General features: G+C 54.3%; 102 protein-coding genes, 1 tRNA gene, 2 pseudogenes, 1 CRISPR repeat array and 1 riboswitch (1 of these 107 running past the window's edge). Of the genes and pseudogenes, 77 read left to right on the top strand and 28 right to left on the bottom strand.

Going from position 1 to position 115,343, the window contains the following annotated elements; translation table 11 throughout:
- From ACYQ2T_RS15415 to ACYQ2T_RS15400, 4 genes are all read left to right on the top strand, one after another.
- Positions 1-81 carry the 3' end of an ankyrin repeat domain-containing protein gene (locus tag ACYQ2T_RS15415; RefSeq protein WP_459901791.1) on the top strand. Its footprint begins 3,288 nt before the window's first position, so only the last 81 of its 3,369 coding nucleotides appear in the window; the start codon falls outside the window, past its left edge; it ends in the stop codon at positions 79-81.
- A gap of 176 nt (positions 82-257) precedes the next feature.
- On the top strand, positions 258-737 hold the full coding sequence (locus tag ACYQ2T_RS15410) for a hypothetical protein (RefSeq protein ID WP_459901789.1): 480 nt from the start codon (positions 258-260) through the stop codon (positions 735-737).
- A 113-nt stretch (positions 738-850) separates the two neighbouring features.
- Positions 851-1,276: a hypothetical protein gene (locus ACYQ2T_RS15405; protein ID WP_459901787.1), complete on the top strand. Its 426-nt coding sequence runs from the start codon at positions 851-853 to the stop codon at positions 1,274-1,276.
- Positions 1,277-1,336: 60 nt separating this feature from the next.
- Positions 1,337-1,756, top strand: coding sequence for a hypothetical protein (locus ACYQ2T_RS15400; protein WP_459901786.1), 420 nt, complete (start codon positions 1,337-1,339; stop codon positions 1,754-1,756).
- A 627-nt stretch (positions 1,757-2,383) separates the two neighbouring features.
- Here the strand turns inward: ACYQ2T_RS15400 and ACYQ2T_RS15395 are convergent.
- From ACYQ2T_RS15395 to ACYQ2T_RS15370, 6 genes are all read right to left on the bottom strand, one after another.
- On the bottom strand, positions 2,384-3,403 hold the full coding sequence (locus ACYQ2T_RS15395) for an IS481 family transposase (RefSeq protein WP_459901785.1): 1,020 nt from the start codon (positions 3,401-3,403) through the stop codon (positions 2,384-2,386).
- Positions 3,404-3,463: 60 nt separating this feature from the next.
- Entirely contained in the window at positions 3,464-4,174 is a 711-nt protein-coding gene (locus ACYQ2T_RS15390; RefSeq protein WP_459901783.1) for a hypothetical protein, read from the bottom strand.
- Positions 4,175-4,427: 253 nt separating this feature from the next.
- Positions 4,428-5,612: a GIY-YIG nuclease family protein gene (locus tag ACYQ2T_RS15385; protein WP_459901782.1), complete on the bottom strand. Its 1,185-nt coding sequence runs from the start codon at positions 5,610-5,612 to the stop codon at positions 4,428-4,430.
- Positions 5,613-5,614: 2 nt separating this feature from the next.
- Positions 5,615-7,534, bottom strand: coding sequence for a DEAD/DEAH box helicase (locus ACYQ2T_RS15380; protein WP_459901780.1), 1,920 nt, complete (start codon positions 7,532-7,534; stop codon positions 5,615-5,617).
- Positions 7,535-7,548: 14 nt separating this feature from the next.
- Entirely contained in the window at positions 7,549-10,194 is a 2,646-nt protein-coding gene (locus ACYQ2T_RS15375) for a class I SAM-dependent DNA methyltransferase (protein ID WP_459901778.1), read from the bottom strand.
- A 259-nt stretch (positions 10,195-10,453) separates the two neighbouring features.
- Positions 10,454-11,005 (bottom strand): recombinase family protein, encoded by a 552-nt coding sequence (locus ACYQ2T_RS15370; protein WP_459901776.1) that lies wholly within the window; start codon positions 11,003-11,005, stop codon positions 10,454-10,456.
- Positions 11,006-11,459: 454 nt separating this feature from the next.
- Between ACYQ2T_RS15370 and ACYQ2T_RS15365 the strand changes: the two genes are divergently transcribed.
- The 10 genes from ACYQ2T_RS15365 (at position 11,460) to ACYQ2T_RS15320 (ending at position 19,889) form a co-directional block, all read left to right on the top strand.
- On the top strand, positions 11,460-12,014 hold the full coding sequence (locus ACYQ2T_RS15365; RefSeq protein WP_459901775.1) for a BRO-N domain-containing protein: 555 nt from the start codon (positions 11,460-11,462) through the stop codon (positions 12,012-12,014).
- Positions 12,015-12,214: 200 nt separating this feature from the next.
- Positions 12,215-13,051, top strand: coding sequence for a phage antirepressor N-terminal domain-containing protein (locus tag ACYQ2T_RS15360; protein ID WP_459901773.1), 837 nt, complete (start codon positions 12,215-12,217; stop codon positions 13,049-13,051).
- A gap of 134 nt (positions 13,052-13,185) precedes the next feature.
- Entirely contained in the window at positions 13,186-13,719 is a 534-nt protein-coding gene (locus ACYQ2T_RS15355) for a phage antirepressor N-terminal domain-containing protein (protein WP_459901772.1), read from the top strand.
- 231 nt (positions 13,720-13,950) lie between these two features.
- Positions 13,951-14,520, top strand: a complete 570-nt coding sequence (locus ACYQ2T_RS15350; protein ID WP_459901770.1) for an Hsp20/alpha crystallin family protein — start codon at positions 13,951-13,953, stop codon at positions 14,518-14,520.
- A 144-nt stretch (positions 14,521-14,664) separates the two neighbouring features.
- Entirely contained in the window at positions 14,665-15,102 is a 438-nt protein-coding gene (locus tag ACYQ2T_RS15345; protein ID WP_459901769.1) for a Rha family transcriptional regulator, read from the top strand.
- A gap of 790 nt (positions 15,103-15,892) precedes the next feature.
- Positions 15,893-16,456 (top strand): recombinase family protein, encoded by a 564-nt coding sequence (locus ACYQ2T_RS15340; RefSeq protein WP_459901767.1) that lies wholly within the window; start codon positions 15,893-15,895, stop codon positions 16,454-16,456.
- Between the two features lie 831 nt (positions 16,457-17,287).
- Positions 17,288-18,307: an IS481 family transposase gene (locus ACYQ2T_RS15335; protein ID WP_459901765.1), complete on the top strand. Its 1,020-nt coding sequence runs from the start codon at positions 17,288-17,290 to the stop codon at positions 18,305-18,307.
- A 30-nt stretch (positions 18,308-18,337) separates the two neighbouring features.
- Positions 18,338-18,751: a virion core protein, T7 gp14 family gene (locus tag ACYQ2T_RS15330; protein ID WP_459901763.1), complete on the top strand. Its 414-nt coding sequence runs from the start codon at positions 18,338-18,340 to the stop codon at positions 18,749-18,751.
- Positions 18,752-19,088: 337 nt separating this feature from the next.
- The gene (locus tag ACYQ2T_RS15325) at positions 19,089-19,385 is read left to right on the top strand and encodes a BRO-N domain-containing protein (protein WP_459901761.1); all 297 of its coding nucleotides are present in this window, start codon (positions 19,089-19,091) and stop codon (positions 19,383-19,385) included.
- 30 nt (positions 19,386-19,415) lie between these two features.
- Complete coding sequence (locus ACYQ2T_RS15320) at positions 19,416-19,889, top strand: Rha family transcriptional regulator (protein ID WP_459901760.1); 474 nt, start codon at positions 19,416-19,418, stop codon at positions 19,887-19,889.
- Positions 19,890-19,991: 102 nt separating this feature from the next.
- Here ACYQ2T_RS15320 and ACYQ2T_RS15315 read toward each other — a convergent pair whose 3' ends face one another.
- Entirely contained in the window at positions 19,992-21,896 is a 1,905-nt protein-coding gene (locus ACYQ2T_RS15315; RefSeq protein ID WP_459901759.1) for a DUF6538 domain-containing protein, read from the bottom strand.
- Positions 21,897-22,334: 438 nt separating this feature from the next.
- Here ACYQ2T_RS15315 and ACYQ2T_RS15310 point away from each other — a divergent pair, with 438 nt between their 5' ends.
- From ACYQ2T_RS15310 to ACYQ2T_RS15250, 13 genes are all read left to right on the top strand, one after another.
- Positions 22,335-23,882, top strand: coding sequence for an RHS repeat domain-containing protein (locus tag ACYQ2T_RS15310; RefSeq protein ID WP_459901757.1), 1,548 nt, complete (start codon positions 22,335-22,337; stop codon positions 23,880-23,882).
- 2 nt (positions 23,883-23,884) lie between these two features.
- Positions 23,885-24,295 (top strand): hypothetical protein, encoded by a 411-nt coding sequence (locus ACYQ2T_RS15305; RefSeq protein WP_459901756.1) that lies wholly within the window; start codon positions 23,885-23,887, stop codon positions 24,293-24,295.
- A 131-nt stretch (positions 24,296-24,426) separates the two neighbouring features.
- Entirely contained in the window at positions 24,427-24,675 is a 249-nt protein-coding gene (locus tag ACYQ2T_RS15300) for a DUF7660 family protein (RefSeq protein ID WP_459901755.1), read from the top strand.
- Positions 24,676-25,438: 763 nt separating this feature from the next.
- Complete coding sequence (gene cmr1, locus ACYQ2T_RS15295) at positions 25,439-26,557, top strand: type III-B CRISPR module RAMP protein Cmr1 (protein ID WP_459901753.1); 1,119 nt, start codon at positions 25,439-25,441, stop codon at positions 26,555-26,557.
- Positions 26,550-28,547, top strand: coding sequence for a type III-B CRISPR-associated protein Cas10/Cmr2 (gene cas10 / locus ACYQ2T_RS15290; protein ID WP_459901752.1), 1,998 nt, complete (start codon positions 26,550-26,552; stop codon positions 28,545-28,547). Before cmr1 ends, cas10 begins: the two co-directional genes overlap by 8 nt.
- Positions 28,540-29,658 carry a type III-B CRISPR module-associated Cmr3 family protein gene (locus ACYQ2T_RS15285; RefSeq protein ID WP_459901751.1) on the top strand — a complete coding sequence of 373 codons (1,119 nt, stop codon included), beginning with the start codon at positions 28,540-28,542 and terminating at the stop codon, positions 29,656-29,658. Before cas10 ends, ACYQ2T_RS15285 begins: the two co-directional genes overlap by 8 nt.
- Positions 29,659-30,501: a type III-B CRISPR module RAMP protein Cmr4 gene (gene cmr4, locus ACYQ2T_RS15280; protein ID WP_459901750.1), complete on the top strand. Its 843-nt coding sequence runs from the start codon at positions 29,659-29,661 to the stop codon at positions 30,499-30,501.
- On the top strand, positions 30,501-30,923 hold the full coding sequence (gene cmr5 / locus ACYQ2T_RS15275) for a type III-B CRISPR module-associated protein Cmr5 (protein WP_459901749.1): 423 nt from the start codon (positions 30,501-30,503) through the stop codon (positions 30,921-30,923). The genes cmr4 and cmr5 overlap by 1 nt, the downstream gene beginning before the upstream one ends.
- A complete protein-coding gene (gene cmr6, locus ACYQ2T_RS15270; RefSeq protein ID WP_459901747.1) occupies positions 30,924-31,751 on the top strand; it encodes a type III-B CRISPR module RAMP protein Cmr6 in 828 nt (275 codons plus the stop codon). It abuts the gene before it with no gap.
- Complete coding sequence (locus ACYQ2T_RS15265) at positions 31,748-32,275, top strand: hypothetical protein (RefSeq protein WP_459901745.1); 528 nt, start codon at positions 31,748-31,750, stop codon at positions 32,273-32,275. The genes cmr6 and ACYQ2T_RS15265 overlap by 4 nt, the downstream gene beginning before the upstream one ends.
- A gap of 400 nt (positions 32,276-32,675) precedes the next feature.
- Positions 32,676-32,983: direct repeats of the CRISPR family, unit length 36 nt; unit sequence CTCAAATGAGATGTCCGTACCGGTATGGGTTGTGAC.
- Between the two features lie 110 nt (positions 32,984-33,093).
- Positions 33,094-33,210, top strand: coding sequence for a CRISPR-associated endonuclease Cas2 (locus tag ACYQ2T_RS15260; protein WP_459901744.1), 117 nt, complete (start codon positions 33,094-33,096; stop codon positions 33,208-33,210).
- Between the two features lie 149 nt (positions 33,211-33,359).
- Positions 33,360-35,990: a CRISPR-associated endonuclease Cas1 gene (gene cas1, locus ACYQ2T_RS15255; protein ID WP_459901743.1), complete on the top strand. Its 2,631-nt coding sequence runs from the start codon at positions 33,360-33,362 to the stop codon at positions 35,988-35,990.
- Positions 35,991-36,603: 613 nt separating this feature from the next.
- A complete protein-coding gene (locus tag ACYQ2T_RS15250; RefSeq protein ID WP_459901741.1) occupies positions 36,604-37,125 on the top strand; it encodes a DUF6933 domain-containing protein in 522 nt (173 codons plus the stop codon).
- A 184-nt stretch (positions 37,126-37,309) separates the two neighbouring features.
- Here ACYQ2T_RS15250 and ACYQ2T_RS15245 read toward each other — a convergent pair whose 3' ends face one another.
- The 7 genes from ACYQ2T_RS15245 to zorA form a co-directional block, all read right to left on the bottom strand.
- Positions 37,310-37,432, bottom strand: coding sequence for a hypothetical protein (locus ACYQ2T_RS15245; RefSeq protein WP_459901739.1), 123 nt, complete (start codon positions 37,430-37,432; stop codon positions 37,310-37,312).
- Positions 37,433-37,517: 85 nt separating this feature from the next.
- On the bottom strand, positions 37,518-38,762 hold the full coding sequence (locus tag ACYQ2T_RS15240; RefSeq protein WP_459901738.1) for a type II toxin-antitoxin system HipA family toxin: 1,245 nt from the start codon (positions 38,760-38,762) through the stop codon (positions 37,518-37,520).
- A gap of 3 nt (positions 38,763-38,765) precedes the next feature.
- Entirely contained in the window at positions 38,766-39,170 is a 405-nt protein-coding gene (locus ACYQ2T_RS15235) for a helix-turn-helix transcriptional regulator (RefSeq protein ID WP_459901737.1), read from the bottom strand.
- Positions 39,171-39,575: 405 nt separating this feature from the next.
- Positions 39,576-43,061 (bottom strand): SNF2-related protein, encoded by a 3,486-nt coding sequence (locus ACYQ2T_RS15230; RefSeq protein ID WP_459901735.1) that lies wholly within the window; start codon positions 43,059-43,061, stop codon positions 39,576-39,578.
- The gene (locus ACYQ2T_RS15225; protein WP_459901733.1) at positions 43,058-44,554 is read right to left on the bottom strand and encodes an EH signature domain-containing protein; all 1,497 of its coding nucleotides are present in this window, start codon (positions 44,552-44,554) and stop codon (positions 43,058-43,060) included. The genes ACYQ2T_RS15230 and ACYQ2T_RS15225 overlap by 4 nt, the downstream gene beginning before the upstream one ends.
- The gene (locus ACYQ2T_RS15220) at positions 44,554-45,300 is read right to left on the bottom strand and encodes an OmpA/MotB family protein (protein ID WP_459901732.1); all 747 of its coding nucleotides are present in this window, start codon (positions 45,298-45,300) and stop codon (positions 44,554-44,556) included. Before ACYQ2T_RS15220 ends, ACYQ2T_RS15225 begins: the two co-directional genes overlap by 1 nt.
- A gap of 12 nt (positions 45,301-45,312) precedes the next feature.
- Positions 45,313-47,697 carry an anti-phage ZorAB system protein ZorA gene (gene zorA / locus ACYQ2T_RS15215; RefSeq protein ID WP_459901730.1) on the bottom strand — a complete coding sequence of 795 codons (2,385 nt, stop codon included), beginning with the start codon at positions 47,695-47,697 and terminating at the stop codon, positions 45,313-45,315.
- A 355-nt stretch (positions 47,698-48,052) separates the two neighbouring features.
- Between zorA and ACYQ2T_RS15210 the strand changes: the two genes are divergently transcribed.
- The 8 genes from ACYQ2T_RS15210 to ACYQ2T_RS15175 all read left to right on the top strand — a co-directional run bounded on the left by ACYQ2T_RS15210 (position 48,053) and on the right by ACYQ2T_RS15175 (position 58,034).
- Positions 48,053-48,622, top strand: a complete 570-nt coding sequence (locus tag ACYQ2T_RS15210) for a restriction endonuclease subunit S domain-containing protein (protein ID WP_459901728.1) — start codon at positions 48,053-48,055, stop codon at positions 48,620-48,622.
- 169 nt (positions 48,623-48,791) lie between these two features.
- Complete coding sequence (locus ACYQ2T_RS15205; RefSeq protein WP_459901726.1) at positions 48,792-50,306, top strand: type I restriction-modification system subunit M; 1,515 nt, start codon at positions 48,792-48,794, stop codon at positions 50,304-50,306.
- Positions 50,307-50,356: 50 nt separating this feature from the next.
- On the top strand, positions 50,357-50,560 hold the full coding sequence (locus tag ACYQ2T_RS15200; protein WP_459901724.1) for a KTSC domain-containing protein: 204 nt from the start codon (positions 50,357-50,359) through the stop codon (positions 50,558-50,560).
- A 60-nt stretch (positions 50,561-50,620) separates the two neighbouring features.
- A complete protein-coding gene (locus ACYQ2T_RS15195; RefSeq protein ID WP_459901722.1) occupies positions 50,621-51,640 on the top strand; it encodes a virulence RhuM family protein in 1,020 nt (339 codons plus the stop codon).
- 49 nt (positions 51,641-51,689) lie between these two features.
- On the top strand, positions 51,690-52,913 hold the full coding sequence (locus ACYQ2T_RS15190) for a restriction endonuclease subunit S (RefSeq protein WP_459901721.1): 1,224 nt from the start codon (positions 51,690-51,692) through the stop codon (positions 52,911-52,913).
- A gap of 20 nt (positions 52,914-52,933) precedes the next feature.
- Positions 52,934-53,995 (top strand): DUF4917 family protein, encoded by a 1,062-nt coding sequence (locus tag ACYQ2T_RS15185; protein ID WP_459901719.1) that lies wholly within the window; start codon positions 52,934-52,936, stop codon positions 53,993-53,995.
- Between the two features lie 9 nt (positions 53,996-54,004).
- On the top strand, positions 54,005-57,304 hold the full coding sequence (locus ACYQ2T_RS15180) for a type I restriction endonuclease subunit R (protein ID WP_459901718.1): 3,300 nt from the start codon (positions 54,005-54,007) through the stop codon (positions 57,302-57,304).
- Between the two features lie 7 nt (positions 57,305-57,311).
- Entirely contained in the window at positions 57,312-58,034 is a 723-nt protein-coding gene (locus ACYQ2T_RS15175) for a M48 family metallopeptidase (protein ID WP_459901716.1), read from the top strand.
- A 162-nt stretch (positions 58,035-58,196) separates the two neighbouring features.
- Here ACYQ2T_RS15175 and ACYQ2T_RS15170 read toward each other — a convergent pair whose 3' ends face one another.
- The 3 genes and pseudogenes from ACYQ2T_RS15170 to ACYQ2T_RS15160 all read right to left on the bottom strand — a co-directional run bounded on the left by ACYQ2T_RS15170 (position 58,197) and on the right by ACYQ2T_RS15160 (position 61,656).
- Positions 58,197-59,066: a GIY-YIG nuclease family protein gene (locus ACYQ2T_RS15170; RefSeq protein ID WP_459901714.1), complete on the bottom strand. Its 870-nt coding sequence runs from the start codon at positions 59,064-59,066 to the stop codon at positions 58,197-58,199.
- Positions 59,067-59,196: 130 nt separating this feature from the next.
- Positions 59,197-60,216, bottom strand: a pseudogene (locus ACYQ2T_RS15165) (IS481 family transposase).
- A gap of 771 nt (positions 60,217-60,987) precedes the next feature.
- Positions 60,988-61,656, bottom strand: a complete 669-nt coding sequence (locus ACYQ2T_RS15160; protein WP_459901713.1) for a S24 family peptidase — start codon at positions 61,654-61,656, stop codon at positions 60,988-60,990.
- 1,077 nt (positions 61,657-62,733) lie between these two features.
- Between ACYQ2T_RS15160 and ACYQ2T_RS15155 the strand changes: the two genes are divergently transcribed.
- The 6 genes from ACYQ2T_RS15155 (at position 62,734) to ACYQ2T_RS15130 (ending at position 69,426) form a co-directional block, all read left to right on the top strand.
- Positions 62,734-64,089: a DnaB-like helicase C-terminal domain-containing protein gene (locus tag ACYQ2T_RS15155; RefSeq protein ID WP_459901712.1), complete on the top strand. Its 1,356-nt coding sequence runs from the start codon at positions 62,734-62,736 to the stop codon at positions 64,087-64,089.
- Positions 64,090-64,104: 15 nt separating this feature from the next.
- A complete protein-coding gene (locus tag ACYQ2T_RS15150; protein ID WP_459901710.1) occupies positions 64,105-65,142 on the top strand; it encodes a hypothetical protein in 1,038 nt (345 codons plus the stop codon).
- A 91-nt stretch (positions 65,143-65,233) separates the two neighbouring features.
- Positions 65,234-65,854, top strand: a complete 621-nt coding sequence (locus ACYQ2T_RS15145) for a hypothetical protein (protein ID WP_459901708.1) — start codon at positions 65,234-65,236, stop codon at positions 65,852-65,854.
- A 649-nt stretch (positions 65,855-66,503) separates the two neighbouring features.
- On the top strand, positions 66,504-68,090 hold the full coding sequence (locus ACYQ2T_RS15140; protein WP_459901707.1) for a phage terminase large subunit family protein: 1,587 nt from the start codon (positions 66,504-66,506) through the stop codon (positions 68,088-68,090).
- 33 nt (positions 68,091-68,123) lie between these two features.
- Positions 68,124-68,747: a hypothetical protein gene (locus ACYQ2T_RS15135; protein WP_459901705.1), complete on the top strand. Its 624-nt coding sequence runs from the start codon at positions 68,124-68,126 to the stop codon at positions 68,745-68,747.
- A 475-nt stretch (positions 68,748-69,222) separates the two neighbouring features.
- The gene (locus ACYQ2T_RS15130) at positions 69,223-69,426 is read left to right on the top strand and encodes a helix-turn-helix transcriptional regulator (RefSeq protein WP_459901704.1); all 204 of its coding nucleotides are present in this window, start codon (positions 69,223-69,225) and stop codon (positions 69,424-69,426) included.
- Positions 69,427-69,508: 82 nt separating this feature from the next.
- Here ACYQ2T_RS15130 and ACYQ2T_RS15125 read toward each other — a convergent pair whose 3' ends face one another.
- The 7 genes from ACYQ2T_RS15125 to ACYQ2T_RS15095 form a co-directional block, all read right to left on the bottom strand.
- A complete protein-coding gene (locus ACYQ2T_RS15125) occupies positions 69,509-70,705 on the bottom strand; it encodes a tyrosine-type recombinase/integrase (RefSeq protein ID WP_459901702.1) in 1,197 nt (398 codons plus the stop codon).
- A 171-nt stretch (positions 70,706-70,876) separates the two neighbouring features.
- A tRNA-Ser gene (locus ACYQ2T_RS15120) sits at positions 70,877-70,972 on the bottom strand.
- Between the two features lie 216 nt (positions 70,973-71,188).
- Entirely contained in the window at positions 71,189-72,208 is a 1,020-nt protein-coding gene (locus ACYQ2T_RS15115) for an IS481 family transposase (RefSeq protein ID WP_459901701.1), read from the bottom strand.
- Between the two features lie 711 nt (positions 72,209-72,919).
- Positions 72,920-75,124 (bottom strand): sensor histidine kinase, encoded by a 2,205-nt coding sequence (locus ACYQ2T_RS15110; RefSeq protein WP_459901699.1) that lies wholly within the window; start codon positions 75,122-75,124, stop codon positions 72,920-72,922.
- Positions 75,102-76,331 carry an ABC transporter substrate-binding protein gene (locus ACYQ2T_RS15105; RefSeq protein ID WP_459901698.1) on the bottom strand — a complete coding sequence of 410 codons (1,230 nt, stop codon included), beginning with the start codon at positions 76,329-76,331 and terminating at the stop codon, positions 75,102-75,104. Before ACYQ2T_RS15105 ends, ACYQ2T_RS15110 begins: the two co-directional genes overlap by 23 nt.
- Before the next feature lie 273 nt (positions 76,332-76,604).
- Positions 76,605-78,875, bottom strand: coding sequence for a 5-methyltetrahydropteroyltriglutamate--homocysteine S-methyltransferase (metE, locus tag ACYQ2T_RS15100; protein ID WP_459901696.1), 2,271 nt, complete (start codon positions 78,873-78,875; stop codon positions 76,605-76,607).
- A 153-nt stretch (positions 78,876-79,028) separates the two neighbouring features.
- A riboswitch (cobalamin riboswitch) is annotated at positions 79,029-79,145 on the bottom strand.
- A 349-nt stretch (positions 79,146-79,494) separates the two neighbouring features.
- Positions 79,495-80,370, bottom strand: a complete 876-nt coding sequence (locus ACYQ2T_RS15095) for a glycerophosphodiester phosphodiesterase (protein WP_459901695.1) — start codon at positions 80,368-80,370, stop codon at positions 79,495-79,497.
- A gap of 323 nt (positions 80,371-80,693) precedes the next feature.
- Between ACYQ2T_RS15095 and ACYQ2T_RS15090 the strand changes: the two genes are divergently transcribed.
- Positions 80,694-81,842 carry an iron-containing alcohol dehydrogenase gene (locus ACYQ2T_RS15090; protein WP_459901694.1) on the top strand — a complete coding sequence of 383 codons (1,149 nt, stop codon included), beginning with the start codon at positions 80,694-80,696 and terminating at the stop codon, positions 81,840-81,842.
- A gap of 680 nt (positions 81,843-82,522) precedes the next feature.
- Positions 82,523-84,343: a methyl-accepting chemotaxis protein gene (locus ACYQ2T_RS15085; protein WP_459901692.1), complete on the top strand. Its 1,821-nt coding sequence runs from the start codon at positions 82,523-82,525 to the stop codon at positions 84,341-84,343.
- A 140-nt stretch (positions 84,344-84,483) separates the two neighbouring features.
- Here ACYQ2T_RS15085 and ACYQ2T_RS15080 read toward each other — a convergent pair whose 3' ends face one another.
- Positions 84,484-84,840 carry a winged helix-turn-helix transcriptional regulator gene (locus ACYQ2T_RS15080; RefSeq protein WP_459901690.1) on the bottom strand — a complete coding sequence of 119 codons (357 nt, stop codon included), beginning with the start codon at positions 84,838-84,840 and terminating at the stop codon, positions 84,484-84,486.
- Positions 84,841-84,953: 113 nt separating this feature from the next.
- Between ACYQ2T_RS15080 and ACYQ2T_RS15075 the strand changes: the two genes are divergently transcribed.
- Positions 84,954-85,973: a zinc-binding alcohol dehydrogenase family protein gene (locus ACYQ2T_RS15075; protein WP_459901688.1), complete on the top strand. Its 1,020-nt coding sequence runs from the start codon at positions 84,954-84,956 to the stop codon at positions 85,971-85,973.
- 383 nt (positions 85,974-86,356) lie between these two features.
- Complete coding sequence (locus ACYQ2T_RS15070; protein ID WP_459901686.1) at positions 86,357-86,575, top strand: DUF3955 domain-containing protein; 219 nt, start codon at positions 86,357-86,359, stop codon at positions 86,573-86,575.
- Between the two features lie 88 nt (positions 86,576-86,663).
- Here the strand turns inward: ACYQ2T_RS15070 and ACYQ2T_RS15065 are convergent, their stop codons facing one another.
- Positions 86,664-86,918 (bottom strand): DUF4282 domain-containing protein, encoded by a 255-nt coding sequence (locus ACYQ2T_RS15065; RefSeq protein WP_459901685.1) that lies wholly within the window; start codon positions 86,916-86,918, stop codon positions 86,664-86,666.
- A gap of 999 nt (positions 86,919-87,917) precedes the next feature.
- Here ACYQ2T_RS15065 and ACYQ2T_RS15060 point away from each other — a divergent pair.
- The 11 genes from ACYQ2T_RS15060 to ACYQ2T_RS15010 all read left to right on the top strand — a co-directional run bounded on the left by ACYQ2T_RS15060 (position 87,918) and on the right by ACYQ2T_RS15010 (position 101,559).
- On the top strand, positions 87,918-89,462 hold the full coding sequence (locus tag ACYQ2T_RS15060) for a DNA primase family protein (protein ID WP_459901684.1): 1,545 nt from the start codon (positions 87,918-87,920) through the stop codon (positions 89,460-89,462).
- Between the two features lie 280 nt (positions 89,463-89,742).
- Positions 89,743-91,197 carry a primase-helicase zinc-binding domain-containing protein gene (locus ACYQ2T_RS15055; protein ID WP_459901682.1) on the top strand — a complete coding sequence of 485 codons (1,455 nt, stop codon included), beginning with the start codon at positions 89,743-89,745 and terminating at the stop codon, positions 91,195-91,197.
- 14 nt (positions 91,198-91,211) lie between these two features.
- Positions 91,212-91,685, top strand: a complete 474-nt coding sequence (locus tag ACYQ2T_RS15050; RefSeq protein WP_459901681.1) for a hypothetical protein — start codon at positions 91,212-91,214, stop codon at positions 91,683-91,685.
- Positions 91,686-91,824: 139 nt separating this feature from the next.
- Positions 91,825-93,171: a DNA modification methylase gene (locus ACYQ2T_RS15045; protein WP_459901680.1), complete on the top strand. Its 1,347-nt coding sequence runs from the start codon at positions 91,825-91,827 to the stop codon at positions 93,169-93,171.
- Positions 93,164-93,904 carry a hypothetical protein gene (locus tag ACYQ2T_RS15040; RefSeq protein ID WP_459901678.1) on the top strand — a complete coding sequence of 247 codons (741 nt, stop codon included), beginning with the start codon at positions 93,164-93,166 and terminating at the stop codon, positions 93,902-93,904. Before ACYQ2T_RS15045 ends, ACYQ2T_RS15040 begins: the two co-directional genes overlap by 8 nt.
- A complete protein-coding gene (locus ACYQ2T_RS15035; RefSeq protein WP_459901676.1) occupies positions 93,888-95,888 on the top strand; it encodes a terminase gpA endonuclease subunit in 2,001 nt (666 codons plus the stop codon). The genes ACYQ2T_RS15040 and ACYQ2T_RS15035 overlap by 17 nt, the downstream gene beginning before the upstream one ends.
- A gap of 6 nt (positions 95,889-95,894) precedes the next feature.
- A complete protein-coding gene (locus tag ACYQ2T_RS15030; RefSeq protein WP_459901674.1) occupies positions 95,895-96,071 on the top strand; it encodes an excisionase family DNA-binding protein in 177 nt (58 codons plus the stop codon).
- A 149-nt stretch (positions 96,072-96,220) separates the two neighbouring features.
- Positions 96,221-97,078, top strand: a complete 858-nt coding sequence (locus ACYQ2T_RS15025; protein WP_459901673.1) for an FRG domain-containing protein — start codon at positions 96,221-96,223, stop codon at positions 97,076-97,078.
- Positions 97,079-97,222: 144 nt separating this feature from the next.
- Positions 97,223-98,056: a hypothetical protein gene (locus ACYQ2T_RS15020; RefSeq protein ID WP_459901671.1), complete on the top strand. Its 834-nt coding sequence runs from the start codon at positions 97,223-97,225 to the stop codon at positions 98,054-98,056.
- Between the two features lie 21 nt (positions 98,057-98,077).
- On the top strand, positions 98,078-99,394 hold the full coding sequence (locus ACYQ2T_RS15015) for an SIR2 family protein (RefSeq protein WP_459901669.1): 1,317 nt from the start codon (positions 98,078-98,080) through the stop codon (positions 99,392-99,394).
- A complete protein-coding gene (locus tag ACYQ2T_RS15010; RefSeq protein ID WP_459901667.1) occupies positions 99,391-101,559 on the top strand; it encodes an ATP-binding protein in 2,169 nt (722 codons plus the stop codon). The genes ACYQ2T_RS15015 and ACYQ2T_RS15010 overlap by 4 nt, the downstream gene beginning before the upstream one ends.
- Here the strand turns inward: ACYQ2T_RS15010 and ACYQ2T_RS15005 are convergent.
- Complete coding sequence (locus ACYQ2T_RS15005) at positions 101,541-101,882, bottom strand: helix-turn-helix domain-containing protein (protein ID WP_459901665.1); 342 nt, start codon at positions 101,880-101,882, stop codon at positions 101,541-101,543. The genes ACYQ2T_RS15010 and ACYQ2T_RS15005 overlap by 19 nt on opposite strands.
- Positions 101,851-102,129 carry a type II toxin-antitoxin system RelE family toxin gene (locus tag ACYQ2T_RS15000; protein WP_459901664.1) on the bottom strand — a complete coding sequence of 93 codons (279 nt, stop codon included), beginning with the start codon at positions 102,127-102,129 and terminating at the stop codon, positions 101,851-101,853. The genes ACYQ2T_RS15005 and ACYQ2T_RS15000 overlap by 32 nt, the downstream gene beginning before the upstream one ends.
- A gap of 246 nt (positions 102,130-102,375) precedes the next feature.
- Between ACYQ2T_RS15000 and ACYQ2T_RS14995 the strand changes: the two genes are divergently transcribed.
- The 21 genes and pseudogenes from ACYQ2T_RS14995 to ACYQ2T_RS14895 all read left to right on the top strand — a co-directional run.
- Positions 102,376-103,053, top strand: coding sequence for a hypothetical protein (locus tag ACYQ2T_RS14995; protein ID WP_459901663.1), 678 nt, complete (start codon positions 102,376-102,378; stop codon positions 103,051-103,053).
- 88 nt (positions 103,054-103,141) lie between these two features.
- Positions 103,142-103,363: a DUF6148 family protein gene (locus ACYQ2T_RS14990; RefSeq protein WP_459901662.1), complete on the top strand. Its 222-nt coding sequence runs from the start codon at positions 103,142-103,144 to the stop codon at positions 103,361-103,363.
- 41 nt (positions 103,364-103,404) lie between these two features.
- Positions 103,405-104,874, top strand: a complete 1,470-nt coding sequence (locus ACYQ2T_RS14985; RefSeq protein ID WP_459901661.1) for a phage portal protein — start codon at positions 103,405-103,407, stop codon at positions 104,872-104,874.
- On the top strand, positions 104,867-106,066 hold the full coding sequence (locus ACYQ2T_RS14980) for a S49 family peptidase (RefSeq protein ID WP_459901660.1): 1,200 nt from the start codon (positions 104,867-104,869) through the stop codon (positions 106,064-106,066). The genes ACYQ2T_RS14985 and ACYQ2T_RS14980 overlap by 8 nt, the downstream gene beginning before the upstream one ends.
- A gap of 3 nt (positions 106,067-106,069) precedes the next feature.
- Positions 106,070-106,429, top strand: coding sequence for a head decoration protein (locus ACYQ2T_RS14975; RefSeq protein WP_459901659.1), 360 nt, complete (start codon positions 106,070-106,072; stop codon positions 106,427-106,429).
- A gap of 20 nt (positions 106,430-106,449) precedes the next feature.
- Positions 106,450-107,469 carry a major capsid protein gene (locus tag ACYQ2T_RS14970; RefSeq protein WP_459901657.1) on the top strand — a complete coding sequence of 340 codons (1,020 nt, stop codon included), beginning with the start codon at positions 106,450-106,452 and terminating at the stop codon, positions 107,467-107,469.
- A 9-nt stretch (positions 107,470-107,478) separates the two neighbouring features.
- A complete protein-coding gene (locus ACYQ2T_RS14965; protein ID WP_459901655.1) occupies positions 107,479-107,829 on the top strand; it encodes a hypothetical protein in 351 nt (116 codons plus the stop codon).
- Between the two features lie 63 nt (positions 107,830-107,892).
- A complete protein-coding gene (locus ACYQ2T_RS14960; RefSeq protein ID WP_459901653.1) occupies positions 107,893-108,117 on the top strand; it encodes a hypothetical protein in 225 nt (74 codons plus the stop codon).
- Entirely contained in the window at positions 108,117-108,539 is a 423-nt protein-coding gene (locus tag ACYQ2T_RS14955; protein ID WP_459901651.1) for a DUF5675 family protein, read from the top strand. The genes ACYQ2T_RS14960 and ACYQ2T_RS14955 overlap by 1 nt, the downstream gene beginning before the upstream one ends.
- The gene (locus ACYQ2T_RS14950; RefSeq protein WP_459901649.1) at positions 108,532-109,071 is read left to right on the top strand and encodes a hypothetical protein; all 540 of its coding nucleotides are present in this window, start codon (positions 108,532-108,534) and stop codon (positions 109,069-109,071) included. Before ACYQ2T_RS14955 ends, ACYQ2T_RS14950 begins: the two co-directional genes overlap by 8 nt.
- Positions 109,068-109,403 (top strand): head-tail joining protein, encoded by a 336-nt coding sequence (locus tag ACYQ2T_RS14945; RefSeq protein ID WP_459901648.1) that lies wholly within the window; start codon positions 109,068-109,070, stop codon positions 109,401-109,403. Before ACYQ2T_RS14950 ends, ACYQ2T_RS14945 begins: the two co-directional genes overlap by 4 nt.
- Positions 109,403-109,930: a phage tail protein gene (locus tag ACYQ2T_RS14940; RefSeq protein ID WP_459901646.1), complete on the top strand. Its 528-nt coding sequence runs from the start codon at positions 109,403-109,405 to the stop codon at positions 109,928-109,930. Before ACYQ2T_RS14945 ends, ACYQ2T_RS14940 begins: the two co-directional genes overlap by 1 nt.
- Positions 109,931-109,938: 8 nt before the next feature.
- Positions 109,939-110,463, top strand: coding sequence for a hypothetical protein (locus tag ACYQ2T_RS14935; protein ID WP_459901645.1), 525 nt, complete (start codon positions 109,939-109,941; stop codon positions 110,461-110,463).
- A complete protein-coding gene (locus ACYQ2T_RS14930) occupies positions 110,444-111,106 on the top strand; it encodes a phage baseplate assembly protein V (RefSeq protein WP_459901643.1) in 663 nt (220 codons plus the stop codon). Before ACYQ2T_RS14935 ends, ACYQ2T_RS14930 begins: the two co-directional genes overlap by 20 nt.
- A complete protein-coding gene (locus ACYQ2T_RS14925) occupies positions 111,106-111,441 on the top strand; it encodes a GPW/gp25 family protein (RefSeq protein WP_459901641.1) in 336 nt (111 codons plus the stop codon). The genes ACYQ2T_RS14930 and ACYQ2T_RS14925 overlap by 1 nt, the downstream gene beginning before the upstream one ends.
- Positions 111,438-112,325: a baseplate assembly protein gene (locus ACYQ2T_RS14920; RefSeq protein ID WP_459900070.1), complete on the top strand. Its 888-nt coding sequence runs from the start codon at positions 111,438-111,440 to the stop codon at positions 112,323-112,325. Before ACYQ2T_RS14925 ends, ACYQ2T_RS14920 begins: the two co-directional genes overlap by 4 nt.
- A complete protein-coding gene (locus ACYQ2T_RS14915; RefSeq protein WP_459900069.1) occupies positions 112,318-112,932 on the top strand; it encodes a phage tail protein I in 615 nt (204 codons plus the stop codon). Before ACYQ2T_RS14920 ends, ACYQ2T_RS14915 begins: the two co-directional genes overlap by 8 nt.
- 10 nt (positions 112,933-112,942) lie before the next feature.
- Positions 112,943-114,487 carry a phage tail protein gene (locus tag ACYQ2T_RS14910; protein WP_459900068.1) on the top strand — a complete coding sequence of 515 codons (1,545 nt, stop codon included), beginning with the start codon at positions 112,943-112,945 and terminating at the stop codon, positions 114,485-114,487.
- Positions 114,488-114,497: 10 nt separating this feature from the next.
- Positions 114,498-114,737, top strand: coding sequence for a hypothetical protein (locus ACYQ2T_RS14905; RefSeq protein WP_459900067.1), 240 nt, complete (start codon positions 114,498-114,500; stop codon positions 114,735-114,737).
- A complete protein-coding gene (locus tag ACYQ2T_RS14900) occupies positions 114,724-115,062 on the top strand; it encodes a phage tail assembly chaperone (RefSeq protein ID WP_459900066.1) in 339 nt (112 codons plus the stop codon). The genes ACYQ2T_RS14905 and ACYQ2T_RS14900 overlap by 14 nt, the downstream gene beginning before the upstream one ends.
- 4 nt (positions 115,063-115,066) lie before the next feature.
- A pseudogene (locus ACYQ2T_RS14895) lies at positions 115,067-115,343 on the top strand (phage tail protein); the annotation flags it as partial.

Below are 115,343 nucleotides of genomic sequence, written 5' to 3'. Positions count from 1 at the left end.
GACGAGGTTGATAACGTGGATGGTCTCAAAGCGCTTATAGCGCTTTTGGATGCCGAATACGTATCGGCAAGAATCCAGTAGGGTAGCCAACGACGCGGAGAGGAGACATCCTCTCCGCGTTTTTTTTGAGTAAATATCTTTGGCCTGTGGAGGATGCGTGGGGTGGATCAAACACTGTGTAAACAGTGTTGCCATGCCGAGCAGTGATGCTATATATGTCGGCCTGTTGTCATGGTGGAGTGGGTGAAGGGGGAGATATGGGTATTTCGATGCGGAGAAGGGGGTGCGGGGAGTACGCCGTCTTGAGTGTGATGGCCATGGCGCTCGTCCTTACATTGTGTTCCCCTGTGGCGAATCCGGAAGGCTATTGTGTCTTTTATGTGGATTGCAATAACGTAAAGTCGCTTCGTCACCTTGTTGGTGTCCTGCAGCCTGAGGATCAAACTCCACCAGGTGAACACGTCATTGAACGTCACTTTGGGATGATAGAGTTGACGGATGCAGGATTTGTCGAATTCAAGCGTGCTTTGTCTCTTTGTACAAAACAATATCTTGTCATTAAGGCGGGAGATATCATCGTCAAGAAGGGGCCAGGAGATGCAACACATCCGGGCAATGGTATCCTTTATTTCAACCGAGACTCAGAAGATGAACTGCGTCTCGTACTCCATGCTGTGTGTCCATCCTTGCCTATCCACAACCAGTTTGATGGTTTGAGGTGTTCTGAGACATCATAGTCGGTGTGTTACTGTTTTTAGGTGATCTGAAGTGTTGTGCCGCGCTCAATATTATACGCGGCGCTGTACGGTTCTCTCCGTGAGTAGGATGAAGTTACAGAAGGAGTTGTATCGTGCTATTGAAAGAAGTTGATTTGGAAAGAGAGTATATGTGTCGCGTTGTCTTCTCGGATATGGAGCGATGGTCGCTTGCAAGCGCGTTCAATGAAGTGCTCAGAGGTATTCATAATGTGCAATTTGAGCGTGTGTTGGGTGTGAAAAAAGATTACGCAATGCAGTATGATGATTATTTGCGCGAAGAACATGAGCCAATTGATGATGATTTTTCAATAGAAGTTACGCTGCCGCGTGAGGCTTTTGTCATTATGCAGCGAACCATCCTTGAGCTCTTTGATGACTTTGGGTGCTATCCCGGCGACTATTCTGCACGCCCAGGGACCGAGCTTGGTGAGTATCTTGATATACTATCTGGGCTGAATACTCTTTTGGAAGAGAGTGCGCAGCGTATTTGTTATGCACAATTGGGTCGTATGAATTGATGGCTTCCTCTTTCATGGAATGTGTAGTTTTTATAGCGAAAAGATGGGAGGATATGGAAAATGATTCTTAAAGAAGTATTCCTTGAGCGAGAGGTCGTCTGCCGATGTGCTCTCTCTAGCGATGAGTATGCCCTGTTGATTCAGTCTTTCGAAGGTGCTCTTCATGGTGCGGAGACAATTACTCTAAAAAATGGACAGTCTTTTTCGGGCGAAGCTGTGCAGCGATATTATGATATTTTGAAGAATTGCAAGGCTGGTGATGATTCAGAAAGAATGATTGAGTGGCCGCGAGAGGCTTTTGTTGTTGCACAAGGCATCATTATCGACGTGATGCGAGGATTTTGTTGTAGCTATGACGAGCATTCTAATGACCTTGAAATAGAGTTTGATCGGTATCTCCAAGTGCAAACGGGGTTGAGCTTTGTTTTGGAGGAGATTTGTGATCGGGTTCTCCAAGAGTGTGAGGCCGCCGCTGAATAAGCAGTTCTGCGAGCGTTGAACAAGGTAGTAGGCTAAGCAGGTGTTCAGGCCTCCTTGGAGTGCTCGCTGAAATATCGCTGAGCCTGAGCAGCTTGGAAAGAGGAGCGCATCCTTAGTCATGATAGACTAGAATTTGTCAATCTCTCGCAATTAATGTCACCCAATTGTATGCCCTTGATGGTGCGATGTGTTTTCTTTGGTCTTCAAGCTCCTTGATGGGCGTTTTTCCTCTGTGAGGCGGCTCTTTTCTTGGCTGGGAAAACTGATGCGCCCCGCAGCTGCATCTCACATCGCCAACGGTAAATAGGATTTACGCTAATCCAAAGACTCTCAGGGGCCTCAGTCGCAGTGTCCCAGACGCTTCAACCATGAGCACAGCGTTTCATTTGAATTCCGCATCATAAGCCTGCAATTACAGCTTTTTCACCTCTCCTGGTTGTTCGTCAGGAGAGTGGGTAACAGCTCAGGGTCTGGACCATTTTGCTTGAGGCGCACCTGGAAGGTCTCTGCCTCGCCTTATTGCCCTCAGTTATGTGTAAAGAACATGCCCTTGGAAGCAATTCCAAGGGCATGTTCTTTGTTGGGGGCAGTGCAGGGGGGGAGCTTGTTGATTCGTTAATTGTCCTACTAACGTTCTTCTCTGACAGATTCGATGTACTCGTTAATGGTTTCTATGGGACGACGTCCCATGTTTCTATACCCTTGGTGTGAGCGTTCAGTATTGTAGTAGGTCAGCCAGGTGTCCAGGTCGGCCTGGAGTGCTTCTACGGTCTCATAAAGCGTTGTTCTGAAGGCTTCTCGAAAGAACTCATCAAGCACAGTGCCATTAAACCGCTCGACAAAGCCATTTGTCCGAGGTGATCGCACCTTGGTACGGCGGTGTTCAATCTCGTTGAGGGACAGATAGAGTTCATATGGATGGGTCTCGGTTCCGCAAAATTCCCTGCCGTTGTCAGTAAGGACAGCGGAAACGGCAATTTCCTTTTCCTCGTAGAACGGCATGACGTCGTTGTGAAGGACGGAAACGGCAGCCTCTGGGCGCTTGCTGGTATGCAGAAAGCCGAAGGCATAGCTTGAGAAGGAATCGACGACGACATGCAGGTAAACTCGCCCCACCCCTTTGAGACGTCCCACGTAAAAGGTGTCTTGGCACAACAGCTCCCCAGGGCGAGAACTCTCGACGTGTCGTTCTTTAAAAACGGGATTTTGTTTTTCAATGAAAGCGACCTGTTCGCCCGATAATTCAATGGGTTCGCCAGCTTGCTTCTGCTCAAGCTTAAGCCAGCGGTCGTACTTGGTGCCCATGCCATTCTTGATCAAGATGTTTTGAATGGTAGGGGAGCTCACCGAAACACCGATGAGTTTGAGCTGATTGGAAAGGCGAACGCACCCCCAAGCAGGATGAGCTAGGCTCAATTCCAAGATTTGCTCGACCACCTCCTCGGAGGTGGCGAAAGGGTGGGACTTCGGAATAGGCGGCAGATCTTTGAGCCCTTCAAGGCCGTGAGTCTGGAAACGCCGCTTGTACTCGTAGAATTGACTACGATGCATACCGCGTCGCCGGCAGGCTTCACTGACGTTTCCCAAGCTCTCTGCAAGCTCAAGCACACTCATACGCTGGCGGGCGACTTTCTCTGCAGCTTTCATGGGGCCTCCATCGTGAGACTGTACCCCAAAATCTGTCTGAGGACTAACCTAGTAGGTCAGCTAAACAACAACCATTTCACATATGTCTTCTAAGTTTCCAAGAGTTAAAAGGTGTGGTTTTAACTTGTCTGATACTGGTGAAGGTGGAATCCAAATGAATCGAAATTCCTTCTGGTAAGCATAGCTAAAATGCTTACAGGCGAAGGGATCAAATTGCTGTTCTGAATGTAGATAAGGATCGATATAGTTAACAGCCCCACATGAAAATTCCCAATTAGGAAGCTTGGCTGACATAGCTTGTTTTAGCCTTTGCTTAAATACGTCTATATCTCGGATGATTACACAAGCATCAGCTTCAAAGTCTTCGAACAATCTTAGATCGAGCGAGGACGCAGTACACCAGACGTAGAAGTCCGTGTTTGAAGTTGTCGTCACCTTTATATCGCTACTCAATGGGATGACTTCTTTGGACTTACCTGTTTTTTGATCTAGAATAGTTACTCTTGTGTTATTCTTTCGGATGAACTTATGCACGCTAAGTTCGTCGTCGCACATGGCCCTGTTTAAGGATGAGTCTTTATATGCGCTTGCGGGAGAGACATATACCTGACCCTCTGATAATAATGCTTCAGCGTGTTTTTGCTTAGTGAACTTTGCTATAAACGATCCTTCATCTGGAATTGTTATTTTTTGAAAAGCTCTAGCTCCATTCGGTAATGTGGGAAATGTTGGGGTCGGAATATTTAAAACTTCCGATACGTCAGGCTGCATAGAGCCTCTTCGTGCGTACTCTTCCAGTATATGAGTAAATCGCGGGGTCCAATAATTCATCAAGTTATCATCTATGACTGGGCCTATCTTGCCATCTGGGATAACTGGGTGATATTTGAGGCAACATCACAAAGTCGTGTTTTCAAGTAGTCGTCAGATACATTCGCTAAATAAGGACGTCTTCTGTATTCCAGCCGCCATACTTCATGTCTTTTCATTCTAGAATGTCCATAGATTTAGATCGTTCCAATGACTACTTCCCTACAATCATCTCCCGATCCACGTCATACACAAAGTCAGTGATCTTCCCTTCCAACAACAGATAGATTGCCTGTTCAATCGCTTCAAGCGGAGCCATGAACCATTCTCTTGGTACGTGCCGTCTACCCGGCTTGTCATAGATGTCGATGTTCAGGCAAACCTTTCCGAAGAAGGCGTGGAGCTTTTGTTCGAGCAGTTGGGAATTCATGTTGAAGCACTTGTACGCCTTGACGAGAGACACCTCTGCCATGAGGAAGGTGGGATCGTTTGCTACGTCCTTCAGGCGGTCCTCAACTGACTTTCTGGTGAATCCGATCTTGTACAGATTGGGGATAGATTTGATTTTTTCGTCTTCGTTCAACGATCGCACCACGTAGATGAATCCAGCCTCTTCGTCGTCCTCGGTAATGTTGCTGAAACCATCCAGAAGCTTGTCGTGATGCTCGGTGATTCCGCGCCCGTCTTTATAGAGTTCTGCGGCTAAGGATCGCAGGAGCATGTCGGACTCTGTGCCGTTCTCGAAGATGCAACGGAGGCGAGCATTCATAGCTCCTTTCATACGTTCTTTCTTGCCGACCTTTGCGACATAGAGAACCACTCCCTTGAGGACGTAGAACAGCCCTTTGCGGATTTGTCCTCCCTTTGAGAAGGGGATGATCCGACGATGACCTTCTTTCAGGTCTTGGTGACATTGCTTGAAGAGTGGTTCGAATTTCTCGAAGTCCTCACACTTCTCCCTTTGAGCGACATATTCAGGCATGCTTTGAGGAACATGCTTCAGCGTAAATATATCTTCTTCAGGGCTGAGAGGTCCCAAATCGCCACCGCCGCCAAGCAGTCCTAGCGGATCGTTGTCAAAGATATCGTCTATGGATTCAGGGGCTGGTACTTCGATCTTCTCTTCTTCCGGTTCAGCCAGGAGGCCATATTCATCGAATCCAATGACGACTTGTCGTTTCTCTTCATACTTTCGAAAGCCATTAAGGTTGCTGAACAAAGTACGTTCATCACCTTTCTTCTCCGGCTCCCTGCCGTGTTCGGCATAAAACGCATTCACCTTGAGAAAGGCTTCGATCATAATCTCATCTGGTGATGATGCGGAAGCTCCACGCTTCTTGACTTCCAGAAGTCCAAGAGGGTCATTCTCGACGAGTTGTAGGAGGGTTTCTTTATCCATGGCTATACGTTCTGCATCCTGCGCTGGTTCTGAAGATAAAGGATTGCGTCTGCCATGCGCCGTTCAAGCGGATCGACAGCGGTTCTACTCGGCTTACGCTTATGCTCCTGCACGAACTCGTTGATCATGGGCCAGAGTTCCAGAGCCTCTTCGGATGTCATGGCAAGTCTGTTCGCGTCTATCGCGTCCTGGATGGCTTTGAACGTGTGCTTGGAGAGACTCTTTGAAAGGACTTCAAATGCCTTCTGGAAGGGATTTACGGAGTCGATGAGGTCAATGCTCAGGTCTTCGACATTCACGAACTTGCCAGCCATTCGGATGAATCGCTGATCGCCTTCAACCTTAGTCTCGCTATTCTTGATGGCAGAATCTGCGACCATGTACTGTCGAACTTCCTCTCGTTCCTCTGCGGAGAGTTCCGGGTACTTCACTTCGATGATCTTGGGGATCATCACTTTGTTGATGACTTCTGGTGCTACGTTGCCAGGAAGGGCCTTGAGCATCTTGTCATCCTGCAACACCGCGGCCTTGAGATCGTTCAAATCAGCTTCGATGATGTCTTTCACCCGCTGTGTGCTGGGTTCTTTGAAGCCACGGATATGAATTTCACCAGGCTTGCGCTTCTCCACATCGAGTCTTTTCCGCTTGAACTTGAAATTGGGTGCCAACACCTGCTCCATGAGCAAGGAGCAAGAGATCGCTTTGAGCATGTTGTTTACAGCAATAGTAACCTGTTCATCACTGGCTTCAGGCTGGGCAATGAGGTTGGTGAACTGTGCGTGGGTCTTGTTGCTGCTGTCTCGTGTGCATCGTCCGATGATCTGGATTATCTCTGTCAGAGAACTCCGGTATCCAACGGTCAATGTCTGTTCACAATAGGGCCAGTCAAACCCCTCTTTGGCGGTCCCAAGGGCAATGATCAGGTCCAGGTCTTCCGGGGATTCGATGTTGCGAAGATACTCATACACCTTGGATCGGGTGTTCATGTCGTCTTCAACAAGATCAGCGACCTTGAGGAGTTTGCCATCACCCTTGCGTTTGATGGTGTGAATCCCTGAGACGGGATCGGTTCCGACAATCTCTCCAATCTGGTCGAAGATCGCGCCAACCTCGAAATATTTGTCACCGGTAGATTCACGAGAATTGACGTTGGGGATGTGCAGGATCACCTTCTTGTCGGTGTCCAGAACTTCCTTCAATCCGGTCATGTATTGGCCCTGATAGAAATGGTATCCGATGCCAAGCGACTTCAGATATTCATATCCATTGAGCTGTTCGTAATAGTTGTACGTCACTCGCTGGAATCGGGCTTCATCCTCCGGTGCAAGAACAGGGATGTTGTCACCCCTGAAATATGATCCTGTCATGGCAACAATGTGTGCCGAGGACCCGTTCATCACGGACCTGAGAAGTTCACCTAATCGGTTATCATCGCCAGCCGAGACATGATGGAACTCGTCAATGGCAAGCAGGGTATTGTCGAAGTCGGAAGGTTTCAGGTCTGCGAACGCATGTCGGAGCGTTGAATGGGTGCAGATAAGAACCTGTTCTCCATTACCCATGAATTTGACGAACGCTTTGGTCTTGCTGCTTTCACCACCGGGAGTACAAAGGTTGCATTCCGGCTTAGGTTCCCAATCAGCAAAGAATCCGTAAGTCGTCAGATCGGTAGGGGCGAATGAAGCACCAATAGTTTGTTCGGGAACAGCGACGATGACCTTTATGATCCCTTGGTTATGCAGCTTATCTAATCCAAGGAACATGAGAGCACGAGATTTACCCGAAGCTGGCGGAGCTTTGAGAAGAACATACTGAGCATTGCGAGCCTCAAAAGCGCGCTCCTGCATTTCCCTCATCCCAAGTTCGTTGGTAGATTTGCTCTTGCCAGTGGTTTCGTATTCTACATTGATAATATTGGGCATTATTATTCTCGTGGTTATGCGGTCATCTTTTCGTACATTTTGAAAAGGTGTTCGAGTCGTTCAGAATCGCTTTCGAATGGTTTCTTTCGGTAACAGCTATCAACGGCAAGATCGAGTTGATGGTGTGCCTCGCGAAGATCGTCTGGCATTTTGTCGGGGTCGTAAAGTTCAGCCATTGTCTTACCGATGTGCTCATTTCTTATATCAAGAACATCTAAAGACAATTCTTCCAGCATTTTTTTTTGAGATTTAGTGATGCGTGGAACAGGGAATGGGTTGTAACAAAGAACAGAAGAGTATCTGAAGTCTGTCTTTAGTCGCCCTGCCACGGATTTTACCCATGCCATATGTATTTTTGAAGATAGCAATCCGAATATATATGTTTCTGGATCGTATATCGCAAAGACAAGATCAGTAGCGATGCAATCGGCACCTAAAAAGCCTATAGGGATGTACTCGCGCCTTTCAGATGAAACACGCGGAAGCACAAGCATTCGCTTTCGAGAAATCTTCATTTCTCTAAACTGATGTGGTCTTTCTGCAACCTTACGTGTTCCAGCATCACTGCTGGACAGACGCATTTTCTTTACTTCTGAAATTCGACGAGCAATAGGAGGAATCGACTCTGCAAGCTCTCTTTGATCATTATCAATCCAAAGGCACCAACGTTCTATTCCTTTAAGGTATTCTTGGGAGCCATAAAGACGTTTGATAAGGTCTGCCGACTCAGGGTAAGCCTCGATGAGTTCGTCTTTTTCATGTGGCGATAGAATCAGGTTCCCACCATCCATAGGCATATTTCCAAAATCCATATGAGGAATTGCTGCCATCGGCGAAGAGCACCTACTAATATAGGTATCCCCCCCCTCCGTCAGGTATGGGCTTATTCCTCTTACTGTGCTTTTCGCATCGGCAGTATATATATGCTTAGAAGCATTTGATTTGTTGCGAACTCCTACGACAACGCAAATTACAGCTGCGCTACCTTTTGCTTGGTTGTTCCATTTAAATGACTGATGACCAAAAAAGATTTCTAACCCCATGTTCCAAATATGGGGCCATAGTAGAGCTATGTGTTCTCCTTGGCAGATAGAGTTTGTTGAGACAAATGCATACCTTGAGTTCTGGTTCTTGCTAGAATATTGAGCCGCCAGTAAGAACCAGCAAGTGATGTAATCAACTTTTTTTGCTCGGCCAAATTGACCGTATATTTTTTGAATATCTTCTTTTTGCTCTTTGTTTTGAAATCTTGCGCCAAGGTAGGGAGGGTTCCCCATAATAAAGATTTCATCTTGCTTTCTTATAGGACAGACCTTTTCCCAATTTAATCTACAGGCATTGTCACAAATAACATTACCACTTTCTTTCAAAGGCAGTGCGGGGCTAGTATTTCCAAACCTCTCTTTGAACTGGACGTTCATCTGATGCTCTGCCAACCACAGCGAAAGGATCGCTACTTCATGGGCAAAGTCGTCAATCTCAATGCCGTAGAAATGGTCGAGAGTGATCAACGAGTGGAGAGGGATGTAACCATCAAGATTCTTGCGTCGTTCGACAATCTCCATCTCAAGCTTGCGAATCTCTTTGTACGTGATGATGAGGAAGTTTCCTGATCCACAAGCAGGGTCGAAGAATCGAATTCGTCTGATACGATTGAGGAGTTTTGCCAGCTTCTTGGGATCGTCATAAGCCTTTTCAAATTCTTCCCGGAGTTCGTTGAGAAATAGCGGTTCGATCACCTTCATGATGTTGGGAACAGACGTGTAGTGCATCCCAAGACCGCCACGCTGTTCAGGATCGACCACCGCCTGAATCATCGAACCAAAAATGTCCGGGTTGATCTCGGACCAATCCAACGCACCGCACTCAATGACCATACGTCGAGCACGACTTGTCATCTTGGGAGCATCATAGGAATCGCCAAACAACCCGCCGTTCACATAGGGGAACTTGCAAAGCTGATCGATGCAACCTTCACGGCTTTCAGTGTTCAGCACCTCGAAGAGCTGGTTCAGGAACTTGTCCAGGTCGCTCCCATCGTCTTCGGTCAGTTCGGTGATGGCCTTGGAAAAAATGTTGTTCGGAAAGATGTCGGTATCTTCCGCAAAGAAGCAGAACAACAACCTGGACAGGAATACGTTCAGCTTGTGCCGTTCACCTAGGTCCTTCTCGGCATCGGGATTGTTCCGAAGAATCTCATCATACAGCCGCGCCATACGTTCCGCAGCTTTGACATCTGCCGGATTCTCCATGGTCTCCGCATACCGCTCCCGACCGGCCCAAGGCATGAAGAACTCCATGTTCTTAGGCAGCTCAATCAACGGGATATCCAAGGTGTCATCAACCTTGGTGTCATACGCCAGCAGGGACTTGAAGTCCGTGACCACGAAGAATCGAGGCTTATGCCTCATGCATCGCTGGTCTTTTCGCAACTCATCCATCTTAGTAAACAAAGAATCCGAATCAGCAGGTTGAAACAGCACCTTTCGAGCAAGTATCAACTGCCCCTCGACATTGGATCGATTGTTTGTCCCGTTCCTCAGCTGTGTTACTTGTGCCTTTGGAATCGAGTAGGCAAGAAGTAAGTCAAAAAGAAAGTTTTCTTTGGAAACGGGATCAACAAGCTTCTCAAGTTTTTTATAGAGCTGGGTAGTGTTCATATAATGGTGATTTATCTTAATGGTTAACAACTAACTTATATGACTATCAAAATATTGATTTAGATCCTTCTGAAAAACTACGGAGGATCTATGTCAATCAGACACGTGAAGCAAGGTTATTTGTTGTGATTGTAAACAATTGGCGAAGATATCTTTGTTGGATATAATTGATTCTCTTAGTCAGTTTTCGCCAAAACCGCCATAGACCGTTGACCCCGGTCACCGGGTGAATAACACGAACGAATAACACAGTAACACGCTATGACGCAAGTACCCGGTAGAGCGTCTGACGGCTCACCCCGTATTCCTGCGCTAGGGCCTTCTTCTCCGCTCCTGCCGCCACCTTGTCCTTGACCTCCTGGACCTGTTCGGGTGACAGCGTGGGCTTCCTGCCCTTGTACTTCCCTGCGGCTTTGGCCTTTGCTATCCCCTCGGCCTGACGTTCTCTGATGATGGACCGCTCAAACTGCGAGATAGCCTCAAGCATCTGGAAAAGGAGCGTTTGGGTAGCATCCATCTTTCCGGAGAACGTCCAGCCTTCCTTGTGGAAACGGACGGTAACGCCTCTTCCGGTGAGTTCCTTCACGAGGTCTTCAATGTCCCTCATGCTCCTGGCGAGGCGGTCCATACTGTGAACGTGGAGCGTGTCACCGTCACGGAGGTAGTCGAGACATGCTTGGAGTTGCGACCTCTTGGTGCTGGCTCCGCTGATCTTGTCCTCATACCGCTTATCGAGTTCTACCCCGTCAAGTTGCCTGTCGCTGTCCTGGTCTACAGTGCTGACTCGGATGTATCCAATGTTCTTGCTCATGCCCTTTCCAGTGGTTCAGCCTTGTGTTGCGATTAAAACTAGACCCAAGTGAGAAGCATGTCAAAAAAAGTAAGTCTATTGTTACACGAAAGCCGGTGAATTCTGGAGCGTGTCGAGTGTTTCAGTAGGGTATCCCCAAATGAGACAGGGGCGTGAGCGCAGAGTTGCGCTGAAGTGACATAGACAAAGGGACAGCTTTCGAAAGGTCGAACGGGAGGTTGGTTGAGGAGTATTCCTTAGCCAGCCTTTTTTCGTTTACAGAGGCGCAAGCTGCTGGAGTTAAATCTCAATAAAAATCGGAATGTTATCATTTAGGTTGCACTAATGAGCAGAAGGAACGGCTCAACAAACGCTCTCTTCGAAGATGGCAATCAAAAAGCACGTGATTTTAGATAGATGCGATTAGGTTGCACCTTTGAACGAAGGAACCCCCAAACTCAAGGAGGACATGATCATGGGTGAAATCAGCACACTCACCCTCAACGGCATGGCCGATGCCCGAACCATCGTGGATGACGACGGTAAACTTTGGTTTGTCGCAATGGATGTTTGCAAGCACCTTGGTCTCAAGCCAAGGGATTCAGTGCGCTACTTGGACGAAGACATGAAAAAGCATCTTCCAAGGACCGCCCTCGGAATGAAGCCCGGAAAGCCGCTGCTGATTATCAACGAACCCGGTCTGTACACGCTCATATTCCAAAGCCGAAAGCCTGAAGCCATCGCGTTTCAGGATTGGGTTTGCGAGGAAGTCCTGCCCTCGATCCGGAAGCATGGTGCGTATTTCATGATGAAGCCCACGGACACGGATGAAAGCATAATCCAGAAGGCAAAACAGATCATTGAGTTGGCGCATGAAGATGACGGCATTGAATGCCCCGACATCTTGCGAGAGTTGGCAGACAAGCTTGAAGCCGCCCTGCAAGGTCAATTCATGCCGACATTCACGACCAGCACTTGCAAGGATTATCCAAATGACACCAGCGACTTAGGCCCCATCATTGACGTCTAACCCAAAGGAAAAGCTATGACACGCAGCCAAGTATGCATCAAAGCTATGTGTTTTCGAAACGGACTATCACCGCCGCATGACGCTCCAAAGCAAAAGGCACTGCGGAAACACTTAGGAAAACCCCAAACGTGAAGGCTGGTTGAGAGGAATCTCGCCAGCCTTTTCTTATTTCAACATTCCATTCAAAAGGAGAACTTATAATGGCTAAAGAAACCCTCATCCCTGTCCGTCATGAAGAAGTCGCTGTATGCGGTGAATACGTCCTTGCCGCTGTCACCGAGGATGGCAAGGCGTACTTCTCGCCGCGCCATGTGTGTGATGCGCTCGGTATCACTTGGTCGCGTCAGCGTAAGAAAATCATGGAGGATGACGTGCTTGCGACCTGCGTGGCCGAAATGGCCACGCAGCTTCCCGGCTCCGGTCAGCGTCGGAAGTACACCATGCTCCCCATCGAGTTCGCCAATGGCTGGCTGTTCACAATCAAGAAGGTTCGCCCTGAACTCCAAGCCAAGCTGAACCTGTTCCGCGCTGAAGCCTACCATGTTCTGGACCTGTGGTTCAGAAAGGGACTTCGGTATGAAGAAGATGCACTCGAAGCCCTTGGATTGCCTGATTTCGAAAGCCCTGCTGAAGCTGCAAGAGCGTGGGCCGAAGAACGTGAACAGCGCATAGAACTGGAAGCGGAAAATGCCACACTGAGACCCAAGGCCAAGGTCTATGAAGCCTGCTTCGCCGACCGCCAAATGAGCGTTGTCCAGTTCGCAAGGACGCTCCACGGCGTAAACAGCATGAAGGTCAAGGAAGACCTGATGAGAGCAGGATACCTGCGGCGTTCCGGTGGCGTGTACAGGGTGCGTGGCAAGTTCAGAGACAAGTTCTTCGCAGAGCGCATCAGCCCATTCAGAGGCTTTGTGACCATCATCGCCCTCGATGGTGGCAAAGAGAAGATGGTTGAGCTGTATCTCGATGGCAAGCTGACCATGCGAAGAGGTTTCGAACATGCGCACGAGCGATTCTTTGACGAACTGGACTTCTAGATAAATCGCTCAAATTCGCCGCATAACGAATGAAAAGAGCCGGATAAAGCCTTTGGCCTTGCTCGGCTCTTTTTTCGCCCTCAGCAGGCTTAATTCACGCAAATTCCAGCACGTAAAATCATAGGAGAGAGACTATGACCACCACCAAAGCCGTTGCCAATCAGATTGTACGATTCGAAACTGTAACCATTTGTGGCAGTCCCATTCTTGCAGCAGTCGCCGAGGATGAACGGCGTTACTTCTCGCCAAGGCACTTTTGCGAATCCCTTGGAATAAGCTGGCCTCGCCAATTCAGAAAAATCAAAGCAGACCCATTGCTTTCAAGTAACGTAGTGGAAATGGCAACGCAGCTTCCCGGCTCAAGACAGCGGAGAAAATACACGATGCTCCCAGTTGAAATGTTATCTGGCTGGCTCGTGAACATCAAACGGGTTCGTCCCGAAGTCCAACCACAACTCACCCGCAACAGGAAAGAGGCATTCCTCGCACTTGATGCTTGGTTCCGTCAGGGAATTAGGAATGACGAATACGTTCAGAAGAAAGTCATAACGCCTTCATGCCTGCGGGAATTAGCGGATATAATGAATCAAAAAGAATGTGACGATTTGTACTCTGCGGAATTGCAAGCTGGCAGCCATGAGAAGGTAACGAGCTTGCCAGTCATATAGGCGAAGAAGCAGGTAACGAATTGAAAAGGTTGGTCGAGAATTCCCCTTGGCCAGCCTTTATATTTCACAGCGAGCCTGAAAGCCATTTGGCATAAACAGAGGCCGTCTAGTCTATTTTACCTCGTGTTACTGACATGTTGCGCAATTTTTGCGACTCTATCTTGACACGTCGTTCTTTAGATTTATTCATGCTGTGCTGACCATAATTTTAAACTCTTCAAGGAGGACGCTATGATGGTTTCTAAGCTGAATCCATGGAACTGGTTTAAGAAGGAAAGCGAACAGGAAAAGACCCTTCCGGTTAAGCAGACGGAACGGGGAGCAAGGGAATACGCTTCTCCGCTTGACCACTTCCACGCAGAATTCGACCGTATGGTTGATTCGATGTTCTCTGGCTTTGGAATGCCTTCGCCTCGCCGCTTGTTCGACGCTGCCAGCCCGATGCTTGGCAAGTCTGTCATCAAGCCGAAAGTGGATATTTACGGCACTGACAAAGAGTATGTTGTTGAAGTGGATCTTCCCGGCATCGAAGAGAAAGACCTGTCTGTTGAACTGAAAGACGACGTGCTGATTCTCTCTGCGGAAAAGAAGCATGAAGAGAAAACAGAAGAAAAGGGCTACTACCGCGTTGAACGCTCTTACGGTTCCTTCCGTCGGGTGCTCAATGTCCCTGATGATGCTGACAAGGAAGGCATAAACGCCAAGTTGAAGAAGGGCGTGTTGCGAATCACCATGCCGCGAAACAAGGCCATTGAAACAGAATCCCGCAAGATTGCGATTGAAAGTTCGAAAGAGGACTAACCTGACAAGGGCATCTTAAAGAAACAAGAGCACTTTTGATTCCATAGTCACATAGACGATACAACACCGAAGGCTGGTTGAGGACGATGATCCTCGCCAGCCTTTCTTTATTTATGAAAATCAAGAACGTGAAGGAGAAAACTGATGAATACTGCGACTGCGACCAACTCCCTTGTGATGCTTCTGGACGACAAGGCTATGACTACGAGCCTCAAGGTGGCGGAGATGTTCGGGAAGGCGCATCGTCATATCCTTCGGGACATCGAACGCCTGATCGAAAGGGGTGTGCCCAATTTTGAGCAGACCTCATACGTCCATCCGCAGAACGGTCAGGAGTACCGCATGTTCCTCATGGACCGTGACGGCTTCTCCCTGCTCGTCATGGGCTTCACCGGAAACAAGGCACTGGCTTGGAAGCTCAAGTACATCGAAGCCTTCAACCGCATGGAAGCCGAACTGATGAAGCGACAGGTGAATGTCCTGCCCGACTTTACCAATCTTGTTGAAGCCGCTCGTGCGTGGGCTGATCAGGTCGAACAGAAGATGGTTTGCGAAGCACAGGGCAAAGCCCTCGTTCCTTAGACTGCAAGCAGACAAGAGTTTCTTTGAATGTACTGAGACGAGCATCACGAAGGGGACAAAAGGTCCCCTTCAAATAACTAGCTCAAGATATACCAGCCAAATTTTGGCGTAAAAATCTGAGCGGGTTTACAACGTTATGAAAAGCGAAAATCCCCCCCATGCCCTTTGGTGTGCGCTGAATGGGCGAGGCGTTTCAACCGCTGAAGACTGCAAGGCGTACTTCTCGCCACGTCATGTGTGTGATGCGCTCGGTAGGCCTACTCAGTTCAAGAAGATCAAGGACGATCCTGTGCTTGGAGGATGCGTAGGTGAAATGCCTACGCGTGATTCGTTCGGTATCGACTGGCCTACCCAGTTCAGGAATATCAAGGCAGACACGGTACTCGTTTTAGTCGTTGTTGAAATGCCAACAGCTGCGGCCGACGAAAAAAGAACAGAAACACCATGCTCCCCATCGAGTTCGCCAACTGTAGCCGAAATGGCCATGGTTACCACTGGCGGCTGATAGGTACTTTCGAGATGCGTTACCGAAATGGCAACGCAGCTTCCCGGCTCCAGTCAACGTGTGAAGATTCTGGCTGATCCGGTACTCTCGACCACCGTTTCGGAAGTCAAAACGGTGCGTCCTTGTTTCTTCTCAAAAGGTATACCTTGTGGAGCACCTATGCCATTGCCTGAAAAGCCGCTTTGTTCTGTGTCTCAAAACCTCTCAATCACATTTCTTGACACGTCTTCTCGAAAAGTCTAGTCCTTCTGTTACACGACGATTACAGAAGGAGGAAACAGGAATATGGCTCATGTTGGATACATCCGTGTTAGCTCAATCGACCAGAACACTGACCGCCAGCTTGCTGACCTTGATTGCAACTTGGTGGAAGTATTTGAAGAGAAGGCAAGTGCCGCAACGTCTAAGCGGCCTAAGCTGGAAGAGTGCATGAGGTTTGTCCGCAAGGGCGATACGCTCCACGTCCATTCAATAGATCGCCTTGCCCGTAACCTTGACGACCTGCTCACACTCCTAAAGAAGTTCATAGGCAAGGGCGTCGCCGTTCAGTTCCACAAAGAGGGGTTAACCTTCACAGGCGAAGACAATCCTTTCCAAACGCTCCAGCTTCAAATCATTGGAGCCGTCGCCCAGTTTGAACGCTCCATCATCAAGGAGCGGCAAAGAGAAGGTATTGCCAAGGCACAAGCCAAGGGAAAACACTGCGGCAGAAAGGCCAAATTAACGCCAGAACAGGCCGAAGAGCTTCGACATAGGGCAACAGTCATGGGCGAAGAAAAAAAGGCGTTAGCGGCTGAATATGGCATAAGCAGGCAGACCTTGTACCGCGTCATCGCCGAACCAGCTTAAGATGCTGAAATATTTAAATAATCAATTAGGTTGCACTAAAAAGGGGAGAGAACGCTCCGCGTCTCACTCTGTCAGACCATCTTCAAGGTTACGCCTATCCCAAATAGACGACCTCTCTCCTACACTTTCTTTCTTGGTAAGGCCGGAGAACACTAGCCCGACAAAGCAGTGTTCTTCGGCTTTCATATTGTGACGGCTTGTGACAACGACAAGAAGAAAGAGCTGAACTTAAGATCAACTATAGTGACAGCTAAGGAACAAGGGAAAGTAGGCAGACAAGGAAGAAGAGGAAAGAAGATACCTAAGTCATACAGCAGTGAACATAACGTGAACTGAAGTGACGACAGTGTAACCTAGGTTTCAACCTACCCAATGGACTTACCCACTCCAACAAGTAAGACATCCTAAGTATAACTTAAGAAGTAACCTAAGTGTACAGACAGGATTGAGGGAAGTAGTAGGATATGGAGAAGAAGAAAGGGGGAAGACTTAAGTCATACTTAAGACAACTATAGTATATATAGGGGAGTGGTCAGGTATCAAAAATAAAGAAATTTGTCAAAATAAAATATGGTCGTTGTGAATTTTTTGTGTACGTCTTCACAGCTACCTACCTCATAGCAACCATTTAAAAGTGTATCAAGATTGAGTAGGAGACAGGTCTATGTGTGAACCAGCTTCAGCTACAGCGGGAACAACAGCCGCAGTAGGTGGAACCACAGCAGGCACTACTGCCGCAGCGTCTACGATTACAGCGTCTCAAATGTTCATGTGACCTACTAGGTTAGTCCTCAGACAGATTTTGGGGTACAGTCTCACGATGGAGGCCCCATGAAAGCTGCAGAGAAAGTCGCCCGCCAGCGTATGAGTGTGCTTGAGCTTGCAGAGAGCTTGGGAAACGTCAGTGAAGCCTGCCGGCGACGCGGTATGCATCGTAGTCAATTCTACGAGTACAAGCGGCGTTTCCAGACTCACGGCCTTGAAGGGCTCAAAGATCTGCCGCCTATTCCGAAGTCCCACCCTTTCACCACCTCCGAGGAGGTGGTCGAGCAAATCTTGGAATTGAGCCTGGCTCATCCTGCTTGGGGGTGCGTTCGCCTTTCCAATCAGCTCAAACTCATCGGTGTTTCGGTGAGCTCCCCTACCATTCAAAACATCTTGATCAAGAATGGCATGGGCACCAAGTACGACCGCTGGCTTAAGCTAGAGCAGAAGCAATCTGGCGAACCCATTGAATTATCGGGCGAACAGGTCGCTTTCATTGAAAAACAAAATCCCGTTTTTAAAGAACGACACGTCGAGAGTTCTCGCCCTGGGGAGCTGTTGTGCCAAGACACCTTTTACGTGGGACGTCTCAAAGGAGTGGGGCGAGTTTACCTGCATGTCGTCGTCGATTCCTTCTCAAGCTATGCCTTCGGCTTTCTACATACCAGCAAGCGGCCAGAGGCTGCCGTTTCCGTCCTTCACAACGACGTCATGCCGTTCTACGAGGAAAAGGAAATTGCCGTTTCCGCTGTCCTTACTGACAACGGCAGGGAATTTTGCGGAACCGAGACCCATCCATATGAACTCTATCTGTCCCTCAACGAGATTGAACACCGCCGTACCAAGGTGCGATCACCTCGGACAAATGGCTTTGTCGAGCGGTTTAATGGCACTGTGCTTGATGAGTTCTTTCGAGAAGCCTTCAGAACAACGCTTTATGAGACCGTAGAAGCACTCCAGGCCGACCTGGACACCTGGCTGACCTACTACAATACTGAACGCTCACACCAAGGGTATAGAAACATGGGACGTCGTCCCATAGAAACCATTAACGAGTACATCGAATCTGTCAGAGAAGAACGTTAGTAGGACACAGCCGCTGAAAGCATTGCGCTCATGCAGAAGCAAGAGGCGGCATCTCAAGAGGTGCAACGGATTCAAAGGGAACGCCTCGAAAAGCAAGGGACGGCTTTGGCTTCAAGTGAGGCGGCTGGTCAGTCGCTCCAGTTCCTCATGGACGACTATCACAGGCAAGAAGCCCTCTACAGGAATTCAGTGAAGCACCAGCTTGATATGGACAAGGACGCATACGGCATATCCGTGAAAGGCTTCAGGGATACCGCAAAGAACCGTGGAACGGCTTCAGGTCGATACATCCCCAAGCCTGTCAACTTCCCTAATGTCGGTTCAATGGTCGGTGCGGCTTTGTCGATTGGAAGCAAGGGGCTTGGTTATTATGACCAGTACAAGCAACCGATATACGACCAGAACGGCAAATTCACAGGCCGCTATTCGCTGACAGGGAAATGATATGACAGCAACGGGACTGGCAAGCAGGAGAAGGATAAAGGCGCGAAGACATGAATGAAGTGTGAAGACTGACACAATGGACACATAAGTGGTAGCCTTGTCGTTCTCCCTAGCTTGTCAGTCTTTTTATTGAAAGTGAATTTCAAATACAATTATCCATGTGTTTTTGTCTTTATCAGTGTTTTTGCCTTCCCTCATGCTCTTAATGCCCTCAAGTGGCTAGGAGTGGGGTAATTGCTCCATATTTTGATTCTGAGGCGTTTTTGTTGTCTCTGCTTGTCATTCGTCATGTTTTCTTTTTTAAGTCTTTAGAAGCGAATTGTGGACGTTTTCCCTTGTGGTCCTTGTTTCCGGTAAGGCGTCTGTGATTGCATTCGGTACTGTTCGCGTTCTCAAGGGTAAGGGCGGTGGTGAAATCTGGTTCGTGGCTAAGGACGCGTGTGACGCGCTCACAATTGACACCAGCAACCTCTCGAAACTGTTGGATGATGAAAAACGCGAACACGAACACTATTCGGGTTCAGGCCGAAAGCCTCTCCTCATCAACGAATCCGGCCTCTACTCCCTGATTCTCCGCTCCCGCAAGCCGGAAGCCAATAGGTTCAAGAAGTGGCAACCTCGTGACCGTCCTTGAGAACAACAAGCCTATGACCACCAGCATGTCATGCGCGACATCCGAAAACTGGTCGAAAAAGGAGTCAGCAATTTTGCTGAGTCCTTCTACATCAACGCTCAGAACAATTTGCTGCCGATAATTTTATCGCCAGTGAATACACTGACGCTACAGGCCGCATTGCTAAACCCGCTGACGTTGTGCGCGCCCTTGACGAGGATGAAAACAGACGATCAGATTACGTCGCATAATATGCGCGGTAATCCCATGACCACAAGCCTAAAGGTGGCTGAGGTGTTCGGGAAGGAACACAAGAACGTCATACAATCCATCGAACAGCTTGATTGTTCAGAAGAATTTAGAAAGCTGAATTTTCAGCTCTCTTCCTATTCCGTTCCCAACAACCGCCGTCCCTATCCCATGTATCTCATGACCCGCGACGGTTTCACTTTCCTCGCAATGGGCTTCACCATTCCTGTCTTCCCGTTTCTCCTTCCCCTTAATCCTGCCAATCAATCCCGCTGAAGATTCGACGCAGATAGCCGCAAGTTAGCTTGCATATTTCGCTTTTAAGGCGCGTTTTGCCTCGCCCATATGAAATCCCATCGATAACCTCAAAAAGACGCTCTAACGGCTTTTAATCCATTGCTTTCCATGCGGCACAAGGGCGTCAAGCGTGATTTCCCTGTCCCAGTCCACAGGCTGGATGACATCGCGGAAGAGTGTGGATGCTGGGTAGCTGCCTTCATAGATTGCCGTGATGTCGTCGAATTCGCCTTTTTCGTGGCCTACGACTTCCTTCAATTTGCGGCGGTCAATGTCGTGGAGCTTTGCCCAAGTGATGAACGTATGCCGGAAGGAATGGAAGGTAACGTTGCTGACTTCGCCTTCACCCGCGCCAACACCGCAATCACGACGGAAGCGCGTGAACCACTGCGTCACGTTGGCGGAGACGTTGCCTTCGCGCTTGCTCAAGGTCTTGCGGGAGAACAAGTGTTGTTCGCCTTTTGACCTAAGTGTTTTCACACGCTCAAGCAGGCCGAGCCTGATAAGGAACGGATGGACTGGGACAATGCGTTTGCCTGCGGCTGTCTTGAGTTCCTTGTCGCCTTCGTTGTTGATGTCGATGCAGGCAACGCCGTCGATTTCGCGGATGTCGTCCAGATGGAGCTGGCATATTTCTTCAACACGTGCGCCTGTAAACAGGGCTATAAGCGGTGCCCAGAACTGCCATGCTTTCGTGAACTTCTGCTTGCCCGTGGCCGTGCCTTGGTAAGGCGCGCTATGGAACAGGGCTTTCAGTTCATCGCTGGTGAAGGCGCGGCGTTTGGCCTGCTTCGCCTTGAGAGTGTTCTTCTTGAAGGCCAACGCCACGTTGAGAGGCTTTGCCTTGTCCACGTAGCCCTCAAGCTCTGCCCAGTTGATGAACGAGCGCACATTGTCAAAGCGCGTCTTGATGGATTTGGGCTTGAGGCGGTGGTTCTCAGGGATATCCATCTTCAGGAGCTGCGCCTTGCTCTTGCCCTTGTAATGGCAGCGGTAGCGAAGCGAGGGCAGCTTGACCAGTTCCTCGCGGTATTTCCGCATGTGGTCGCGGGTGATCTCGTGTGTCGGCAGTTTCTTGCCATTGGAAATCATTTCCGCGAACTGCCGAAGTTGCGGAGCCAAGTCCTTCACGCTGGTGACTTTCCATTCACCGCTTTCCGTCTTGGTCTTGATGTACTTCTCAACGGCTTCGGTGATGGTGGGCGATTTGCGGGAAGGAGCGGCAGGTTGCTGCGTGACGACAACCGTCTTGTCTGCTTCAGCTTCCGAGAGCTTGCTGGCAAGCGGTGAAAAGTCAATGGAGCCAGCTTCGTCATACGCCTTGGCAATGCCTTTCATAAGAGCGTCGCACAGCTTCTTGTAGTCCGTGGACTTCTCCGAGACCTTGATGCCTTCCTGTTCCAGAATCCCGCTGACAAGATTCTTCACGCCGCGATAATCGGCATGTGCCGCCTGTTCGCGAATGTCCGAGGCAATGCGCTGGCGGGAAGCTAAGTGCTTTTCAAGCTCATTATCCTGCCAAGGTCTTTCCCGATTGACGCGCAACTCAAATTCATAGTTGAGCGTCTCCTTCATTTCCCTGTCTACAAGTTCCCGAATCTTTTCGTCGGTAAGATGGTTTTGGAGTGTTTCATTCGCTTCAGTCATGGCCTTTCGGTTTCTGTTTTCAAAAGTGGTCGATTTCGTTTTCAGTCGTCGGATTTCCGAAAAGATGTCATGCGCCTTGGATGCCAGCCGCATAGCCTTTGGACGGGCTTCCTTCAGGTGCGAAGTGCCAAGGGAAAGACGATACTCAGTCCTTCCCAGCGTCGGCTGAAGGTCGGCTGGAATACGTATGCGGAAATATAATCCGCTTGGACGAGGAAGCAAGTAGGCAGGTGCGGCTGCGTTTGAAGCCGAATTTGAACCAATGGCAGGAGAACAAAACGACACAGGCTTATACCCCTTGTGTACCACCGCTGTGTACCAGACGGTGTTTTGGGACATAAGCCTGCTAAAAATTCAGCTATTACAGCTGCTTGTATGCGCTGGCGGAGAGGGTGGGCGAGGAAGCGTCGCCGAAAAATGCGACCCCCCAGTTTTCCTCGCGGGAGACAATTTTGAAATACCCCGTCTGATACCCCGTTTCGCTAGTTTTAGGATATAACAACTTGTTATGTATGGGAAATGGGAGAGGTGCTTTCGTTTGCTTGGAGATTAATTACGCATGTAAAATGTGGCTTGGCCAAATTCGTAGAGGGGGCTCCTTTGTTTTATTGGTGTGTAAATATGTATTGTTCATAAAAGGTGGGGTGTTATTCGAACCCTTCTGGCTGAGTGCCCTCATTTAGTCTTGTGCTGTGCGTTAGGCTGTGAGCCCTAAGGAGCTTCACGAGGGGCATATTGTTTGGGGGGCAAATGTGGCTTGTCAGAAGGAGGGCGACTGTGAATTCAAGGCAATATCAGAATTCGTTTGATTTGGGTTGGGCCGAGCGTGACCGTGTTTCAAGGGGGTGTTGTGATGATATTTTGAATGGGTCGTTGTTTCATTGCGAAATGGTGGCCGGAAGGGATGGGAGAGCAAAGGGGAAAAGGGAGACTTTTGGCGTCATTGAGCAGTGCTGGGAATATAGTTATGATAAAGCAGGACGTCTTGTTCGGTCTTGTTTGGATGGTTTAGAGATAGAGCAATATTCATATGATTATGAGGGAAGAAGAAGTAGTTCCAAGTGTAGAGTGAATAATAATTCTCAAGTGGTATATACGTATGATTCTAAAGATCGCTTGCTTGCAATGGGGGATTTTGCGTTTGAGTATGATTCGAATGGGCGCATGATTTCAAGAAGTCATAGGGGATATGTAAATGTATTTCATTATGATGAATTGGGATTTCTTGATTTTGTAGATTTTCCTGGCAATCAGCAATTGTCGTATGAACGTGATGGTGACGGGCTAATTCGTCGTATATTGTTCAACGGTAGGGTCGTGGAAGAGTTTAGTTGGTACGACGCTTTGCGAATCAGGAGCTGGTCAGATCAGTCTGAAGGCCGCGTGATTGAGTTCCATTATAGTTCTCGTGTGCCACATGCCATTACCGTCAGAGAAGGTGGATATACCTATGATTGCGCCTTGGGTGTCGATCAAGTTGGGACGATAAAGACAGTAGCAGATTCTACCGGCGATCTGATAAGGCAGATTCAATATGACAGCTTTGGAAACGTCCTTTCCGATTCCAATCCGCAGTTTTTTCTGCCAATTGGTTTCGCAGGTGGAGTCCATGATCGTCATGTTGGTTTAATACGTTTTGGATGGCGTTACTACATGCCTGAAGCAGGGCGGTTTACAGCTCCAGATCCTGCTCGCTGGTGTGGAGGGGATCCGGATTTATGTGATTACTGTGTTGATAATCCAATCACACAAATTGATCCTTTGGGGCTTAAGCCTCAGCGCCAAAGAACTGAGGCGTCGGTGGCCGGGAGGCCTAGCGTAAAAATTGGACCGAATGAATATGAATTAGGCCGGGCGAAAGAGAGGGCGAGGGAAAGAGGAAAGAAGTCGTTTTGGTTGGTTTATCCCAAGCCTGCAGCGTGCGAAAAGTGTCATGAGCTTGCTGGAATAATTCATTATGAGAAACCAGAACGTCCTCATCCTAATTGCAAGTGTAAATTTGAAGAAGTAAAGGTAGATAAGAAGCGAAGATTTTCTAAAAAAATTTACGGAACGGCTGGAGGGGCATTAGATCATGCATATCATGCTTTCAGCGCAATAGGCCCGGTGACGTTCAAAGCAAGAGGGAATGGAATCTTCTTTCCTTCTGGCCTGTACTTTGTGACTAATAATGGGAACTTTTTCCTTAATACTGTTTTTTTTATGAGTGATGAACATGTTCTTGATGGTGATGATGTGATGCAGAAGTGGGTTGTTCATGTTTATATGAGAGGGGCTGACAATTGTCGTGCTGACTATACTATTGAATACATTGTTGAGAAGTAGTTATGAAAAAAATAGTTTTATGTTTTCTTTTTGTGTTGTTCTTCAATGTAAGTTGTGTCGAAAGTGAATGCGTTTTTAGTTTAAATTGTGAAAACGTAAAATCGCTTCGCCAAATTCAAATCTTTGCAAATGAAGTAGGAAGATTGTCTTCGGGTGTTGTTGAGGGCAATTTTGGATTTATTGAGTTGACAGATTCAGGTTTCAAAGAGTTTAAGAAAAAATTGAATAATTGTGAGGAGAAATATTTCGTCATTGAGGCGAATGGCATTGTTATTAGAAAATTCCCAGGGGATTTTAAAGAAGCAGGCGATGGATCTATTATGATTTTTGGTGAGACAAAGGACGAGGTGCGTTCTTCGCTTCGAAATGTGTGTCCTTTGATGCCTATACAAGAAGTTGAGAATGTCCGGTAATCCTCCCATTTTTAGGAGGCTGGATTGCCGATTAGAGCGCGAAAGGTGACGAAGCAGGAAATGTAATCCGAAAGTCATGAGCGTGGAGTAATCAATGATGGACTAGATACTAAAGTTCGAAATGGAGGGATATGATGAATCATGAGGATGTGGTGACAAACGAGGATTTTGCAGCGTTTGTTTATTGGATGGCAAAGGAGTCATCTAAGGAGGATTGTAACTGGGAAAATGCAACGTTGCCAGAATTTCTCGAAGCTTTGTCATATTTTGTTGATGGGTCTGAAACAGGGCATTATGATTTTATTGGTGTTGATATGAAAACACTTTCCAAGTGGCGTATTTTTGCTGATATACTTTGGGCTGCGGCGAGGCTAGAATAATTTTGGATGTGTCACAGTTTGACGTTGATGAATGAATTGACCTACTAGGTTCGTCTCAGGACAATCTAAGGAACATCTAAGAATAGATTGTTTAGTCATTAAAGCCGGCGGGGGAATGTATAATTGTCCCGCCAACATTTCTCTAACAGCTTCGAGATGCTCTTTGCAGGTGTCTACGGAAATCCTTCTCGTGGTTGCCATGGGTGGGTTGCATATGGGTAGAGTCGAAGTTTCCATCCTGTAGATCATCAAGCATCCGGCTGACAGCAGAAAGGCGCTCGATTATATCGAGCGCCTTTTGTGTTGTGTGGTTGGCTCTTTCAGCGTCGATGCCTCGATGTGAGCGGAGGTGCCATTACGCACGTGGCGCTTTGTCATAGTTTGGAAAACGCTCTCTCAGTCTGTGCACAATCTGGTGGGGGGAGCACTCGTCGCGAATGCACTCCTCAAATACGGCGATTTCTTCGTCCGTCAGCGGCAAGCCCTAAATCTCTAGCGAAGCGATTGCATTTCGTAGTCGCCGGGTCAGAACTTCTTGGTGTGATTGAGGGGGCCTTTTCTTAGCAACGGTATGGGGTTTTCGTTCACTCATACTGTAAAAATACTCGCCTTTCCGCAAAAACACAAACCTTCCGTGCGTTTCTACTTCATTTTGACTGCGTTTTATAGTCCTTACCCATCGTTCTGTGTGTTGTGTCGCAACCCTGCCGCAAAGGTATGAGCCGTTGAAGTCCGGCAGGTCTTTGGACGTTGGGGTTGGGTGGTGAAGTGCAAAGAGAACAAGTATCGCCATGCCTTTACGCGTGGACTGATTGGCGTTATGAGTGCCGTTAAAAAGTTCAATGATGGGGGGTATATGAGTAAAGGCGTCACGGTGCGCGCCACATATAGCGTTGTCACTCCGATGTTTCTGTCTGGTGCTGATCAGTCACAGCCGGAGTTGCGCGTGAGTTCTATACGTGGTGCGCTGCGGTTTTGGTGGCGGGCATTGGCATGGAGTCGCCTTCGTGGGAATTTGAAGGCACTTCGTGACGAAGAGTCGCAGTTGTTCGGCAGCACATGTAGGCAGGGGATGTTAATGCGGCTCGTTGGTGAGCCGAAGTTGGGAACGCCCAAAAGGTTGAATACCAAGGCCCCCTTTGCATTCAATGGTAATAAGAAAAGAGATGGCCTTGTCTTCCTGTCGTATGGAGCCTTGGAGCAAAACGGGAATGTTGTACATGGTGTCTATCAGAGCCCTTCTGTTTTTGAAATAGAATGCTTGATGCGGAAAGAACATGCAGAGTTGCGTCAAGATCTTGTTAAAGCTCTTGTTGCTCTTGGGACATTTGGAGGACTTGGCGCAAAAAGTCGCAATGGGTTCGGTAGTCTAAATATTGAGTCAATTTCATATGGCGAAGCCAATGACCACCAGAATATTGAAAAAGAGACTTGTGATCGTGTTGGCGAACTGCTGAGGGGGTGTGCGCATGATGCAACGCCTTCATATTCTGCCTTCTCGGGGTTTTCTTTAGATGGATGCCCGTGTCAGGTCGTCGACCTTGGCATAGATGAGAACGAGCCAGCAGAGGCCATCAACAGTGTTGGGAATGCGTTGAAGCATTTTTTATATAATGTAGAGGCCAGGCGTAAAGAAGATACGGCTCTCTTTGGCCTGCCCAGAGCTGATCTCTCTGACGCACGTCGTGCCGCGCCGATACACTATCATGTCTATAAACGTGGCGGGCGATATCGCGTGCTGGCCACGGTGTTTCCTGCTGCTTGGCTCTTAGCTGATGATGGCGGGGGCAAAGCCAAAGCTTGGAGCGTCCTCCAAAGCTTCATCGAAACCTTCCCCAATCGCGAAGTCCTTTACTCCGCATCGGAGGCTACTCATGGCTAAGAAGTATTTTCACTTCTCAATTGGCCCGGTGCAGAGGTTCGTGGCGCAGTCTCGTCGGACGCGTGATTTGTGGGCGGGGTCGTATGTTTTGTCGTGGTTGATTGCTCATGCAATGCGTACGGCGCAATGTGAGGGCGGTCAAATCGTTGGCCCTTACGTTGATGATGATGCGTTGAAGGCCTTTGTTGATACTGCATACGATGGCCCCCGGCCTCGTTTTGGGCAGTTGCCGAACCATTTTACGGTTAACCTCGGTGATGTGGAGGGCAATCGCGTCCGCGAGGTGGCGGAGCTGGCGGCTCAGGCTGTGCGCGGCGCATGGAAACACCTTGCCGGCTGCGTCTATGAGTACATTGAGCCTGCTGTTGTGGCGGATTCTCATTCCGCTAAGATCAAGGATCTTTGGGATCGTCAGATTGACGAGTTTGGCGAGATTCATTGGGCAGTATCGGATACTCCCAGCTCTTCGATTCTTCACCAGCGCAAGGCGTGGCGAGTGCCTTCCGCGAGCGACGAGTGCGGCGACCCGTGTTCGGTTATGGGGAGCTATCAGGAGCTCTCGACCTATGACCGCGCCCAGGACGGGAAAGTCGCGTTTAAGGCCCAGAAAAGATTCTGGGAGTGTGCCCGGACGCAGGCCGCTTACGGCGGGAAGAAAGGCATTTCCCCCTTCGACTTGCCGGAGTTTGACCGGCTTTGCGCCGTGGCCTTGGTGAAGCGCCTTTTCCCTATGCTGGCGAAGGATGATGAGCGGCTACTGGGGTACACGCTGAATGTGAAGCATTGGCCGTCCACAGCGCATTTGGCGGCTTTTGAGTTCACGGAGAAGCTCAAAGGCGTGGATCTGGGTGGTGAGCTCGAAAACTATCCCAAGCTGGTTTTCAGGGCCGCGAAGGAGGTCCCCGGCGCGACGCTTCGTGGTGCTTTTTGTGGTGTCTGCGAGCAGGAAGGGGACGCGACGTTTGAAAACCTCGGCGGCGAATACTACTTCGAATCCGCATTGTTGAATTCGTGGACCCGCAACGCCTTTTCAATGCGGAACGGTGGAGAAAAGGGCGATGCGCTTGCCAATGGGCTCGCCAAGCAGCTCCGCGCCCTGTGCGACAAAGCTGGCGGCCACCCGTCTCCTTTCTACGCTGTTCTGCTTATGGACGGCGACCATCTTGGAAACCTGTTCCATAGCAAAAACGCTGACGAAGCCCGCAACATCTCTCAGCAACTCGCAAAATTCTGCGGTGGCGTCTCGTCTGTCGTTGGTGAGCGCCACGGTCATGCCATCTACACTGGTGGTGATGATGTCCTTGCGCTTTTGCCTGTGTCCACGGCTGTGGACGCGGCGCGCCAGTTGAGAAGTCTTTATCGTGAGTCGCTTTGTTCTGAGTCCTCCGACGCTACCATTTCTGCAGGGATTGTGTTTGCGCGGTTCAATGTGCCGCTTATGGACGTCATTGCCGAGGCGCACCATACGCTTGACGACATTGCCAAGGAGGAAGCGGGGCGTGATGCGTGTGCAGTGACGGTTCTTAAAAGCGGGAGCGATAACGTGTGCTGGCGCGGAAAGTGGGGGCAGGTTGATGCTGTTCTTGAGGCCAAGAAGGCTCTTGAGGATGAGCATCTTTCGCGCAGCTTTACGCACCGTATGCTTGGAATTTTCCAGAAGCTGGTCCGCAATCCTAAGCTGAAGAATGAACAGGTTCGGCTGCCCGAAGACGTGGGCATACAAGAAATCATCAAGAGCGAATACGAGCGTTCTGTGGATCGGCGTGGCGATACCTTGTCGAAGGAAGAGGTTGAGGCGGCATCTGAAATCTTCCTCAGGGCGATTGAGTGGGATGAGTCAAGCGATACGCCGCCGGCAGATTCGCCTTCTCAGCAGAATGCGGCTGACGACGGGGGCAAGAAGCTCTCTGCGCAGCCCAAAAGTTACCAGCCGTCCGGTTTACTTCTCGCGCGGTTTCTGCAGCAGCACGGAGGGTTGATTCATGACTGATTCACGACGCTTTTTCTCAATGAAGCCGGTTGATTCGTGGTTCTTCCGCGATGGCCGGCCGATGCACAGTAATGAAAGTGCACTTGGCAGCTTCAAAAGTCTGTTCCCGCCGTTTGCCTCCACCGTGACCGGTTGCCTTCGTGCGGCGTTTGCGCGCTCGGGCGGGTGGAAAGGCCGTTCGCGCTGGAGCAAGCAGTTGAATGATGACCTTGGTGATTACAACAAGACCGGGCCGCTCCGGTTTGCTGGGCCGCATCTTTGCAAGGAGGAGACGCTCTACTTCCCTGTGCCGCAGAATCTGTATTTCGAGGGCAGACAGCCGCGCGCCATGGCATCGCCTTCTGAAGCGGTCCATATGACCGACCTGTCGCCCGAGCCTATCCGTGTTCCGGAAGTGCATCCGTATGCTTCAGGCTTGAAGGTGCGCGATGATGTGTATGTTTCGCGTGATGGACTGGCCAAGATGCTTGAGGGGACGCTCCCTGACGAGGGAGAGCTCCTTCCTGCGTCAGAACTGTGGGCATACGAGTCTCGAATTGGCATTAAGCGCAAGGCTGAGACGCTGACCACGGAAGAGAATGCTCTCTATACCACGGAGCATGTGCGTCTTCGTGATGACGTGTCGCTTGTGTGCGGTGTTGGCGGATTGAAAGGGGCGTATGCGGCGCCTTCTCGGCCCCAGCCTTTTGGCGGAGAAGGGCGTTTGGCGTCCATTGAGGAATTGGTTGGCGAAAACATCCCGTCGCATTTCACCGCGAAGGGCGCCCCTCTCGCGCAGTTTGCTTTGTATCTGCTCACCCCGTTGAAAATGGGCGAAATGTCGCTTGTCCCTCACTCTGCCATCAGGGTGGGCGGGATAACGTCTTGGCTCCAATGCGCCGTCACAAGCGCAGTCCTTCACGTTGGTGGATGGACGAATGTGAAAGATGAGGACGGTGCGGTGAGCTTTCGTAAGCAGATGCGTTCTCCCCTGATGCTTGGCGGGGCGGTGCTGTACTGTGAAAGCGAGACAGCGAAGCTGTGTGCCGGAGATGTTGTGCATATTGGTGATGAGACTGAATTTGGATTTGGCGTTGCTGTCGTGGGACAGTGGAACGTGGAGGGGAAATAGATGAAAAATTGCGTGATAGGTATGGTGGCAGAGACCGCCATCCATTTTGGTGTTGGCCGGAGCGAAGGCGTTGTTGACCTGCCAATTGCCCGCGAAGCGGCCACGGACTTTCCTGTGATTTATGGATCGGGGCTGAAGGGGGCGTTTCGGCAGTATGTGCGTGAGGGCGTCGCTTCGGGTGAAAGCGCTGTGAATGAAAAGGACGTGTTTGGCGACGAAAAGGCCGAGAGTGCCGGCCGTCTGTGTTTTTCCGACGCCCGCATTTTGTTGTATCCGGTTCGGTGCCTGACGGGGGCTTTTGTGTGGATTACGTGTCGTACGGTGCTTGAACGGTTTAAACGGGATATGCAGCGGTTTGGTAAGGCGGTCGAATTCGATGTCCCAAGTGTGAAAGATGGCCAGGCCGTGACCTCATTCAAGGCGGATGAGGGGAAAGTGCTTATCGAAGACCAGCTCTTTAACGCCTTGCAATCGAAGAAGCTTGATCCTGAGGCTGATCCGCTTTTTTCGTCTTTCGATATGGTGATACCTGTGGAATCCGTCCGGAGCCAGTTGCAGGAGCGTTTTGTTGTCCTGAGCGATGACGATTTTGCTCATTTTGTACGATTTGGAGTGCCAATTGTCGCCCGTAACGTTTTGGAAGAGGGGACAAAAAAGAGCAAGAACCTTTGGTACGAAGAGCATCTCCCCGCCGACACGGTTATGTATTGTGGCGTCACTGCTCGCAATGGAAACGTGAACGATTTTGTTTCTCAGTTTGAGGTGAATCCCTATGTGCAGGTTGGCGGAAACGCGACTGTCGGACAGGGGTGGTTTAATATGAAGTGCGCGGGTGGCGAGTAATGGAACAGTTGTATGAGCAGAAGCGTGCGGCGTATGCGCTTGGCTGTGTGAAGGATATCAATGACAATCAGTCGGATGCCGTCAAGACAAAATACCGTACGGCTGTACGTAGCTTGGGGCCTTCGGTCATCATGAGCGGCCTCGGGCAATCGCTGGCAACACTCTACGCCAGAGGTGAGCGGAACAATGGAGATGATGGTGCCCGCTTGCTCCTGAGCCATGTGATTCAGTGGATTGGCAGGTGTGCGCTTGTGGAGATTGATGAGGCGCGCAGTGCTCAGCAGTTTTTCCTCAGAGTAAATGCATCTCCGCGAAAAACATACAACCTTATGCGAGTTGAAGTCGTTGCGCTCTTGGAGTGGCTTTCAAAGTACGCGGTCGCAATGCTCCCCAATCCGAAAGATGGGGATGGGGGTGAGTAAATGGCAAATGACGCGTTAAGCATAGAAAAGGTGTTTTACTCACAGCTTGAGACGTATCTTGGCAGAAAGTCGCACTTTGCGTTTAATTCGCTCCTTCACGATACGTTGTTCGCGTTTGTGGCGAATGCCAAAGGGTATTGGGATGGGGGAGTTGAGGCGGATTTCTTGCACCCCTCAGTCCCCGTCCCCGGCGGCCTTGAGGAGCGTCGGAAAGCGCTTGTGGCGCGGTGGCGGAAGCGGGCAGGGTGTCAGGCGTTGTCTTTTACGGCAACGACCACCTCGCGCTTTGTAACGGGTATGGGGCTGCCGCATCCGAAGGAAAATGGGTTTTCGTGGATGCGGCCGTATGGCGTGCCCTACATTCCGGGGAGTTCGCTCAAGGGGATGCTTCGGGCATGGTTGGCGGATTGGTGCGGGTGGGGAGACACTGAGGAAGGTAAGGCGCGTCTTGATGCCCTCTTTGGCACTGCGGGCCAGATGGGTGAGATTGTGTTCATGGATGTGATTCCCACCGGGAAAAGCGTTCAGCTCGCCATGGACGTGATGACGCCGCATTATGGGGCATATTATGGGGCGAGTGACGAGGAGTTGGAGAGGGGCGAGAATCCGCCAGCAGACTGGTACGACCCTGTGCCTATCCAATTCCTGACGGTTGAGTCGGGGCAGGCTTTTCGCATTGACCTGTTGTTGCCACGACAGGATGATGTTGTGGAGAAAGCGCTTTGTGATGAACTGCAAGACAGTCTTGAGCAGTATGGTATAGGCGCAAAGACATCGTCTGGGTTTGGGCGGTTTGCGTTGGAGAGAGTAGAAGAGGGGGGAAAGTGAGTGCGTTGAAGAAGGGGGAAAGTTTTTCTGAATTTATTTGGAAGAGATATTTGACTGCGATAGGTGTCGTTGTTGCAGTGGTCTTTGCTGCGGTGATGAGGATGGAATACGCACTTTTGTCTCGTGACGTAGGCTTTTTGGAGTCTATAGATTCCATTTCTTTCTATTTATCATTTTTTGTTATTTTAACGAATATGGCATTCGCATATGTCAATGTTCGGGGGCAATGGATTGATTCCTTTCCAAAGTATATGAACGTCCATTTCAGACGGCGCGGCGCAGAGATAAAGCATCTTGGGACGAATGGAAACCCTATCCCTGTGGTATGCGAGGCTGATATCCGTTCGCTTGCTCAGCAGTATGGAAAGTCTCGGAATAACGATACGAATCTTCCGTTGCAGGTTGATTATGCTGTTGTCGACGAAGTGGAGATGCAGAATCGGCGGAAGATATATACGGTAACGATGTCCTTGCGGCCTCAGAATTCTGAGCATCATTCGGCGAGGAAGACAGTGACATCGTAGGTAGAGTTCGATTCGGCCGAGGGAGGCAGCACGGTTGGCGTCAAAATCAAGCCCGAGGTTTACCTTACCCCGGAAGGGCCGAGCCGGACATGATGATGGGGTGCGGGGCGTCGGGGCTCCCCGGTCTCCTGCCCCACTTTTTTCGGCGAAAAACCTTTTGTGCAGGGGCGTTCTGGGCGTTGTGTTCGTCTGGGTCGAAAACTCGTTTGGTGAGCTTTGCGGTTGTGGAAAAGTCCGTTTTGAGTTTTGCGAAGGTCTTGATTTGACTGGGTTCTGTTTTCCACAGACCTAGGCCATTTGTGGACGTCTGTGAAAAACTGTGCGGGAGGGAGTGAAAATGAAGACGTCCAGAAAAATGCTCTTGCAACTGCCCTGAATTATAGGGTAATTATAGGACAATCTCAAATGAGATGTCCGTACCGGTATGGGTTGTGACCCCCTGCCGCGTTTGTTGACGCGCCGCGCTACTCAAATGAGATGTCCGTACCGGTATGGGTTGTGACTTAACACTAAGTAGTTAACACCAGCTCTATAATCTCAAATGAGATGTCCGTACCGGTATGGGTTGTGACTGAGCAGTGTGATTGAACACTACTTGCATGGTACTCAAACGAGATGTCCGTACCGGTATGGGTTGTGACTTGATGATCATGTTGTCCATCTCGGGCATGACTCAAACGAGATGTCCGTACCGATTCGGGTCCTGATTGCTTAGAGCGACACTTCACAGCGGCTTCCATGGCTCAAACGAGCCCCCGGTGTCGGCCCGTCTCTCTTCAACCTGCAACGTAACTTCCCGACGCCAAAGGTGACGCCCTATGCCGAACATCAGCGCTTATGTCGTTGCCTACGGTGTTTCCGACGATAAGGAGCGGCACCGGGTGTCCAAGGTGTTTGAAGGCTTTGGGGAACGGGTGCAGGGGAGTGTGTGTTGAGCGTTTCCGGCAAGCAGCGGCTGTGCGCGCGGCTGGAGGCGTTGGAGTTGGCGACGGGGTGTGAGTGTGTATCGCCTCGCCCCTCGCGAGTACGGGGACGACCTCGGAGAGGTGCCGCCGCAACTAATTGATTCGTATTCTGTGGTGATATGAACGCTCTGCCCGATGTGATGTGGCGCGTGCTGGACGTGACGCTGGTCAACACGCGAAATGTGTTTGCCCGCCAACATCCTTTGTCTATCCTTGATGCGGTATGCAAGCACGCCGCACGGCGCGGCGGAATTGATACGCCGTACTTTTTCCACCCCGTGGGTCAGGCCCTCCCTTCGCGTATGGCAAGGGGAGGGCTTTATCATTTGGAAGTCATTTTCCCCCGCGCAAGCGAGGCGGAGGTTGGGGCCTTTACGGCGGCCCTTCAGGCGCACTTGGCTGACCCTCGGAACAACTTTCGGATTCAGGGGGCTCCCACAATGTGGGCAGAGGCCCTGACGGACCGCGTGGAGGCATTTCGGCACTGGGCGGGGACGCCGAAGGAGGTTTGCCTTGATTTCCTGACTCCGTTCCCCTTTAAGCCTAAAAATGCAAAGCGTCGGTGGCTGTTGTCCCCCAGGGAATTTGTCGGCGCACTGTGTCGGAGGATTGAACGGTTTTACGGCGCGGTTTCGGTTGATCAAGTGGCTCTGTCCAGTGGTCTGGAGCTTTTGCCGTATTATTGGAATTACGAGCAGCACAAACACCCCTCGCGGTCTGGGCGTGGCGTGCAATATGTTCACGGCATGGTTGGCCCCCTGTACATCAAAGGAGACATCGAAGCCGTTTTGCCGTTGGTGCTGGCCGGGGAACGGCTACATATAGGGCGGCGGCTTGCGGCTGGGATGGGCTGTTATCGCGTTGCGCAGGGGCAGCCTTACTTCGACACCGTGTTGACTGAGCAGCGCTTTCAGGAACAGGTCGCCGACCGTATGCAGCGCGAGTCGGACCGCGCCAACGAGCTGGAGCATGATTTCGGAAGCGTGCGTAGCGCCGTGGCTCAGGTCTGCGAAGATATTTGGGACGGGTGCTATGAGCCTGTTCCCGCCACGATCACAGAGGTGCCGACAACGTCCGGGGCCGTGCGCTGGCTCTGGAGCTTTGATGCCAAGGATGTCGCCGTACAGCATCTGCTCCACACGCTGCTTGCCCCGGTGCTCGAAAAAATGTTCGAGGACGCGAGCGTCGGGCACCGCAAGGGGCGCTCGCGCGAGACGGGACGGCGTATGGTGATGCAGGCCGTTCGTGAGGGCTACTCGCATGCGTTGGAGGCGGACATTCAGTCCTTTTGGGACGAGATTCCGCATGAGCACCTTTTTCGGATGCTGGCGGCCGCACTGCCCGATTCGGACAGGCAGACATTGGCGGCTGTTCGGGCCTGTGTTGAGTGCCCTGTTGCCCGGCAGGGGCGTGTGGAGAGTGCATCGGCCGGGCTTGCGCAGGGAAATGCGCTTACTCCGCTTTTGGCGAACCTGTACCTCGATACGCTTGATGAGCATATGGAGGCGCAGGGCTATCGGCTGGCCCGTTACGCGGACCGGCTTATTGTGTTGGCGCGTTCTGCCGCGGAGGCTGAATCAGCGCGGGCGGCGCTGTGCGACATCCTCGCGAGGCTTGGGCTGCGTCTGAACATGGAGCGTGCGCAGGTTGTCACCAGTGCACAAGGATTTTCGTTTCTCGGGCGGACATATGGCCTTGGGCTGGACGATGAGCTGGAAGGGGAGGCGCCTCTTCGGCGCACCGTGACCGTGACCAACCGCTATGCCTTTGTCGGCGTGGACCATGATGCACTCTGCGTGAGGAAGGGGGAGACGGACTTGGCGCGGGTGCCTCTTGCCAGAGTGGAAAACATTGTCATGCAGGGGAATAACTCTCTGTCCGCGCGGTTGGTGCAAAAGTGCGTGTCGGAGAATATACCCATAACGTTTTGCTCTGCTGCGGGGCATTATGTTGGGACTGTTCAACCGGATTCCAAGCGGCATTACCACGTTGCCGGACGGCACTTGCTACGCTTTGAAAGAGCTTCTGGTGCGGAGTTGGCGCACGCTGCACGGGATTTTGTGACAGCAAAGCTTGCCAATGCCTTGCAGTGGCTGAGGGGGAGGGCTGTTCCTGCGCAGCATTGTGCTCCCCTTGCGGACGTGCTCCAGCGAGTGCGGAACGCGCAAGGTGTTGCAGAATTGCGGGGATACGAGGGTGAAGGGGCGCGCCTGTGCTTTTCGCTCATTCAATCGCTTGTTTCGGATGCGCGTTCGGAGGGCGGGTTTGCAAGCCGTAAACGTGAGCCGAAAGCCAAGGCCGACAGGTGGAACACGCTGCTTGATTGCCTGTATATGCAGCTTTTCGCACGGTTGAACCTTCTGGTGCGCGCTCAGGGGCTGAATCCCTATTTGGGATTTCTGCACAGCCACAAGGACAACTTCGAATCCCTCGTATGCGACTTGCAAGAGCCATTTCGTTTCCGCATGGACCGTCTGGCCCTACGAATGGTGAATAAACAGGAGATACGACGCGACGACTTTGAGTGCTCCAAGGCGGGACGCCACCGCCTGACGCGGCGTGGATTCGCCAAGGTTGTGGAAGCCTTCGAGCGGGAGCGACGCGTCCAGATGGCACTGGATGACCACACCCTCGGCGACCTGCTCGCGGCCCAAGTCGGCGCGGTGAAACGCTGGGTCGGCGGCGCAGGGCTTGAGGTCTACACATGCGGCACGCCGATGCACGCCCAAGGCGCGTGTAAAAATATCTGAGAAAGTGCAGTCCTGACGGGCTGCTTGTGGGAGACTCTTTTTCTGGGTCGGGGCAGGGCGTTTTGCGTGGAGGTCCTGTGGAAAGTGCGGAGAAGCAGAGTTGTAATCCCTTGGAAGTATTGCCTAAAAAAAGAGACGACCTAGAACATTTTTGGACGTCTGTGGAAAACGTCCAAAAGAGCCACCAAAATGAGGACGTCCACAGACACCAGCTTGCAACAGACTTGAATTCTAGGGTAAATTTTTACTGGTCTCAAAAGAGACGTCCGTACCGGTATGGGTTGTGACCTCGGCAACGCGGCCTCGTAAGCGAATGCACTCTCAAAAGAGACATCCGTACCGGTATGGGTTGTGACATTCTGCTCGTACGTAGCCATATCGACGTAGTACTCAAAAGAGACATCCGTACCGGTATGGGTTGTGACCGAATGCGCTCCGAGGTACGCGGAGCCGGAGAACTCAAAAGAGACGTCCGTACCGGTGCGGGCTATACCTTAGCATCAGGCCTTGAGCAGGCGTGATGAAGTTCGGGATGTCCGGAGGTTGTGGAAGAGCTCGTGCTCTCTAGAGGGGAGGACATGAGGAATTAAGAGGAAAGGCAAAGGGAGAATCTGTGGCGTATATCGGATGTACTCAAAAGCTCGCTAAAGAGCTTGAGGGGCGGCTGACACAGGAAGAGGCCCCCCTAGGAACGGGCCTCCATGGCTGGCATGCCAATCTGTACTCCTTTTATGACCGCAAGTTCGTGCTGCTGGTCAACGATGCCACCCGCTTTGCCGTTATCTTTCCCGTAATGAATGAGACGGAGTTCCAGGACTTCGAACGCCTCTTTCGCGAGAACTTCAAGGCTGAACTCACTCGTTTGGGCTTTGCGCCAGACGACGTCGCAAAGGCGCTCCTAGCCCTCGGGCCAGTAACATTGGGCAAAACACATAACCGGAGCGTCCTCGGCACGATGAACGATATGGCCTTCTGCCTCGAAGGCCAACTCCACCTCCTCGGTCGGCTACCAGAAAACAATGAAGAACTCTGGACACTGACCCGAATACTCAACGAAATGCCCTGTAACTCCAAAAATTACAAAAAAGCATTCTTCCCCTCCGAACTCATGACCGAACTCCTCGCCAGCCTGTAACACTGGCGAAACGATGCTACTGCGCGCTTCTTTGGAGCCTTGGTCCCGCTTACAAAATCGTGATTCTGAAAAGTAAGATTTTTTCGAAATCGATCGATGTGATTCGGCATGGAGAAATGGCGCGACATTGATTCGTTGAGCCGGCGCATCAGAAGTGGTCCGAACAAACGGGACCACTTCTGGGTTACATGTCGGGGGAGAGGGTGTGCTCGGCGTCGTATCGGTTTGACGAGCCAACCTGCCAGCCGCTGGCGGTCAGGGCCTCAATGATATCCTGCTGGAACAGCTTTTCGCGCGGGGCGGGCATGTGTCGAGATTCCTGAAATACTGGGAATAACGGACACACGCGATACTACAATAGTACGCGAAGCTCAATATGGACGGGGCGAAAATCAGGCGTTGATGCTACTGAGGATGTGGTTGGCCCTCTTGGCAATCACTGTGCAAATGCGGCGAACAGTGGGGGACTCGCCGTACTCCTCGCAGAAGACGTCAGCGGCGAAGTCCGCCATGGATGCCGTCTGGTCCGTCATATCACGAAGAATCTGTATAGTGATTTCCGGCTTCCATCCCGCAAGCGCGCCGAGGCGCTCCCAGTGCCTGCGCATGATATAAGCTGGGTCTTTCTGTTTGCCGATTCGCATGGAGAGGCGCGTGGTCAGCCCTTCGTACACGGCGGTGGACATCAGGTCGTAAAAGGGGGCAAGGCGCGGCTTGGGCGGAGCGTCGTAGAGGAGGGAGAGGTTTTTAGCGTGGCCGTCCGCATTGCCGATGATGAAGTTGAAGACAGCCCACTGAAAGAGCAAGATTTTGTCATGGTGAGGCTCACGGCAATGGTCGATAAGGTGGAAGCAGTCGGCAAAGCCGGGGCCGCCTTCATTCTCGTATTTGATCTCCGGAGGGACGCCGAGTGCCTGACAAAAATCTTCCTGATGGATGCGCCGTACATGGTCGTCTTCAATGGCCCGGTCATACCGTTCAACAACATAGGCGCGGGGGCGGGTGTCTGTGATAAACGAGCGTGCTGGGTTGAGGTGCACGACACGTGCGAGAAACATGCAGAATGCTTCGTTCTCGACGGACTCCGGCAGGTCGGGAACGGCGGGCTTGATGAGATGGGTACTCGGTGAGCCGTTAAGCGATAGGTAGAAGTGTTTGCCGTCAACGACAAGTGGGAGCTTGGCCTGTGCGCCAGCAAGGGAAAGGCGCATCCCTTTTTCACCGGCGAGGAGGGGCCGGGTCGGTACTTGCCGGATGATTTCACCAAAGGTGGCGAGGTCGAGCTTTTGGAGCTTGGGCGTTGACGGGGCGTCAGGCGTTTCGCCTTCGGGCAGAATAGAGAGCGCTCCAGCGCATTCCGCACCAAGTTCATGGAGCAGGCCATAAGGGTTCTTTGGGGAGACCCGCAGGTTCTTTCCGGCGAACTCGCGCGCCTTTTCTTCCGGGAGGAGGTTGTCGAAAAAGGCGCGTGTGATGTCCTCGCTGAACGGAGCGCCTTGAAGAGGCAAGCTGAGGGACAGGGGAAAGCCGGAGCCGAGCCACTCGGGGGCGTAGGCAAAGACCATATGGACTTTGCCTCGCCGTGCGATGGTGCCGACGTGCTTTGTTTCAAACCAGACGTTCAGTGAGTCCTGCATGGGTTAACTTCTGGTGTCGATGGTTATTTGCAAGTTCAGGGCGTCGAGAAGCTGGAAGACTTTGGCGATTTCGGCGGTGGATTTGCCGTTTTCGAACTCGGAAATAAAGCGCACGCCGACGCCGCTTTTTTGAGCAAGCTTTTCCTGCGTCAGGCCGAGGTCTTTGCGGCGCTGCCATGCGGCTTTTCCGAGGGAGGCGACGTTATCGACCGTGCCGGATGCAAAAAGGGGGCGCGACCTGTTGTGCTGTTTGTTCCGGGCGTTTGCAAAGAGGAGCGCCCCGCCAAAGAGCAGCCCTGCTTTAACGAGACCACCCGCCCTCTCGGTTTGGGGGCGGTCGTTGAGCATGGCCTTGAGCTCGTCCTTATCAGGCTGGTTGGCTGCTGAGGTCTTTTTGTCGTCGGTCATGAATATTCTCCCGTACGGGAACGATACGTTCATTGGTATGAAAGTCAACACATCTTCCCGTACGGTAAAATCGCGCCCCAGTCCCGAACGTTGATTTGCCCGTGACTGCGGCGGAAATGAGGGCGGTGCGGCGTTCTTTGAGGAGGGTGATGGCGTGTTGGGCTTTGGCGGTTAGGGTGTCGATTTTTGGTCATTTTTCTAGATGATTAGTAATGGTCAGCTGTTCACGAAGTGGAGGGCCTTTTGTGTGGCAGGATCAGTAAAAGCCCCGGTGTGATGCGGGGCTTGTAGTTGCGATTTGAGTCGTGCTGTGGTGTTTGAGCGTTGTTGGTCTACCGTATATGGCTTTTCTTATTAACGTTTTTCTCAGAAAGGCTTACATGCAGTCTAATCGAAAACGTTACTTCAAATATGAAGCACCTCAGCTGTCAGCCGTGCTGAGACGTCAGCATATCTCATCTTCTCTCCGCGAAGCAGAGTCGTGATCTTTTCTTTCCCCCAAATCTCAACACCGTATCTCTCAGCCTTCTGGTAAACCTTTTTACTGATGCAGTCTGTGTTTGTGCACAGGATGAGTTTGTCGAATTTTTTGTTGAGCCGCGCTTCATATTCAGGGCGTGCGTTGTACGGTTCTAGAGCGATCTTTGCATCATCAAGTGCATTTTTTGTGCATTTGCACTGGATGAGGACGTTGGCACGTTCTGAAATTGTCACGACGTCGGCCCCGAAGTCTCCTGAGGCAGGTGTAAGGTAGCTTGCACCGCCGAATTCCTTGGCTGCGAGCTCTGCAGTGAGAGCTTCGAAGAGCGCCCAGTCTATGGTGTCCAGCCAGTCTGCCGTGATGGGGGCGTCTGTTGGAATTTGGGAGCCGAACATGCCTTCCGTGTCGAAATCTTCAGGGGCGATTTCTGTTGGGCTTATGACGGCATCTTTGAGCTGGGTTTTGGCCGCAAGGAGTTGCTGGAGGTTGCTGTCGAACGATTTAAGGCTCGGGTGGGCGAGAACCGGGATATAGACGTGAACATCCTTTGTCGCGCCGATGCGGTAGACTCTGTCGGTTGCCTGCGCCTCTTTGGCTGGGTTCCAATGCCGTTCCAGGTGGATGACGTTGTTTGCCCCAACCACGGTGAGGCCAACACCTGCGGCAAGAGGGGACATGATTATAATCCCAAAGCCGGGTTTGGATTGGAATCCGTCGATGAGCTGTTTGCGTGTGGACGCACCTTTTCCTGAGCGTGACGCAACGGATTTCGTCTCGCCGTTAACGACTTCAATTTCAACGCCGTATATGGCCTTGAGGTTGATAGCCAAGGCTTTTTGGAGCTTTTTGTTGATGGCAAAAATGATGACCTTTTCATCCCGCGCTTTGATCTCTTCCAGAATGCTCAGCATGAGTTTGAGCTTTTCGGATTTGAGAAGTGAGTTTTTCGCTTTCTGGGCGTTGGATGATGAAGCCTCAGGCGTTCCACCATCGAGAAGGTCCGGGTGAAGCGATACGTCGCGCAGGCGTCGTAGGCCGGGCAGAATTGCCTGCTGGATTTTTTGGGTATCGCCGGAAGCCTTGGCAGCGGAAACGCTTGCAATGACCGCGTCATAGCGTTCTTGCTGAATACCGTTCATCATGACGCAGTAGCTTTTATCCTCACCGCCATCATGGATGATTTTTTGCGGCAGGCCGTCCAGTGAGCCTTCCTTGTTTCGCCGGAGCATCAACTCTCCAACGTGCTGGTAAAGCTGCTTGCCAACTGCCACGCGGGTGGCATCCTTTTCTGTTGTGGCCGCCCTGTTGATTGGCGAAATGTAGGTCTTGTTGAACTCCTTGTATGATCCAAGGAAGCCTGGGCTGACGGTGTCGAAGATGGACCAAAAGTCCCGCAAGCTATTCTCGACAGGGGTGCCGGTGACCGCAAGTCGGAAGTCTGCTTTGAGCGCTTTTGCTGCGCGGGATTTCATGGCGTTAGGATTCTTGATGTCTTGAGCTTCGTCAAAGATGACCATCCCCCAGTCAACCCTGCTCATTGAGAATTGATAATCACGAAGGGTGTCGTAGTTGGTAAGGACGAGACGTCCGGGCATGTCCAGACGAAGATTGCCAAATCCCTTACCGACTTTCAGCGAATAGCGAATTGCCGTCTCTGCCCCATCTTGAGGTTGATGAGCTGTGGTTTCGCGTCCGGCACCATTTTGTTTGTACCTTGGCAAATCAGCATTGGCTTGCAGGATGACGATATCCTCGAACGGGCTGTTCTCGAAGACATTTTCAACTTCTTGGTACCAGTTTTCCAGAAGGACAACCGGGGCAACGACGAGCGTGGGCTTTGGCTTGCTCTGCTCCCGAATGATAGCTTGGTAGACCTGAAGCGCTGCAAGGGTCATGAAGGTTTTGCCAAGGCCCATGTCATCCGCAAGCAATGCGCCTGCGAAGCGATTCCGCTCTGGAAAGGCGAGGGCTTCACACGCGAGGCTAAGTAGCCAGCAAATCCCTTCCCGCTGATAGTTGAACGGCTTGTATTTGCACCCGTTACCGCAAATCGGGCCAGAATAAAGTTGACGTTTTCCTGCTGTAAGAGTGAGAAAGCCGTCTGCGACGTCCTCATCGTTGAGGTCAATCTTGACCGTGATGTTTGGCCCTGACTGCGACTCGTTCGGTTCTTTGTGCGAGGCGGGTTTAGCTGGGCGGGGGGCCTTCTCATCGACGTCAGAAATGGTTTTGCCAAGTACAGCGAGAGTGTCGCTTAGCTCTTCCTTGTTTGCAGGCAGGAGAATGGTTTTATCTTTGAATGAAACGGATGTGTCGCCTTTTGACGTCGCTAGTTCAACCTGCTTTGTAAGCTCTGCGAATTCCTCTCGGTCTTTTATGAAGTTGCCCGCATCCGAAAGCGTAAAAACATCGGGTTCGCTGTCGGGGTCTCCAAACCACGTCATGGTTTGCGCGTCGTTTTCACCGAAATACGCCTTTTGGAAGACTTCTGCTCCATGCACCCTGATAGAAGGATTTTCATCAAGGTCAACAAGACTGGCGTTGATGAAAGCTGTGGGCTCTTTGAGGAACTGAAGCTTTTCGGCGGCAGGAATTTGCCTGTTTGATAGCACCTCCTGAACGCCTTCCATGCGCTTTTCATCCAGTAGGACAATTCGTTTGCCAATTCTCAGGGCTGTATTATCGGCTCCTTCCAGTTGGCCAAGACGCTCCTCAATGTCATTAGGCGCGTCACCCAGCCCAAAGTCGGGGATAAGGCGCAGGCTTCCGTCTGGGTCTTCCACAATGGATATGCTGACTTTGTCTGGCTGCTGAATGGCGGTATCGTCGAAATGTCTCAGGTCAATATGGATCCCGCCAGCTTTTGCCTGCTGGAGCGCGTAGACCGCCGCAAGGTTAGCACCTTCGGTCTTGTTATCCTCGGATAGTGCTCCATGCTTTTGAATGGAAAACAGTGCGGCGTACTGCGATTCGTCAGGCAGATACTCTTCGTCTTCGCCAAGAATGAGGAGTGGACCTGCCAAACGGTAGTGCTTTGTCCGTTGCTGATTAGGGCGGACGAGGATGAGTTCTAGACGAAATGATGGAGAGTAGCTTTGGCCACGGATCTCAAGCTCAAAGCGACCGGGCCATGGTTCAGGAAGGCCAAGGAGCATTCTGTCATCTGGCGCAAGGCGCGTCGCGACATCATCAGGAAGGAAGAATCCATTGGTGACAGGTTCAGCTTCACCTTGTTCGCAGAGCATCTGAAGCGTGACGTATTGAAATTGGAGTGCATCGGGAGCGCTTCCTTTTGTGCACTCTTCGTGCTTCAGCGAATGGAAGCGGATGCCATAACCTGAAGGCTCAATATGGTATTGTTCTGCGTTGGGTTTGGAGAAGATGGAGCTTATGAATTTTTGTAATTTCATGATCGTATCATCCGGACGTAGTCTTCGCGTTCCATGATGTCAGATGGATTGATTGTGATGCCGAGGCGTTTGAGCTGTTTGTAGGCTTTGCGTGGCCAGTTGCCGTTGTGGATAATGCGCGCGAAGTTGTCGCTTATTCCGAATTGGTCCTCGTAGTTTTCCTGAAGGCCTATGCCGAGAGGGCGAGAGTATGCATATGTCTTTTCGTATTTTCCGGCCGGGCATTCGTCTGGGAGTTTATCTGCGATAGTGAGGGCAAACGAATGGGTGCCTTCAATGAGATGAACATCCCCCATGCGGAAATAAAAGACAGTCAATTTATTGGAGTTGCTTCCTGAAAGTCTTATGAAGTGGGGAGGCTGCTCATCTTTAGTGAATCTGCTTTTGAGATATTCTTCTGGCTGTAGTCCGAGGAAGAGTTGAGCGTCCTGAACGAGCTTGTTTTTGAAAAGCCCTTCAAGGAATTTTTTGCGTTTCGGAAACATCCTCCGCATATCTTCACCGCCTTTGCGTTCGGAAAATTCTTTGACGATGTCGAGGAAGAGTTCCATGTCCATTTTTGACAGCCAACTGCGCATCAGTGCAATACGGTGTTTCCCGAATTTGCTCCACCATTGGCGGAAGTTTTGATGGCTGAACGGGACGCGCGGGTCGCCTGCGATGGCGAGGATTGTTTTGAGCCAAAGGTCGGAAGGTTCAAATCCTGCACGTGAAAGTTTGTCAATGAGCGTCTCAACGATGGGGTGTCCAATCATGAGGTTATCTTGATATGGCGCCCTGTGAACCTTGGCGTTACGGACCTCGTAGAGGATGTCATCTTCCTCATTGGCTGTAAGCCCTTTGATGCGTTCTAGGTAGTATATATTCTGGCTGGCATCATAAAAGCGCGACTGGGTGGTCGGAATGCCGAGTCGGTCCGCCGAAGCAGGGAGAGTCCTGCCCGTCTTGCCTGTTTCGCGAACGAGCCATCTGTGCCCTTCGGGGCTGATGATTCTGTTTGCATTGAGTAGAAGTTTATCCATGCCAAACATGAGCTGGTCCGGGGGGAATCTCTTGATTTGGCCTTTTGCGAATTTGCAGTAGGCCTCAAGTCCTTCGCCCATTTGGTCAAAGTGCTGGAAGAACAGCTGGAAGATTTCACGTAGGGCAAGACGCCCAACGCGTTTGTTGGGTGTTCTCTTGATGACCTGTTCGAGAGCATTGATAATTCGCGTATTCGGCGGAGTGGCCCTCAGGAACGTAGGCTCATTTGTCCACAGGTCGACAAGCGGGCGGATGTAAGCCGGTCCATCGAAGAGGGCAGTGATGTCGTTGCCAGCGAGGCCAACATGGAGAAGCTTGTTCCGCCTTTCACGGTACGCGCCGGAGTTTTTTCCGGCCTTTTTGCAATAGTGCTCCAGATCGCGCGTTAGGCTTTCAAAGAATGCACGGCTTTCTTCTGTCGCGATTTTTGGAAGATCGAGCGTTAGTTGTGGGAGGCGAATTTTGTGCATTATTCATCTCCGTAAAGGGGGGCGCTTACCTTATGCAGTTCCATCAGCGAAGGCTGCCTCGTCGTGAACCTGATGTCGATACGGCGGTTTTTGCGCATGGCTTCGGCAGAGTCCTCGACCTCGGCGATGCGGCGGGTGGCCGAATATCCACTGACGGAAAACAGCAGTTTGCCTTGTCTGTTTCTCAGGTCTTTGAGGGCCTGCCCGTATGGTGTGTTCTCAATCCAGAATTTCCAGAGCGAGATGGCCCTGAGCGCGGACAGTTCCCAATTGCCCATCCGGTAACTTCGTGCACTGCGGCTGTCTGTGTGCCCTTCGACGAAGACTGTCTCCAGATATTTCCAGCGATTTTCGCGGGTGATTGCCTGAAAGAGCGCCTCTCCGATTTCTTCGGCGGTCTTCTTGTGTTCCGGCTCAATGGAGTATCGCCCAGTTTTGAAGTGGAAAGCCTGTTCTGGGATGCGGAGAACGGAGTCGTTGTCCGAGATCTCGACGTTGATTCCCTGCTGTTTGAGCTCCTGTATGATTTCCGTGAGTATGTCTGAGCGGGCTTTGCTGGCCTGCTTCAGCTCTTCGATATTTTGAGAGACCTTGTCTTCCATCTGCGCAAGGCGAAGGAGCAGGGTGGCGCAAGCAAGGATGAAGATGACAAGCAGGCCTGCCATGATATCTGAAAAGGACATCCAGTATGGGTTGTCGCCTTCTTGTGGAGCAGAAGCGCGGCGTGGTGTTGGGTAGAAACTCATTTAGAAGCCTCGTTACGCTCTAGGAGTGCGCATCTCAATATTTTCAACCACTTCACCAATGGCTTCAACGGCCTGCTCCATGCTCAAACAGAAATTTTGGGTCTGTGAGTCCCATTGGCTCATGCGGTCATTGACCTGACCAGATACGTAGTCACCGTAGTCCTTGAGCAGACGTGTAACCTGCTTGTCGAGTTCTTCGACGTGGGCTTCCATGGTTTCCTGAAGATGCCCATAGTGCTCAGCAAGTTCAGTAAATCCTTCCCGCGTATTTGTTGTCGCGTTGTCGAGTGTCTGCATTGTGTTTTCAACGCTGGTTTTGAGATCTTGGAGAGAAGCGAGCGTCTTTTCGATATTGCGGGCAACCGTGGCATTTTCGCTGAACAGACTGTTTGCGAGAGAGGTGCTTTGGGCAATGCTTTCGGAGGCGTGCTTGACCGATTGGCCGATCTCCGCGCCAAGCATCTTGAGGTTTGATGTCGCGGTAGCGAAGGCGTCGCTGGTCTTGTTCATGCGGGCGACGGTGGAGTCCATGGCCGAACGGCTTCCGTCAATATGATTCTGGAGAGCCGCTCCCTGCTCGAGCAGGCTGTTCGTGGCTTTTACGTGGTTCTCAATAGTGTTATCGACGTATTCAAGCGCAACGGACTGCTGCTCCATGATGTCGTTTATTTGCTTGGTGAGAACCTGATGCCTGCTGTCCTGTTCTTCGGTTAAGGACGTCTGTGAGCTGTTGAGAGTCTGGAGGAATGTTGTGAGCTGACCGCCCATGTCGAGCAGGGCTTCCTGCACGGTTTCGGAAGCTTCGCCAAGTGACCCCGCCTGTTTTTCCTGAGCACTTCCCATTCCTTCAAGGAAGTCATGGAGCATCTGGGCAACCTGTTGGTTTGCCTCGTTTTGCGTTTCATTTTGCTGATTGAGGAGGCTTTGAACGACAGATTCGAGCGCGCGGGTCCGTTCGTCTTGTTCTGCCATCATGGATTCCTGACGGCCCTCAAGCGCTTCGAAGAACGTACGCATTCCGTCCGACATCTCTGAAATCGCTTCGCGGACGTCACCAGACGCAGAGGAAAGCGATTCCGCCTGACGTGACTGCTCCTGTCCCATTGCTGTTGCGAATGTCTGGAGCATGTCTGCGATTTTTTGGTTGGTCTGCTCCAACGCATCGCCCTGATGGGCGACGAGGTTTTTGACGGAGTCTTCGAGAGTTTTGGATCGTTCGTCTTGCTCTTTGCTGAGGGCGGCCTGTTGCTCTTTTAATGACATGAAGAAGTCGGACATGGAGCCGGTAAGTCCGTCCATTGCGTCGCGGATTTCTTCTGCGGCTTTGTGCATGGCATTGCGCTGTCCCTCTCCTTCGCGTCCCATTTCTGTCATGAATTGTTCAAGCAAGTTTGCCATGGCTTCTTCAGACCCTTTGGCCTGTTTGTCGGCAAGTTCTTTTGACACTTGAGCCATTTCTGCAATGGAGGGCACAAGTGATTCTTCGATAGTGTCTTTGAGCGTAGTGCCAATGGCTGTAGAAATGTCGCTGGCGGCTTTGGACATATTTTCGGCAATGGAGCCAGCCATTTCTTTTGAGAAAGAGTCCATGGACTCTTGCATACGATTGCCGATTTGTTCCGCGAGGCTGCCAAGGGTTTCGCATGATTCACGACCGTTGGAGCGAATGTCCGCAAAGACGCCCATGACGGGGAAGCGGGGGAAGATGTCGTCAACACGGCTTTGAAGCGTGTTTATGTGCCTCATGATGATGCCGTGGAACCATTTTTCAAGGAAATTCAGGACAATACTGCTTCCAACGCCCCACACGGACGTTACGAATGCTACGGAAGCGCTCTGAGCGAGCAGGCGGATTTCTCCCTGAATTTTGGCAACGTCGCCGTCGAGGTTCAGGCCGGTCAAGCCAAGCTGGAGACCGAGGAATGTGCCAAGGACGCCAACACCGGTAAGGATGGCGGCTCCGGTTGGAAAGAGGCGAGAGTTGACGATACGGCGGGCGAGAGTTGTGCCGTTGAAGAAATGTTCGGCGTCAATGTTGTTATAGAGTTTGCCGTCGTACTCAATGAGGGTTTCGTCAAACTCTTTCCAAATGGACCCGGAAACAACCCGCATGCATTTTGAAGAGTTGGCGATACCTTCTTCTTCTCTGTCGATGAGGCTCTGACGTTTGTTGATGACGTTGTCCTCTGTAACGTCATCCAGTCCTGTCAGGTAGAATCTGACGCGTCGGTAGTAGCAGACACCCATCAGTACCGAAGGAATCAAAAATCCTAGAAAAACAAGGATGATGACTCCAATGAACGACGCCGTAACCCCCTCTGTCGTGCTGAAATCAAAACTGAGTACAGGACCAATCCCTGGCCAAAAGGATCCCCAATCCAAAACCTGAGAAGACATTCCTCTCTCTCCTTATTGGAAAATAATTTGCTCGAAAAAGGTATGAGTATAGGGAAGAAGGTCCTTTTTACCTAGTAGAAAAAAAAATTGCAGCCGCAGAAATTGTTTTGTTAGCGCTTTGTCGTCAGAGAGAGCTAGCTAGGGGGGCGACTCTTGTTGTCTATTGGGGGATCTTTCTGGAAACAGAGTATTATTGTTAACAGTCTGAAATATTGGGAGGATTACCTCTGGATTGCGGCTTGGCCTGCCGCCTCATATGTGTTGTTTGCATCATTTGCAATGATGAATCTTGTTTTCGCTTGACCTTCTTAGGCAATCAGATACTGTCTTCATCATGCCCAATGGAGACAAAATTATGAAGCTGTCCGATGTCGTCAGCATACTCCCCGCCCATCCCTTTCGGGGGAGCATTGAGGAAGTTGCCGATGGCACGGCCAGAGCTGTCCAGATGAAGGACATTGAGGACGACGGAGCCGTTGCATGGTATTCGCTGGTCCGGACCGAGGCCGCCGGGCGGCGTGAGCCGAACTGGCTCCAGCCGCAGGATATTCTGTTTCTGGTCCGTGGCAGCAGGAACATTGCCGTGTTTCTCGATTCCGTCCCATTTCCCGCCGTCATCTCTCCCCATTTTCTGCTTCTGAGAGTCGCGTCCGGTGCTGGCGTCCTGCCTGCGTTTGTGGCGTGGCAGATGAACCAGCTTCCCGCACAGCGCTACTTCGAAGCTTCGGCAGAAGGCTCCGTACAGCGAAGCATCCGCAAGGCTGTGTTGGCGGACCTGCCGTTTGTTGTTCCGCCCGAAAGCACACAGCAAGCTGTTGTCCGCCTTGCCGCCGCAGCGCGGCAGGAAGCCGAGACCTACAGGAAACTCATTGCCAACCGCGAGCAGGAGCTTCGCGCCGTGGCATCAACGATACTTAACCGGTAACCCCTTTAATAAGCTATTCTAAACCAATACAGGATGTTCAAAAATGGTGAGATGCAAGGCGCAAAGAAGAATCAAGGCCGACGCGTATAGGCAATACGCGAGGATTTGATTCTTTTGAAGCAACGCAGCAGATTGCCGTTTTGGGACACCCCTGTAACGAGGTAATTTAATGACCCCCCGCATAAGTCAAAAAGAAGTCAACGACGCCGTATGGAACGCCTGCGATACGTTCCGGGGCGTGGTCGATGCCAGTGCCTATAAAGATTATGTGCTGACCATGCTCTTCCTGAAATACATCAGCGACGTATGGCAGGACAATTACGACACCTACAAGGCCGAATACGGCGACGCGCCCGAACTCATCGAAGAAATGATGAAGAACGAGCGCTTTGTACTCCCGAAGGATGCCAGTTTCTATGCCCTGTATGACCGCCGCTTCGAGGCAGGCAACGGCGAGCGCATCGACAAAGCTCTGCACGCCATTGAAGAAGCCAACATGGGCAAGCTGAACGACGTCTTTCAGGACATCAGCTTCAACTCCACCAAGCTCGGCGACGACAAGCAGAAGAACGACATCCTGCGCCACATGCTGGAGGACTTCAGCAAGCCGGAATTGAACCTGCGTCCCTCGCGCATCGGCAATTTGGACATCATCGGCAACGCCTACGAATTCCTCATCAAGCACTTTGCCGCTTCTTCCGGCAAGAAAGCTGGCGAATTCTACACCCCGCCCGAGGTCTCCCAACTCATCGCGGAGCTTGTGAATCCGCAGGAAGGCGATGAAATCTGCGACCCCGCATGCGGCTCCGCATCCCTTTTGATGAAATGCGCCAAGCTCATCAAGGACCGCTTCGGCAACCGGAAATATGCCCTGTACGGACAGGAAGCCATCGGCTCCACATGGGCGCTCGCCAAAATGAACATGTTCCTGCACGACGAGGACAATCACCGCATCGAATGGGGCGACACTCTACGCAATCCGCAATTGCTGGACGGTGACGACCAGCTCAAGCACTTTGACATAGTGGTGGCCAATCCGCCCTTCTCCCTTGCCAAGTGGGGACAGGAAGCCGCTGACAGCGACCCCTTCGGGCGTTTCCGTCGCGGCATTCCGCCCAAGACCAAGGGCGACTATGCGTTCATCCTGCACATGATCGAGACCTTGAAGCCGGGAACCGGACGCATGGGCGTTGTCGTTCCGCATGGCGTTCTGTTCCGCGCATCCGCCGAGGGCAAAATCCGCAAGCAGCTCATCGAGGAAAACCTGCTCGATATGGTCATCGGCCTGCCGGAAAAGCTCTTCTACGGTACGGGCATCCCCGCCGCCATCCTCGTGTTCCGCAAGAACAAGAAGGACAACAACGTTCTCTTCATCGACGCCTCGCGCGAGTATCAGGACGGCAAGAACCAGAACTTCCTTCGTGACGAAGGCATCAAGAAGGTTCTGGATACCGCCAAGGCACGCGAAAGCGTGGACAAATACGCCTACCTCGCCACTCTTGAGGAAATCCGCGAAAACGATTTCAACCTGAACATCCCCCGCTACGTGGACACCTTCGAGGAAGAAGAGGAAATCGACCTTGAGGCCGTTTTGAAAGAGCGCAAGGAACTGAAAGCAAACCTCGCCAAGCTCGAAGTGGAGATGGAAGGCTACCTGAAGGAACTGGGCTACGAACTGCCGTAGCTAGGAAATAGAGGGCGCCAGACCGCATCGCACAACAAGGAGGAAGTGACATGACCCGCCATTACGTATCATCACAGGCAATCAACAGCATCGGCTACGATGAAGGCACGATGCAGCTTGAAATCGTCTTCACTTCTTCCCCAAGAGCGTACACCTTTTGCGGCGTTCCTCTTTCCGTTTTCCAAAGCTTCCTTAATGCTTCATCGAAGGGAAGTTTTTACAGCAACTACATCAGAAACCGTTACCACTGCTAACGTTTTATTTCCTATGAATACACGGAACGTAAACACACGCCGGAACAGAGAGGCCAGACCATGAGCAACGAGCAAAGCCTGCCGCCTTCAGTCCGGGAATCGGAATTGCTGCTCTACACCGCGCCCAGTGGCAAGGTGAAGGTGGAGTGCCTCTTTCACGGCGAGACCATCTGGCTGCCGCAAAAGAAGATCGCCGAGCTGTTCGGTGTTGGCGTTCCCGCCATCTCCAAGCACCTGAGCAACATCTTCGAAAGCGGCGAACTTGTTGAGGATTCAGTTGTTTCCATTTTGGAAATAACTGCCGCTGACGGGAAAACCTATCAGGTGAAGCACTTCAACCTCGATGCCATTATCTCCGTGGGCTATCGCGTGAACTCTTCCCGCGCCACGCAATTTCGCATCTGGGCGACGCAGCGGCTGAGAGAGTTCATCATCAAGGGCTTTGTGCTGGATGATGAACGCCTGAAAAACGGGCAGCACTTCGGTAAGGACTTCTTCCGCGAACTGCTGGAACGCGTCCGCTCCATCAGAGCCAGCGAGCGCCGCATCTATCAGCAGATTACGGACATCTTCGCGGAGTGCAGTATCGACTACGATCCGCAGTCCGGAACCACGCGCAAGTTCTACGCCCACGTGCAGGACAAGTTCCATTTTGCCATCACCGGACAAACCGCTTCGGAAATCATTCATGACCGAGCAGACGCGACCAAGCCACAGATGGGGCTGACCACCTACAAGAATGCCCCGAACGACCGCGTGCTGAAGTCCGATGTCGTGATTGGCAAGAATTACCTGAGCGAAGAGGAAATCAAACGGCTGGAGCGCACTGTCTCCGGCTTCTTCGACTATATTGAAAACATACTTGAAAACCGTACGAGCTTCACCATGGAGTCATTTGCCGACAGCGTGAACCGTTTTCTGGAATTCAACGAATACCGAGTTCTCGAAGGCTACGGCTCCATCTCGCGCAAGCAGGCCGAAGCCAAGGCGTATGCCGAATACGAAAAATTCAATCGCACGCAACACATCGAGTCGGACTTTGACCGACAGGTGAAGGCGCTGAAACGCGCCGGAAAGTAGCGAACAGGATATACAACGATGATGAAATATATTGTGATGGGGTGGGGTTATGGTGCCTGAGTCAAAACTCTCGGATCTTGAATTAATGCAAGGTCAAATCGAGTTTATTCCTAAAGGCTGGAGCGCATCACGTGTTGGAAACACATTTATAATTCGTAACAACCTTCGCAGACCCATAAGTCAGGAAGTGCGCTCTGAAGCCCATGGGCCATATCCATATTATGGCCCGACAAAAATGCTTGATTATATAGATAGTTATGAACAAGATGGCAACTATGTGCTCATAGGAGAAGATGGAGATCATTTTTTAAAATATAAAACGCAGCCTATGACACTCTTAGTGGACGGCAAATGCACAGTTAATAACCACGCACATATAATTGAAGGAAATGACCGAGCTACACGCGAGTGGTTTTATTTCTACTTCATGCACAGAGATATTTTTAGCTTTTTATCTCGGCAAGGGGCAGGTCGATTCAAACTCAACAAAGCATCTCTAGAAAAAATTCCTATCCTTATTCCCCCTCTCCCGGAACAAAAGAAAATCGCCCGCATCCTGTCCACGTGGGACAAGGCGATAGAGACCGTGGACAAGCTGATAGAAAACAGCAAGCAGCAGAAAAAGGCGCTTATGCAGCAACTGCTGTCAGGCAAAAAACGCCTGCCGGGGTTCAGTGGGGAGTGGAAAGAGGTTCGGCTGGGGGATGTCGTTTCCGAAGTAAAACGAAAAGTTGATTGGGATGATTCCGCAATTTACAAGCTTATAAGCGTGAAGCGAAGATCTGAAGGCCTCTTTTTAAGAGACGAACTCCTCGGGTACAAAATTTTAACAAAAAAAATGAATATCGCAAAAAAAGGCGACTTTCTCATTTCCAAAATGCAGGTCGTTCATGGAGCTACAGGACTGGTAACGTCTAAATTTGACGGGATGCATATATCAGACTCATACATTGCACTCAATGCAAAAAAAGGATCAACACTTGCGATTGATTTTTTAAATTGGCTTTCTAAAACAAAACATTTCTATCACCTTGCCTACCTTTCTAGTTATGGTGTGCATATAGAAAAAATGACTTTCAACTTCAAACTGTTCCTTAAAAACAAAATAAAAATACCGCCAACCATAGAGGAACAAGAGCACATCACTAATATTCTAAACAAGAAGTCACAACAGATCACCATGCTAGAAAAGTACAAAGACAGAATTGAAAAAGAAAAACAAGCACTCATGCAGCAACTGCTCACAGGAAAGACTCGAGTTCATGTTGAATAATTAGTAGCAAGGGGAATACGATGTCCGTTATGATGTTCCATGATGCAATAGCCGAAGCTCAAGCCACAATGACTGGGAAAAATCCAGCGAGAATTCATCTTTTAGTTGGCAACGGTTTCAGCATTGCGCTTCGGCCAGACATATTTTCTTACAACTCGCTTTTTTCGGAAGCGAATTTCGAGCAATGTCCTGCGGCTCAACAAGTGTTTCGCCAGCTAGGAACCATGGATTTTGAAGAAGTCGTCTGGGCTTTGGAAAAAGCGGCAACCGTGCTCCCCTGCTACAACAGCAAAGACACTCAGACTCCTCAAAAGATGACTGAGGACGCCCACCACATCAAAGAGGTACTTATTGAGACTATTGCTGGAAAACATCCGGCAAGGCCTTTTGATATAATGGATGAGCAGTATAAGCACTGCATTCTCTTTTTAAAAAACTTCATTGATGCCAAAGGAAAAATCTACACCCTTAACTATGACATTCTCCTCTACTGGGCACTAATGAAAGGAAGTAATGACGAGCTTGGTGAAGAATACAAAATAAATTTTGATGATGGTTTTCGTAGTGATCCTTACGAACCAGACACATCATACGTTATTTGGAACAACGGAGAATCACGAAATCAAAATTTATACTATCTTCACGGCGCGCTTCATCTTTTCGATGCAGGCCATGAACTCCGAAAATATACATGGAAAAGGACTGATGAAGCCCTTGTTGATCAATCTCGTAGAGCCATAAATCAAGGGCTGTTCCCTCTCTTCGTGTCAGAAGGAAGTGCCGAAAGCAAAATGAATAAAATCGAACATAGCGGTTATCTGCACAAGGCATTGCGTAGCCTAACGAATATCGGTGGAGTTCTCTTTATCCATGGTATGTCACTGTCACCCAATGATGAGCATATCCTTAGAACGATTGAACGCGGAAAACTAAAAAAGATATTCATTGGTTTATTTGGTGACCCTAATTCAGATCGCAATAAAGCAATAATTACAAGAGCCAATTTAATCGCTGAACACAACAATAATATCGAAATCCATTTTTACGACAGTGTATCCGCAGATGTCTGGGGAACAGCGTAAGGACATATCATGCACCACACCCCAGAAACCAAGGAAGAATACAGCGCCAAGATTCCGGCCTTGCAGGTTCTCATGAATCTCGGCTGGACGTATATATCGCCCTCGCAGTGCCTGACCAAACGCGGCACGAACCGTGAGGTTTTGCTGAAGGATGAACTCATCCGTTCGCTTCAGGCGCGGCGCTTTGAATGGGACGGCAAGGAGCACGCGCTTTCGCCCAATGCCATCGAGCATATTGCGCGCGAACTGTCATCGCCGGGGCTGCACGAGGGGCTACTGACCGCCAACGAGCGCATTTACGACAAGCTGACCCTCGGCATCACGGTCAAGGAATTCATCGACGGCAAGCCCGTTCTGCCGACCATCCCCATCATCGATTGGGAGCACCCCGAAAACAACCTGTTCCACGTCACCGAAGAGATGGACGTGCTGTCTTCGGCTGGTACGCATAGGCGCATCCCTGACATTGTGTGCTTCGTCAACGGCATCCCTTTTGTGGTCATTGAGGCAAAGCGGCCTGAATCCGGCAATCCGAACAAATCGATGCTGGAGGAAGGCATCAGCCAGTCCCTCCGCAATCAGAAGAACGACGAAATTCCGTACCTCTTCTGCTATGCACAACTGCTCATAGCCATTAGCAACACCGAAGGACGCTACGCGACAACCAAGACGCCCAAGAAGTTCTGGGCCACGTGGCGCGAGGAAATCTTCGACGACGCCACCTTCCACAACATCAAGAACACGCCGCTTTCAGCGGATGCCAAGGACGCGCTTTTTCAGGACCGCCCCAAGGCCATGCGGGACTACTTCGAATCGCTGTGGTCCGGCGACGCCCTGCCCACACAGCAGGACAAGCTGCTTGTCAGCCTATTGCGAAAGGACCGCCTGCTGAAGCTGGTGCAGTATTACATCCTCTTCGACAAGCGCGTCGGCAAGATTGTGGCGCGGTATCAACAGGCATTCGGCATCAGAGCCATGCTGGAGCGCGTGAAGCAGCTGGACAAGACCGGAAGCCGCGAGGGCGGCGTTATCTGGCACACCACGGGTTCCGGCAAGTCCTTCACCATGGTCTTCCTCAGCAAGGCGCTTCTGCTGGAACCGGACCTTAGGGACTGCCGTGTCATCATCGTCACGGACCGCGTTGACCTTGAAAAACAGCTCTCCAGAACGTTCCTCACGGGCGGCGCGTTCGGCTCTGCCGTTGCCACCAAGAAGGAAGGCGAACGGGCAAGAGCGGGTTCCGGGCGTGACCTCGCCCAGCGCATCGGCAAGGGCGACGACCGCATCATCTTTTCCATCATCGACAAGTTCAACACCGCGTCCAAGCTGCCGGAGTGCTACAACCCCAGCGACAAGATCATCGTGCTGGTGGACGAGGGCCACCGCAGCCACGGCGGTGAAACCCACGAGCGTATGCGCAAGGCGCTGCCGAATGCGGCGTACATCGCCTTTACCGGAACGCCGCTCCTCAAGTACGACAAGACGCAGAACAAGTTCGGCCCCATCATTCACGCCTACACCATGCAGCGCGCCGTGGAGGATAAGACAGTCACGCCACTGCTCTACGAGGAGCGCCGCCCAGAGCTGGCCGTGAACGAGGCTGCCATTGACAACTGGTTCGACAAGATAACGGCGCGGCTGACCGAAGAGCAGAAGACCGACCTCAAAAAGAAATTCGCCAACAAGGGCGCTGTGTACGGCTCCGAGAACCGCATTGAACTCATCGCGTGGGACATTGCCACCCATTTCTCGGACCACATCAAACCCCTCGGCATGGGACTCAAGGGCCAGCTCGCCGCAGATTCCAAGCTCTCCGCAGTCCGCTACAAGAAATATCTCGACGCAACGGGGCTGGTCACGAGTGCGGTGGTCATCTCGCCGCCGGATTCCCGCGAAGGCCATTCGGACGTGGACGAATCCGCGCTGCCGGAGGTGCAGCAGTGGGCCGAGAAAACCGTGGGCAAGAGCGCCAGCGCCGAACAGTACAAGCAATACGAGCAACGCGTCATCGAGGACTTTGCCACCGACGACGGCGTGGACATCCTTATCGTGGTGGACAAGCTACTGACGGGCTTTGACGAACCGAGGAACACGGTTCTGTACATCGACAAGCCGCTGAAAGAGCACAACCTGCTTCAGGCCATCGCACGCGTGAACCGCCTGCACGAGGCCAAGGAATACGGCCTGCTCATCGACTATCGCGGCATCCTCAAGGAACTGGATACGACGCTCAAGGAGTATCAGGACCTTCAGGAACGCACGCAAAGCGGCTTTGACGTGGACGACATTGAGGGGCTGTATCATCAGGTCGGCACCGAATACAAACGGCTGCCGGAGCTGCACAAACGCCTGTGGGGAATATTCAGGGATGTCAAGAACAGGCAGGACCTTGAGCAGTACAGGCAAATCCTCATGCCGCAGTACACGGAGGACGACGACGGAACCAGCATCGACCTGCGTCAAAAGGTGCGAGAGGACTTCTATCAGGCACTCACGGAGTTCGGCCTGTGCCTTAAGGTGGCGCTTTCGTCGCGCTCGTTCTTCGAGGACGGCAGTTTCAGCGAAAAGGACATCGCCAAGTACAAAAGCGATCTGCGATTCTTTACGAACCTGCGCAAGATAGCGCGTCAGGACGCACAGGAAACGGTTGACTACAGCGCCTACGAGGAGCAGATACGCCGACTCGTGGACAAGCACGTGGTCGGCGAATCCATCGAAGACCCTGAGGGCGTTGTGCTGGTAGACGAAATCGGCAAGGAAAAGCCGGAAGACTGGTCAAAGGAGAAGACGCGCAACGAGACGGACATCATCCGCACGCGCGTTCGAAAGACCATCGAGCAGGAACTCAGCGATGACCCGTATGCCCAGAAGGTTTTTTCCGAATTGCTGAAGGACGCCATTTCGCAAGCCGAGAAGATGTTCGAGCACCCCTTCAAGCAATACGCCCTTTTCAAGGAATTCGAGGACCAGCTGAACAACCGCGCCGTGTCAGGAATACCGGACGAGCTGGATGGCAGCGAGACTGCCAAGGCGTACTACGGCACATTCCGGCTGGTGCTGGGCGAAGACCACTTCAAGACCATCCCGCCGGATGAGGAAAAGAAACTCATTGAGGAAGCCAAGGCCATCGACTCCATCGTCGGCACCGCCGTCGTGGAGCACTCCTTGAGTCCGCAGGCGATGGAATCCACCATTCACAAGGGCATCCTGCCGCGTCTGTTCAAGCTCATCGGGCTTGAAAAAGCAAAGGATGTCATCGAACACGTTATTCAGATTACCAGAGTGCGTCTGGCTCATGGAAACAGATAAGACAATCATGCAAACACTCACCTATGGCGATGAACGCATTCGCTATCAAGTGTGCCACGTGCCGGGGCGGAAGGCGAAAGTCGCCATCCATGTGCATCCGGACGGTTCCGTTCAGGTCGATGCGCCGCAGGACGCCGACCTCGTGCAAATAAAAGAGGCCATGCAGAAACGCGCCAGATGGGTTCTGGACCACATGCTCCGCGCGCGGGAGCTTCGCAGGTATGTACTACCACGCGAATACGTGAGCGGCGAAAGCTACTTCTATCAAGGCCGCCGCCACCAGCTCAAAATCATCACGACACAGGGGCAAAAGGCGCAGGTACGGCTTTATCGCGGAAGGCTGGAAGTGAGCACGGAAGACAGCTCACCGAAACGCGTCAGGAGCCTCTTGAAGGACTGGTATAGGCAACGCGCTAGGGAATACTTTGCGCGGCGTCTGGAGGCCATTGTGGAGAGAACCCCGTGGCAGGAGGACGTCCCGCCGTGGCGACTGCTGACCATGAAAAAACAATGGGGAAGCTGTTCGCCAAACGGCACGCTCTCCATAAATCCGCACCTCATCAAAGCGCCGCGAGAGTGTATCGATTACGTGCTGACGCATGAGCTATGCCACCTTCAGGAGCACAACCACAGCCCCCGCTTCTACCGTCTACTGGCGGAACGGATGCCGGACTGGAAGTCCGTCAAGGCGAAGCTGGACGGTATGTCGGAACTGCTGCTGAATGAGTGAAGGGGAGTGGCTTTTGATCAAGAGCGGGCCGATATGGTCCCTTTGGGTTCTGGGCAGGTAGATGAATTGTTTTCGTAGGTCTCAAAGAGAAGGCCATCCATGCGGCTGTGGGCTGTGTGGATGGCCTTTTATAATTGGCAATGGGAGGCGAAGGGGATAATGTCAAGTTGTTGTGGTGTTTGATGTTTGAAGAGTTTTTAAGTTTTTACCAGCGCGGTTTCTCCAGCATGTTCGACCGTTAGCGCTCAGGGCTTGGATTACACCGGCTGCAGTACTCGGGGACTTGAAAAGGTAGTTCTCTGTAAACAAGTAATGGCCGTTGCTTTCGGCGAGAACTCCCTTTGCAGCCAAGTCGCGACGTAACGTAACAAGGTAGTCATCAATTGATGGAACTTCTTTGATAACGGCTTGTGAGCCTTTGAGTACAACAAAGCCCTTCGTTGTTTCATAGCCACTTGCGACAATTCCTTTGGCTTTGATGAAGAGGAGTTCGTGTTGGCTCGTGTCCTGCTGCGTAGGTTCTTCGAAGACTGAAAGGCCCACAAGAGGGAAGACCTTGAGCATATCAGCTAGGAAGCTCTCCATGTCTGCAATATCTGCTTCAGCAAGGTTGGGCTGACTTGAGTTATTGGTGTTGTCGAGGTTGCATTGCTTGGCAGCGGTGGCCAGTTCGATAAGACGACTTTCAAGATATTTCACGTGCGCTTTGTTAAGGTTCATGTCCTTGGTGACAAAGAACACTCCCCAATCCCAGAAGTCCTTTTTTGCGTTGTGGTTTTCCAAGCGAGGGCGGACCGGATCTCCTTCACCGATGTAGACGGTGGGGAGACTGCTGTCGTCCAGACTGCCGACGAGAACGTAAACACCGGTGCGTTCAAATTCGTCGCGCCGGAGAGCGGCCTTATATCCCGTACGCGTAAAAACGACGCCTATACCGGTCCAGTTTGATTTTTCAATAATGCGTAGGCCGTCGGGATCACCATCTGGCAAAAAGATGCGGATTGAAAAGGGAGGGAGTTGAGTTGATTGCATGTGGTACTCGTGTCTGATTGGTTAAATTTATGTCGATATTCGTACACGTTAGGACGCGCTTGGTCCAGAGGGCAGGGGAACGGTGAAGGGGGAGGAATGGGACTGGAAGGAGGGGGGCTAAAGTGTCCTACTAACGTTCTTCTCTGACAGATTCGAGGTGCTCGTTAATGGTTTCTATGGGACGACGTCCCATGTTCCTATACCCTTGGTGCGAGCGTTCAGTATTGTAGTAGGTCAGCCAGGTGTCCAGGTCGGCCTGGAGTGCTTCTACGGTCTCATAAAGCGTTGTTCTGAAGGCTTCTCGAAAGAACTCATCAAGCACAGTGCCATTAAACCGCTCGACAAAGCCATTTGTCCGAGGTGATCGCACCTTTGTACGGCGGTGTTCAATCTCGTTGAGGGACAGATAGAGTTCATATGGATGGGTCTCGGTTCCGCAAAATTCCCTGCCGTTGTCAGTAAGGATAGCGGAAACGGCAATTTCCTTTTCCTCGTAGAACGGCATGACGTCGTTGTGAAGGACGGAAACGGCAGCCTCTGGCCGCTTGCTGGTATGTAGAAAGCCGAAGGCATAGCTTGAGAAGGAATCGACGACGACATGCAGGTAAACTCGCCCCACTCCTTTGAGACGTCCCACGTAAAAGGTGTCTTGGCACAACAGCTCCCCAGGGCGAGAACTCTCGACGTGTCGTTCTTTAAAAACGGGATTTTGTTTTTCAATGAAAGCGACCTGTTCGCCCGATAATTCAATGGGTTCGACAGCTTGCTTCTGCTCAAGCTTAAGCCAGCGGTCGTACTTGGTGCCCATGCCATTCTTGATCAAGATGTTTTGAATGGTAGGGGAGCTCACCGGAACACCGATGAGTTTGAGCTGATTGGAAAGGCGAACGCACCCCCAAGCAGGATGAGCCAGGCTCAATTCCAAGATTTGCTCGACCACCTCCTCGGAGGTGGTGAAAGGGTGGGACTTCGGAATAGGCGGCAGGTCTTTGAGCCCTTCAAGGCCGTGAGTCTGGAAACGCCGCTTGTATTCGTAGAATTGACTACGGTGCATACCGCATCGCCGTCAGGCTTCGCTGACATTTCCCAAGCTCTCTGCAAGCTCAAGCACACTCATACGCTGGCGGGCGATTTTCTCTGCAGCTTTCATGGGGCCTCCATTGTGAAACTGTACCCCAGAATCTGTCTGAGGACTAACCTAGTTGGTCACCTTAGTGGACCACTTAAGGCGTTGGTCAGGGGATTGTCCCTGAACTGCCTGCTACGTCTGGTGTCTCCTCCGACGAGATTTCCCCGTGGTAAGACAAGTCAAGTAGTGGCGGGCGGCGCAGGGGGGCTAGCGCAAGTGCCTGAACTGGGGGCGTGCGATTGCGGCCCTGTCGGGCTGTGTACCCCCTTGTCCAATGGGGAGGGAGCGGTTGGAATTGACTTTGTGGATCGCACTGGTCAGAGCACTTAGAACATATCCCAGCGAGACTACGCTGAGTTTTTCGAAATATTTCTTTACAATTTGACAAATATTGACGATGCAATATGTGGTGTCTTGAGTCTATAAGAAGGGGCATCGCTATGCGAAAAGGATTGGAAGCGCTTCTAAGGCTAGGCAGTGGAGAGTTTGGGGTGGGGATTTATAAAGTGGATTTGCAGAAAAGAGGCTTCAATCTGGTTTGGTACTGCGATGGGTTGCAACGTCTGGCAATGGATGATGATCCTAATAGAACAATATGCCTTTTACATGACGAAAGGCGGGCGTTACGCCTTTGTGAGAATATACGGCGAAGCAGGTGCTGGAGCGGGATGCATATGGTGTGTAAGGAGGGGAGCGCCAGGCTTGTCGATTATTGGGCTCTGCCAATAACAAAAGAGGAACAGCAACATCTGTTAGCTGTTCATATCGGGGGAGAGATAGGGCCGAATCTGTTTAGCTGAGGTCTCGGCAGGTGCTGATACACTTGCCTATTATTACGAAATTGATCAGTTCTTCGTTTAGCGCCTTAAGAGAAATGCTTATCGGGCGATGATTATCCTGATTGTCGCTGCAAAGGATGATGTGTCCTGGCTCACGTTCGAGTCGTTTCAGTAGCACATCATCGTCCAACTTCACCGCGAAAATCTTTCCTACTTCGACTTTTCTCTGACTTTGATCAATGAGTACGACGTCCCCGTCATGGATGCTCGGTGCCATGGAATTGCCCGTCGCTATGATGCTCCTCATAGTGTTTAGGTTTCCTTTCTGATGAAGCCAGTCTCGGCGGAAGGCAACGTGTGTTGCGAGTTCTTGAACAGATTGCTGCTCGAGGTAGGGGATAAGTGCGAACTCGGACGGATAGCATAACAATTCGGGAGATTCCCCAGAGAGTTGTCTTCCTCGAATGAGTATTTCCTCTAGAGAGAGGTCGAAAAGTTCGGGAATCTTCGTGATGAGGTTCTTTCCCGGCACTTTTTCAGGGTCGCGCAGGATCATGTCGAGATATCTATCAGATATCCCGAGTTTTTTTGCGTATTCGAGGCGTACAGGCCTTTTAAGGTCTGCCAAGTGCTCAATCATAAACGCCTTGATGAACCGTTGGTATCCTTTTTCAGAATTCATACTGCACATACTTGTCTTTGAATTTCATAAAGTCAAAGTGATATTTTTTACTTGATTTTTAGAACAAAAAGTTCTAATTATCAATATACATGCCTTCCTTAATCAGCGTTGAGTCGTGAAAAGCCTCTTCTTACCATGTCTTTTCAGCCCAACGCACCGCCCATATAGCACCTCATTATTTCGGCTTAGAGGCGAGTATTTCGTCTTCTGCATAGGGACTCGTCGCCTTTCGAATTTCATCGTTGCAGGCGGACTCTCGTCCTTTCCGGTGTTGCATCTTTTTCATGGAGGCAGCATGAGCACGAAAGATGATCGGATAGCTGAGCTCGAAGACGTCGTCTTGTGGCTGAATTCCCGCGTCCAAAGGGCTAACTCGCGAGCGCTGTGTCTTTCGCAAAAGGTGGACCAGCTCATAGCGGCAAATCATCGCCTTGGTGAGCGGCTTGAAGAGCGTTGCGGTGTTAGGCCGTATGACGACGATGGGCCTGCTGAGGGCGGAGCGTGGAGGGCGTGATGTCAATTCAAGCAACTCCGTCACGGTACGAGCAGGAGGCGTGGCTCGCAGAGCATACGTTTTACTGTGAGGCCCTTCGAGTACGGATGACTCCCGTGAAATGCGAAGCAATCCGCCAACGGCCGGAGCTGGCAAGATGGCCGGAGTCTGAACCTTTGCCTTTACCCTGCTCTGTCTGCACAGGCTGGCGAGATATACGGCCAGGAGGGATTGTTCCGGCTCCCTTGTGGTGGTCCCATTGCCTTACAGGGCGAAGGGGGGAGCAGCCCATCTCGGTCATCGAGCAACTTTTCGCGCGAGCTGTTGAAGCCGCTGCATGGGATAGCTTGAGGCGTTATCCGCTTGATGCGCTGAGGCAGCTTTTCAACGATCTCGCCATGCGGGAAGGAGTTCTGCCCAAGCAACAGCGTGCCATTATTCGCCTTGTTAGAAAGCATGGAGGTAAGGTGCCTCGGCGTCGGTATGTCTACAACGGTGTGCTTCAGCGCTGTGCGACAGGGAATAAGGCGCTTCGACTGTGGGCAACACGCGTCCTTGGGCGTCCTGTTTAAAAAGGGGGCGCGTTGCAGAAGGTCCCTCCGCATAGTGTTGAGGCTGAGGAATTTGTGCTCGGCGCGTGCCTCAGGCGTCCAGCAGCTTGGGAGCACATTGTACAGATTGTGCGTCCTGAAGACTTTTATGATCCTCGCCACACATCAATATTCCGTGCCTTATGCGAGGTTGGGCGGCGGTCTGAGCCCGTGGATCTTGTTTCAGTGTCTGCAGAACTCGAACGCGCGGGAACCCTTGGCGCAGTGGGGGGAGCTTCTCGCCTTGCCGCTTTGGCCGATGCTGTCGCGTTACCCTCCCAAGGGGAGAGCGCGGCGCGAGTGGTACGTGAGAGGGCGCGCCGTAGGGCGTTAGCTCAGATTGGGACGAGTATTGGCGAAGCCGCTTTTGACCAAACAGAAGACATCGGCGCCTGTATTCTCGATGTGCAGCGCCGTCTTGACGGAGTCCTTGAGGATCGCGGGGGTGCCTTTTCACAAAGCGCAGGTGAGTTAGTCAAAGGTTGGGTTGCCTCGCTCGAACACCTGCAGGGCGAAGGGGGAGCTGGGATCAAGACTCCGTTTCATCGGCTCAATACCTTGGTCACAGGCTTGGTCCCCGGCGAGGTTTTTGTAATTGCCGGGCGTCCGGGGAGCGGTAAGACGGCTTTGGCACTGAATCTTCTTTTTCATGCCGCAGAGCAAGGGCATGGAGCTGGTGTGTTTTCCATGGAGATGCAGGCCTTGCTGTTGATGAACCGTCTTTGTGCTGCCGGTGGAGGGCATGTGTCGCAGGGGGGAGGGCTCGTCAATGCACAGCGGTTTCGCGACGGCCGGTTCTCAGAGAGTGACTGGAAGGCGATTTATGATTTTGCCCAGCGGGCCCAGCGCCTGCCGCTTCATTTTGCGGACAAGCCTTCGATTCGTCCGAGTGAGTTGCGGCAGCAGGTCCAGCGATGGTGCCGGCAGGGTGTGCGTGTAGTGGCCGTGGACTATCTGCAGCTTATTGCGCCGGAGCAACGCGGTGGGAGCCGAGAGCGAGAGCTTGCAGAGGCGAGCCGCCTTCTCAAAACGACCGCTGTGGAGTGCGGCGTGAGTTTGATTGTACTCTCACAGCTCAACCGCGAAGCGGAGAAGACGAAGCGCCCTTTGCTTTCTCATTTGCGGGAGTCCGGGGCTATTGAGCAGGATGCGGACATCATTGTGTTCATTGTGCCCTGGAAGAGCAAAGGACAAGACGCTCAGGGGCAGAACGTCCGCGTTGAGCTGGATGTCGCGAAGGGCCGCAATAACACCGTTGGGTCGTTTCACTTGGTCTATCGCAAGCGTTTTTTGCGATTTGAGAATGAACCCTTCAGGCCAAAGTCAGACTCGGTTTCGCGTGATGACTAAGAGGTGAGGTGGGCTATGAACAAAGGATTTCAGGTTGCGGTGGGGTTTCAGAACCACCGGAAAGTGACGGAGCTGCGCGCCCATTTTGGACCGGAAGGAGTGCTCGCGCTGTTGAGCCTCTGGGAACAGGCGGCGATATGCTGGTGTGATGGAATCTACCGCGATGCCAATCGGGCAAGGCTTGCGGCAGCCGCGCGTGTTGATTCTTTGGGAGAGCGTTTTGCACGGTTTGTTGAAACGCTGATTTGGCTTGGTTTTATTGACGTTTTAACTGATGACGTCCGCCTTGAAGTGTACCCAGATGATAAAGCGCGGCGCAAGGCACTTAACGCCGCACGGGTGCGAGGTGTGTTCGAAAGCGTAGGTGAGGTGGCTGCGTTTTTGGATGCGGCTGAAGCTGACGGGCATGTGTTGCATTTTGCTCTCCACAACTGGATTAAACACAATGCCTGGGCCAGCCGTGCCGCAGCCCGGCGTCGCCGCGCCGAGCAAAATGCACATCGGCGATGGGCAGGACATGAGTATGCTGATAGCACAGCGAATTGCACTCCATCGCACAATGCCCAAGGTGAAGCTACGTCGGATGAAAGGGCCTGCTTTTTGGGCAGTGCCGCGGGGAATGCTCTTCTTAAGAGTATAAAGAGTAAGACAAGAAAGAATAAGAAGAGTGTCCGGAGCTTTGCTCCAAGCTCCGGACAGGTGCCACCTTTTGCCCCAGCCTTTTGTGTTTTTCCGACAAATCGAAAGGGCCATGACGTGGCTATTCCTGTTGCGAAGGTCTGTGAGTGGCAGGAGACCTATCCTGCTGTTGATGTGGAACAAGAAATCCGCGCCTGCCGTCAATGGAATATCGACAACCCTCGGCGCCGGAAAACAGCTGACGGCGTGTATAAGCACATCAACGCGTGGCTTGCGCGAAGTCAGAACCGGGCGCGGCCTGTACGGCAAAAGGAAGTCCTTTCAGAGGAGCGGGTGCCAGAGTCTTTTAGCGATGAAGAGCTGCGGCGCATGCAGGAAGAAGCGAAGGACCCGCCGGAGGAGCCTTTACCGTGAAGAAAAGGTAAAGCGACAGCGATTTGCGTGAACTGCGGTGAAACGAGAGTGATGAACGCGTGGATGAGGACTGTGAAGGAAGGATGGCGCTATGAGCATACGGAAACGCTACGAACGACTCGTTGAACGGTGCAAGCATGCAAAAGTGCGCGGCGAACAGCCTTCGGTAACGCGGGAAGAGTTTCATGTGCTCCTGGCCTGTGCGGACTCACAAAAAGAGGTAGCGGCGCTACTTGGCGTTCGTGAGTCGGCCATTTCGAACCGGAAAAGGCGGCTCGAGGCGGTGGTTTCTCGCAATGTGAGTTTGTTCTCGGCGCAACGCATTTTGGAACGGCAGTTGTCAACGGGTGAACAGTTGGAGGCCATTGGCCGTCAGGCTCGCGAGCTTTTGGATCTTGTCCATCTTGTCTTGGAGGGGGAAACAAAGGCTTCTTCTGCTGCGAGAGCAAAGCTCCTGCGTCTAGCCGGCGGGCGTTCGGACCTGCTGACGGCGTGCGTGAAGCTGCAGGGCGAGCTGCGTAAGCAGCTGGAGCTGGACTTCTCCATGAAGGCGAAAATCTACGACCTCAAGCAGGTGCAGGAGTTTCAGGCGGTGGTGCTGGAGGAGATCGGCCGGGCCGCGCCCGAGGTGCAAAAGCGCATTACGGAGCGACTGGTGGAGGTGAATGCGGCGCGAAGCGCCTTGGACTTCGGGGAGGTCATAGAGTGCTAAGTATGCGCCTGGTGGTCAGGTTTGAGCGGATTTGTGGCACAGGGCGTGCGTTTGAGGCGGCAATCCTAGCTGATTTTTTAAAGTGCGCGGCCGGACTCCATTAACCTTTTGGTTCTACAGCCGTATTGAGGAAGCTCAAAGTTTACACAACTACCATTATGAGACAATAGGCAGCTAACGGTATTACGCAGTTTCAATGTGGCTCGGCGAAAAGCGCCTATCCTCGGTAGACGCTGGGCATGACGGCTCCATGAAGAACGGGACGAAGGTCTGCCGTGGGAGACTGCTGGCGAATTGGGGAGTGGTGTCTCTCCCATCTCGGGAAGTGAGCCGGACGGAGCGCGCCGACACAAGGCGGCTCGAACCGGCGCTGGAGGCCACGTGGGGCGCGAAAGCGGTCAGGACGGCGCGCAAAGGCGGAAATGGGCGCAGCGGCAGAGGGGGGTACGGGGGCGCAGCCGGATGTACCCGCGCCATCATCCCCCTGGGGGTATTTCGCTCTGGCGGGCGTGTGGCGCTTGCAAAATTTTTTGGGATTTTTGGCTGGCGGAAAATCGCCGGGGTACGGCGGCAGACGCCAAACAGCAGGGCAAACGAGAGCGCAAAATCGGCGCGCGGCGGCGCAGCGGCCACAGCGGGGAATGACGGCATGATGAAGCAAGGCTTTTACGGCGGTGGGCTCCTGAGCGAGTTCACCTACAAGCTGCAGGAGGCCACGGGGCACCATGACACCGGGCCGCGCCCCGAAAACGTGGGGCAGTGGGCGGAGCAGAAGCAGCTGCGGCTGGACCGGGGCTGGTTTACGTTCGACCGGCACGAGTACCTCGAAGAACCCTACCGTGACGACCATCCCCGGCAGGTTGAGGAAAAGTGCGCGCAGATGGGCAACAGCGTGAAGGCCATGCTGACGACGTTCTACTCGGCGCGGTTTATGCCGTTTGTGGGCATCCTGTACCTGTTCCCGTCCAAGTCCGGCGTCGGCGATTTTGTGCGCTCGCGCGTGAATCCGCTGGTGGAGGACAACCCCGAGGAAATCGGCGCCTTCATGCGCGATACGGACAGCGTGGGCCTCAAGCGCATGTGCGGCACCAACCTCATCTTCCGGGGCACAAAATCAGCGGAGGGCCTGCGCTCCGACCCCTGCGACATGGTGCTGTACGACGAATACGACCTCATGCCGGCGGGCGTGGAGGAAGCCGCAAAGGGCCGCCTCGGCCACTCGGACTATAAGTGGGAGCGCTATCTCTCCAATCCGACCATCCCGGACTTCGGCATTGACCGCCAATTCCAGCTTTCCGACCAGCGCTATTGGCACGTGCGATGCCCACGGTGCGGCCAGTATACGTGCATGGAGGAGCATCCGCTGGAGGAGGTGCTGTGGGAGAAGGCGGACGGGGAGGTGATCCGGCTGTGCCAGCAGTGCCGCAACGGTGAACTGGACGTCACGCAGGGCCGGTGGGTGGCGAAATACCCAAGCGTGACCGAGGTGCGCGGCTACCACTACTCGCAGCTCTTCTCATCCTTTGTCAGCCCGGCGGAGATTCTGCACGGCTACCGGACGACTAAAAAACCGGGAGACTTCCACAACTACGTGCTGGGCATGCCCTACATCGAGGCGGAAAACCGCCTCTCGCGGGAGCAGATTTTGGCGCTCTGCGGCACGCACGGTGTGGCGGCGAGCGATAAGGGGCCGTGCGTTATGGGCGTGGATCAGGGCGGAAAACTGCACGTGGTGGTGGGGCGGCGGCATCCGGATACTGTGGCGCACCTAGGCGAGTACGGCGACTGGGAGGAGCTGGACCGCCTGATGGATGAGTTCAACGTGGCGTGCTGCGTGGTGGATGCCCAGCCGGAAATGCGCCCCGCGCGGGCCTTTGCGCAGCGGCACCCCGGCAAAGTGTTTTGCTGCTTCTACTCGGAGCAGCAGCGCGGCGGGTATGCGTGGAACGAGGCCAAGCAGGTTGTGACGGTGAACCGCACCGAAAGTCTCGACGATTCCCAGCATGTGCTCCTCAAAGGGCAGGTGGTGCTGCCCAAATACTGCGGGGTGGTGGAGACGTTCGCCGCGCACTGCAACAACCTCGCAAAGAAGCTGGAGGAGCGCGACGACGGCAGCAAAAAGTACGTGTACGTGAAGCTCTCGCAGGAGGACCACTTCCGCCACGCCATGAATTACATGACCGTGGCCATGCGGCGCTGCGAGGGCAGTTACTACGGCGACTGCGACATGGGGTAAGCGATGCGGCAGCTCACAAAGCGGGAAACGGCAATGGCTGGGGCCTTTCTGGAGGCCGGGGACGGGCGGCAGTTCAGCCGCGTGGCGGGCGGCCTTGCGTGGCCGGCGCGCGCGAAGCCGGGGTTCCTTGTGGTACTCGGGGAGGACCTCACGAAGGATCCAGATTTTGGCGTGCGCCATGTCCGACGCCTGACTGAGGCGACGCAGTGGCAGGGCGAGTCCTTCATGCACCCGGAGCCGCTCTTGCGGTGCGCGCTGGAGCTGGCGCGGCTATGGCTGGTGCCCATGTGGTACGCGCCGCAGTCGGTTTTCGAGCACACGGCCTTGCGGGAACTCAACCGCGAGCTAGAGCGCGAGCGCGGCGCCAGAGTCCGCGTGACCGCGCCCCCGCACTACTACGATGGCAACGCCCTGACGCTCTACAACGCCATGGTCCGCAAACGCGTCGCCACCCAGAAAACGCTTCACTTCGGCGAAAGCCTCATCCCCGGCGACCTCGCCACCTTCCCGCCGGACCTTACTGGCGTCGCCTTCGACGACCACCCGCCAGCGGCCGCCTTCTTCTGCGCTCTGGCCGCGTTGGATTTTTTTGTTCCCAGAGAGAGGGGGCGACGAAGGGCAGCAGTGGGACCTGGTGATTTGGTGGGAGGGTATTGAGCGTGGATTGGATAATTCCTTCGGTGGACACTGTTTTGGGGAGAAGATTCCGTGCGAGTGGGGTATCCGAGGAGTTGCCATGGAGGGCAGGGGGTATTCCACTGGGGTATCTTGTGAGGCTTGGTACATCGAAAGAGTTTTAACGGGGTGCTGAACGCAAGGCGAGTTGGCGACATGAATTGAGACTGGAAGGAGGAGATCATGGAGGAGCAACAATGGCCAAGGATGGTTTGCTCCAAGCGAGAACTGAAGGAGTTCTTTGGCATTGGGGAGAAAAAGTTGAACAAGTGGATTCGGGAATATGGATGCCCGGCGTATCCCGACGACAGTGGGCAATACAGAAGCACATCCAAGGCGCTTTCGGATTGGTACATGCACACTTTTGGCCCACGTTTTCGGGCTAAGTTGGAGGATGAAAGGCGGAGGCGGGGAGAGGAACACTGGCTTTAACGTGCGAGGCAAAGGGGGCGGCCCAATGCAGAATACACAACGAACACCGGTATTGCCGGAAACTGGTCTTTTGCGTGTAAATCAGGTGCTTCAGTTTATCCCTATCTCCCGTTCGGGGTGGTGGGCAGGGGTTAAATCCGGGCGTTATCCGCAGCCGGTTAAGCTTTCGGAGCGGGTCACGGCATGGCGTGCAGAGGATATTCGTGCATTGATAGAGCAGGGGATTTGAGCAGAATCAATGCCGTTTGGGCGAACGAGGAGACAACCGCAAGCATGGCCAGTGACAGGGCGCTTGCGGTTGTCTGTTGTGATTATATGCGCTTTGGAATGGTGGTCCGTAATTCGTCAAGATGATCTGCCCAGAACTGCATCATTTGGCGTCTGATATCGAGGTGCTCAGCTCGGTTGTACGCGGCGCGAACTTTGTTTTGTTCTATGTGAGCGAGCTGGCGCTCAATGGCGTCTGTTGACCATCCCAACTCGTTTAGGCGTGTGGAAGCCATGCTGCGGAAGCTATGCCCAGTGAATTCATCTTTCGTGTATCCGAGGCGGCGTAATGCCGCGTTGATAGTGGCGTCGCTCATAGGGCGGCCATTGGAGCGAAGAGATGGGAAAACATAGTTTGAAGAATTTGTCAGCGGATAGATGTCTAAGAGGATGTGTAGCGCTTGGCGGGATAAGGGGACAATGTGCTCGTTTCGTGTCTTCATTTTTTTGCCGGGGATACGCCATTCTGCATCGTCGAAATTGAATTCAGTCCATTCAGCGTGGCGGAGCTCACCTGGGCGGACGAAGACGAGCGGTGCGAGCTTCAGGGCAGAGCACGTGACAATTTCACCCTTATAGTTGTGGATAGCGCGCATGAGTTCGCCGATCTTCCGAGGATCCGTGATGGTGGGAAAGTGTCTCTTGCGGATAGGGGGGAGGGCTCCCTTGAGGTCTACGGCGGGGTTCCGCTCGACGAGTCCTGTTGCGAGAGCGTAGCTGAAGACTTGTCCGCAGATACCACGAACTCGGTGAGCCACAGTAATTGCACCGCGGCTTTCAATGCGTTGAAGACATTCGAGAAGGAGCGGGGGCGTGATGTCTTTGATGGGGGTGTTGCCGAGCCAAGGGAAAATGTTTTTTTCGAGACGGTCAATGATGTTCTTGCCGTGGCGGGCGTGCTTGTCGCGGAGGTGCTTTTGGAGCCATTCGCGGGATACAGCTTCCAATGTAGCCGTTTCGGCTTTGGCTTCTTGCTGAATCCGCTTGCGAGCAACTGAGGGGTCGATGCCGTCGCGTAGGAGCTTGCGAGCCTCAGAGTGTCGTTCTCGTGCTTCTAGGAGGGAGACTTCGGGGTACTGGCCGAAAGCAAGGAGCTTTTCCTTACCTCCATAGTGGTACTTCATCCTCCAGAGTTTGCTTCCGGTCGTTGTAACGAGAACGTATAGGCCCCGACCGTCTGTGAGCTTATAGTTCTTTTCCTTTTGTCGCGCATTCTTAACTGCGAGGTTCGTCAACTTCATGGGGTACCCTCCTATGAGTTGTGCGTACTCCTACAGAGATACCCCCATATACACCCCTTTGAGGGGTGGATGTCAACAAAATCTAAAAAAGGCCTCTGGACATATAATGTACAGAGGCCTTTGAATTTATAGCACTAGTTGGATGTCTATAGACATGCTTGGATGCTAATGTGGCGGAGAGGGTGGGATTCGAACCCACGTATCGGCTCATCACCGATAACTCGATTTCGAGTCGAGCGCGTTACGACCGGACTTCGCTACCTCTCCGCGCTCTTGGTATGTGGTGTCCGCGTGCGGACGAGGGGATAGTTAAGGGAGAATTGGGTTCGTTGCAAGGGAAAAATTGTGGGGTTGGGGAATTTTTGAGGTATGTGTGGTAGATGGGGAGTTTTCGCATTCTTGGGTGGTCTGAAAAGGTGAGGCTCTGCCGTCATTCTTGGTTTCTGTATAGGGGGAAGTTTCCTGAGGACTTTACGTGTCCTACTAACGTTCTTCTCTGACAGATTCGATGTACTCGTTAATGGTTTCTATGGGACGACGTCCCATGTTTCTATACCCTTGGTGTGAGCGTTCAGTATTGTAGTAGGTCAGCCAGGTGTCCAGGTCGGCCTGGAGTGCTTCTACGGTCTCATAAAGCGTTGTTCTGAAGGCTTCTCGAAAGAACTCATCAAGCACAGTGCCATTAAACCGCTCGACAAAGCCATTTGTCCGAGGTGATCGCACCTTGGTACGGCGGTGTTCAATCTCGTTGAGGGACAGATAGAGTTCATATGGATGGGTCTCGGTTCCGCAAAATTCCCTGCCGTTGTCAGTAAGGACAGCGGAAACGGCAATTTCCTTTTCCTCGTAGAACGGCATGACGTCGTTGTGAAGGACGGAAACGGCAGCCTCTGGGCGCTTGCTGGTATGCAGAAAGCCGAAGGCATAGCTTGAGAAGGAATCGACGACGACATGCAGGTAAACTCGCCCCACCTCTTTGAGACGTCCCACGTAAAAGGTGTCTTGGCACAACAGCTCCCCAGGGCGAGAACTCTCGACGTGTCGTTCTTTAAAAACGGGATTTTGTTTTTCAATGAAAGCGACCTGTTCGCCCGATAATTCAATGGGTTCGCCAGCTTGCTTCTGCTCAAGCTTAAGCCAGCGGTCGTACTTGGTGCCCATGCCATTCTTGATCAAGATGTTTTGAATGGTAGGGGAGCTCACCGAAACACCGATGAGTTTGAGCTGATTGGAAAGGCGAACGCACCCCCAAGCAGGATGAGCTAGGCTCAATTCCAAGATTTGCTCGACCACCTCCTCGGAGGTGGTGAAAGGGTGGGACTTCGGAATAGGCGGCAGATCTTTGAGCCCTTCAAGGCCGTGAGTCTGGAAACGCCGCTTGTACTCGTAGAATTGACTACGATGCATACCGCGTCGCCGGCAGGCTTCACTGACGTTTCCCAAGCTCTCTGCAAGCTCAAGCACACTCATACGCTGGCGGGCGACTTTCTCTGCAGCTTTCATGGGGCCTCCATCGTGAGACTGTACCCCAAAATCTGTCTGAGGACTAACCTAGTAGGTCACTTTACGGTATGCGGCCCGGCGGGAGCGCTGGCGGTGTAATCCGAAACTCAGCCCCCACTGGTTGTGCCGCAAAAAGGCCCGAACAAACGTGACCCCTTCTGAGCTTTTTCGTTCAGCCTGGAATACCGTCGGCGATTCTCTGCCGCGCGTAATCTTTCTCGGCTCGGCATACTCTGCTTGGCTTTTTCCCTGCGTTATCCATGAGGCCATACGCAATCATTCCCGAAAACCAGTCCCCCTCCGTTGTGCCACCAAATCGCCCGAATAACCGTGACCCCTTCTGAGCTTTTTCGTTCAGCCTGGGATACCGTCGGCGATTCTCTGCCGCGCGTAGTCTTTCTCGGCTCGGCACACTCTGCTTGGCTTTTTCCCCTGCGTCATCCATGAAGCCATGCGTAATCATTCCCGAAAACCAGTCCTCCGTTGTGCCGCCAAAAGGTCTGAACAAACGGGACCACTTCTGAGCATTTTCCATTCAGCCTGGGATGCCTTCGGCGATTCTCTACCGCGCATTCCTTTTTGGCTCGGCAGGCCATCTGCACGGCCTTTCCGCCAGTTCCATTCATGAAACCATACGCAATCGTCCGCCTCACCAAGGTGTGCCGCGTTGCTTCCTTAGCCCCCTCGCTCACTGACGTCTTGTCACCGTTTTCATTCTTCGCCCTTTGCTTCGGGCCCAGTGCTAATGATGGGGAGTTTGATGAAGAAGGTTGTGCCTTCGTCTGGAGTTGAGGTGAAGTCCAGTTGGCCGTTGTGGCGTTCCACGATGATGTCATGGGCGATGGCGAGGCCTTGGCCAGTGCCTTTGCCGACCTCTTTGGTGGTGAAGAAGGGGTCGAAGATTTTGTTTTGGAATTGTTGAGGGATGCCGCTACCTGTGTCGGCGATGGCGACTGTGACCATGCCGTCGTCGGCGGTGGTGGAGAGCGTAATGTGGCCTTTGTTGCCGGAGTCGCCCACCACGCCTTCTATGGCGTGGGCTGCGTTGATGAGGATGTTCAGAAACACCTGATTGATGTCCCCCGGCAGGCAGTGGACGAGGGGGATGTCGCCGAAGTCTGTGGTGAGGTCTGCGACGTATTTCCATTCGTTTTTGGCTACGATGATGGTGTTTTCCAGCGCCTGATTGATGTCGACCAGCTTCTTTGTTCCCTCACCGGGGTGAGCGAAGTTTTTCATGGAGCGCACAATTTTTGCCACGCGTTCTGTGCCATCCAAAACCCGGTCGCACGCCTTGGGAAATTCGTCTCGGAGGAATTCAAGGTCCGCGTCGTCAGCGGCGGTGTTTATGGCGTTGAGGTGCTCCGTCTCCATGCCGTTTTCCCGGCACCTTTTGGCCAGAGCGTCATACGCGTCCAGTACGTCGGAGATGTCCTCAAAGGCTTCCTTGATGAATCGGACGCTGTCGCTGACGAACTGAATGGGCGTGTTGATTTCATGCGCGATGCCTGTGGCGAGTTCGCCGATGGATTCCAGCTTCTGCGCGGTGTTGAGCCGCCGTTCAAGGTTCTTGCGCTCTGTTATGTCCATAAGAATAACGCCGATGTGGTCCTCGCCCTGAATTTCCATAGGCACGAGGTAGCGCGCCAGCGGGAACTTGGAACCATCGGGGAGGGTGCCTACGCCCTCGCAGTAGCGAGTTTCGATGGTGCCGGGGCAGAAGAATTGCTGTGCGTCGGCGGGTTGGCCTGCAAAGGCGGATGCGCAGTGCTGGCCGTTCACGGCTTCCGGAGTGGTGGAGAACATCCCGTGCAGAATAGAGTTTGAGCGGATGATGGTCCGTCCCTTGGGATCAATGATGTAGAATGCGCCGCCAATGCCTGCGAGCAGCGCGGAAACAAGCTGATTGCCCTCCCGCGCTACCATCTCGGCCTCGGCGCGTTCGCGGACTTCAATGGTGAGTTGGTCTTGGCGTTCTTGCAGTTCTCTGGTGCGTTCCTGCACTTTTTCTTCCAGCTTTGCGCTGAGTGCTTGGAGTTTTTCGTGCGGTACAAGGATGGCCCTGTGGCTGATGGTAAGAACGATGACCACGATGAGGACAGTGCCTCCAACCAGTGCGCCAGCGAGCAGGGTCACGAGGTATGTCACCTGTCTGTTGACGACGCTGCTGCTTATTTCTTGCCGCAGGGTGATGCCCGGGAATGACGAGTCGACCTCTGTCACGACGACGGGCGGTGCGGCTTTGCCTTCCTGAAAGACCGGCACACCGTCGTAGACGATGGTGACGGCCATTTCGTCGAGGGTGGATTCCGTGAATTCGCCAAGGAACATGGGGATGAGCGCTGTTAGTACGCCTTCGGGCCGTCCCTGATACCGGATGGGGAGGGCAAGCCGCCAGTAGGATCCTGCGCCGCCAGCCATGGTGACGACATCAACGTGCGATGCGGCTTCCTCCTGCATCAGGGCCGCAAAGTGTTCGCCCTGTGGCGCATGTTCTGCACGGGGGGCGGTGCTGTGAATGATATTCCCCTGAAAATCCTGAAAAATAATGGTGGCGGACCCTTCCAAGAGCGAGAAGGAGTCTATGGTGTCGATGGCGCTGGCCTTGCTGAGTGTAGGGTTCATGGTGCCGGTGATGATGGCGGGCTGCTTGGCAAGAAACTGGAGCAGGCTCAGCCTGCTGTTGAGGTAGAAGTCCAGATTCTGCTTTCTGTCGGTCAGTTCGCTCTTCATGTGGGTGTGTTGCAGGTCGGTCATGGCGCCGCCGATGAAAAAGACGATAACCGCGACACCGGAGAGCGTTTGCAGGACAAAGAACACGATGATGGACCACGTCAGCACCCGGGAGAGCGACGGCCGGTCCGCATCGTCTGTGGAAAGCGGGTGGTCGGCGTTAGGGGATGAGGATGATTTCATTGTGCCTTCCATATTGGCCGAAGGTCAGGTCCTGCGCGTCAAGGGCCTCGTGGGCGTCGGGCGCGTCTGCGGAATATGGGGCGAAGGGGTGCGTGTATGTTTTGATGAGGCCCTGCACAGGAGCGTGAAGGTGTTCCAAGGCATGCTTGGTTTGCTGGCGGATGGCGGCGATGTTCTCGGGTGTTTTGCCTGCGAGCTCTACCTGTTTGGTGGCCTCGATGAGCAGCCGCGTCAGGTCGTAGGCATGGACGAAGCCTGTCGGCGCGGTGATATCCTCCGGGGTGGCAACGTCGGCAAAGAGCGCCGTCGCCTTTGCGAAGACCTGCCGCGCAAGGGGGTTGTCCCGTATGCTGAGGAAGGAGAAGCGCGTTTGCAGGAATTCAATATCGAGCTGCGCGCGCATTGCCGGTGTGATGACATGGGGGAAGTCGCCGCCGGTGATGCCCCAGTGGCTGATGATGGGGCGGCGCAGCGCGGGGGAGAGCTCGAGCATTGCCTGACAGAAGACAATTCCTTCAGGAGCATTGCCCACAAAGATGATGACGTCCGCCCCTGCGGTGACCACGTCGCGGAGCATGATTTTGGCGGCGGGCACGCTGATGCCCCAGTTGAACAGTTTGGTGACGGCTGGTGAGGCTCCATGCGTGGCCAAGGCGTTGGTCATGGTCTTTTCGTTGGAGAAGCCCCAGCCGGTTTTTTCTAGCAGCAGGGCGGGGCGGGTGAAGCCGCGCTGGACAATGGCGCGGTTGATGATGACTTTTCCGGCCTTGGTGTCGTCTACAGAAAGGCGGAAGACCCAGTTAGGGCCGCTTTTGGGGCGCGTGATTGGTCCTGCGGCGGCCCACGGGTTGAGGAGCAGAATCCCGCTGTCGTTGATGAAAGAGAGGTTCGTCAGCACGGGCGGAGAGTGCAGGCCGCAATACACCGCCAGCATATTGGGGTCTGCGGCGGCGGTTTTGAGATTGGCAAGGCTGCGCATGGCATTGCCCCGGTGGTCGAGGACGGTCACCTCCACCGGGCGGCCAAGGAGTGTGTTGTGGACTTCTGCCAAGGCGGTGCTGATGCCGCGTTCAATGGCGGTTGTGGATTCCTGCGCACTTGACCTGTCGGCGTCGAGGTAGATGCGGAGCGGCTCGGCAGCGTGCAGTGCGGCTGGGGCCGCACCGCAGAGCATGATGGTGAGAAGTAGGGCAAAAGCACAACGCATGGAACACACCTCCATACTCTCTATAAACTCATTTTTGCGGTGATGACGCAAGGGAAGAGTTCAAGGGGCATGACCGTGTATGGCGGCATTTGCGCGAGTTCAGCGTCGGCAGTGGGGCTGTACTGTGTGTGGATGGGTGGACTGTGGTCCTGTGGCTGCGGATGAGAGGGGGGAGGAAGTGAGACAAAAAGCGCGGCCTGTTTCCCCTTGCTCAGGGGGGACAGGCCGCGCACAAGGCATGGCGGCATCCGCGTGGGTGCGACCGTGGTGGTGCTACTGGCCGCGCAGCTGTTTGGCGGCTGTAACCATGTTTTCAAGAGAGGCGAGAGTCTCGGGCCATGCGCGTGTTTTAAGGCCGCAATCGGGGTTGACCCAGAGCCTTTCGGCAGGGATGCGTTGTGCGGCCTTGCGCATCAGGTCCACTATGGAATCCACAGACGGGATGTTTGGCGAGTGAATGTCATAGACGCCGGGCCCTATTTCATTGGGATAGGAGAAGTCGTCAAACACATCGAGAAGTTCCATATCGGAGCGGGACGTCTCAATGGTGATGACATCTGCGTCCATGTCGGCAATTGCCGCGATGATGTCGTTGAATTCCGAGTAGCACATGTGCGTGTGAATCTGGGTGACGTCCTGCACGCCGTTGGCGGTAATCCTGTAGGATGCAACGGCCCAGTCGAGGTAGTCGCTCCACTGTGATTTCCGCAGGGGCAGGCCTTCACGCAGGGCGGCTTCGTCAATTTGGATGACCTGAATCCCCGCCTTTTCCAGATCCAGAACTTCGTCGCGCATGGCGAGGGAGAGCTGGCGGCAGGTTTGTGCGCGGGGTTGATCGTTGCGGACAAAGGACCAGTTGAGGAGAGTTGCCGGGCCTGTGAGCATGCCCTTCATCGGCTTCTCCGTGAGGGACTGGGCAAAGGTGCTCCACTCCACGGTTATGGGACCGGGCCGGGAGATATCGCCGAAGATGATGGGCGGCTTGACGCACCGCGAGCCGTAGGACTGCACCCAGCCATAGGCACTGAAGACGTAGCCCTCCAGATGCGTGCCGAAGTATTCCACCATGTCGTTTCGTTCCGGTTCACCGTGTACCAGTACGTCCAGCCCGAGCTTTTCCTGCTCTGCAACGACGGTTTCGATCTGGTGGCGCATCTGCTCCGTGTAGGCGTTCGTATCGAGCTCCCCCTTGCGGAAGCGCAGTCGCGCGGCGCGGATGTCTTTGGTCTGCGGAAAGGAGCCGATAGTGGTCGTTGGGTAGAGGGGAAGGTTGAGGGCGTCTTTTTGTCTGTTTCGGCGCTCCTTGTACGGGCTGTGGCGGTGACCCATCTCTGGCGTAATGGTCCGCATGCGCTCCTTCACCGTGGGGTTGTGGACCTTTGTGGAGGTTTGGCGACTGTGTATGGCCCGGGCGTTGTCGGCCAAATCGGCGGAAACGGCGTCGCGTCCTTGCGTGAGCGCCATGTCGAGAATGCGCAGTTCATCCAGCTTTTGTGTGGCGAAGGCAAGCCAGCTGCGGACTTCTGCGTCCATGGCGTCCTCAAGGTCTACGTCAACAGGAACGTGCAGCAGGGAGCAGGATGGCGCCAGCCACAGGCGATCCCCCAACTGCGTCGCCAAAGGCTCCAGCCAGTCAAGCAGTGCGGTGAGGTCGCTTTTCCAGATGTTGCGGCCGTCGATGACGCCAAGGGAGAGGACCTTGTCACCGGGGAGAGCATCGACAATCTGAGGGACTTCCGAACGGCCTCGCACGGCGTCGATATGGATGCCGTTGGTCGGGAGGCCAAGGGCAAAGTCGAGATTCTCCTCAAGCGTGCCGAAGTAGGTGGCAAGCAGGGACTTCACCGGGCTTGATGCAAGGCGGTTGTAGGTGGCTTCAAGCATGGCGCGCCACGAGGCATCCAACTCCGTGACAAGAATGGGGTCGTCAATCTGAACCCACTGCGCACCAGCCTTATGGAGTGCGTTGAGGAGCTGTTCGTAGACGGGCAAGAGCCGTGGCAACAGCTGTGATTTGTCACTGTCATCCTTCGCTTTGCCGAGCCAGAGGTAGGTGACGGGGCCGATGATGACGGGCTTGGCTTGGCGTCCGTCCTTGTGAGCCTCGGCAAGCTGGTCGAGCAAGCGGTCCGCGTTCAGGGAGAAGGTGGTGTCCTTGGTGAACTCGGGGACGATGTAGTGGTAGTTGGTGTCGAGCCACTTGGTCATTTCACCGGCGTTGACGCCGTTTTTGCTTCGGTCGGCGGCGGAGCGCCCGCGCGCGATGCGGAAGTAGGCATCCAGTTCACTGCCCGGTGAGGCGGTGGCGCGGGACGGAATGTTGCCGAGGGTGAAGCTCATGTCGAGCACATGGTCATACAGCGAAAAATCGCCGACGCTGACCATGTCCAGCGTTCTTTGCTGCGCCCAGTGAGCGCGGCGCAGGGATTGAGCGGTGGAGGCAAGCTCCTCTGCGGGGAGGTCGCCCTTCCAGAACGCTTCAAGAGCCGTTTTCAGCTCTCGTTTCGCTCCGATTCGGGGAAAACCGAGAATGTGGGTAGGCATGTGGTCACTCCTTTGATGTGTGATGAACAAGGAGCAACGACCGACTGGCGCGAAGACACAATGCACAAAGAGACCCCGCCCGGTTGGGCGCGGCAAGGCGTGCATGACGAGTCAGTCCAAATCGCGAGACTGTCGTGCTCTGCCTGCAAGGGCGTCTCCTGGCTTCTGACCCTGTGCTTCGTAGCCTTCCCGCATGTGAGGAATGCAGTGACTGCGAAAGGTATATGTCAGTTACAGTGGCGCGTCCGCTACGGATTTTCACCGTATTCCGTTTCCTTGCGAGGACGAGCGGGAAGAATAGCCATGTGCTTTGTTGGATGGCAAGGGAAAAGTGCAAGGCGGTGGCTCAGAGGGTGGCGGCGTTGTTTATAGAGCGCGGGAGAGGGCGTGATGTGGTCCAATACAGGGTGCGGAGCTGTATACTCCTCCGGTAGGGCTGTCACGTGCATGGTTGCGGAGGGGCAGAGCGGGAGTCATGCGGGGCGACGCCCTGCATACGCAGTCCTCCCCGGCTTCCAGAGGAAACCGGGGCGGGTGTGCGGTCGGCTTTGAGGGGCAAGCCGGGGTGTGCGTCGGCCTGCGCCGCGTGGGCGCTTGGGCCGCTGGCGGCTTGTGTGTGCTAGGAGCGGGTGGAGGCGTTTGTGAGGCTCTTGCGCCATGGTGCGGCGTCCTGCGGGCGGTCCGTCACAATGCCCGTCACGCCCCAGTCGGTCAGGCGCTGCATGTCGGGGACGGTGTTGACGGTGTAGGGCGTGACGGCAATCCCCGCGCCCCGCGCCGCGCGGACCGTTGCCTCCGTGAGGCCCCGGTAGCCGGGATGCCACGCGTCGGCGCGCGCGTCGCGAACGGTACGCACTGGGTCCGGGTCTACCGTGTGGGGCGTCAGTGCGCCGGTGAGGATGTGCGGGGCTTTGTCTTTTATGGCGCGCAAGTACGCGTGGTTGAAGGACGAGATGACGACGTTGCGGTCCATGCCTGCCGCAGCCACATCACGAAGGACGGCGTCCACAATGCTCTTGGCGAGGGGGCGGGGCAGGGCCTTGGAGAGGTCCTTTATTTCAATATTCACCCACATGCCAAGCTCTGCGGACAGGGCAAGAGCGCCGCGCAGGGTAGGTATGGCGGTGTCGGCGCTGGGGAGGCTGGCGTGTGAAATGCCGCCCGGATGCGCGCACGCCGCAGCGGCCCCGCGTGGGAAAAGTCCCGCGCTGAGTTGCGTCAATTCCGCCAGCGTGAAGCGCCATGGAACAAGGGGTGGATTACGAGATATAGCAGGATGCGCCGCCGCGTTGGTGGTGCGCAGGAGGTTCAGGTCATGCAGGACGATGACTTCGCCGTCCTTGGTCAGCTGTACGTCGAGTTCCCAGCCGTCCGCGCCAGTGGCGTGGCCCTGACGGAGCGCGGCAAGGGTATTCTCCGGCGCGAGGGAGCGTCCGCCCCGGTGTGCCCAGATGAGCGGTGTGTCGTGAAGCAGCGTCAGGGAAGGCAAAGGCATGGTGACTCCTGATTGAAGGGTGCAGGCGTCCCGCGTACCGCCGCGGGCGGCGCGCGTCAATGTTCGGGGCTGGGGAGGGCGTGGTGTGGCGCGCTTCGGTTTTTTGTGTTGGTGCCGCCGTTGCCGCCGTTGCCGCCGCCGCCCGAGTTGTCGGTCATGTCCTCAGCGGCAAGTGGGGCGCGAGGGCGGACGCATGTTGATTTCCCCCTGCGGTGTGGTGTCAGGAAGTATACTACGGAGAAAGGGGCTTGTACGCAGCGTGATTTTTCTGGCATGGTGCGTTGTGCATCTTCGCAACAAACTGCGATACAAGGAGAAGTCATATGCTTAACTTCACATTTCATAATCCAACGTGTGTTCACTTTGGCACGGACAGCATCGAGAAGATGGGCCCGGCCATCCGCAGCGCCGGGGCCGGAAAGGTTCTGCTTGTGGCCGGTGGCGGCAGCATCAAGAAAAACGGCGTGCTGGACCGCGTGCACGCATCGCTGAGGGAAAGCGGCGTGTCATGGGTGGAGCTGTGGGGCATTCAGCCCAACCCGGAGCTGGTCACCGTGCGCAAAGGGGTGGAGCTCGCCCGCGCCGAGGGCGTGGACGCTGTGCTGGCCGTTGGCGGCGGCAGTGTCATTGATTCCACCAAGGCCATTGCCGCTGGCGTCGAGGCGCAGTGCGATGTGTGGGAGCTGTTCGAGCGGCGTCGGCCCGTGGAGGAGGCTCTGCCCGTCTTCACGGTGCTCACCATCTCCGCCACCGGCTCCGAGATGAACGCGGGCGCGGTCATCACCAATGAGGCCGAGCAGAAAAAGTGGGCCCTTTTTGGCGAGCCGCTTCATCCTGTTGTTTCGGCCATTGACCCGTCCGTTCAGGCGGGGCTGCCGTGGTGGCAAACCGTCAACGGCGCGGTGGATACCCTCTCGCATGTGATGGAAGTCTACTTCACGGGCGGTGACAGCGAGGTCACGTTGGCCATGGACGAAAGCCTTATGCGCACCGTTGTGTCCATGACTGACCGCCTCAAGGCCGATGAAAGCGACTACAACGCCCGGGCGAGTCTGGCATGGGCGGCGACGCTGGCCATCAATGGCTTCACGCGGGTTGGGCACGCCGAAGGTGGCGACTGGGTGACCCACGGCATTGAGCACGGCATCAGCGCCGTCTACCCCAAGATTTCCCACGGCGCGGGCCTTGGCGTCATCGAACCCGCGTGGGTGACCTACTGCGCGGACGCAAAGCCGGACCTGTTCCGCCGCTGGGCGCGAGAGGTCTGGGGTGCGGACTCCGTGCAGGAGGCCGTAGACGCATGGAAGGCGAAGCTCCGCGACTGGGGGCACCCGACCACACTTGCTGAACTGGGTGTGGATATGGCCCGTATGGATGACATCGTCAAAAGCGCGGTGGGATTCGGCCGTATGGGCGTAGTGAAAAAGCTGACGGGCAAGGACTTTGAGGCTATTTTGAAGCTTGCGCAGTAGCGTGACGGTGCGGCAACGCCGCGCCGGAATCGAAGGCACACACCAAGGGGCGGATGCATTGGCATCCGCCCCTTTTGCGTGCTCCGTTTCGTGGTCCATCCAGATGGAGCCTCTGCGTCTGCGCCCTGCTGTCTGTTGTGGTTTGTCCTGCCGTCTGCGGCGCGGGGACGCTGATTTTATGTGGCACTTTGTCGTGCAGGTGACGTTTTGTTGTGTAAATGGTGGGAAAAGTGCACCAGCCGTCTATTTGAAGAGTTTTGTCTCTTGCCTTTTGCTACAAAAGGCGGATAGGTTCTCGTCTTTATCGTTACTGCATGGTTTTGCGGACGCAATGGATTTTCATCTGCCGGTGACACGGCTGTGATGAATATGTCGTTGCCAGCTTGTATGGTACAGGTGCGGCCTCGGCATGGGCGCAATACGTCCATGGCTCCGATGCGCTGTTGAATATGGCGCGCGCAATGCATGAGTGATGGAAAAACACTGGAATGAAGTATTTTGAGGGACAAGACTCTGCCGTATTACGCCCGTGGTGATGCGGACTGCCGCCTGCAGCGGTGGCAGCGGCAATGGAGCAGTGCGTGAGGGGAAGATGAGGCCTGCTTGACTGGGCGCTCAAAGAGCCGCACTGCGTTCCTGCGCTGATGAGGTGCTAAATCATACCAATCGGGGAGGATATCGTGATCCGTAAATTGACGATCAACGTCAGGATTCAGCTCATCGTTGGCATTTTATTCCTGCTTCTTGGAGTGATGCTGTATTCGTATTGGGATACGTCCCGGTATTTGGTGCAGTCCAGCGTGGAGCATATCAAGGCGTCCAAGCTGGAGGACGTGGAGGAGGAAATTAGCGTCGTCACCTCGGTGCTGGCCAATTCTCTTGCGACACAGCTTCGCGGCGTGACGGACCGTGACGAGCAGTACGCCATTGTGCAGCGCAATTTGGACGCCATCCGCTTTGGCGAGGACAACTCCGGGTATTTCTACGCCTACCGCGGCACGGTCTGCGTGGCGCACGCCACCATGTCCCGTCTTATCGGGCAGGACCTCAGCGGCCTCAAAGGGCCGGACGGCGCATACCTTATCCGCAATCTTTTGAGCATCGCCCGCTCCGGCGGCGGCGTAACGGAATTCCCTTGGGAGAAGCCGGGCGAAGGCGTGCAGCAGAAGATTGGCTCCGCCGCCTACATTCCCGGTACGGATATTTGGATTGGTACCGGCGCGTATCTGTCCAACATCAAGGCCGCAGAAAACCGGTTGCAGCAGGCGCTGGTATCCATCACGCGTCCGCGCATCATGATGACTGCCGGGGTGTTTTGCTTAGTAGGGCTTTGTATTGTTCTGCCCCTGTGCGTCTTCATCATCCGCAGCATTCTGCGCCCGCTTTCGCAGGCGGTTGTCGGGGCCAAAAGCATTGCCGACGGCGCGCTGGACGTCAGCCTGCCTGAGGACGGCAAGGACGAGTTGTCCGAACTGATGCGCACCATGAATACCATGGCCGCCCAGTTGCGCCGCAGCTACAGCGAGCTGGAGGACGCTATGAAAAGCGCCCGGCAGGAGGCCCGCGAGGCCGCCCGCGCCCGCTCCGAAGCGGAGACCAGTCAGGGCCGGGTGGAAACGTCCCTCAAGGAACTGCTCCGCACGGCCAGCACGCTGGAGCAGACCGTGGTGCAGGGCAATTCCGTGATGGTGACGGTGCAGTCGCACATGACGGGGCTGGATGAGAAGTCCGGCGGCCAGCAGACGCAGATGGCGGAGATTGAAGCCGCTATGCAGAGCCTGAGCGAAGCCGCGTTGTCCATCCGAACCATGGGCGATGAAGCCATGCATCAGGGGAAAAGCGAGATGGAAGCCGCCAACGCCGGGGCGCGTTCGGTGCAGGATTCCGTTACGGCCATCAAGGGCATCCATGTCCGCGCGCAGGAATTGCGGGGCGAGATGGAAACGCTGGAGCACCACGCGGAGTCCATTAACGAAGTGATGAACGTGATTTCCGACATCGCGGACCAGACGAACCTGCTGGCCCTCAATGCCGCAATTGAGGCCGCCCGTGCTGGCGAGGCCGGGCGTGGATTCGCCGTTGTCGCGGACGAAGTCCGCAAGCTGGCGGAGAAGACCATGCTCGCCACCAAGGAGGTCGGCCAGACCATCCACGGCATCCAGCAGTCCGCGCAGGACAATGCCCGCGCCATGTCGGATATTGCCGCGGAAATCACCCAGACGGCAGAGCTTTCGGAGAAGTCCGGAGAGGACCTTGTCGCCATCGCGCAGGACGTACAGATGGCGTACGAGCGCTCCTCGCGCATTTCGCAGGCCGCAGAGGCGCAGGCTTCGGCAACGGAGCAGGTGGCCGCCGCCCTGCACAATATGGAAGAACTGGTCCGGCAGGCAGAGCAGGATGTTCAGGGCTCCAATGGCGCTGTGTCCACGCTGTCTGGCATTATGGATAACCTCAAGGACGTCAGCGCCTCGCTGCACAAGAGGGCGCAGGCGGCTGGCTAAGCCTTGGCGTGGGGACGCGCCTTAGATACATACCACCACCGGGGCGGCTGTCTATGACGGCCGCCCTTTTTTCGTTGCGCACCGGCTGGGGCGCTGCGGGCGGTGGGCTGTGGAGCAACGGGGCCGTGGCGAGGGGCGGGCTAGGCCCGTGTTCCGTCGGGGCGCAGGGCGTGTTTTTCGCCCCAGTCCCGCAGAGCATTAATGATGGGCGCAAGGGTGTCGCCCTTGCGCGTCAGGGAATATTCCACACGTGGAGGAACTTCCGGATAGGCGGTGCGCAGGATGATGCCGTCGGCTTCCATCTCGCGGAGTTGGCGGGTGAGCATACGCCGGGTGACCTGCGGCAACCCGCGTTGCAGGGTGTTGAAGCGGATGGGCCCGTCTGCCGCCATGAGGTGATACAGAATGATGCCTTTCCACTTGCCGCCGATGACTTCCAGCGTTGCCTCAACGGGGCAGCCTTGGTGACAGCCGCTGAATTCATGTTTCTTCTTCATGGTGCCGCCGAGTATACTATGGGTCGTTTATGTTCGCTCTTGCTGAAATGTCAGCTGTTGATACCGTAGGTCACACAAGCATAATGACGACCAACCTGCAAGGAGCAGACATCATGAAGACAATACAGGCAAGCGGCGGCATGCCCGCCAAAGATGAAGCCGCGTTTCGCAGTGTCGAGCAGGAGAAGCCGTCCCCCGGCGCGCGCGATATTGTGGTGCGGGTTGTGGCTATAGGCATGAATCCTGTGGATACCAAGGTCCGCCAGCGTATGGAGGGCGAAAAGGTCCTTGGCTGGGACGCCGTTGGCATCGTGGAGGACGTGGGGAGTGAGGTCCGGGGATTTGTCACGGGCGACCGGGTGTTCTACGCGGGGGATGTGACGCGCCCCGGGTGCAACAGCGAATTCCACCTCGTGGACGAACGGATCGCCGCGCACGCTCCGGTCAGCCTGAGCGCCGCCGACGCCGCAGCCATGCCCCTGACGTCCATCACCGCGTGGGAGGCCCTTTTCCTGCGGATTGGTTTTACGCCCGAGGCCGGAGCCAATGCCGGACGGAGCGTCCTTATCATAGGCGGTGCGGGCGGCGTTGGCTCCGTGGCGACCCAGCTGGCCGCATGGGCGGGGCTAACGGTCTTTTCCACGGCTTCGCGCCCGGAAACCGCCGCGTGGTGCCGCAAGATGGGCGCTGAGACCGTATTGAACCACAGAAACAACCTTGCGACCGAGTTGCAGGAACAGGGCATGCAGACCGTCGACGCCATTTTCTGCACCACGCAGATGGAGCGTCATTGGCAAGCCATGGCCGAATGCATCCGCCCGCAGGGCACCATCGCCCTCATCGACGACCCGGAGAATCCCCTCGACCTGACGCTGTTCAAGCAAAAGAGTGTCCGCATCGCGTGGGAGTTTATGTATACCCGCTCCATGTTTCAGACCGAGGATATGGCGGAACAGGGCGCGCTGCTCGGACGTGTTGCGTCGCTGCTGGACGAAGGGCACCTCGTTTCCACCCGGCAGGAGACACTGCACGGATTGACGGCAGCGAACGTTCAGGCCATGCATGTGCGGCAGGAAAGCGGTACAATGATGGGCAAGCAGGTGCTTGTCGTGGACGAAAGCGCCGCGTCGTAGGCGCGGCAGGCGCGCCTGTGCGCGGGCCGTGCGATGGTCGGGGTGCCCTGATGGTGGGGGAGCCTGACATCTGGGATGCCGGGTTGGGGTGTCCCGGTGGGGATGCCCGTCTGTGATGTTCCGTCTACGATGCCGCGATATGCGGCGGCGGGTGCGTAAAAGCTCTCTCAGGCCGCTCCACGCCTCAGACTGAGGGCATGGCGGTAGGGTGTATCGATTCTGCGACAGCGTTGTGGACTCCACATGAGGCCGCTTTTCTGGCGACTCTTCAGGAGGCGAGGATGGGCCCAGCCCGCTGAATGCCTCAGCCAAAAAGCGCGGGGTTTTGCCCTTGGGCTGTGACCCGTCACATCCACTCAGCACAACGTTCACAGGAGGGCGATATGTGGCAACGCGTCTTTTCACTCACAACCTCGGCAATCCTCTTCGCCCTTGGCGGCGCCTGCATCATCGCTTACCGCGTTAAGGGAAGCACAGTGGACGACGCCGGCGTCCTTCGCGAAGCCTTTGCCTTCATCCCCATAGGCTGGCTGTTTATTATACTTGGCCTCCTCGTCGCCGCCGGATGGTACCTGCGGCGCTGCTTCTGCCGCAGGCCATAGCGACGGGTTTATACTTCCACCAAAGTAAAGCCGCCGCTCTCCACAAGGAGGACGGCGGCTTTTTGGGCGACGGAGTGATGCGTTTGTGCTATTTGTTGCGCATTTCCTGCAAGGCTTCGTTCATCTTGAACAGAACAATAAGAAGCTCGCACCATATCCTTGCGCCGACGGCGCCACCAATGATGGTAAAGAGCCCGCCAAAGAAGTTTCCTGCACTAAATCCACCGTACCCGCTGAACATAATGCCTATTCCACCGAACACAGCACCAACAAGCATCAGCCAATAGATAAAGGTAATAATGTTCGGGGTGATCATTTTGTTGAAAAACAACAGATTCTTCATGCCTGTCTCCTTGCGAGTGTTTCCGGATGACACCGCCCCTCTGTGCACCATGACGTTGCTCATGGGCGTTTCAGAGAGCAGTGCTACGCATTCTTTACTGAAAGTGCGACAATGTGATTGAGAAAATCGAAAAACACGTACACCTTTGCTTGTCGATTCGCAAGGGGGAGTGGGAGAGTTGACGACACAAAGCGGCTTTCTCGTGCGAGGCGCGCATTCAGTAGAGAATGTCGATGCGGACTATAAAGGAGACGGATAGAGTAAAATGGGTAAAATTTCGTCGTCGTTGGGAAGGCATGTCAGGACACTGCTTATTGCCTCGTCTGCTGATATGTAGGGATGTCTTGCCGTTTATAATGGCGATAATAGCTTACTCACCGCCATTTTCCGTTTTGTAGAGAGTGTCGTAAAATCAGATGGTTATAGGAAGAAAAACGCAGGACGCAAAGCCTGTTGCTACCCTATAGCTACCCAAAAGTCTGAAACGGCGTCCTGCGGCTTTCAGGCGCTTGCTTCCTTCCTTTCTCCCTTTGGACAGCCTGTGATGATTGCGATCGCTCCTGCGGTCGCATCCTTTCATGCCGCGCCTTTGCGCGGCACCCTTCGCGTGCGTCCGCTCTTCCCCCTTGCCCCCTCTATAGAGAAGCCCGCCAGATGGTCCTATGGACCGATTCGCCGCTTGCGATGGTCACGGGTCCTTCCCCGTGGTTCTCCAGTACGGGTGCGCAACATCTCACGCTTTTCGCGTGTCGCGTGGAAAAGATCGCGTGGAAAAATGGAAAGTTGAACCAGTCTACACCTGTTTGACGCCTGCTTGCATACAATCGTGCTACCCGCTGGAGTTGGAAAATGAACTCGCTCAATACCTCTGCATCTGGCCCTCATACTGTTTTTCCTCCGCAGCCTCAGCCTGCCGCTTCTGAAGTGGATACGGCAGCCGCGCAAGACGCTGCTCCGTGCACCGCCGAAGGTGCGGCAAGGGTCACTGATATTACATCCATGCGCGACAAGGTGCTCGCCCGCCGCGATGAAGAGACCAAAGGCTCAGACAATGGCGGCGGTGGGCACATCGGCAAGGACTTTGTCCTGCGCTGTTTGGATGCCAACGAGCTTGGCGACGGTATGCTCTTTGCCGCCGTTCACAGGGATAAGTTTGTCTACAACAATCAGGCCGCCGAGTGGATGCGCTGGGTTGGTCACCATTGGGAGTGGGACGAGATGGTCGACGTAGAGACCGCCGTGGAGGACATGGTGGATGTGTATCTGCGCGTCTATGACGAGCTTGCTGATGATCTGGCCGACGCAGGCGAGGAACAGGCCAAGTACATCGAGGGCGTGCGCGAGCGCCTTCTCAAACGCGTTAGCCGTTTGCGCTCCGTGAATGGCCGGCAGAAGTGCCTGCGCATGGCCTACACAAACCGCGAGCGCATCGCCATCCGTGGTGACGAAATCGATCATGATCCGTGGCTGCTCGCCTGCGCCAACGGAGTGTTGGACCTTCGGACTGGACTGCTGAAACCGGGGCGGCCGGGGGATTACATCGTCAAGGCGAGCCCGGTGGAGTGGGAGGGCATCGATGCCCCGTGCCCCATATGGGAAAAGGCGCTGCTTGAGATCATGGACGGCGATGAAGAGATGGTCGCCTATCTGGCTCGACTGTTTGGGTACGGCATCACCGGGCTGACCTCCGAGCATGTCTTTGCCGTTCTGCACGGGCAGGGCCGGAACGGTAAGTCGCTTTTGGTTGAAACGATCTCCGAAGTGGTCGGCTCACTGGCCGGACCCATCCCCGCCGAAATGCTCCTCGATCAGGGCAAGTCCCGATCCGCCGCTGGGCCGTCCCCGGACATCATGGCCTTGCGTGGTCTGCGTCTTTCATTCGCGTCCGAAACGGACGACGGGTGCAAGTTCTCGCCCTCACGCGTGAAGTGGTTCTCCGGCGGCGACTCCCTCACCGGGCGCTATCCGCATGACAAACGCCTCGTCACCTTTGGCGCAACACATCTTTTGCTCTTATTGACCAACCACAAGCCGCATGCCCCGGCCGATGACTTCGCCTTTTGGGAGCGGCTACACCTTGTGCCTTTCGAGTTGTCCTTTGTTGACCGCAAGCCCAGCGCGCTCAATGAGCGCCCCATGGATAAGCGGCTGCAGGAGAAGGTGATGGCCGAGGCTCCGGGCATACTTGCGTGGCTCGTCCGTGGCTGCATTGACTGGCAGAAGAACGGCCTCAATCCGCCGCCCAAGGTCCTTGAGGCCACGGCGGAGTACCGCAAGGACGAGGACCTGCTTTCGGACTTCGTGGAGGAGTGCTGTGAGGAAGTGCCGGATTCCCGCGTCGTGGCCAAGGAACTGTACGACGCCTTTCTGTGGTGGTTCCGCGAGAATGTCTCCAGCTCCAAAAGCTTTCCACAGAAGACCTTTGGGCGGCTCATGGGCAAGCGCTTCGACAAACGCAAGGTGGGCGGCAAGGTCTGGTACTTCGGCGTGCGCGTCCGTCAGGAAGTCCTTGAAGAGGTCCAGCTGCTTGGTGGGTTCAAGTAGGACCATGCGAGGGAGCAGGACAACGGTGCAGGACGGTGGTCCTCATGCGTCAAGCCGCGCCAGCATTGGATAAACAGGTGCGTCAGGACCATAGGACAATACTCCGGGAAAGTCCGTTTTCACCCTATAATGGGCAGTGGAATATGCCTCACGCGCGTTTCCCTCATTTATTGTCCTACTGTCCTAAAAAGAAAGAAAAGTATTGAATAACGGGCGTTTTCGCCAAGGAACGACGGCAGGACCAGCCCTTCACAGTGGTCCTGCCGTCCTGAGGAAAGCCATGAACGTTTTGGATTTGCTCCGACAGGATGGGATGCAGCCCCGTAAGGCCTCCGGCAACAAGGGCGGCGAGTACCATTCGCCGTGCCCCGGCTGCGGCGGTGAGGATCGCTTTCACTGTTGGCCTGCTCAAAATGACGGGGAGGGAAGTTGGTGGTGCCGCGTGTGTGACGCGGGCGGCGACGCCATCCAGTACCTGCAGGACTACCGAGGCATGGAATTCAAAGAGGCCGCGCGCTTCATTGGGCGCAAGCTCACGGGAGGGGCGCGCCGCTGCCGTCGTAGCTTGCCTGCGTCAGAGCCGAAACAGCAACGCAGCGTCTTTGAGCCGCGCCAGTGTGCGGAGCCTGCGGAGCGATGGCGGGCCAAGGCCGGGGAGTTTGTGAAGTGGGCGCATCACCGTCTGCTGCAGGCCCCTGCGGAGCTTAGCTATCTGGCGGGGCGCGGCATTGATCTCGAAGCGGTGAAGGCGTTTCGGCTTGGCATTAACCCCGGCGACCGTGGCCGCGATCTCTACCGCGCACGACAGGCATGGGGACTTCCGCGTGAGGTTAAGGCCAATGGCCGTGATAAGCGGCTGTGGCTTCCCCGCGGCATCGTCATCCCGGCGTTTCGCGGCGGTGAACTGCATCGTGTGCGTATCCGGCGCCCGGAGCCGCGTCCCTTTGGTCCCAAGTATTACGTGGTGCCCGGCTCAGGCATGGCTCCTATGCTTCTTCGCCCAGAGGCGAAGGCCTTCGTCATCGTGGAGGCGGAGCTGGACGCCATCCTGTGCGCGATGAACGCACCGGAGTTCGTGGGTGCGGTGGGACTTGGTTCCCTTGGCGCGCGTCCAGACGGGGTGACGCACAAGGTCATGAGCAACAGCCTGTGCATTCTGAACGCCCTCGACTTTGAGCACGTTGCGCCCGTGGATGGTAGCGCCGAAGCGGTGGAGGACGCGGCGCGGAAGGAACGCCAGCAAGCGCGTCAGCGTGACTGGTGGCAGGAGACGTATGAGCAGGCAGAGCGGTGGCCCGTGCTCGAGGGCAAGGACCCCGGCGAAGCCTATGAACGCGGCGTGGATTTGCGGTTGTGGCTGACGAGTGGGCTTCCTCCGGTGTTGACCGTTGGGACATTTGGCGCTGGTCAGTGCCACGAGGGGGAAGGGTGCGGCGTAGAGCGCTTAACCGAAACCCCGGCTGCTCCGGCGGAGGAGGGCGGCGAGGCTGACTCGACTCCACCTGCAGCCGTGTGCGAGCTCGCCACACTTCTGCATGGGACGGACATCGCCTTTGAAAAATGCGTGGGTGGCGGTTGGTCTCTGCACTACGAGCCAAAGTGGGCCATGCGGCATTGGGATGCGTTTCGGGATATCTCGCAGCGCATGTGGCAACCAGAGGTCGAAGCGTGGTTGGAAGCGCATCCGGATTCGTTGGTGGGAGCCGAGAACATTTTGCATCACGTTAAAAATTGAGGCGAAAAAGCATCATGAAAAAGGCCACGATTTCACTGCAATTTTCAGAGCGAAAGCCCGTGAAGTTCCGCCTGTACGCGGCGGAAGCCTTCGGCGAGAGCGACACTGAGCGCTTTCGCTTGAAGCAGGGCGAGGCGTGGGTGCGCTTCGCGGGGAAGCGGCTTGCCCTTGTAACGCCGGAAAAGGTGATGAAGCACATCTGCCGCGAACTGCGCAGGTGTCTTGGTTTGCCTCAGGAAAGCGGCGTCAGCATCGATCCGCCGACCCTGCGTGTCGGGCAGGTGGTGACGGTGAAGGGTGAGTATGTGCTTGAAGGCGAGGGAAGCGCGGCGGGGTACGAGTCCGAGCTGTACCGGGTGATGGCTCCGCCCGTGTGCGATGCGCTGGAAGTCTGGCGCGTGCCTATTGGCAAGGGGCCGGATTTCGCCAAGACCTGCCGTTACGTACCGTGCAAGTGGGTACGGCCAGCGCAGCGCGGGCAAAGGTAGAGGAGAGAGGGCTGCCATGTGGAGGTACCAGCTCCACATGGCGACCGGATAGCGTTGGTATCCGATCAAGGCAAACCTCAGCCCTCCTCCCGATTCGCGGCGCGAACCGGTACGGAGCGGAATAACAGGATTTGTTTGATTGGAAAAGTTGAGGATTGAGACGTGGCCCACTGAGCGGCTGCGTCCGTACAAACGGCAACTGAGGAAGAACGGCAAGAACGTGGAACGTATGGCGCGCTGCATAGAGGAATTCGGATTCCGTATCCCCATTCTGGCGCGGACGGATGGCGAGGTCGTCGACGGCGATCTGCGTCTGAAGGCTGCAGTGCAGATGGGGCTGGAGACGGTTCCCGTCCTGCTTGCCGAGGGCATGACGGACGAGCAGGTCCGTGCGTTCCGCGTTCTCGCCAATAGCTCTGTGGCGTGGTCCAAGTGGAATGATGAGGAACTGGCGCGGGAACTGCGCGAGCTGTGGGATGCAGATTTTGATCTTGAGCTGACGGGGCTGCCGCTCTCCGAGATTGAAGATTTGCTCGACCAGTTTGCCAGTGGCAACAACGAAGCAAACCCCGACGCGGTGCCGGAAGATGGGCCATGTGTAGTGCGACCTGGCGAGCTGTGGCGACTGGGGGAACATCGCCTGCTGTGCGGTGACTCGACCTGCGCTGACGACGTGCAGCGCCTGATGGATGGTGACGATGCCGATATGATCTGGACGGATCCGCCCTACAACGTCGACTACCACGGCAGGGCCGGAAGTATCCAGAATGACCACCTTGGCGACAGTGAATTCCGGCAGTTCCTGCGTGAGGCCTTCGTGGCCATGTTCGGCGTACTCCGAAAGGGCGGGGCTGCGTATGTGGCCCATGCGGATACAGAGGGGCTGAATTTTCGCGGTGCATTTTGCGAGGCTGGGTTCAAGCTGGCCTCGTGCCTCATTTGGCGCAAGGACCATTTTGTCCTTGGCCGCGCAGACTATCAGTGCCAGCACGAGCCAATTCTCTACGGGTGGAAGCCCGGTGTGGCGCACTGCTGGTTTGGCGGTCGAAAGCGCCGGACCATTCAGGAGCTGGGCGAGTATGGCTCCGTGAGTGTGCGTGAGGATGGAAGCGTTCAGCTGTTCGTCGGTGACCATGCGCTGTGTATTACTGGCCGCGACATTGAGGTGCAGCAGCTGGAGACCACGCTTGTCTTTGAGGAAAAGCCGCGCGCTTCGGAGCTGCACCCCACTATGAAGCCAGTAGCCTTGGTGGAGCGATTCATCGCCAACAGTAGCCGTAAGGGAGACGTGGTGCTGGATCCTTTTGGCGGTTCCGGAACCACGCTTATTGCCTGTGAACGCACGCGCCGGAAGTGCCGAACCATAGAACTGGAACCGAAGTTCGCGGACGTCATCATCAGACGGTGGCAGGAGCTGACAGGAAGCAATGCCGTGCACGCAGCAAGTGGGATGCCCTTTGCCGAGCGGGAGGCCGCTAATGGATAGGCAAACCCTTGTGGAACTGCTGGAACGCAGCGTTGAAACGGATTTGCCAACGCTTCTTAAGGCCAAGGAGGAAGCGAAGCGGCGTATGCGTGAAGATCCGTCGCCGCAGAATGTTTCCGTCTTTGAAAAGGCGTCCCGGATGTTGGAGGCGCGAATGGATAAGACCGAGCAGGGCGTAGCGCCTACGTTTTCGGACGTAGGGCAGGTCCTTGCCTACCTGCAGGAGCAGGGGCGCAAGGTGAAGAAGTCCAAGCTCTATAACGACGTGAAGGCGGGGCTGGTGCCTCGGCGTGCAGAGAGCTACTTCCTGCGAAAGGACGTGGAGGCCTACGCCGAGACACTTCCCCTTGTGGCCATGCCGGAGAAGGACTCCGATCGCATCAAGGAATTAGCGCAGCGGCGGCAGATGGCCACCATTGAGAAGATTGAAGAGGAGACGGCGCGCATTCGCTTTAAGCGGGAGGTTGAGCGTGGGAGGTATATCCCGCGCGAGGATGTCGAGCTGGAGCTCGCCAGCCGAGCCGTGGTGTTGGAGTCCGGCATCCGGCAGGCCGTGGAGATGAATGTCTTGGACCTTATTCACCTGGTCGGCGGAAGCCCGCGCAAGTCGCAGGAGTTCTTGGAGCGCTTCGAGGCTATGCTCGACAGCGCTCTCAATGAGTACGCCAGTACGGCGGAATTCGAGGTAACAATTGCACATGATGCAGCAGATGAGCATGCCGAAGAGCGCTAGAGCGGTTACGGTCACCCGCCTGCCGCAATGGCTTCCGGACGATGTCCGCGCAGCCGTTGCCGCGCGGGTGGAGCAGGGCGACGGGACGTTGGTGCGTCGGTTTCGTTTTGCCAAGGGCGAGCGCAAGGTGTTCCGTAAGCGTCGCCCCGTGCCCGTGAGCGAGTGGGCGCAGAAGCACCGCGTCGTGCATCAGTCGTCCATTCCCGGGCGCTGGCATAACGAGGTCACGCCCTATATGACGGGCGTGATGGATGCGTCGTTCTTCCCGTCCGTGGAGTCGGTCATCATCTGCAAAACTCCGCAGACGGGAGGCTCCGAGGCCATCCATAATTGCGTGGGCTACGCTATCGACCGCGCACCCGGTCCTGCCATGTACGTGTTTCCGGATCGTCTTACCGCGAAGGAAAACGCGCAGGACCGTATCGCCCCCATGTTGGAGTCCAGCCCGCGTCTGCGGACATATCTGACGGGACAGTCCGACGATACGAGCAGCCTACGCATCAACCTCGCGCATATGACCATCTACCTCGGGTGGTCCGGCTCTGTGTCCCGGCTTGGCAACAAGCCCATCAGGTACTTGGTGCTGGATGAGCTGGACAAATACCAAAACCCCAAGAACGAGGCATCGAGCGAGAATCTTGCCGAAAAGCGCACCACGACATGGCGGCGTAAGCGCAAGATTTGGAAGATTTCAACGCCCACGGTGGAGAGCGGTCCTATATGGCGGGCGCTGACTGAGGAGGCGCAGGTGGTCTTTGACTATTGGGTGCGGTGTCCGCATTGCGGCAGTTGGCAGCTCATGGAATTCGACCGCATCAAGTGGCCGCAGGATGAGGCCGTCGCGCGTGACCCCGAGTCCGTACAGGCGCGGCGTCTTGCGTGGTACGAGTGTGAAATGTGCGGGACCTGTTGGGACGACAATGACCGGGACAAGGCTGTGCGCCTTGGGCAGTGGCGCTCACGGGGCACCGGGATGGAGTTGCAGGCGCACCTGCGCACGCATCGTCCGGCAAAGGTTGGTTTCCATGTTCCGGCGTGGCTTTCGTATTTCGTGTCCCTGTCGGAAGTGGCGGCGGCATTCCTGCGCTGGAAGAAGAGCGGCAACCGCGATGATCTCAAGAATTTTGTGACGCAGTACAAGGCCGAACCATGGCGGGCTTACGACATCCAGCGTACGGAGGGGGCGATCCACGCGCTGTCAGACGACAGGCCGCGCGGCGTTGTGCCGGGGCTTGATGGGGATGGCCTGCCCAAGGTGGCTGCGCTGGTGGCGGGGGTGGACTCGCAGAAGCGGTATTTCCGGTACGTCATCCGCGCCGTGGGCTGGGGCGGCGATGAGGAAAGCTGGCTGGTGCAGGCCGGAAGCGTCCCGACGTTTGAGGCGTTGGAACAGGTGCTGTTCAAGAACGTGTATTGCGACGTCGACGGCAACGAGCACCGGGTGAAGCTTGCTGTGCAGGATGCCATGGGCACGCGCACTAAGGACGTCTATACCTTCTGCGCCAAGCACCGTGGGCGGATCTTCCCCTACCAAGGCAAGCGCACCCAGACCACACCCGTCCGCTACGCCCCGCAGGAATTCTATCCCGGTACCAAGGCCCGCATTCCCGGTGGCCTTGTGCTCTGGAAGGTGGATACGACGTTCTTCAAAAACGACCTCGCCGCCAAGCTCCAGATAGATCCCAGCGACCCCGGCGCGTTCCACCTGCATGCGGACGTTACCGAGGAATACGCGCGTGAGATGACCGTGGAGTATTTCGACGAACAGAAGCTGTGCTGGATGTGCCCGGACGGCAAGGATAACCACTTCTGGGACTGCGAAGTCATGGCGCTGGTCGCGGCCTATGAGCTGGACATCCGCAACTGGAAACGCCCACAGCAAAAGCCCAAACAGATAATCGCCAAACACACGCCCCTCACACACAAATCAACACCCCTGCCCGGCTACGGAACCCGCCCGGACTGGTTCAACACAAGGAGATAGAGAGTCATGTTGCAGAAGAAAGGACGCAAACTGAACTGGAAACAAGCCTGCGAAATCCTCAATTGCTCCAAGAGCCACTTCTACAACCTGATTAATGAAGGAAAGATTCCGGCGTTCAGGACAGGGAAAGTGCGGGGCGTGTGGGTGTGGGAGGAGGATGTGGTGGGGTATATGTGTGAGTAACGGCAATGTGGTTGTAAAATTGATACAGCAGATTTTGTAGTTGCATTAGCTTTTAAATGTAATTAAAATGGATAAATTAAAGCATATATTTCCCCATGTTGTGTAAGGTTAAACGTTTTCAGAGTGATTTTAATAAAGGTCGAGAGGACATGTATTTAAAAAAAACTAAGATAGAGCATACCAAGTGGGAAAAAGATGTTTCAGGGATAGAAGTGTTGCATGTTGACAAGCCTCATGCATTGATACAGGCCGCTGGATATTTGAAATATACACGTTCAGAAATGAAAGAAGGTATATTTTTTAGAGGACAGAGAAAAATATATGGTTCTTTGAAGCCATGTTTATTCCGGGGTATAAATCGTAATGCTGCGCAGTATAAGAGGGTTGAAAAGCTTAATAAAGTAGTAAAGAAGTTTGCACGCGAAGTTGTAATATTTGAAGGGGTCGACGAGATGGCATATGAGCCTTTACTCCAACATTATGGGATAAATACAACATGGGTAGACTTGGTCGATAATGTGTGGATAGCTTTGTGGTTTGCTTGTCATAAGGCTATGTGTAAACAAAAGATTCAGAAATTCTTGCATTTTGAAGAACGTATCCCGTCAGAAAAAGAAAAATTTGCATATATTTTATTAGTTGCGGCTGATTTGGAACATATGGATAAGAGGAACTGCAATGCGGGGTGTATTATAGGGCGAAATACCGAACTAATTGATTTAAGAATGGCGGTACCGTCTATTTTTGTGCGCCCACATGCTCAGCATGCTTTACTGTTTAGGATGAGAGGAACAGACTCGGGGCGGAGACTTGATTATAAGGACCAACTAAGAGGGATAATTAGGGTTAAATTGCGAGATGCATTGGCATGGTTAGGGAACGGTGCGCTAGCGGGAACTCACACATTATTCCCTCCTGCGTATTATGATTATGGCTATGAAATTTTATTGGGGATCAGAGGTATAGATACGAAATTTGTTGGTGGGATTAATCATATTGGTAGTTAGGCTCCAGCCCATGGAGAGTTTCGTGATTGTTGTAGCCAAGCAGATCTAAGGAGATGGCTTCTCCCGTTGAAAGAATCTGATCTTTGAATTAGGGAGTGGGTATTCACTTCTTAAAACCAATGCTTCGATTCATAACGAGAAACAATGAGTCAAAATCTATTTAGAAAAAAGCATATCCTACTAAAGCAGTTTATCTCGACGCTCAATGCCACCTATCGGGACTTTTCATATAAACCAGATGACCAAGTGTCTTGGAATGGGGAGAATCCAGATGAAGGCTGGGATATAGCATATAAAGCCGAGCTAGAGCTGGCCTCATTACTTACGCCAACTCATCTTGATGAAGAGTTTAAAAGACGGCTTGCTGAGGGTAAGTCCAGTCTGCCTTCTGAACTTGTTCAGTTTTATCAGCAGTCATCAACGGAAAAGATGGATGTAAGGGAAAAGCGTTCCCATTATTTTCGTTTGTTGAATGATCTTCAGTGGAGCGCACAGAGACGAGAAGCTGCTTGGGAAAAATTACAGCATGGAACCGCGATGATTGCTCTTGCAATGGGAGTGGCAATCTTCTCTTTCTTTGTGCTGCTACATTGTTATTCGCCAGTCTATGGGGATAGCGTTGGAACAGAAAAGCAGGTCTGCCAATGGGCTCTAGTTGGTATTGTTGGCGTTTCTGGTGTCTTGGGTGCGATTTTTTCTTTGCTAATCAGGCTTTATGGTGCCTTTGACACGACTAAAATTCGTGAACTTGAGAATTTTGCATCAATTTCCTTTATTTCGACACGGCTGGGTATAGGTATGTTGGCAGCACTCTTTGCATATTTCCTTCTTGCTGCTGAGATAGTCTCATTTCCGTTTATACCGACATGTGATGGGACAGATCCAATCCATTCGCCTTTCATTGTTATTAGTATTCTTGCCGGATTCTTTGAAAATATGATTCCCAACATCATGAAAAAAGCAACACGAGACAATTGAAATTCTAGGGAGAACACGGCTGTGTCAGAAGAAAAGAAAAATGAATGTCGGATTAGTGGGCGAATTGTCGAGTGTCCAGACGATCCAACGAAAGATAAAATTGATACATTACGTGAGGAAATAGAGCCGTGGCTTTCTGCGGTCTTTCAAAGTGAACACATTTCGCTTTTGGTTGGAAGTGGTTTTACTGTAGCTGTTGCCAAAGAGTTAGGAGTGAAAGCAACAGATATGTCGCTTGATTTCAAGGACATTCCTTACTCTGAAGAATTAAATGCAGAAGCCGCAAGGTCAGCAGACGTTCTTGGCCGCGGAGCGCCTAACATCGAAGACAAAATTCGAGCGGCCAATACCCTTAAGAGCGGCCTTGCTCTTCTTACGTCAAATGCTGAAGCTCAAGAAAAATGTGCTCAGATTAAGAAAGCTCTTGAAGATTTATATACGAGGTTTCATGAGGACATTTTGCGTTCAGAGCGCGTTATTAATGCCGGGCTGATGACAATGGAAGGCAAAGAGACAAATCTTTCTCCTCTGTCAATGCTCACCTCTTTTTTGCTTAGCTTCGCAAGCAGGTCTGCCACCCGTGAGCGCTTAAACATCTTCACAACAAATTATGACAGGCTCATAGAATACGGTGCTGACTTTTGTGGTTTGCATCTTTTGGATAGGTTTGTTGGCGGACTTGAACCCATTTTCCGTTCTTCCAGACTGAATATTGATATGCATTATAATCCTCCGGGCATCCGAGGTGAACCTCGTTATTTGGAGGGGGTTGTCCGCCTGACAAAACTTCATGGATCCCTCGACTGGCTCAACGAGAATGGTTTTATCAAAAAAATAGCCTTGCCCTTCGGTGCTCCTGCAATTCCTGAGCGTTCACGGCCGCTAGGCGCTGATGCAATCATGATTTATCCGACGTCTGCCAAAGATAGAGAGACAGCAGAATATCCTTATGTTGAGCTCTTTCGAGACTACGCTGCGGCTGTCTGCCGTCCCAACTCTGTTCTTGTAACGTATGGGTATGGATTTGGTGATGATCATATCAACCGAACAATTAGGGACATGCTGACTATCCCGTCCACACATCTCGTTGTCATTTCTAAGTATGATTCAGATGATAGGATAAAGAATTTTATCCATGACCTTGGTCGGGATTCACAGCTTACTGTGCTGCTAGGTGAGCATCTGGGTGATATGAGAACCTTGGTTGAACACTATTTGCCTAAACCCGCTATTGATAAGATTTCACTACGCAAGACAGAACTCCTTAAAAATCGTGGTAAGCTCACCGCCGATAACGCCAAGGTTGAGGACAAAACAAAGGCTGAGGACAAAAAATGAGAAGTCCTATTTCGCTTGTAACCTCGAAAGCCATTGGCGCTGTTGAAAACGTCGTCCCTGACGAAATCAAAGTGTTACTCGACATTGATACTCCGAGAAATACAGCACTTAATACCGGGGAGCCAACGTCGTTTCCTAGGCTTAACAGTTATATTCTTTTCCCCAACGAATCTGGGGCGGTAGTGGGGATTGTTACATGGCTTGGTGTCGAACGCTCATCATTTCCTAAGCGGCAGGGCCTTAAGGACTTTGGTCTTATTGATTTGCCGTTTCCACTTCGGAAAATGGCTCTCTGCCCACTTGGCACACTCAAGCAAAATGGTGACGGGTGGCAATTCGAGCGTGGCGTTCATGTCTTTCCTTCCATTGGTGATGCCGCGATTCTGCCGACGAAGGACCAGACCAAAGCCATCGTGTCAGGTGGAGATACTGTAGGCAAAATAAAGTTAGGCACTTGTCCAAGTGCTCACAGCGCGCCAATCTATGTTGATCCGAACCGTCTCTATGGACGGCATCTTGCTATTCTTGGCAACACAGGTAGTGGAAAGTCCTGTAGTGTTGCTGGGACTATCAAGGCCACAATGAAGTGCATCAAGAAGAATCTTAAAAACTCAAAGAAGAATCCAAACGCAAGATTCATAATACTCGATCCAAATGGCGAGTATTCAAAATGTTTTGGTGAGCTTGGCGTTGGCTATTCAGTGTTTAAAATTCCACCATTATCTAAAGAAGATAAAGATGAAAAAAATATTTCGTCATTTAGTCTTCCAGCCTGGATGTGGGATAGTGCAGAATGGGCTGCAATTTCAAGGGCTTCGGCGGGGGTTCAACGTCCAGTATTACAAACGACTCTTCGTTTGTTGCGTTCTGCCCGCCAAGATAAAAATATGCACCCTGTCACGCGGACATATATTCAAAGTAAATGTATGTTAATACGTCTTATGCCTTTTTTAAAAAATGGGGCGATAGACTTTAAAGATAAGGAAAATGTTTGGCAGGCATTAAATAATTTTAAAAATGATATAGCATACTACAAAGAGTTGCTTGGTGGCATGCCCGATGCGTCGAATTATAGCGACGATGTGCAAGCTATAGACAAAACATACAACGAGCTTGAATATCAAGTTCAGTGTAGGGTTAATGCGAATAATCCTAATTTTGTTAAATACGATAGTTATAGCGCGCAGGATATAGAGGATTTTGTTGTATGCATTGAAGGCTTAATGAAGTCTCTTAATACAAGAGAAGTTGAAGCCTTGGTAAATGAAGATTTGCCGATACAATTTGACATAACGACATTAGTCCATAGCATTACTTCAGTTGCGCAATCTGAAGGTAGTCAGACGGCGCAGTACATTTCGTCAATGGTCCTCAGAATTACAGCATTGCTTAATGATGCGCGTTTGAAGGATGTCATCAACCCTTCAGAAGTACTTACATTGCCTCAATGGCTCAATAAAATCCTTGGAGACGGGGGTGAGGATTGCAATGCCATAACAGTTATTGATCTGTCGCTGGTTTCCTCAGACGTACTTCATCTGTTAATTACGATCTGTGCTCGACTTATTTTCGAGGCTCTTCAGAGATATCACAAATCCAATGAGAAACCATTCCCGACCGTGCTCGTTCTTGAGGAAGCTCATACGTTTGTCACGAAAGGAGCTTCACTTACTACTGATACGCTAACGCCTGCAGACATGTGTAGGCAGGCATTCGAAAAAATTTCTCGTGAAGGCAGAAAGTTTGGCCTCGGCCTTGTGCTGTCATCTCAGCGGCCATCCGAACTGTCCGAGACGGTTATTTCTCAGTGTAACTCATTCTTTCTGCATCGAATCACAAACGATCGAGATCAGGAACTCGTCCGTAGGCTCGTCCCAGATACAGCACGTGGTATTCTTAAAGAACTCCCTAGTCTCCCGACTAAGCAGTTTGTTGCTCTCGGTCTCTGCACCAATCTCCCTGTCCTGATTCAGATGGAAGATTTGAAAGACTGTGAGCGGCCTCAATCCGATGATCCTGACTTTTGGGATGTCTGGACTCGCAACTGTGAGCGCTCAGCCGACTGGAACGAAGTCGTTGACGAATGGACAAATCAGCAACCAGAAGAGCAAAAGGATAAAAAGGGAGGTCAGCAATTGATATCGCATTATAAAAACACCCGATAATCCACCCCAAGCGCATCCCCAAGCTTCTTCGCATTCATCTTCCCAATAGGCCGCTTGCCGTTCTCCATTTCAGAGATATGGCGGCGGTTGATTCCTGTTAGTTCGGCAAGCTGAGCCTGCGTCATGTCTTCGCGGTAGCGTGCTCCGGAGAGAAGTGTTCCGGGGGTGCGGTCTGGGAAGACTTCGTCGGGCGTAGCGACGTCGGAAATGCGGCAGCCCATGTTTTCGAGTGCGGCCTTGGCCTGCCTGATGTCTACGCCTTCAGGACACGTGACGTAGAAGACGTTTGCGTCAGTAGGGTGCTTTTTCGTGAGTGCCGACATAGGTTACCTCCACCAATTTTATTTCTCCATCCACTTCCTGCCAGACCGCCACATACGTGGGATTGCCTTTCTTCAGGTGGCAGTGGTGGGTGATTTTTCCTAACTTGCTATAATTCGGCCAGTTCCCTCTGGTCGGTCCGGCCACTTCGATCTCTGTCACCAAGAGGGCGAGTGCGTTTTGCACCCGCTTGGGCAGCTTCTGGATATTCTTCTCAGTTCGCCGAGGAATGGCGACAGTCCATTTCATGACAACGTGTCCTTAGTTTGTACTATTTTTTGGTACATAGTCAACAGGTGGGTTTACTCGTTGACAAGGTGGGTGCCGTGCGCCTTTATGTCATTTCTTTTGTGAATCCATCAAGTTGACTGATTCACTTTGATTTGTGTTTGAGACGTTGCCAGATCAATACTTGAGACGCATACAGCTCTATGTGGTATGTGATCAGAAAGAACATGTGATGGCTTCAGTTTTTCGTTTATGGGGGCATGAAAGGTGTGTTGGAAAATTATAATTCGATGTTATGCTGTTGTCATAGTTTTCGCATGTTTCTATGTTGCTTCTAGTCATGCTTCTGAAAAACATGTTGGTTTTGGTGGTAAATTGATTGGAGAGTTTATTTACGAACAGGTATATTCAGCTGATGTGCGTTTAAAGGCGAAGTTGTCCAAGTCTAATCTCAAAAAAATGTCGCAGGATATTGCAAAGCGAGTTCCAGCGAAATGTCAGAATATTTTTATTATTTATTACTTGCCACATCAACAGGTTGGGCATGGGGCTTGGGCGAATGCCGTCTCTTTAAATAGAAGATCCATACAGATTACGATTTTTGGGACTACAGTTGATGAAGACAAGAAAGATTTTCATCCTGATCGATTGAAGACAGGAGTAAACAAGCGACTTGTCGGGATATGGAGAGACAAAGTGCTTGGCTTCTTGATCACGATTAAACGGGACGAGGGGCAGTTCTATATTGAGATGAAGTTTAAGGACGGGAGTGGAATGCATGGGAAGTTGAAGAGTAGTCGATATGCCATAAGTGTTCGTCTTGATATGCCGAATAACGAAGAATATTTTATTCTTACTGACGAAGGACATCTTACTGCATATGACAGTTGGGGAAAGGTTGATGATTTCTATTGTGTAAAATTCATCAAGGGTTCTACAAAATGATATGAAAAGTGTGCTCGTGACATTTCCGTCCACGATGTCCACGAGGTCCACGACATAATGCCCCGCAGGGAATACCTTGCGGGGCATTATGTGTATTTGGACGAGAGACGAGCTGGATGAGCAGATTGCGCTGTATAAGAAGGCGCTCAAGTCTGTCAGTGTTGGGCAGAGTTACACCATCAAGGGGCGTAGCCTGACGCGGCAGGATATTTCCGAGATTCGGGAGACGCTTTCGTATTTTGAGCGCGAGCTCAAGAAGCTGGCCGGGCAGAGTGGGCCTGTTTGTGTTGTCGGGCGGGTGTTGCGATGACGCGGCGTTCGTTTGGGGCAAGCATTCGTGCGCGGCGGCGCATGGCAGCAGGCAAGGCCACCGTGGCTCCGCGCTCTGTTGCTGTCTCGCGTGATGCCGGGCGGCATCGGGGGACGCTGTCGAACTATCGACCCATGCGCACTCCGGCCTCTGTAGAGGGCTATGAGCGTTCGACGGCGCAGGTTCGGGCTGAGGATTTGGTGGCCAATGATTGGGCTGCCGCCTCGGTTGTCGATTCCATGACCGTCAACACCGTCGGCTCCGGCCTCAAGCCGCAGGCCCGTGTTAACGCCAAGCGCCTTGGCATTGCTCCGGAAGCCGCCCGCGAAATTGATGAGCAGATGGAATGGGTGTGGCGCGAATGGTGCGCCGATGCCCACGTCTCTGGCCGTTTGCATTTTGATGATCTTGTCTTCCTTGGTATGCGTTCCCTGCTGCGTTGCGGCGAGCTTCTGCACCTGCCCATCATGCTGGATGAGCCGAGGCGAAAGTTTTCCCTGTGCCTGCAGGATGTGCATCCCTCCCGCCTGTGTACTCCTTCGGATCGCCGAAATACTCCCTCCATCCGTGACGGCGTTGAACTCTCCCCTATAGGTCGCCCCGAGGCGTACTGGATTGCCAGCCCCTCGCCGTCCAATACGACGGTTTCCTTCCGCCAGCTCGGTTCATCCAGCTTTGTACGCGAGCCTGCACGCATTGGGCATCGCCCCGGCGTCTTTCATTGTTTCCGCGCGGAGGAGGACGAGCAAGTGCGAGGCGTCTCCCGGCTTGCTCCGGGCATGAAGCTGTTCCGCCACCTGAATGATTCCCTCGACTACGAGCTCATGGCCCAGATCGTATCGGCCAGCTTTCCGGTCTTCATTGGCATGAACGATCCGCAGGCCGCAACACGCGCTTTTCCTGTGGAAGACGATGATGCCGCAGAGCAGCGCCGCTATCAGACGGTGGCGCCGGGGCAGATCCTCTATGGCAATCCCGGCGAAGAGCCGACCGTTCTGCAAAGCAACCGCCCTGGCAACAACTTCATGCCGTTTGCCGAGCTGATCATGCGCGCCATGTCCGCCAGTGTGGGGATGCCGTATGAGGTGCTCGCCAAGGACTTTTCCAAAACAAACTACTCATCCGCCCGCGCTGCACTCCTCGAGGCGTGGCGCATTTTTATGCTCTACCGCGCGTGGATCGTCCGCCACTATTGCCAGCCCATTTGGAACATGGTGCAGGAGGAAGCGTGGCTACGTGGATTCATCCAGCTCCCCAAGGGTGCGCCGGATTTCTACGACGCGCTTACCGCCTACACCACCGCAACATGGATTGGCCCGGCCCGTGGGTATGTGGACCCCGTGAAGGAAATCGTCGCCACGACCAAGGCCCTTGATGCGCGCCTGACCACCTATTCCGACGTTATTGCCGAACGCGGCGGCGACATTGAGGACGTGTGGGAGCAGCGCCGCGCGGAAGAGGAGCGCCTGCGCGAGCTGGATGCCATTACAGAGGAGGCCGTCAATGAATGAGCTAATGGGCCAGCGTGTTTGGGCGCTTGCCCCGAACGCTGTGGAGCAGGTGCTGACGCAGGCGGCGCAGCCGTCCGCAGGGCCGTTTCCCTTTGCCAATCGCCGCGACGCCCAGCCGCCTTATGCGGTGCAAAGGGGCGTTGCGGTTATCAACGTGCGCGGCGTGCTGACCAAGCGTGGCGGGTTTTGGACTCTTGGATACGAGCAGATTCGCACCGCGATGGAGGTCGCGCTTTCGGACTCCGCCGTCCGGAGCATCATGCTGAATGTCGATAGTCCGGGCGGCAGCATCGACGGCGTGAAGCTCCTTGCGGATTGGATTGCCAGCGTACGGGACCGCAAACCCATGTGCGCGTATGCCGATGGCTCGGCCATGTCCGCTGCGTTTTGGCTGGCCGCCGCTACGGGGTGCATCTACGCGCCCAAGACGGCGGAGGTCGGCTCTATTGGTGTGGTTATGCAGCATTTGGACTGGTCCCGCGCCAATGAACGCCGGGGCATCAACGTGACGTATGTGCATTCCGGCAAGTGGAAGGTTGCGGGGAACCCGGACAGCCCGCTGAGCGATAAGGATCAAGCCTACCTGCAGGAGCAGTGCGACACGCTTTACGCCATGTTCACCGAGGATGTGGCCACCGCCCTAAGCCTCGACGTGGAGGCGGTGAGCGATTGGGCCGAGGGACGGATTTTCTTTGCGGAGAAGGCGCGGGACCTCGGGTTGGTGAGCGGCATCACCGCAGGCCGTGAGGAACTCATTGAACAGCTAGCCAAGGAGGCATCCCCAATGAACAGACTGGAACTGGAAAAACAGCATCCCGACCTCTTTGCCGAGGTGCAGGGCGAAGCCCGCAAGGAAGGCGAGGAGAGCGGACGTCAGGCCGCATTCGAGGCTGCAGGGGCCATCGTCAAGGCCGTGGCCGGAGAGGAGGCCGCCGAGCGGTTCACGGCGCTGTCGGCAGCGGGCGTTACCGGCGCGCAGCTTGAGGCATTGGCTCCGCTTATGGGCGCGAAGGCCCCACAGGAACCTTCGGCAGATGATGCCGAGCAGGCTTCGCGCAAGCAGATTTTGAATGCGTTGCATGAGCAGTCGCCGTCCCCGGTCCATCACGCGGGCGGGCAGCACGTCCCCGATACGCCGGACGAAAAGCGCGCGGCTTGCCTTGAACGCATGAAAGGCATCCCGAGGAGGTAAGCCATGAACGTGCAGAGTTATCAGGCCGCGAACTTTGTGGGCGGGCATCCCCCGGTCATGCGCAAGCAGGTATTGGCGTCGACAGGTGTGGATGTGGATTTGGTGGCCGGAACGGTCCTTGGCGTTGTGACTCTGTCGGGCAAGGCCGTTCCCCTTGCGCCCGCTGCGGACGATGGCAGCCAGAGTGCGGCGTTTATCCTCGTGGAGGATGTGACTGTGCCCGCGCAGGGTGACGCCGTGGTCAATGTCTATGTGCATGGCGAGTTCCGCCGCGCGGGTTTGGCGTGGCCGGATGGCATTACGCAGGACCAGCAGGATACCGCCGCCAAGGAACTGGCCGCTCGCGGCCTCTACGTGAAGTAACCGAGAGGAGACGACATATCATGACTATGCCCCATCAATTTGAGGCCAGAACGCTGACCGAGGTCATTACGGCGCGTAAGCCGTTGCCCGGTTTGTTCAAGGAACTCTTTTTCAATAGCCGCAATGAACTGCCTACCAAGTACGCCGAGCTTGAGGTTCTGGTGCGCGGGCGCGCGCTCGTGCCCTTTGTTACCGACTATGAGGGCGGCACCCTGTCCCCCAAGACGCGCCGGGAACTGCGCACCGTGAAGACCCCGCGCATGAATCCCATCGAGCGCTTTTCTGCTCCGGAGCTTGTGGACGCCACCCGTCCGGGGCAGGGCGTCTACCGCAATACGCCGGATGATCTTGATGCGGCCATTGAGGAAACCATTGTCCGTGACCTTGATGCCATCAAGGACGACGTGGAGCTCACCATTGAGTTCATGTGCGCGCAGTCCGCTACCGGTTCGCTGGTCGTGGTGCAGGAAGGGCAGAAGGTGCTGAACATCGACTTCCAGATGCCGCCGGAGAATAAGATCGTCCTCGGTGATGGCGTGCGCTGGAATCAGGACGGATCGGATCCGGATGCGAACCTTGAGGACTGGGCCGCGCTCATTACCGCAGCGGCGGGCGTTGGTGCCGACCATTGCGTGATGGGCCTCAATGCGTGGCGCGCCTTCAAGAACAACCCGAAGATTAAGGACGAGCTGGACCGTCGCCGTGTGGAGATCGGCACCTTGTCGCCGGACGTGAACAAGCTGCGCAAGGGCGAATACAACGGGCTGGATATCTGGGCCTATGGCGGGGAGTACGAAGACCTTGAGGGCAACGTCCACCACATGCTTCATCCGGACTACATCGTCCTTGGCTCCAGTTCCGCCAAGTGCAGCATTGAGTTTGGCGTGCCCGAAGACCTTAAGAACCACGGCAAGCCCAATCAGTATTTTGCCAAGTCGTGGGAAGAGGAGAACCCCTCAGCGTACTGGCTCGGTGTGGAGTCCCGCCCGCTTCCTTTCCCCAAGCAACCCGGCGCGTTCGTGTACGCCAAGGTCCTCTAGGAGGTCGATATGGCGGCGAAGAAAACTCAACTCATTTTGAGCGTGAGCTACTACGGAAAGAACGGCGTGGTGCCCGCTGGGCAGGTTGTGGACCTTCCGGCCAAGGAGGCGGCGGAGTTCGTGAAGCAGGGGCTTGGCGTCAAACCCGGCGAGGCCGCGCCTACACCGCAGGTGAGCGGAAGTGGCGAGCAGGTTGCGCTGTTGCAGGCCAAGGTCGCCAAGCTTGAGGCACAGCTTACGTCGGAGAGAAGCGACTGCGTGGCCAAGCTGCAGCAGGCGCAGGACTACGCCATGGCCCTTGAACAGCGCCTGCGCGATGCCGGACTCTTCGACGACTCTTCAACCGAGGCCGGGGAATAGGCCGGGCCAGACAGGGCAGGTGCGATGACTTTGACTCCATTGGAAGCGCTTCTCGGAAGCTCGATGGTTTCCATCGTAACGGGGATTGCCGTGCGGGTGTTCATGAGCCGCACGTTCGTGACGCGGCAGCAGTGCCAGCAGCACCAGCAGTTGGCCTGCCGCAACACGGAAAGCGTGCAGCGCAAGCTGGATATCCTGTTCCGCATGCTCCGCGCGTTCATCATTAACTCGGACCTGCCGACGGCCAAGAAAGAGGAAATCCTGAACGAACGGGGCATGGAACTGTGATGGACATAACCCTTCTGCGGACTCGGACGGACGAGCAGGGCACATTCGGCGTTCTGCTTGTGGATGATGTGACCCTGCGCACAGTGGAACTGCCGTGGCGTGAGAATCGCACAAACGTGTCATGCATTCCGGCGGGTGAGTATCAGTGCTGTGTGGTGCAGTCCCCGCGTTTTGGGTGCGTCTACCATGTGCGCAATGTTCCCGGTCGCACGCATGTTCTGGTTCACTCGGGCAATCTGGCGGGCGATACGGCGCTCGGGTGGCGGACGCATTCCCATGGGTGCATCCTGCCCGGTTTGCGTTCGGGCCGCCTTGGCGATCAACAGGCCGTGCTGTGCTCCCGCGCGGCTCTGACTAGGTTCATGGCCGCCCTTGGCGGGCAGCCTTTCACCCTCAACATCCGGGAGGCATTCGATGCTTGAATTTCTGCTTTCCATCGTCTCCGGCGGCGCGACGGGTATTCTCGGTTCCCTGTTCAAGGGCATCGGCGACTACATGAAGCGCAAGCAGGAGATGAAGCACGAGCGCGAGATGCGCAAGTTCGACATGGAGATGATGGACAAGGAGTGGGAGTACCGCGACCGCGCGGCCACGCGCGAAGGCGAGGTGCGCCTGCAAGAGTCTGCCGATGCCCTTAAAGCTGCATCCTACGCCAACGACCAAGCCACCTATTCGCGGGGGCTGGATATCAAGCTGAAATTCAGCCGGTTCCTGCTTGTGCTGGTGGATGTGGTACGCGGCCTGACTCGTCCGGTGCTGACGGGTTACATGTTGTGGCTGATTTGGGATACGCGCCGCGCCGTGGACTCGGCCCTTGTCGCTGCCGGGGCGGATATGCTGGATGTCGCCACCGCCATGGACCTGCAAAAGCGCATCATCTGCACCATCCTGTATTTGGGCAGTATGACCGTCGCGTGGTGGTTTGGTGACCGTGGCAGGAAGGCGAAGTCGTGACGGCGCTGCTCGATGATCTTCCGTTTTTCTTTGATGGCCTAGACGCACAAGACGTTCGGGTGCGGCTCACCAATGGCGAGGAACGCACAATTCGGGCCTATTTTGATGCGCCGTACCAAGCGCATGAGCTGGGCGTGGACTATACCTTCCAGACGGCGGATTACGCGCTGACCTGCATGGCTGCCGACGTGGCGGATTTTGAGTGTGACCGCACCACAGTGGTGATTGCTGGGGCTGAGTATGTGGTCGCTGCTGTGAAGTCCGACGGGGCAGGGCTTGCCGAAGTCGTTTTGACGAATCCGGCGGAGGTTGTTGTGGAGGGCTGGCGCTGATGGCGACGGTCTACATGGAGACCAACCGTCAGGAGATTGAACGCATCCAGCACGAGTTTGCCGCGACGCAGAAGCAGGTGAACCGCGCCGGCTGGCGCGCCGTGCGGAAGCTGGCGCGCTGGGTGCGCAGCACTGCCCTGCGCGAGACCGCTCGGGACACGGGCATCAAGCGCAAGGTGCTGTCGCATCGCTTGCTCTTATACACGCGCGGTGGACACCAGAGTGCGCGGGTGTGGTTCGGCATGAACGCGTTGCCGCTTTCCGTGTTGGACCCAAGGCAGACGGCCACTGGCGTCACTGCTGGTCCGGCGGAGCGAAGGCACGCGTTTATCGTGCCGCGTGGTGGGACGACGCAGGTCTACCGCCGCGTGCACCGGGATGAACGGCTCCCCTTGGCGGTGCAGTACCACGCCATAGAGGACGAAATGCAGCGCGTGCTGCAGGCGGATATTTCGCCGCGTTTTGCACGCATGTTTTCCAAATACTTTGAGCAGGAACTCCGCTGGGAAGTGAGTAAGGCGCGGTGAGGTTGGCAGTGATTGACGTGGTTCATGCTGGGATATGTGCGGCGCTGAGGCAGGGGCTGCCGGGGCTGCGGGATGTGGTGGACTATGGCGTTGACAGGAAGCTCAACGCGCCGCTTGCTGTGGTGCATTTGGCCGGGATGGAGCGGGCCGGGGAGGCTGACGACGGCACCGAGCGCCTGTGGGTGCAGTGCCGTTGGGAGGTGTTCCTTGTGGTGGCCGCGCGCGTCTGCGGCGTGGAGCAGGAGCTTCGGCGTATGGCGGCGGCTGCGGCCACGCTGGTGCAGGACAATCGGTTTGGGGCGCAGGTCGCGCCCGCGCGGTTTCTGACGGCGGAGCCGAATGAATTTGAACCGAGCTTTTCCGGCGCGTTGTCGTGGCGGGTGGAGTTTGAAATTGATGTGCCGCTGGGCGAGAGCGTGTGGGATGGCGAGGGCGTGCCTGTGAAGCAGGTTCTGGCGTCGTATGCGCCGTTGGTCGGCGAGGACCACAAGGACAAGTACACCGAGGTAACGGATGAACTTCCGAGTCTCTGACATGGAGCGGCGGCTTGCGTCGGTAATCCGCGTGGGCACCGTGGCCGAGGCTGACTATTCTGCCGCGCGGGTGCGCGTGGCCTTTGGCGAGGCCGTTTCGGACTGGCTGCCGTGGCTGACGCTTCGCGCCGGGAATGACCGCACATGGTGGTCGCTGGAGGTGGGGGAGCAGGTTGTGGTGCTGTCGCCATCGGGCGACACCGCGCAGGGCGTGGTGCTTGGCAGCATCTATCAGTCCGCGCACCCTGCGCCCGCGTCCTCGCCGGATGTAGACCGCCGCGTCTACGCGGACGGTGCCGTCATAGACTATGACCGCAGTGCCCACCGCCTGCACGCCGTCATCCCCGGCGACATTGTGGCCGAGGCGTCCAAGAATGTGACCGTGCAGGCTGGCGGCGTCATCAGCGCTACGGCCGGGAGCGCTGTGGAAGTCACTGCGCCGCAGATTACCTTGAATGGCACTATATTTCTGAACGGTCCTATGACGCAGGGCGGCGGCTCCGGCGGCGGCAACGCCACATTGAAGGGCGACCTGCACACCGTGGGCGACATCACCACGGACGCGGACGTATGTGCGGCGGTGTCCCTGAACGGCCACGTTCATCCTTGCCCACATGGCGGCGACACCGGAGGCCCGAAGTAGTGCGCGGCATCGATGCCACAACGGGCCGCGATCTGTCCGGCCTCGACCATTTGCGTCAGTCCGTGCGCGACATCCTGACGACGCCCATCGGCTCGCGCGTGATGCGGCGGGAATACGGCTCGCGTTTGTTCGAGCTGGTTGACGCGCCACTCAATGGCGAGACGCTTGTGGAACTCTACGCGGCCACGGCGGAGGCCATCGCCATGTGGGAGCCGCGCTTTCGTGTGGAGCGCGTCACCGCGCGCGAAGCTGGGCCGGGGCATGTGGAGCTTGACTTGGTCGGCATCTACCTGCCGGACGGCAGACCCGTGACCATGGAGGGCATCATCGTATGAGCGGGTTCTCGGATATTGATTTGTCCTTGCTTGCGTCGCCGCAGGTGGTGGAGGAGCTGGACGCCGAAACCGTGCTTGGCGAAATGCTGGCGGACTTCTGTGCGCGGCATCCGGAGCACACCGCGCTTGTGGAGTCTGATCCCGCATACAAGATTTTAGAGACCGCCGCCTACCGCGAAACGCTGCTTCGCCAGCGTGTGAACGATGCGGCCCGTAGTGTGATGCTGGCCTATGCCGGGGGGACGGATTTGGATCACCTTGCGGCTTTGGTGCCGCTGGAGCGCAAACTTGTGGCTCCCGGCGATCCGGACGCGTATCCGCCTGTGCCGCCAACGTGGGAGGCCGATGCCGAGTTCCGCCGCCGCATCCAGCTTGCGCCTGAAGGCTTTAGCGTGGCCGGGCCGGACCGCGCGTATATCTTTCATGCCCTGACTGTGCCGGGTGTGCGGGATGCTGCCGTAAGCAGCCCCGCCCCCGGTGAGGTCGTGGTCCATGTGTTGGGCCGCGAAGGGAGCGGTACGCCGGACCCCTCGGTGCTGTCTGCCGTGGAAGCCGTCTTGATGGCGGCGGAGACGCGTCCGTTGACGGATCACGTCACCGTGCAGGCGGCAGAGGTCGTCACCTATGCCGTCCGCGCAACCCTTGCCATTCAGCCCGGCCCTAGCGCGGAGGCCGTCCGTGACGAAGCCTTTGCGGATATGTGGGCCGTGGCCGAGGCAGGGCATGTGCTGGGTGCGGGGATGCCGTTGTCCAAGGTCTATGCGGCGTTGCAGGTGGAGGGTGTTGCACGTGTGGCGCTGTCCGAGCCTGTGGCGGATGTGGCCTGCGCGCCGCATCAGGCCGCGTATTGCACGGGCGTGGAACTGGAGGTGGAGCGTGCCTAGGGACCTGCTGCCGCCAAGCGCAACGGCCATGGAACGGGCACTGTCCGAGGCCGTGGCGCGGTTGTCTGACGTTGGCGTGCCGCTGCGCGCTGTGTGGCGCGCGGGGGAATGCCCGGAGCCGCTGCTTGCGTGGCTGGCGTGGTCGCTGTCTGTGGACGCATGGGACGAAAGCTGGACCGAAGCACAAAAGCGCGAGGCCATCCGTGCCGCCGTGTGGGTGCACAGGCACAAGGGGACGCGCGGCGCGGTGGACCGGGCGGTGCGCGCCCTTGGCTACCGGGTGCGCATCCGCGAATGGTGGGAGGAAAACCCAAAGGGCGAGCCGTACACCTTCGCCATTGAGATCGAGGTGGATGATCGCGGCGTGGATGCAGGCCTGTACGGCATGCTGACGCGCGTGGTGGATGCGGCCAAGAATACCCGCTCGCACCTGCGCGGTTTTGCCGTGGTCTCGACCTCGCGCGGATACGTTCATGCGGGGATGGCCCTGCATATGGGCGCAGCCCTCACGGTGTTGCCGTGGCGTCCTGAGAATATCGAGCAGAATTCGCCGCTGCATGTCGGCGCGACGCTGCAAACGTTTACGACTGTAACCGCTCAACCCTAGCGAGGACGATATGGCCAAGGACTTTTTTGTCATCCTCACCGAGACGGGCCGGGCCAAGCTGGCGAATGCCGTAGCGCTTGGCCGGACTGTGTCCCTGACGCACTGCGCCGTAGGCGATGGCGCGGGGCAGATGGTGACGCCGGATGCGGCGCAGACTGCATTGACCCGCGAGGTCTACCGCGCCCAGCTCAACACGCTGGAAACAGACCCGGACAACCCGGCATACATCGTGGCCGAACTGGTCATTCCGTCCGAGGAAGGCGGTTGGACCATCCGCGAGGCAGGCATCATTGACGCCGATGGCGATCTGTTTGCCGTGGGCAACCTGCCTGAGACTTACAAACCGCAGATTGCCGAAGGCTCCGCCGCCGAACTGCGCGTGCGCCTTGTTATGGAGGTGAGCAACACCGCCGCCGTGGAACTGAAGGTGGACCCGACGGTGGTGCTCGCAAGCCGCGGCTATGTGGACGCGCAGGTTGTGGAAGTCCGCACCCTGCTGGAAACCCACATCGCCCGCACCGACGATCCCCACCACACTATCCCCGAAGGCGGAGAGCCGGGGCAGGTGCTGGTGATGCAGGAGGACGGCAGCGTGGCGTGGGGCAATGTGGCAGGTGTCCCCGTTGGGGAGCTGTGCTGGTCCTCGCTTGGCGTCCCCCTGCCCGGAACCGTGCCCGCGAATGTCAAACAAAAGTTCCAGCGCGGCCTGTACCCTCAGCTGGACGAGGCCGTCCTTGCCGCCGGGAACTACCTGACCGACGAGGCCGCGTGGGATGCCGAGAGAGCGGCGCAGGAGGGTTCGTGTGGGCGGTATTGCCTGACGGCGGAGCACATCATTTTGCCGTGCTACAAACATTACTTTGCTGCGGCGCAGGAAGGTGTCACTGGTCGAGAGGTTGGAGATTGGATCGCTGGGGAGGTGCTGGCCCATAAGCATAAAAACGGTGTGACCGATGCAGGTGGAAGTGATTTTGTGTCTGTGTACGGGCGTACGGTTGAGGACCTGCCCGGATTTGTAGGAGTTAGTGGGGGAAACTCCCAGGAACAACCAGAATATCAAGGTTATACCTCAACTGATGGCGCAGGGGAGAACCTTGTTAATTCACTCGCAGTGCTCCCCTGCATCAAGGTAGCCGACGTGGCCGTGAACGCCGCGCAGGTGGACATGATGGCGCTGGCTGACCAAGTGGCGGTGATTAATGGGAACAAACTCGACAAAGCAGCAATCACAGCACCGGGAAGTGCGCCGCTGTATTTATGCAGGGCGTGGGTGAACTTCAACGGGATGGATACACCTACAATTATAGCAAGTGGCAACGTAAGTAGTATTACAGATAATGGTGTTGGGAACTACACGGTTAATTTCACTACCGCGATGCCTGATGCGAATTATTCTTGGAGTGCAAGCGCGGACGACCCAGTAGAAGGTGGTGGTTATGTTACTGTGTCGAGAGCGCCAATTATGACCAAAACAGCGACCAGTTTGCAAATTATTGTGGTTTACAGTGACAAAAAGTATGACTCACCATCAACTGTTCTACAAATCTTTTGCTAAGAGGAAACACATGAAAAGAATAATTTACAAAACAGACGATAACAAAGTAGCGGTAATCATCCCAACGCCAGAAGCTCTACTGAGGCACGGAATAAAAGCTATTGCCAAAAAGGATGTTCCTTTTGGAACGCCCTACAAAATAGTTGATGCATCCGAAATTCCTGTTGACCGCACAGAGCGCGACCTCTGGACAATCGACGCCGCCGACCTGACCGACGGATTTGGAGGGAAATCGAATGCGTTTGATTAAAATTGACCAAACCAAAAAGTCTGAACTGCTCGCTACACAAGCCCGCACCGAGCGGGACCGTCTCATGCGCGAGGAGTACGACCCCGCCGTGATGCAGCTCTTGCGCAAGCGGCGCGTTGTCGTGGCCGCCTCGGGCGACACGGCGGGCATCGATGCGCAGCTTGCGGAGTGGGATGCGTACGCTAATGCGCTGGAGGCTGTGCCCGAACAAGTAGGTTTTCCCCGTGACATCATTTGGCCGGAAGCGCCTGCCGAGCCGTCTTTAGCTGGGGGCGCAGGCGCCTCTGGTGCGTCCGCCTCTGAACCTGCAACCAGTGAGGTCTAAGTTAATGCCTGAACAGTTTCTGCATGGCGTGGAAGTCGTCGAGATTGATGGTGGTCCGCGTCCCATTCGTACCGTGAAAAGCTCCGTCATCGGCATTGTGGGCACGGCTCCGGACGCCGACGCCAGCGTCTTTCCTCTGAACACTCCGGTCCTTGTTGCGGGCAACCGCCGCGAGGCCGCCAAGCTGGATACCGTGGGCGATGGCGCGGGCACGCTACCTGCCGCGCTGGACGGCATTCTGGACCAGTCCGGGGCCATGGTTGTCGTGGTGCGTGTGGACG

This window comes from Desulfobaculum senezii, assembly GCF_054657395.1.
Note: the sequence above shows the minus strand (reverse complement) of the source record. Positions and strands in the feature narration are given on the sequence as shown.

Coding starts and splice junctions, on each gene's coding strand:
- ACYQ2T_RS15115 (WP_459901701.1), bottom strand. CDS start 72,208: ATGAAAGCTGCAGAGAAAGTCGCCCGCCAGCGTATGAGTGTGCTTGAG.
- ACYQ2T_RS15170 (WP_459901714.1), bottom strand. CDS start 59,066: ATGCAATCAACTCAACTCCCTCCCTTTTCAATCCGCATCTTTTTGCCA.
- ACYQ2T_RS14975 (WP_459901659.1), top strand. CDS start 106,070: ATGAACGTGCAGAGTTATCAGGCCGCGAACTTTGTGGGCGGGCATCCC.
- ACYQ2T_RS15350 (WP_459901770.1), top strand. CDS start 13,951: ATGATGGTTTCTAAGCTGAATCCATGGAACTGGTTTAAGAAGGAAAGC.
- ACYQ2T_RS15305 (WP_459901756.1), top strand. CDS start 23,885: ATGAAAAAAATAGTTTTATGTTTTCTTTTTGTGTTGTTCTTCAATGTA.
- ACYQ2T_RS15175 (WP_459901716.1), top strand. CDS start 57,312: ATGCAAACACTCACCTATGGCGATGAACGCATTCGCTATCAAGTGTGC.
- ACYQ2T_RS15060 (WP_459901684.1), top strand. CDS start 87,918: ATGCGCGACAAGGTGCTCGCCCGCCGCGATGAAGAGACCAAAGGCTCA.
- ACYQ2T_RS15375 (WP_459901778.1), bottom strand. CDS start 10,194: ATGAACACTACCCAGCTCTATAAAAAACTTGAGAAGCTTGTTGATCCC.
- cmr6 (WP_459901747.1), top strand. CDS start 30,924: ATGGCAAATGACGCGTTAAGCATAGAAAAGGTGTTTTACTCACAGCTT.
- cmr5 (WP_459901749.1), top strand. CDS start 30,501: ATGGAACAGTTGTATGAGCAGAAGCGTGCGGCGTATGCGCTTGGCTGT.
- ACYQ2T_RS15300 (WP_459901755.1), top strand. CDS start 24,427: ATGATGAATCATGAGGATGTGGTGACAAACGAGGATTTTGCAGCGTTT.
- ACYQ2T_RS15410 (WP_459901789.1), top strand. CDS start 258: ATGGGTATTTCGATGCGGAGAAGGGGGTGCGGGGAGTACGCCGTCTTG.
- ACYQ2T_RS14955 (WP_459901651.1), top strand. CDS start 108,117: ATGGACATAACCCTTCTGCGGACTCGGACGGACGAGCAGGGCACATTC.
- ACYQ2T_RS15340 (WP_459901767.1), top strand. CDS start 15,893: ATGGCTCATGTTGGATACATCCGTGTTAGCTCAATCGACCAGAACACT.
- ACYQ2T_RS14920 (WP_459900070.1), top strand. CDS start 111,438: ATGAGCGGGTTCTCGGATATTGATTTGTCCTTGCTTGCGTCGCCGCAG.
- ACYQ2T_RS14985 (WP_459901661.1), top strand. CDS start 103,405: ATGGCAGCAGGCAAGGCCACCGTGGCTCCGCGCTCTGTTGCTGTCTCG.
- ACYQ2T_RS15345 (WP_459901769.1), top strand. CDS start 14,665: ATGAATACTGCGACTGCGACCAACTCCCTTGTGATGCTTCTGGACGAC.
- metE (WP_459901696.1), bottom strand. CDS start 78,875: ATGCCTACCCACATTCTCGGTTTTCCCCGAATCGGAGCGAAACGAGAG.
- ACYQ2T_RS15370 (WP_459901776.1), bottom strand. CDS start 11,005: ATGAGCAAGAACATTGGATACATCCGAGTCAGCACTGTAGACCAGGAC.
- ACYQ2T_RS14965 (WP_459901655.1), top strand. CDS start 107,479: ATGGCGGCGAAGAAAACTCAACTCATTTTGAGCGTGAGCTACTACGGA.
- ACYQ2T_RS15090 (WP_459901694.1), top strand. CDS start 80,694: ATGCTTAACTTCACATTTCATAATCCAACGTGTGTTCACTTTGGCACG.
- ACYQ2T_RS14910 (WP_459900068.1), top strand. CDS start 112,943: ATGGCCAAGGACTTTTTTGTCATCCTCACCGAGACGGGCCGGGCCAAG.
- ACYQ2T_RS15125 (WP_459901702.1), bottom strand. CDS start 70,705: ATGAAGTTGACGAACCTCGCAGTTAAGAATGCGCGACAAAAGGAAAAG.
- ACYQ2T_RS15360 (WP_459901773.1), top strand. CDS start 12,215: ATGGCTAAAGAAACCCTCATCCCTGTCCGTCATGAAGAAGTCGCTGTA.
- ACYQ2T_RS15185 (WP_459901719.1), top strand. CDS start 52,934: ATGTCCGTTATGATGTTCCATGATGCAATAGCCGAAGCTCAAGCCACA.
- ACYQ2T_RS15070 (WP_459901686.1), top strand. CDS start 86,357: ATGTGGCAACGCGTCTTTTCACTCACAACCTCGGCAATCCTCTTCGCC.
- ACYQ2T_RS14905 (WP_459900067.1), top strand. CDS start 114,498: ATGAAAAGAATAATTTACAAAACAGACGATAACAAAGTAGCGGTAATC.
- ACYQ2T_RS15385 (WP_459901782.1), bottom strand. CDS start 5,612: ATGGATAAAGAAACCCTCCTACAACTCGTCGAGAATGACCCTCTTGGA.
- ACYQ2T_RS15020 (WP_459901671.1), top strand. CDS start 97,223: ATGAGTCAAAATCTATTTAGAAAAAAGCATATCCTACTAAAGCAGTTT.
- ACYQ2T_RS15245 (WP_459901739.1), bottom strand. CDS start 37,432: ATGCCCGCCCCGCGCGAAAAGCTGTTCCAGCAGGATATCATTGAGGCC.
- ACYQ2T_RS15025 (WP_459901673.1), top strand. CDS start 96,221: ATGTATTTAAAAAAAACTAAGATAGAGCATACCAAGTGGGAAAAAGAT.
- ACYQ2T_RS15230 (WP_459901735.1), bottom strand. CDS start 43,061: ATGAAATTACAAAAATTCATAAGCTCCATCTTCTCCAAACCCAACGCA.
- ACYQ2T_RS15240 (WP_459901738.1), bottom strand. CDS start 38,762: ATGCAGGACTCACTGAACGTCTGGTTTGAAACAAAGCACGTCGGCACC.
- ACYQ2T_RS15075 (WP_459901688.1), top strand. CDS start 84,954: ATGAAGACAATACAGGCAAGCGGCGGCATGCCCGCCAAAGATGAAGCC.
- ACYQ2T_RS15190 (WP_459901721.1), top strand. CDS start 51,690: ATGGTGCCTGAGTCAAAACTCTCGGATCTTGAATTAATGCAAGGTCAA.
- cmr4 (WP_459901750.1), top strand. CDS start 29,659: ATGAAAAATTGCGTGATAGGTATGGTGGCAGAGACCGCCATCCATTTT.
- ACYQ2T_RS15065 (WP_459901685.1), bottom strand. CDS start 86,918: ATGAAGAATCTGTTGTTTTTCAACAAAATGATCACCCCGAACATTATT.
- ACYQ2T_RS15110 (WP_459901699.1), bottom strand. CDS start 75,124: ATGAAATCATCCTCATCCCCTAACGCCGACCACCCGCTTTCCACAGAC.
- ACYQ2T_RS14930 (WP_459901643.1), top strand. CDS start 110,444: ATGAACTTCCGAGTCTCTGACATGGAGCGGCGGCTTGCGTCGGTAATC.
- ACYQ2T_RS15235 (WP_459901737.1), bottom strand. CDS start 39,170: ATGACCGACGACAAAAAGACCTCAGCAGCCAACCAGCCTGATAAGGAC.
- ACYQ2T_RS15150 (WP_459901710.1), top strand. CDS start 64,105: ATGAACAAAGGATTTCAGGTTGCGGTGGGGTTTCAGAACCACCGGAAA.
- ACYQ2T_RS15320 (WP_459901760.1), top strand. CDS start 19,416: ATGCGCGACATCCGAAAACTGGTCGAAAAAGGAGTCAGCAATTTTGCT.
- ACYQ2T_RS15140 (WP_459901707.1), top strand. CDS start 66,504: ATGATGAAGCAAGGCTTTTACGGCGGTGGGCTCCTGAGCGAGTTCACC.
- cas1 (WP_459901743.1), top strand. CDS start 33,360: ATGAACGCTCTGCCCGATGTGATGTGGCGCGTGCTGGACGTGACGCTG.
- ACYQ2T_RS15080 (WP_459901690.1), bottom strand. CDS start 84,840: ATGAAGAAGAAACATGAATTCAGCGGCTGTCACCAAGGCTGCCCCGTT.
- ACYQ2T_RS15205 (WP_459901726.1), top strand. CDS start 48,792: ATGACCCCCCGCATAAGTCAAAAAGAAGTCAACGACGCCGTATGGAAC.
- ACYQ2T_RS15195 (WP_459901722.1), top strand. CDS start 50,621: ATGAGCAACGAGCAAAGCCTGCCGCCTTCAGTCCGGGAATCGGAATTG.
- ACYQ2T_RS15050 (WP_459901681.1), top strand. CDS start 91,212: ATGAAAAAGGCCACGATTTCACTGCAATTTTCAGAGCGAAAGCCCGTG.
- ACYQ2T_RS15145 (WP_459901708.1), top strand. CDS start 65,234: ATGAGCATACGGAAACGCTACGAACGACTCGTTGAACGGTGCAAGCAT.
- ACYQ2T_RS15005 (WP_459901665.1), bottom strand. CDS start 101,882: ATGTCGGCACTCACGAAAAAGCACCCTACTGACGCAAACGTCTTCTAC.
- ACYQ2T_RS15335 (WP_459901765.1), top strand. CDS start 17,288: ATGAAAGCTGCAGAGAAAGTCGCCCGCCAGCGTATGAGTGTGCTTGAG.
- ACYQ2T_RS14990 (WP_459901662.1), top strand. CDS start 103,142: ATGTGTATTTGGACGAGAGACGAGCTGGATGAGCAGATTGCGCTGTAT.
- ACYQ2T_RS15225 (WP_459901733.1), bottom strand. CDS start 44,554: ATGCACAAAATTCGCCTCCCACAACTAACGCTCGATCTTCCAAAAATC.
- ACYQ2T_RS14900 (WP_459900066.1), top strand. CDS start 114,724: ATGCGTTTGATTAAAATTGACCAAACCAAAAAGTCTGAACTGCTCGCT.
- zorA (WP_459901730.1), bottom strand. CDS start 47,697: ATGTCTTCTCAGGTTTTGGATTGGGGATCCTTTTGGCCAGGGATTGGT.
- ACYQ2T_RS15330 (WP_459901763.1), top strand. CDS start 18,338: ATGCAGAAGCAAGAGGCGGCATCTCAAGAGGTGCAACGGATTCAAAGG.
- ACYQ2T_RS15130 (WP_459901704.1), top strand. CDS start 69,223: ATGCAGAATACACAACGAACACCGGTATTGCCGGAAACTGGTCTTTTG.
- ACYQ2T_RS15220 (WP_459901732.1), bottom strand. CDS start 45,300: ATGAGTTTCTACCCAACACCACGCCGCGCTTCTGCTCCACAAGAAGGC.
- ACYQ2T_RS15200 (WP_459901724.1), top strand. CDS start 50,357: ATGACCCGCCATTACGTATCATCACAGGCAATCAACAGCATCGGCTAC.
- ACYQ2T_RS15000 (WP_459901664.1), bottom strand. CDS start 102,129: ATGAAATGGACTGTCGCCATTCCTCGGCGAACTGAGAAGAATATCCAG.
- ACYQ2T_RS14980 (WP_459901660.1), top strand. CDS start 104,867: ATGAATGAGCTAATGGGCCAGCGTGTTTGGGCGCTTGCCCCGAACGCT.
- ACYQ2T_RS15035 (WP_459901676.1), top strand. CDS start 93,888: ATGCCGAAGAGCGCTAGAGCGGTTACGGTCACCCGCCTGCCGCAATGG.
- ACYQ2T_RS14970 (WP_459901657.1), top strand. CDS start 106,450: ATGACTATGCCCCATCAATTTGAGGCCAGAACGCTGACCGAGGTCATT.
- ACYQ2T_RS15315 (WP_459901759.1), bottom strand. CDS start 21,896: ATGTCCCAAAACACCGTCTGGTACACAGCGGTGGTACACAAGGGGTAT.
- ACYQ2T_RS15010 (WP_459901667.1), top strand. CDS start 99,391: ATGAGAAGTCCTATTTCGCTTGTAACCTCGAAAGCCATTGGCGCTGTT.
- ACYQ2T_RS15400 (WP_459901786.1), top strand. CDS start 1,337: ATGATTCTTAAAGAAGTATTCCTTGAGCGAGAGGTCGTCTGCCGATGT.
- ACYQ2T_RS15030 (WP_459901674.1), top strand. CDS start 95,895: ATGTTGCAGAAGAAAGGACGCAAACTGAACTGGAAACAAGCCTGCGAA.
- ACYQ2T_RS15395 (WP_459901785.1), bottom strand. CDS start 3,403: ATGAAAGCTGCAGAGAAAGTCGCCCGCCAGCGTATGAGTGTGCTTGAG.
- ACYQ2T_RS15180 (WP_459901718.1), top strand. CDS start 54,005: ATGCACCACACCCCAGAAACCAAGGAAGAATACAGCGCCAAGATTCCG.
- cas10 (WP_459901752.1), top strand. CDS start 26,550: ATGGCTAAGAAGTATTTTCACTTCTCAATTGGCCCGGTGCAGAGGTTC.
- ACYQ2T_RS15160 (WP_459901713.1), bottom strand. CDS start 61,656: ATGAATTCTGAAAAAGGATACCAACGGTTCATCAAGGCGTTTATGATT.
- ACYQ2T_RS14940 (WP_459901646.1), top strand. CDS start 109,403: ATGGCGACGGTCTACATGGAGACCAACCGTCAGGAGATTGAACGCATC.
- ACYQ2T_RS15040 (WP_459901678.1), top strand. CDS start 93,164: ATGGATAGGCAAACCCTTGTGGAACTGCTGGAACGCAGCGTTGAAACG.
- ACYQ2T_RS14960 (WP_459901653.1), top strand. CDS start 107,893: ATGGTTTCCATCGTAACGGGGATTGCCGTGCGGGTGTTCATGAGCCGC.
- ACYQ2T_RS15055 (WP_459901682.1), top strand. CDS start 89,743: ATGAACGTTTTGGATTTGCTCCGACAGGATGGGATGCAGCCCCGTAAG.
- ACYQ2T_RS15355 (WP_459901772.1), top strand. CDS start 13,186: ATGACCACCACCAAAGCCGTTGCCAATCAGATTGTACGATTCGAAACT.
- ACYQ2T_RS14950 (WP_459901649.1), top strand. CDS start 108,532: ATGCTTGAATTTCTGCTTTCCATCGTCTCCGGCGGCGCGACGGGTATT.
- ACYQ2T_RS15365 (WP_459901775.1), top strand. CDS start 11,460: ATGGGTGAAATCAGCACACTCACCCTCAACGGCATGGCCGATGCCCGA.
- ACYQ2T_RS15095 (WP_459901695.1), bottom strand. CDS start 80,370: ATGCCTTTGCCTTCCCTGACGCTGCTTCACGACACACCGCTCATCTGG.
- ACYQ2T_RS15135 (WP_459901705.1), top strand. CDS start 68,124: ATGGCTGGGGCCTTTCTGGAGGCCGGGGACGGGCGGCAGTTCAGCCGC.
- ACYQ2T_RS15105 (WP_459901698.1), bottom strand. CDS start 76,331: ATGCGTTGTGCTTTTGCCCTACTTCTCACCATCATGCTCTGCGGTGCG.
- ACYQ2T_RS15210 (WP_459901728.1), top strand. CDS start 48,053: ATGAAGCTGTCCGATGTCGTCAGCATACTCCCCGCCCATCCCTTTCGG.
- ACYQ2T_RS15285 (WP_459901751.1), top strand. CDS start 28,540: ATGACTGATTCACGACGCTTTTTCTCAATGAAGCCGGTTGATTCGTGG.
- ACYQ2T_RS15380 (WP_459901780.1), bottom strand. CDS start 7,534: ATGCCCAATATTATCAATGTAGAATACGAAACCACTGGCAAGAGCAAA.
- ACYQ2T_RS15260 (WP_459901744.1), top strand. CDS start 33,094: ATGCCGAACATCAGCGCTTATGTCGTTGCCTACGGTGTTTCCGACGAT.
- ACYQ2T_RS15390 (WP_459901783.1), bottom strand. CDS start 4,174: ATGCAGCCTGACGTATCGGAAGTTTTAAATATTCCGACCCCAACATTT.